The organism is Streptomyces sp. NBC_00083 (genome assembly GCF_026343295.1).
In the GTDB taxonomy this organism is placed as follows: domain Bacteria; phylum Actinomycetota; class Actinomycetes; order Streptomycetales; family Streptomycetaceae; genus Streptomyces.
This window is the reverse complement of the sequence record NZ_JAPELY010000002.1, coordinates 960,844-1,076,186: the sequence shown is the minus strand read 5'-3', so window position 1 is coordinate 1,076,186 and position 115,343 is coordinate 960,844. Positions and strand designations below refer to the sequence as shown.

Below are 115,343 nucleotides of genomic sequence, written 5' to 3'. Positions count from 1 at the left end.
AGTACGCCGAGGGCTACCCGGGCCGCCGCTACTACGGCGGCTGCGAGCACGTCGACGTGGTCGAGCAGATCGCGATCGACCGCATCAAGGCGCTGTTCGGCGCCGAGGCCGCCAACGTGCAGCCCCACTCGGGCGCGCAGGCCAACGCGGCCGCGATGTTCGCGCTGCTCAAGCCGGGCGACACGATCATGGGTCTCAACCTGGCCCACGGCGGTCACCTGACCCACGGCATGAAGATCAACTTCTCCGGCAAGCTCTACAACGTGGTCCCGTACCACGTCGACGAGACCGGCGAGGTCGACATGGCCGAGGTCGAGCGCCTGGCCAAGGAGTCGAAGCCGCAGCTGATCGTGGCCGGCTGGTCCGCCTACCCCCGCCAGCTGGACTTCGCCGCGTTCCGCCGGATCGCGGACGAGGTCGGCGCGTACCTGATGGTCGACATGGCCCACTTCGCGGGTCTCGTCGCCGCCGGTCTGCACCCGAACCCGGTGCCGCACGCCCACGTCGTGACCACCACCACGCACAAGACCCTCGGCGGTCCGCGCGGCGGTGTCATCCTGTCGACGCAGGAGCTCGCCAAGAAGATCAACTCGGCGGTCTTCCCGGGTCAGCAGGGCGGCCCCCTGGAGCACGTCATCGCGGCGAAGGCGGTGTCCTTCAAGGTCGCGGCGTCCCCCGAGTTCAAGGAGCGCCAGCAGCGCACCCTGGACGGCGCCCGGATCCTGGCCGAGCGCCTGGTCCAGGACGACGTCAAGGCCGTGGGCGTCGACGTGCTCACCGGCGGCACCGACGTGCACCTGGTCTTGGTGGACCTGCGCAACTCGGAGCTCGACGGACAGCAGGCCGAGGACCGTCTCCACGAGGTCGGCATCACGGTCAACCGGAACGCCATCCCGAACGACCCGCGCCCGCCGATGGTCACCTCGGGTCTGCGCATCGGCACCCCGGCGCTCGCCACCCGCGGCTTCGGTGACGACGACTTCCGTGAGGTCGCCGACATCATCGCCGAGGCGCTGAAGCCGGAGTTCGACAAGGACGCGCTGTCGGCCCGGGTGTCCGCTCTGGCCGCCAAGCACCCGCTGTACCCCGGCCTGAAGTAGTTTCGTACGCTTTCGTTCTCGGTTCATTCCGTACGAAGCCCCGGGGCACCGCGCACACTGGGTAGTGAGCGCGGTGCCCCGTCCCATGTTGTGCCAGCTTTGCTCTGCGATACCCCGGCAGACAACGGCGTCTACCAACCCCCACAAGGAGTCTCCCGTGGCCATCTCGGTCTTCGACCTCTTCTCGATCGGCATCGGCCCGTCCAGCTCCCACACCGTCGGCCCGATGCGGGCGGCCCGGATGTTCGCCGCGCGCCTGAAGAACGAGGGCCTGATCGCGCACACCACGCGGATACGAGCCGAGCTGTACGGCTCGCTCGGCGCGACCGGACACGGCCACGGCACCCCCAAGGCGGTGCTGCTCGGCCTGGAGGGCGACTCGCCGCGCACCGTCGACGTGGAGACCGCCGACGCCCGGGTGGAGCAGATCAAGGAGTCGGGCCGGCTGAACGTGCTCGGCATGCACGAGATCGCCTTCGCCTACGACGACGACCTGGTCCTGCACCGCCGCAAGGCGCTGCCTTACCACGCCAACGGCATGACGGTCTTCGCGTACGACATCGACGGCGCGCTGATCCTGGAGAAGACGTACTACTCGGTCGGCGGCGGCTTCGTGGTCGACGAAGATGCCGTGGCCGGCGACAACCCGATCGTGCCGGACGACACCGTCCTCAGGCACCCCTTCCGCACCGGTGACGAGCTGCTGCGGCTCGCCAAGGAGACCGGCCTGTCGATCTCCGCGCTGATGCTGGAGAACGAGAAGGCCTGGCGCACCGAGGACGAGATCCGTTCGGGGCTCCTGGACATCTGGCGGGTCATGCAGGCCTGTGTCTCGCGCGGCATGTCCCGCGAGGGCATCCTGCCCGGCGGCCTCAAGGTCCGCCGCCGCGCCGCGACCACCGCGCGGCAGCTGCGCGTCGAGGGCAACCCCGAGGCGCACGCCATGGAGTGGGCGACGCTGTACGCGATGGCGGTCAACGAGGAGAACGCGGCGGGCGGCCGGGTCGTGACCGCGCCCACCAACGGCGCGGCCGGCATCATCCCGGCGGTCCTGCACTACTACATGAACTTCGTGCCCGGCGGCACTCCCCAGGAGAAGGAGGACGGCATCGTCCGCTTCCTCCTCGCGGCCGGCGCGATCGGCATGCTGTTCAAGGAGAACGCCTCGATCTCCGGCGCCGAGGTCGGCTGCCAGGGCGAGGTCGGCTCCGCCTGCTCGATGGCGGCGGGCGCGCTCGCCGAGGTGCTGGGCGGCACCCCGGAACAGGTCGAGAACGCGGCCGAGATCGGCATGGAGCACAACCTGGGCCTGACCTGTGACCCGGTCGGCGGCCTCGTGCAGATCCCGTGCATCGAGCGCAACGGCATGGCCGCGGTGAAGGCCGTCACCGCCGCGAAGATGGCGATGCGCGGCGACGGCAGCCACAAGGTGTCCCTGGACAAGGTCATCAAGACGATGAAGGAGACGGGGGCCGACATGAGCGTCAAGTACAAGGAGACGGCTCGCGGCGGCCTCGCCGTCAACATCATCGAGTGCTGATCCGCTCCACCGCTCAGAAGCTGTGTGCGGCCGGCCTCTCCCTGGGGGCCGCCGCCAGGGCCGCGGTGACCTCCTCGACTCCGCCGCGCAGGCCGTAGACCGGGGTCGCGGGCTGCTGGCGCCAGGAGTCGTCGATGCCGCCCGCGTCGACGGTGTCGAAGCCCAGCTCGTCGACGAGTTCGCGGACCAGCCGCTTGGCCGCCTCGTCGTCGCCCGCCACCGGTACGGCGATCCGCTCGGGGTCGCCCTGCGGGCGCGGCCGCTCCAACAGGTCCTGCGCGTACGTGCCGTTGAAGACCTTGATGACCGGGTGGCCGATGTGCTGCTCGGTCCAGCGGCTCTCGGTGAGGCCGTCGCCGTCCTCGATCGCGTCGATCCGGCCGTCGCGCTCCTTCGGGTAGTAGTTCCCGGTGTCGATGACGGCGACGCCGTCGGCCGCCTTGTCGAAGAGGCCCTTCGGCAGGTCGGGCACGTGCTTGAGGGGGATGGTGACGACGACGACCTGGGCGCCGTCGGCCGCCTCCGCGACGGTGACCGGGGTCGCGCCGGTCTCCTCGGCGAGGGCGGAGAGGGTGTGCGGGCCGCGGGAGTTGGCGACGGACACCTGGTGGCCGAGCGCGGTGAGGCGGCGGGTCAGGTTGCCGCCGATGTTGCCCGCGCCGATGATGCCGATCTTCATGAGCTGGCCTTCCGGGAGTGGGTGCGTTGGCACGCTCCGGGAACCTGCGGCCACGGCGGGTTATTCCGGCCCGGCCCGGTGGCGCGCCGCGTGCGCGGACGTACGCCACCGGAACCGATCGGGGTCACTTGTTCAGCGACGCCCAGAACTCCTCGAAGGAGAGCTTGCCGTCGCCGTTGGCGTCCTTGGCCTTGATGATGGCCTGAGCCACGGTCTCGGTGACGTGGAAGTCGCCCAGCTGCGCCATGACCGCCTTGTACTCGCTCGCGGTGACGCGTCCGTCGCCGTCGATGTCGAGCTTCGCGAACGCCTTGCGCGCCTCTTCGATGTCCGCCACTGGGTCCACCCCTTTGTTGGTGCCACTGCTTGGTGCTTTTCTGACGCCGGTCAGATTAGCCGCCCATGTGCGCACGCACTGCGGCGGCCAGCCCTTTGCGGGCGGGCGCCGACTCAGACGTGGACCGGCCCTCTCTGACTGTTCGAAATACAGAAAGGACGGTTTCGCGCCCGACGAAGAGGACTTCGCGCCAAGTTCACGCCACGGCTTCCTCACGCTCCGCCATCGGGCGATAACTTCTTGCTGTCGTCGCCACACCGGGAGCACAGGGCCCCCAGGGACTAGCGGCGCTGGGGCGTACCAGCTGTGACCATCACAACTGAAGCATTCACCGTGCAGCCCTTCACTCGAAGTTGCCACCAGATATGGGACGAGGGCGATCACGTCCTCATCGGGGTGAGTCCGGGAAACAGCTACTTCAGCGCCGGGCGCATCACCGATCTCGTCCGCTGGGCTTCGGCACGGTTCACCCGCATCGACATCGTCTACGCCGACCTCCATGTCACCGAGCTGTTCACCGCGCTCGGCTACGACCCGGAGCACGCGGCCCGGCGGGCCTCCAAGGAGGTGAAGGCCGTACGCCGCCGGGTGGTGCGGGGCGTCGAGGAGGCGGAGGCGCACGGCACGCCGGTCGGGGTGCACGGACTCTCGGAGTTCGCCGGCAATCCCGTGTACGAGCTGCTGCACCGCCGGGTGCGGCACTTCCTCACGACCGACCCGGGCTTCCGCGCCGCCTGTGAGCGGATGGCGGCGCACTTCCTGTCCACGAAGGTCGGCGATCCGGCCGCGAGCGCCGAGCAGCTCTCCGCCTGCCTCGACTACATCACCGCCGAACTCCCCTTCTTCCTCGACACCCCCGGCATCCTCGGCGTCCCGTCCTCGGTGTCGTCGTACCACGTGCCGATCCCCCTCACCGATCTCCTGTACGCGAAGGGCGGCGGGCTGCGCGCCTCCCGCAACCAGGCCTATGCCGTGGTGCGCCCGGAAGGAATTCCCGCATGATCCCCGAGCCCGTCCTCGACTTTCCGCTCTCCCGGCGCGGCGACGTGCTGCCCGCCGAGTGCGCCTCGCTGCGCGCGAAGCGTCCGGTGGCCCGGGTGCGCACGCTCACCGGCGACCAGGCCTGGCTGGTGAGCAGCCACGCCCTGGCCAAACAGGTCCTGGAGGACGAGCGGTTCAGCCTCAAGGACACGGCGAACGCCGGAGTGCCGCGCCAGTACGCGCTGACGATCCCGCCCGAGGTCGTCAACAACATGGGCAACATCAACAGCGCCGGGCTGCGCAACGCCGTGATGAAGTCGCTCAGCCCGCGCGCGGACGGCCTGTCCGAGCGGCTGCGCGAGCGGGCCGGGGAGTTCGTCGACGCGCTGCTCGCCGAGGGCCCGCCGGCCGATCTGCGGGCCGGGTTCGCCGACCCGTTCTCGGCGGCGCTGCACTGCGACGTCATCGGGGTGCCGTTCGACGACTGGCGCCGGCTCATGTCCGGACTCGACGTGGCCTTCATGACCAGCGCGCACACCTTCGAGGGTGCCGGGCTCAACTGGTACAAGGACCTCGGGTACATGGTGGAGCGGCTCAACGCGCCGGACGTGCCGCCGGAGAGCCTGCTCGGCCGGCTCGGCGCGCTGCGCGAGGACCAGGAGTCGGCGCACCTCACCGACGAGATGCTGGCCACGGTCGCGGTCTCGTTGTTCGGTGCGGGCGCGGTCTCCACCTCGGCGTTCCTGGTGCTCGCGATCCTCGCCCTGCTCCAGCATCCGGAGCTGATCGGTTACCTGCGCGAGCATCCCGAGCGCATGGGCCGGGCCGTGGAGGAGCTGCTGCGCTGGAACCTGTCGATCGGCGACGGGCTGCCCCGGCTCGCCCTCGAAGACGTACAGCTGGGTGAAGTCCTGGTCCAGAAGGGCGAGTTGGTCCTCGTCCTGGTCGAGGGAGCCAACTTCGACCCGGAGGTGTTCACCGATCCCGACCGCCTCGACCTGGACCGCGAGCACAACCCGCACCTCTCGTTCGGCGCGGGCCGGCACTTCTGCCCGGCGACCGGGCTCGGCCGGCTGCACGCCGAGACGGCGCTCGCGGTCCTGGTGGACCGGCTGCCGGGGCTGCGCCTCGCGGTGCCGGCCGAACAACTGGTGTGGCGTACGGGATTCATCAAGCGGCTGCCCGAACGGCTGCCGGCGCTGTGGTGACCCGCGGGTGCCCCGGGTCCGTGGACTCCGGGGCACCTTCGCCGCGGCGCGCGCCGGCCGGTGCTCAGCGGAAGATGCCGGTGTGGCCGAGCGAGTACCGGCCGGGCTGCGGGTAGACGGCGAGTCCGTGCGGGCCCGAGCCGACGGGGATGCGGGCCAGCTCCTTGCCGGTGGCGGTGTCGATCGCGTACACCTCGGCGTTGTAGCGCCCGGACAGCCACAGGACCTTGCCGTCGGCGGAGACGCCGCCCATGTCGGGGCTGCCGCCGTCGGGCAGCTCCCACTTCTTGGTCAGCTTGTTCTTGGTGAAGTCGAAGATGGAGATGGTGCCCTCGCCGCGGTTGGAGATGTACATCTCCTTGGAGTCGCGGCTGATGTACAGGCCGTGGCAGCCCTTGCCGGTGGGCAGCAGGGTCGGCTTGTCGAACGTGTCGCCGTTCAGGACCCACATGCCGTGCGCCATCATGTCGGCGACGTAGAAGGTCTTGCCGTCCGGGGACATCTTCACGTCCTGCGGCATCGCCCCGTCGAAGGGGAGCTTCTGCTGTCCGACGACCTTCATCTGCTCGGTGTCGACCTTGAGGAGTTCGCCGGAGAACTCGCAGGAGACGATGAAGTACCGGCCGTCCATGGAGAAGTCCGCGTGGTTGACGCCCGCGCACGTCACCGGGACGGTCTTGACGCGGTTCATGGTGACGGGGTCGCGGAAGACGAGCTCGCGGTCCATCGAGGCCATGACGATGGCGTACTTGCCGTTCGGCGTGAAGTAGAGGTTGTACGGGTCGGAGACCTGCACGGTGCGTCCGGTCTTGCCGGTCGCCGGGTCGATGGCGGTGAGCGAGTCGCCGAGGTCGTTGTTGACCCACAGCGTCTTCATGTCCCAGGACGGCACGACGTGCTGCGGCTGGTGGCCGACCGGGATCGTCTCGATCACCTTGTACGTGGCCGGGTCGATCACGGAGACCGTGTTGGAGTTGGTGTTGGGCACGTACACGCGCGGCAGGAAGTTCTTCACGGCCGGCTGAAGGGCGTTCGGCCGGTCCGCGGCGTAGGCGTCCTTGGGGTCGAGCACCGGCGGCATCCCCGGCAGGCCCTGCGGCACGGTCTTCTTGACGACGGCGGGCGGGACCGCCGCCTTGGAGCCGAGCGCCTCGTCCTTGTGGTCGGATCCCGATCCGCAGCCGGCGAGGGCCGCGAGCAGGGCGGCCGCCGAGAGCAGCGCGGTGGTCGTCTTCGTTACGGTCGGCATCAGATCAGCAGCTCCGTGGTCGTGACCGCGCGCAGTCGGCGGCGTTCCAGTTCGGCGAGTAGGACGGGCAGCGCGGCGACCGTGTCCGCATAGCCGAAGTGCAGGCTCACCACCGATCCGTTGCGGATCTGCCCGGTGACGTTGCGGGTCACGGCCGAGGCGCCGGGCGAGGTGAAGTCGAGGGAGTCGACGTCGTACGACAGGACGTGCGGGTATCCCGCGCGGCGGGCCAATTTCTGAACGAGCGGCGTCGCGTACTGGGTACGGGAGGGCCGGAACCACGTTCCGATGGAGCCGGTGAGGCGGCGCAGGCGGTCCGCGCAGCCGGTGATCTCGGCGTAGGCCTCCGCCTCGTCCATGGTGGAGATGTCGGTGTGGTGGAGGGTGTGGTTGCCCAGCTCGTGGCCGCCGTCCAGGATGCGGCGGGCCATCGCGGGCTGCTCGTCGAGCCAGGTGCCGACGGCGAGGACGGTGACGCGGGCGCCCGCCTTCTCGGCCTCGCCGAGCAGGGTGGTGGCGATCTTCGGATCGCCCTGGCCGTGGAAGGTGAGGGCGACCTGGGGGCGGCCCGGGGGTCCGCTGCTGATCTGGACCGGGAGGCCGGGGAAGGAACGGGGGGCCGGCGCGGGGCGGGGCGCCTGGGGACGGGCGGCGGCCGCCGCGGAGGCGGACGGCGGCGTCGGGGAGCCGGCCGGCCGGTGGCCGCTCCGGTCGTCCGAACAGCCTGCCGTCAGCGCCCCCGCGATGGCCGCGCCCGCCCCGGCGCGCAGGGCGCTGCGGCGGTCGACCGCACGGGGTGATGGATTCAGCACATGGACATTTAAGTGCGCCGAAGGGTGATTTGTAATGATTGACCCATTTCAGGACCTTTGCGGGTCGCGCTCGGCGCGCTCCGGGAGGTGGCGTCCAGATCGACGATTCACTCATCGGTCTCGATACTTATTCATGCTTTAGAAGGTGCGTGCTCTAGCTCACCTACGATTCACAGCTAAACTGTGATGGTTTCAGCCATTATGTCCGACTAAGGACTTTTGATGATGGGCCGCCCATCTGTCATAGTCGGAGCCACGACCCCCATTGACCCGGGCCAGGTCGTCTTCAGTCGCCGTGGATCACACCCCCCCAGATTCACGGCGCTCCTCAGAAGCCCCCGCGGCGCCGCACCCGGCAGCCAGGGGGCTTCTGCGATGTCAGCGGTCGGCGACCCGCATCTCGAACCAGGTGGTCTTGCCGCGCGGCAGCAGATCCACGCCCCAGCGGTCGGACAGCTTGTCGACGAGGAAGAGCCCCCGGCCGCTGACGTCGAGCTCGTGCACCGGCATCAGACAGGGCAGCCCGCGCGAGGGATCGCGGACCTCGATCCGGATCCAGCCCCGGCGGCGCAGCATCCGCAGACCGAAGACGCGGGCCCCGGTGTGGCGGACCGCGTTGCCGACGAGTTCGGAGACCAGGAGCACCGCGTGCTCCGCCAGGGTCGGCGAGAGCGCCCACTGACGCAGGACGACGGACTGGGTGATGCGGCGGGCCGTCGCCGCGGACTCCGGGCGCGACGCAAGGCGCACCTCGCCCTCCGTCGGATTACCGAACAACTCCAGCGCCTTCAGCGCCAGTTCGTCGTCGGCGGACGGCATCCATCGCGCCGCGGTCGCACTCACGCGCTGCGCCGGTTGTTCCACACCCTCCAGCCCCGCCATGCCACCATCATGGCGGCCCGGCGCGGACAGCGGGGCCGTTCCGAAGGAATCGCGCCCCCGGAACCTGACGTTCCGGAGGCGCGGTTTGGCATATGACGGGGGCAGAAAGAGGGCCGGTGCACCCCTCCTGACCTGCGATGACCTGGTGCGATTACGTGATCACCAAGCGTTCCGGAAGGGTTTTCCTTAAGGTTCCCTTAAGGCTGTGCTAATCCCCCCACAGGGTGTACACACCGCCACCACATGTACAAGCGGCGTTGACCGGCCCCCTCAACTCCGGCTCCGTCAGAGGAACTTGGCCTTGCCCGGACCGTCCTCGACGAAGCTGCGCATGCCCCGCTCGCGGTCCTCGGTGGCGAACAGCCCCGCGAACCAGTTGCGTTCGATGGCGAGCCCGGTGTCGAGGTCCGCCTCCAGGCCGGCGTCGATCGACTCCTTGGCGGCGCGCAGCGCGATGGCCGGGCCCTTGGCGAGCCGCGCGGCATAGGCGAAGGCCCGCTCGTACACCTCGGCGGCCGGTACCACCTGGTCGACCAGGCCGATGGCGAGCGCCTCGTCCGCCTTCACCTGGCGTCCGGTGAAGATGAGGTCCTTGGCCCGGGACGGGCCCACCAGACGGGCCAGGCGCTGGGTGCCGCCGGCGCCCGGAATGAGACCGAGCAGGATCTCCGGCTGGCCGAGCTTGGCGTTGTCGCCGGCGATGCGGACGTCGGCGCAGAGCGCCAACTCGCAGCCGCCGCCGAGCGCGTAGCCCGTGACGGCCGCCACGACGGGCTTGGGGATCCGGGCGACGGCGGTGAAGGAGTCCTGCAGCGCACGGCCGCGCACGACCATGGCGGCGTGGTCCATGGCCTGCATCTCCTTGATGTCCGCGCCGGCCGCGAACAGCTTCTCCCCGCCGTACAGGACCACGGCCCGCACGTCCTCGCGGCGGGCCGCCTCCTCGGCCAGCTCGCGCAGCCTGTCCTGGGTCGCGACGTCGAGCGCGTTCATCGGAGGCCGGTCCAGCCGGATGGTGCCGACGCCTTCGGAAACTTCGAGGTTCACAGTCATGCAGGCAGGTTAACGCTCACTAACGACGAGGGACCCGGTGCTGTGAGCCACAGCACCGGGTCCCTCGGAGTTCGTCGGGGTCTACTTGGTCCACTGCGCCCAGGACAGGTTCCAGCCGTTGAGACCGTTGTCGGGCTGGATGACCTTGTCCTTGGAGTTCTTCACGACGACCACGTCGCCGATGAGGGAGTTGTTGTAGAACCAGGCCGCCGGGGTGGACGGGTCGCCTGCGCCGCGCGCGTCGCGCAGACCGACGCAGCCGTGGCTGGTGTTGGCCGAGCCGAACACCGAGGGGGCGCCCCAGTAGTTGCCGTGGATGAAGGTGCCCGAGCCGGACAGGCGCATCGCGTGCGGCACGTCCTTGATGTCGTACTCGCCGCCGAAGCCGACGGTGGCGCCGTTCATGCGCGTCACCTCGTACTTCTCACTGATGACCATCTGCCCGTTGTACGTGGTGTTCTGCGGCGAGCCCGCGCTGATCGGGATGGTCCTCAGGACCTTGCCGTCGCGCTCGACCTTCATGGTGTGGGCGCTCGCGTCGACCGTGGAGACCTGGGAGCGGCCGATGGTGAAGTGGATGGTGCGGGTCTGCTTGCCGTAGACGCCGGGCCGGCCCTCGACGCCGTCCAGGTTCATCTTGACGGTGACCTTGGTGCCGGGCGCCCAGTAGTTCTCGGGCCGGAAGTCGAGGCGGTCGTTGCCGAACCAGTGGCCCTCGACCGGGACGGACGGCTCGGCGGTGACGGTGATCGCCTTCTCGACCGCGTCCGGGTTGGTGATGCCCCGGCTGAAGTTGAGCGAGACCGGCATGCCGACGCCGACCGTGGAGCCGTCCTCGGGCACGTACTGCCCGATGAAGGTGTTCGTCGGGACGAGGGTGGTGAAGGTGGTGTCCTTGGCGGACTCGCGGCCCTTGGCGTCCTTGGCGACCGCGTGGACCTTGTACTGCGTCGCGGAGGCGAGGTGCTGGTCCGGAACCCAGCCGAGGCCGTCGGCGGATATCTTCCCGGCGACCGGATTGCCCTTGCTGTCGGCGACCGCGACCGCGGACAGCTTGCCCTTGTCGGCGGATATCTTCAACGCGCCGTTGGTGGCGACGTCCTTGGCGTTGTCCGCCGGGGCGATGGTGACCACGGCCTCCGACGCCTTGGTGTCCTCGGCGGCGGACCCCGGCTTCGACGCGGCGCTCCCCGAACCGTCGCCCCCGCCACACGCGGTGACCAGAAGCAGCAACGCGCCGAAGATGAGGGCCAGCAGTGCGCTGCCCCGGCGCCCGCGCCGTCCGGCCATGGCCGGAGCGCCCGAAATTGGCTGCCCGTTCAAGACTGTTTCTCCCCTCGCACGGCGTGGCCCCGCCACCGCCCGCACTCACTCACCCCCGCGCACGTCCACGCGCACGCACGGCGCTAGATAATCACACCGAACCGGGCCCCGACCTCCCTGTCCATGTCACCGTTCAGTCCCAAGTTTTCCTGGGACTCTCAGGCGAAACACAGAAACCGTTCCCGGTTGGTCGGGCCGGGAACGGTCGTGGGCCGTGCGTTGGTGGGGTGCCGGGAAACCGCCGGGGAACGGCGCGCGCGGCACCGGGCGGATCAGGAGACCGCGGAGCCCGCCTTCCACTTCGCCCAGTCCATGTTCCAGCCGCCGAGCCCGTTGTCCGGGGCGACCTGGCGGTCATGGGAGTTGACCACCTCGACGATGTCGCCGATGAGGGTGCGGTCGAAGAACCAGCCGGCCGGGGTGTCCGAGCTGCCGCCCTTCACATCGCGCAGCCCCACGCAGCCGTGGCTGGTGTTGGTGTTGCCGAACGTGCTGGAGGGCGCCCAGTAGTTGCCGTGCAGGAAGGTGCCGGTGTTGGTGAGCCGGATCGCGTGCGGCACGTCGGGGATGTCGTACTCGCCGCCGAAGCCGACGGTCTGGCTGTTCATCCGCGTCACGTCGTACATCTCCGTGACCACCATCTTGCCGTTGTACGTGGTGTTCTTCGGCGAGCCCGCGGAGACCGGCAGGGTGGAGACCAGTTCGCCGCCGCGCCGCACCTCCATGGTGTGGGCCTCGGCGTCCACCAGGGACTCCTGGGCCCGCCCGACGGTGAAGCCGATCGTCTTGTCCTGGATGCCGTAGACACCCGGCGCCGCGACGACGTCGCGCAGCCGCATGTCGACGGTGACCTTGGTGCCGGGGGCCCAGTACTTCTCGGGCCGGAAGTCGAGCCGGTCCTTGCCGAACCAGTGGCCCTTCACCGCCACCGGGGGCTGCGAAGTGATCCGGATGGCGCGCTCGACCGCCGCCCGGTCCTTGATCGCCTGGTTGAAGTTGAAGGAGACGATCATGCCGATGCCCACCGTGGAGCGGTTCTCGGGCTTGAAGTAGCCGATGAAACGGTGCTCGGGCACGAAGGTGGTGAACGTGGTGTGGCGGGCCTGGCGGCGGCCGTGGCCGTCGAGCGCCACGGAGTCCACCGTGTAGAGCGCGGCCAGCTGCAGCGCCCCCGCGTTGGGCGTCCACGTCAGGCCGTCCTCGGAGATCCTGCCCGGCACCTCCTCGGGCTGGGCGTCCTCCGTCTTCATCACCTTGACCCGCTCCAGGCGCCCGCCCGGCACCCGCACCTCCACCTTCTGGTCCGCCATGACCCCCTTGGCCCCGTCGTCCGGGGTCACCAGGATCGCCTCCTGCGGCGTCAACGGCTTGCCGCCGATGTCACCGATGTCCAGGGTGCCGCCCGAGCACCCGGTCAGCGCGGCCACCAGGACCGCCGTCAGTCCTGCCCATGCCAGGGCGGCGGCCGTGCCCGCCCCTGCCCGCTTCAGTACGTCTCTCACGACCGGCCCAACGACCACCCCCCGCCGGGGGAAACGTGAGTACGAGGGCTGTTGCGGGAAGAACAAGGGGAAGGACACGCACGGGGAGCCGCGGCCGGGACGCCGCGGCTGCCCTGTGCCGAGCCGCGGGAGGCCGTCAGGTGTCGAGCGCAGCCGAGCAGGAGGCAGTGCGGGGTGCCGCCGGGAGCGCGCCCGATATCAAGGGCGCGCCCGACCGGGAGGGGCGCCGGAAGGTGAACGGCCACCGGGGTGAACCGGGGGCCCTGCGCCCCCCTGTCTGGCCGGGCGCCCCCACCCCGCTCGGGGCCCGCTTCCGGGTCGGCCCGGACGGGGTGGCGGGCACCAACTTCGCGCTGTGGGCGGGCGGCGCCGAAGCGGTCGAGCTGTGCCTGTTCGACCCGGCGGGCACCGAGACCCGGCTCGCGCTGAGCGAGCTGACCCATGAGATCTGGCACGGCTTCGTGCCGGGCGTACGGCCGGGCCAGCGGTACGGGTTCCGCGTCCACGGACGCTGGGACCCGTGGACGGGGGCCCGCTGGAACCCGGCGAAACTGCTCCTCGACCCGTACGCACGGGCCGTCGACGGCGACTTCGTGCTGCCGCCCGAGGTGTACGGGCATGTGCGCGACTGGCCGCAGCAACAGGTCGCGGACACCGTGCGCGACGACCGCGACTCGGCACCGCACGTGCCCAAGGGCGTGGTCGTCCAGGACGACGACGACTGGGCGGACGACCACCGGCCCAAGACGCCCTGGTCCGACTCGGTCATCTACGAGCTGCACGTGCGCGGCTTCACCCGCCTCCACCCGGAGGTCCCCGAGCGGCTGCGCGGGACCTACGCGGGGCTCGCCCATCCGGCCGCGATCGAGCATCTGGTGCGGCTCGGCGTGACGGCGGTCGAGCTGCTCCCGGTGCACCAGTTCGCCCACGAGGACCATCTGCTGCGGCGCGGTCTTCGCAACTACTGGGGCTACAACTCGATCGGCTACTTCGCCCCGCACGCCGCGTACTCGGCGAGCGGCAGCACCGGGCAGCAGGTCGGCGAGTTCAAACGGATGGTGCGGGCGCTGCACGCCGCCGGCATCGAGGTCATCCTCGACGTGGTCTACAACCACACCGCCGAGGCCGGGGAGCTGGGGCCGATGCTGTCGCTGCGCGGCATCGACAACCGCGGCTACTACCGCCTCCAGGCCGACGCCCGGCGCTACGCCGACTACACCGGGTGCGGCAACACCCTCCATGTGGTCCAGCCCCACGTACTGCGGCTGATCACCGATTCGCTGCGCTACTGGGTGACCGAGATGGGCGTGGACGGCTTCCGCTTCGACCTGGCGGCGGCGCTCGCCCGCTCGATGCACGACGTCGACATGCTCTCCCCCTTCCTCGCCGTGATCGCCCAGGACCCGGTACTGCGCCGCGTGAAGCTGATCGCGGAGCCGTGGGACGTGGGCAACGGCGGCTACCAGGTCGGCTCGTTCCCCCCGCTGTGGACCGAGTGGAACGACCGCTACCGCGATGCCGTACGGGACTTCTGGCGCGGCGCGCTGCCCGATGTGCGCGACCTCGGCTACCGGCTCTCGGGCTCCAGCGACCTGTACGCCTGGGGCGGCCGGCGGCCGTACGCGTCGATCAACTTCATCACCGCGCACGACGGGTTCACCCTGCGCGACCTCGTCACGTACGAGCGCAAGCACAACGAGGGCAACGGGGAGGGCAACCGGGACGGCACCCACGACAACCGGGCCTGGAACTGCGGGACGGAGGGCGAGACCGACGACCCGGGGATCAACGCGCTGCGCCGCCGCCAACTGCGGAACCTGCTCACCACGCTGCTGGTGTCGACGGGCGTGCCGATGCTGGTCGCGGGTGACGAGATGGGCCGCACCCAGGGCGGCAACAACAACGCGTACTGCCAGGACGGCGAGGTGAGCTGGGTCGACTGGTCGCTCCTGGACCAGCCCGGCTCGCGCCGTTTGCTCCAACTGACCACGCGACTCATCGAGTTGAGGCACCGCCACCCGGTGCTGCGCCGCCGCGCGTTCTTCTCGGGCCGCGCGCAGGGCGCGGACGGGCTGCGGGATCTCGCCTGGTTCACCGCGCGGGGCCAGGAGATGACGGAGCGGGACTGGTACGCGCCGGCCGCCACCCTCGGCCTGTACCTGTCCGGCCGCGACATCCCCGGGCGCGACGCCCGGGGCGCGCCGGTCACCGACGACAGCTTCCTGATCCTGCTGCACTCCGCGGACCGCCCGGAGAGCTGTGTGCTGCCGGGCCCGCCGTGGGCCGCCTCGTACGAGGTGGTCGTGGACACCTCGGAGGAGGACCAGGAGACGGCGCCGGGGCGGGTGCATCCGGGCGGCGCGACGGTGACGCTGCCGGCCCGGTCGGTCCTCGTCCTGAAGGTGGCCGAGTAGGGGGCCGGGGGCCCGGCCGGGCTAGCCGAGGATCTTGCGGTCGTACGCCACCGCGACCGCGGCGGCCCGGTCCTTCACGCCCAACTTGCCGTAGATGTGGGTGAGATGGGTCTTCACCGTGGCCTCGCTGATGAACAGGGCGCGGGCGATCTCGCGGTTGGAGGTGCCCTTCGCGACCAGTTCGAGGACCTCGCGCTCACGGCCGGAGAGCGGCTCGCCCGCGGGCACCGCGGGGGTGCGCACCGCGGTGACCAGGCGGGAGGCGACCGCGGGCGACAGCACCGTGCGGCCCGCGGCGGCGGCCCGCACCGCGGTGAACAGCTCCTCGCGCGGGGCGTCCTTGAGCAGATAGCCGGTGGCGCCGGCCTCGATCGCGGGGAGCGTGTCGGAGTCGGTGTCGTAGGTGGTGAGGACGAGGACCTTGGAACGCAGTGCGCGCCGGGTCAGTTCGGCGATCGCGGCCACTCCCCCGCCGCCCGGCATCCGCAGGTCCATCAGGACGACGTCCGGGTCGAGCCGCTGGGCGAGGTCGACACCCTCGACGCCGTCGGAGGCTTCACCGAGGACTTCGAAGCCGTCGGCGGAGGCGAACATGCCGCGCAGACCGTCCCGGACTACGGGGTGGTCGTCGCAGATCAGGAGGGTGATGATGGCGTCAGTGGTCATGGGGGACCAACGGTACGCGGGCCGAGACGGCGGTGCCATGGCCGGGCTCCGATTCCACGACGACGCTGCCCGCGATGCGTTCGGCGCGGGCCCGCATCCCGTCGAGGCCGAAGCCGCCGGTGCCGGAGCGGGCCGGAAGGGCGAGCGGGTCGAAGCCCCGGCCGTCGTCGCGGACGTCGAGGGAGACCTCGTCGCCCATGAAGGAGAGGGTGACGCCGACGCGGGAGGCGTGCGCGTGGCGGCTCGCGTTGGCGAGGGCCTCCTGGGCGATGCGCAGCAGGGTGGCCTCGATCTCGTCGTGGAGCTGGACGGCGGTGCCGGTCACCGTGAAGTCGGCGCGCACCGCGTGCCGGGCGCCCCATTCGGCGACGGTCTTCTTCAACGCCTCGTGCAGCAGGTCGTGTTCGAGGTCGAGGGGGCTGAGGTTCTGCACCGAGCGCCGGGCCTCGCCGAGGCTGTGCCGGGCCAGTGACTGGGCGCTCGCGAGGTGGTCGCGTACGAGGTCGGGGTCGCTGCTGCTCGTGACGACCTGGAGCTGGGCGATGATGCCGGCCAGGCCCTGGGCGATGGTGTCGTGGATCTCGGCGGCGAGCCGGCGGCGTTCGTCGGCGACGCCCGCCTCGCGTGCCTGGAGCAGGAGTTGGGCGTGGAGGGCGGCGTTCTCGTCGAGGGCCTGCTGGAGGCGGGCGTTGGTGGTCTCCAGCTCGGCGATGGTCTCGGTCTGCACCCGGGCCCGTTCGTCCTCCTGCGCGGCGAGGTGTCCGAACACGGTGAGCAGGACGCAGTTGATGACGAGCACCGCGCCGAACACCACCCACCCCATCGTCCCCTTGGGCGGCAGCCCGCCGGACTGCGAGCCGGCCATGGTGACGGCGGTCGCGAACAGGCCGACCCGCACGATACGCCGGGGCAGCACCGCCTGAGCGCCGAAGTAGCCGCAGACCGCGAAGAACGCGAAGAACGGGTTGAGCCAGGTGAGCGCGAAGGCGAGGGCCCAGCGCAGGAAGTAGTAGACGGCTCCGGCGGCGCTCGGCCCCGGCCGGGCGCGGCGCAGCCGGTCCCAGCCGAGCTGGAGGAGCAGGGCGCCGCCGACCAGGGCGAGCGCGGCCCCGCGGGCGGCGGGGCTCATCAGCAGGTCGGCGGTGGCGGCCGCGGCGAGACAGCCGATGAACAGCAGGCCGAAGGGGCCCCAGCGGTGGAACACCTCCCAGCGTTCCTCCACCAGGTCGCGCTTCGCCTCGTTCGCCCCGTCGCTCATGGCACCAGTGTCATCCACCTGGACGCCGCCGCCGGTACCGCCCCAGCGGGCCACCGCTGTCATTCCCACCGGAACCAGCGGGTCGCGGCCGCGGACAGCAGCACCGTCCACAGGGCGAGGATGCCGAGGTGGTCCCAGCCGGGCCAGTGGCCGGCGGCGGCCTCGGTGAGGGCCTGGGCGGCGGCGCCGAAGGGCAGCAGCTCCACGATGCGGCCCAGCGTGTCGGGCATGGCCTGGACCGGCAGCCACACGCCCGCGCTGAACATCATCGGGAAGAACACCGCGGAGCCGATGGCGTTGGCCACCTTCGAGGTGCGGGAGAGCGCGGAGATGAGGGCGCCGAGGGCGAGCGCGCTCAACACGGCGAGCAGCAGCGCGAGGGCGTAGCCGACAAGCTGGTGCGGCAGCGCCACGTCGAAGGCGAGCCTGCCGACCGTCAGGGAGAGGACGGCGGAGACGAGGGCGGCCGCGCCGTGCAGCCCCACCTGCGCGCCGAGCACGGCGGAGGGCCGTACGGGGGTGGCCGACATCCGGCGCAGGATGCCGCGCTCGCGGTATCCGGTGATGACGGGCGGCATGGCCTGGAGCCCGGCCATGATCATGGAGAGGAGGACGGCGACGGGGACGTAGGCGTCGACGAAGCGGATGCCGCCGAGCGCCTTGTCGGGGTCGCGGAAGCCGGGGATCGAGCCGAGCACGACCAGCAGGACGGTCGGGAAGACCATGATCCAGAAGAGTCCGGCGGGTTCCCGGCGGAAGAGCGTGGCCTCGGTCTTCAGTACGGCGGCGGCGGCCGGACGGGCGGCGCGGCCGGGGGACGGCGGGGTGAGGGTGCTGGTCATGCCGAGGCCTCCGTCAGGTCGAGGAACGCGTCGTCGAGGGTGGCCTCGGAGACACGGAGCTGGTGGGCGGTGATGTGGTGCCGGGCGAGCAGGGTGATCACGGCGTTGACGGTCTCGTCGGTGCCGTGGATGGTGACCCGGCCGTGCTTCTCCTCCACGGCGGCGGCCTGCGGCAGTTCGGTGAGCGCGAGGTCGTCGAGGGGGGCGGAGGGGGTGAAGGAGATGACGGTGGAGCCCGCCGCGCGCCGGATCAGTCCGGAGGGCGTGTCCAGGGCGGCGACCCGTCCCTTGTCGATGACGGCGACCCGGTCGCAGAGGCGCTGGGCCTCCTCCATGAAGTGGGTGACGAGCAGGACGGTGACGCCGCCGGCCCGTACGTCCTCGATCAGCTTCCAGGTGTCGCGGCGGGCCCGCGGGTCGAGCCCGGTGGTGAGTTCGTCGAGGACGACCACCCGGGGGTTGCCGATGAGGGCGAGCGCGATGGACAGGCGCTGCTTCTGCCCGCCGGACAGCTTGGCGAAGCGGGTGGTCAGCTTCTCGGTGAGCCCCAGGCGTTCGGCGAGCGGGCGCCAGTCGGCCGGGGCGGGGTAGAAGGCGGCGTACAGCTCCAGGGCCTCGCGCACCGTGAGCTTGGGCTGGAGTTCGCTCTCCTGGAGCTGGGCGCCGAGGACCCGGGTCACCTCGTCGTGGTCGGCGACCGGGTCGTACCCGGCCACACGGATCGTCCCGGCGTCCGGGACGCGCAGCCCCTCCACGCACTCGACGGTGGTGGTCTTGCCGGCGCCGTTGGGGCCGAGGATCCCGAAGATCTCGCCCTCCTCGACGCTGAAGCTGACGCCGTCGACAGCGGGCCTGCGGCCGTAGGCCTTGCGCACTGCGTTGACTTCGATGATTGCCATGCCTCGAGAATCCCGGCCCGAGGGGGTCCGCCACATCGCCCATCGCGCTCGACCCCGCATCAACCGATCGGTTGATGGGCGGTACGACCTCGCGGCGCGAGCGGTCCTAGGACCAGCGGACCAGCGGGACCCGGTCGAAACTCAGTGGGCACTGTCGGTGCCCGTCCGTAGGCTCAGCTCTGATGTCCGAAAAACATGCAGCTACCAAGGACCAGTCGGCCACCCGCTCGCTCCTGAGACTCTGGCCGTACGTACGCCCCGTGCGAACGCGCCTGTTCAGCGCGGCGATCGTGGCCGTCGTCGCCTCCTGTCTCGGTCTGGTGATCCCGCTCGTCCTGAAGTGGATCGTCGACGGGCCGGTCGCCGAGCACGACCCCGGCGGGGTGTGGCTCGGCGCGCTCTACCTGCTGCTGCTCGGGCTCGCCGAGGCGGCCCTGTTCGGGCTGCGGCGGTGGCTGGTGGCGCGGCCACTGGCGCGGGTCGAGGCCGATATGCGGGCCGATCTGTACCGCCATGTGCAGCGCCTCCCGGTCTCCTTCCACGACCGGTGGGCCTCGGGCCAGCTGCTGTCGCGCGGCACCACGGACCTCATGCTCCTGCGCATGTTCCTGGCGTTCCCGCTGATCTTCCTCCTCGTCAACGGGGTGACGATCCTGGCCGGGTTCGCGATCCTGCTGTCGCAGCAGTGGAGCCTCGGGCTCGTGCTGCTGGTGCCGGTGATCCCGCTGGTGGTCAGCTGCTCGCTCTTCGAGACCCGTTACTCGCTGGTCGCGCGGCGGGCCCAGGACCAGGTGGGCGATCTGACGACGGTCGTCGAGGAGAGCGTGCTCGGCGTCCGCATCATCAAGGGGTTCGGTCAGCACCGCAGCCAGGCGGTGGCCTTCCGCGAACTCGCCGGGCGGCTGCGCGGCACCGAGTTGGCCAAGGCGCGGCTGCTCGCCGGGATCTGGGGCCTGATCACCACCATCCCCGAACTGGCCATCGGTGCGGCGCTGGTGCTCGGCACGGTGCAGGTGGCCGACGGGGAGCTGTCGGCCGGGACGCTGGTGGCGTTCCTGTCCACGGCGCTGGCCCTGCGGTGGCCGGTGGAGTCGATCGGGTTCCTGCTCGCGATGAGCCAGGAGTCCGCGACGGCGACGGCGCGGTTCTTCGAGGCGATGGACGAGGCACCGGAGGAGCAGAGCCCCTCAGGCGCGCAGGAGCAGAGCCCTGCCGCGCCCCCCTCGGACGAGCCGGCTCCGGATGCCCCCGACGCGCCCCCGGCCCCGGACGGGATTCGGTTCGACGGGGTGTGCTTCCGGTATCCCGATGCGGCCGAGGGGAGCGAACCCGTGCTCGCCGGGGTCGATCTGCACATCCGGCCCGGCGAGACGATGGCTCTGGTCGGCGGGACCGGGTCCGGGAAGACCACGCTCACCGCGCTGGTCCCGCGGCTCTACGACGTCAGCGGCGGCCGGATCACGCTCGACGGGGAGGACATAGCCGCGATGTCCCGGGACCGGCTGCGCGGGCTGGTCTCCATGGCGTTCGAGGAGCCCACACTCTTCTCGGCGTCGGTCGGCGACAACGTCCTGATGGGTGGCGGGAGTGCGCAGGACCTGGAGCGCGCCCTCGACATCGCGCAGGCGCAGTTCGTGGCGCGGCTGCCGCAGGGCGTGGACACTCAGGTCGGTGAGCAGGGCCTGAGCCTGTCCGGCGGACAGCGCCAGCGGCTCGCGCTCGCTCGGGCGGTCGTGGGGCGGCCGAGGTTCCTGATCCTCGACGACCCGCTCTCCGCCCTCGACGTACACACGGAGGCGCTGGTGGAGGCGGCGCTGCGGCGGGTGCTCCAGGACACCACCGCGCTCGTGGTCGCGCACCGCCCGTCGACGGTGATGCTCGCCGACCGGGTGGCGCTCCTGTCGGAGGGCCGGATCACGGCCGTCGGCACCCACCAGGAGCTGCTGCGCACCAACGCCGCCTACGCCTGGCTGATGTCGGGCGCCGACGGCCACCACGACGACGAGCGGGAGGACGGACGATGACCACCACGGTGGGACAGGAAGCGGTCACCGGCGACGAGCCGGCGGCCGGACCGGACGCTCATGTGGACCCGTTCGACCGGGACGAGCTGCCCGCACCGCCCGGCGCGACCGGTGTGCTGCTGCGGTCCCTGCTGCGCCCGCTGCGCGCACGCGTGGTGCTCGCGACGCTGATGCTCGTGGTGCAGCAGGCCGCGGCGCAGGCGGGGCCCCTGCTCGTCGCGTACGCCATCGACCGGGGCGTGCCGGCGTTCCGCGCGCACGACTACGGGCCGCTCGTCGCCGTGGGCGCCGGCTATCTGGTGTGCTCGCTGGCCTCCGGGTTCTTCCAGTACGCCTTCATCCAGACGTCCGCGCGGGTCAACCAGGACGTCCTGCTCGATCTGCGCGGCCGGATCTTCCGGCACGCCCAGGCGCTGAGCGTGGACTTCCACGAGCGGTACACCTCGGGCCGGCTGATCTCGCGCTCCACCACGGACATCGAGTCGCTGCGCGAGCTGCTCAGCGAGGGCCTCCAGGAGCTGATCGGGGTGATCCTCTCCTCGGTCTACATCTGCGCGATGCTGCTCTGGCTCGACTGGGGCACCGGCGCGCTCGCCGTCGCCTCCTATGTGCCGCTGCACTTCCTGATCCGGTCCTACCAGCGCCGGGCCGGGACCATCTACGGGGCCCGGTCGACGGCGATCGCCGCGGTGATCGTCAAGTTCGCGGAGACCCTCAACGGCATACGGCCGGTGCAGGCGTTCCGTCGCGAGCGGGCCAACGACGCGGAGTTCCAGGAGCTGAACCGGCATCACGAGCGCAGGAACGGCGACGCGATCCTGGAGATGGCGCGCTATGTGGTGGGCTCCCGGCTCGTCGCCAACACCGCGGTCGCGGCGATGGTGCTGTGGGGCGCGACCCGGGTCGCGGACGGCACCCTGGCCCTCGGCGTGCTGGCCGCCGCGGTCCTGTATCTGCGTCGTCTGTACGACCCCATCGACCGGCTCGGCATGTTCCTCAACTCCTACCAGTCGGCCGCCGCCTCCCTGGAGAAGGTGGCCGGGCTGCTGGCCCAGGTGCCGTCCGTGCCGGAGCCGGCCGAGCCGACCCCGCTGCCCGAGCCCCCGGGTGAACTCCCGGGCCGACGCGTCGACTTCGAGCAGGTCAGCTTCGCGTACCGGACCGGCGGCGAGGTGCTCCCGCGCTTCGACCTGACCATCCCCGCGGGCCAGACCGTCGCGGTGGTCGGCTCGACGGGCGCGGGCAAGTCCACCCTCGCCAAGCTCCTGGCCCGCTTCTACGATCCCTCCCCCGGCGCCCCGGCCGGCGGCGGGCCCGGCGGGTCCCCGGCGGGACGGGTCCTGCTCGACGGTACGGATCTGCGCGAGCTGTCCGTACGGGATCTGCGGCGCGGGGTCGTCATGGTCACCCAGGAGGCGTTCCTGTTCTCCGGCACGGTCGCCGAGAACATCGCGATCGGCCGCCCGGACGCCACCCGCGAGGAGATCGAGCGTGCGGCGAAGCAGATCGGCGCGCACGACTTCATCGCGGGCCTGCCGGACGGCTACGACACGGACGTACGCAAGCGGGGCGGCCGGATCTCGGCGGGCCAGCGCCAACTCGTCGCGTTCGCACGGGCGTTGCTCGCCGACCCGGCGGTGCTGATCCTCGACGAGGCGACCAGCTCGCTCGACGTGCCGGGCGAGCGCGCGGTGCAGCGGGCGATGCTGACGGTCCTGAGCGGCCGTACCGCGGTGGTCATCGCGCACCGGCTGTCCACGGTCGAGATCGCGGACCGGGTCCTGGTGATGGAGCACGGCCGCATCGTCGAGGACGGCTCCCCCGCCGACCTGATCGCCGGCACGGGCCGCTTCGCCGCCCTCCACCGCGCCTGGCGGGACAGCCTGGCCTGAGCACCGGCCGACCCGAGGCGGCCCACCCCGCCCGGCCCCGAGTAGCCCCGCCGCGGCGGGCGCAGGCCGCGGGTGCGACTCCGGGTGCCCTACTGGGCGCGGCCGGTCGACTCGGGGTGCCCTACTGGGCGCGGCCGGTCGACTCGGGGTGCCCTACTGGGCGCGGCCGGTCGACTCGGGGTGCCCTACAGGGGCGCGGGGAACTGCGCGGGTGCCCCAGCACGGTCCGCAGACGAAGGCCGGGGTTGCTGGGGCTCCGCCCCAGACCCCGAACGCGCCTGAAGGGCGCTCGTCCTCAAACACCAGACGGGCTGAAGATGCCGAGAACTAGGCACCCTGCCAAGGGCAACCCACCCAGGGGCGCGGGGAACTGCGCGACCAGCCACGCACGGTCCGCAGGCGAGCGCGGGGCGCTCAAGCCCAACCCCCCGGCGGCGCCCCATCGTGCAGGATCCGCTGGAACAGCACATGGTCACGCCACTCCCCGTCGATGTGCAGATACCGCGGCGCCATCCCGAACCGCTCGAACCCGTTCTTCGCCAGGACACGCTGCGAGGCACGGTTGTGCAGCAACGTGCACGCATCCACCCGGTGCAGGCCGACGACGTCACGCGCGGCGGCGCACACCCGCCCCACCGCCGCCCCGGCCAGCCCCCGCCCCTGCTGGTCCGCGGCGACCCAGTAGCCGAGCGACGCGTTGCGGAACGGCCCGAGGACCACGCCCGACAGCGTGAAGGCGCCGACGATGCCCCCGTCCTTCTCCAGCACCCACGGCACCGCGCGCCCCTCCGCGAACTCCTTCAGCTGCACCGCGATCCGCTCGGCCTGCCCCTCGACCGTGAAGAAGCGCTCGGGGCGGCGCGGCTCCCACGGTCGCAGGTGGGCCCGGTTGGTCACCTGCGCGCGGCACAGCGCGTCCGCGTCGTCGGCGGTGAGGATCCGCAACAGGACGCCGTGGGGCAGCAATTCGGCGGGAACGATCATTGAGGGACAGTAGCGTTCCGGCCGCGGGACGCGCCGCCGGACCCGACCGCCGCCCCTCCCCCCAAGGTCCCTCCGCCTCCGCCCCCACCTGCCCCCGCCCCACCCGGAACCGGTTTCGTAGGATCGGGGTGTGGCAACGGCAACGGGGATCAGCTGGGCGGCGCCCACGGAGACGGAGTGGCTGCTGCACGGCGCGGGGCTGCGCGGCGACACCGAGGCGCAGATACGGGTGCTGGCCCGCGAGGTGCTCTACATCGCCGCGCCGAAGGCGGAGGTCGACGCGCGGCCCGACCGGGTCCGCTGGCCCGCCTACCGGGACCCGTCGGGGCGACCCTGCAAACCGGTGCTCACCCGCGGCATGCTGCCGCCCTGGCACCCGGACTGGGTCTTCCACGGCGTCTCGCTCGGGTGGATCGCCGACTCGGGTCTCCTCGGCGGGCGGACGCTGCTCGCGGTCAACGCGGGCACGCCGGCCCAGCTGTTCCTGCCGACCGGCGCCGAGCACCTGGCCCACTGGCGCCGCCTCCACGCGGAGGCCGAGCGTCCCGAGCGGCTGACCGGCCTGCGGCACGGCGCGCTGCACGGCCCGCTCGCGTACGGGCTCGCCTGCGGCGCGCATCTCGCGGTCACCCACGACGTGCCGTGGAACGAGGTGGGCTCCCTCTACCAGGAGTACACCGCGGAGCGGAACATGCTCCGCGACTCCTGGGGCATCACAGACCCCGCGGGCTGGCGGCAGCAGGCCGACGCCCTGCTCGACGCCCGCAACAGCCCCGCCGAACCCGACTTCGTGCTGCGCGTGCGCGAGGAACTGCGGGCCGGTCTCGACGAGGCGCCGCCGGCCGAGCTGTGGCGCGAGACGGCCGCCGGGCACGCCCAGGACATCGGGGTGGGGCACGCCGCCGTCAAGGAGATCGAGGAGCTGGTGCGGCGCATCATGCGGTACGAGGCCCGGTTCCGCGCGGACGGGCTGCTCCCGCCGGACGGCCGGGTCACCACGGCCGTCGCCTACGACTACGGGCGCGCGGTGAACCTGGCGCGCTGGGGGCTCTCGGCCCGCTTCTGCACGCCGCACGAGGCGGAGCAGGTGATCGTGCACGCGGGGGCCCTGAGCAAGGCGGCCTACCGCTCGTGGGGAGAGTTCTCGGCGGGGTACGCGCTGGGGCGGGTGCTGCGCTTCGACGAGGAGTCGTACGGCAGTTACTACCAGCAGAACGTGACCGCGCACCGGATCCTCACCGAGCACCAGGGCAGCCCCTGGCGCAACATCCCCTGGCGCTGAGCGGGCCGGGCCTCGACGGGCCCGGATGCTCAGGCGCCCACGGTCCCGTCGATGCCCTCGCGGAGGAGATCGGCGTGGCCGTTGTGGCGGCCGTACTCCAGGATCATGTGCAGCATCACCATGCGCAGCGACACCTCCTCGCCCCAGCGCGGTTGAAGACCCGCGAGGTCGAGCGATTCGGCCTCCCGCTCGATCCGCCGGGAGTGCTCGACCTCGGCCTCCCACGCGGCGAACGCGTCGGCGCGGGTGGCGCCTTCGGTGGCGTAGGCGGCCTGGAAGTCGACCTCGTCGGACCACACCATGGGTACGTCGTGGTCCTCGAACACCCGCCGGAACCAGGCCCGTTCGACCTCCGCCATGTGGCGCACGAGGCCGAGCAGGGAGAGCGTGGAGGGCGGCATGGAGCGCCGCCGCATCTCCTCGTCGTCCAGTCCCGCGCACTTCATGACGAGCGTCGCGCGGTGGTAGTCGAGGAAGGCACGGAGCGTCTCGCGCTCGGAGCCGAGGTGGGGCGGGCCTATGCGGTCGTCTGTCACGGGGGCCTCCCTGAGAAATACGTCGAATCCAGCGCCGCACCGTACCCCGAGCCCACCCCGCGCCCCCAGCGAGTTGCGGCAGCCCCGCCCGACCGGGACCCGCCACCAACCGTCTCCATCTGCAGACCGCGGCGGGCTGGTCGCGCAGTTCCCCGCGCCCCTAGCACCGCCCCAGCGAACCAACCCAGCCAGTGACCCCCCACCCCAGGGGCGCCAGAAACCGCGCAACCGGCCACACACAGCCCGCACCCAGCGACCCACACCAGCCCCCCAGGGGCGCGGGGAACTGCGCGACCAGCCACACACCACCCGCGCCCAACAACCCACCCCACCCCCCCCCATCCGCCCGGGGCCAAGACGCCCGGCTCAGCTCACCCCGTCCGCCTCGCGCCGGACGGCCCCCGCAGGAGGAGGAGGGCCAACACCCCCGCCCCCACCATCAGCCCCGCCGCCCCCAGCGCCGCCCAGTCCAGCCCCCGCGTGAACGCGGTGTACGCCGACGCCGCCACCCCCGCGTCGCCGCGCGCAAGCGCGACCGCGCCGCCCAGCGTCTCGCGGGCCGGGGCCGGCGCGCCGGCCATGCCGTGGCGGTAGACCGCCGCACCCAGCGAACCGAGGACCGCCATGCCGAGCGCCCCGCCCAGCTCCTGGCCGGCCTCCAGGACCGCCGCCGCCGACCCCGCCCGCTCCGGCGGCGCCGCGCCGAGCGCGAGTTCGTTGGCGAGGGACATGGCCGCGACGAGGCCGCAGGTGTACACCGCGCACACGGTGAGCGTGAACCAGAGCGCCGAGTCCGTACGGACCTGGGTCAGCGCGAGGAAGCCGCACGCGGAGACGGCGAACCCGCCCGCCATGACGGTCCCCCGGTCGTGGCGCCGGGCGAGCGCCGCCCCGCTCGGCGCCCCCACGAACGCCCCCGCCGCGGGCACCAGGCTCCACAGCGCCGCGTGCAGGGGGCTCCGGCCGAGCACCGTCTGGAGGTACTGGGTGAGGAACACCGCCATGCCCACGGTCGCCGCGATGGCGAAGAGGTTGGCGAGCACCGCCCCGCCGAACGTGCGCCTGCGTATCAGTTCCAGATCGACCAGGGGGTGGGCGAGCAGCGACTGGCGGCGTACGAAGACGTACAGCAGGGCCAGTCCGCACACGAGGTACACGACCGGCGCCAACCCCGCGCCGTCGCGGGCCAGTTGCTTGATGCCCTGGATCAGGGGGAGCAGCCCGGCGAGCGACAGCGCCGCGCTCGGCCAGTCGAAGCGGCCGGCGGCGGGCTGTTTCACCTCGGGCAGCAGCAGTGGCGCCAGGACGAGCAGGAGCAGCATCGCGGGAAGGTTGACGAGGAACACCGAGCCCCACCAGAAGCGTTCGAGCAGAGCGCCGCTGACGACCGGGCCGAAGGAGATGCCGACGGTCATGACGCCGGTCCACGCGGTGACCGCCTGGGCGCGCTGCCGCTCGTCGTGGAAGAGGTTGCGGATCAGGGCGAGCGTCGACGGCATCAGGGCCGCTCCGCCGACGCCGAGCAACGCCCGCACGGCGATGAGGAGTTGGGGCGAGTCGGCGTAGGCCGCCGCCGCCGAGGCGAGGCCGAAGACGGCGGCCCCGGCCAGGACGAGGCGGCGCCGGCCGATCCGGTCGCCGAGCGCGCCCATGGTGATGAGGAGCCCCGCGAGCACGAAGCCGTACATGTCGAGGATCCACAGCTGCTGGGTGGAGCTGGGCCGGAGGTCCTCGCTGATGAACGGGATGGCGAAGTAGAGGACGGAGACGTCCATCGAGACGAGCAGCAGCGGCAGCATGAGGACCGCGAACGCGGTCCATTCCCTGCGTCCGGCGCGCGGCGCGGCCGGGTCGGTGCGGCCCCTGAGGGGTCCGGTGGTGGTGTCCATGGAGGGAGGGAAGCAGAGCAACGCGTACGGCGACACCGTCGAGCTAGTGCACCTCTTCAAGTCCCCTTTCGTGCAAGGAAGAACACCACGGAGCGCACTAGTACACTGCCCGCCGTGACCGAGACCGCGCCCTACCTCTCCATCGCCGACGGCATCCGGCGCCGCATCGCTTCGGGTGAGCTCGCGCCGGGCGACCGGGTGCCCTCGACGCGGGCCATCGTGCGCGACACCGGGGTGGCGATGGCGACCGCGACCAAGGCGCTCGCCGTGCTCGCGCGGGAGGGGCTGGTGCGGGCGGTGCCGGGGGTCGGCACGGTGGTCGCCGAGACGGCGCCGGCCCGCGGGCGCGCCCAGGAGACGCCTTTGAGCCGGGACGTCGTGGTGGCCGCGGCGGTCCGGATCGCGGACACGGAGGGCCTCGCGGGTCTTTCGATGCGGCGGGTCGCGGCGGACCTCGGGACCTCCACGATGGCGCTGTACCGGCATGTGCCGAGCAAGGGGGAGCTTGTACGGCTCATGACGGACGTGGGGTTCGCGGAGGCGGATCCGGGCCACCCGGCGGGCGACTGGCGCGCTCAACTCACCTATGTGACGCGGCGGTTGTGGGACGCGTACCGCGCGCATCCGTGGATGGCGCGGGCGATGGCCTCCTTCAACCGGCCGGAGCCGATGCCCGAGGCGATGACGTACACGGAGTCGGTGCTCAGGGCCCTGCGCGGCACCTCACTCACCGCGCACCAGATCATGCTGGCGCATCTGACGCTCATCGCGTTCGTCCAGGGGCTCGGCCTCGCGATGGAGCTGGAGGGGCACGCCGTCCAGGACACCGGGGTCTCCAACGACGCCTGGATGGAGCGGCACGGGGGTCGGTTTGCGGCCATCGTGTCGCGCGGCCACTACCCGGTTCTGACCACCCTTTTCGAACACGAGCCGTTCGCGATGGACTTGGACTCGCTCTTCGGTTTCGGCCTCGACCGACTCCTCGACGGCATCGCGGTGAGCATCCGTGAAACGTCCGCTTAACGAACGACGACCTTCGGACAACGGACGGTTTTCGGCCAACTTGTTGACGCGCTCCTGACACAGGTTCTCCTCGGCTGGCACTCTTCCCCCGTTCCTCGCACACAGTTTTCACGCACAACATCTCGTTGCCGCACATGCTCCGCTTTGCTCTGCCCGGCCGACCCCACCCAGTCGCCCGGATCCCCCTCGCAGAAGGAGTTCGCGTGAGATCCACGCATCGTCGTCGTGCCACCGCCACCGGCGCCCTGATCGCCGCAGCCGCCATGCTGAGTGTCGGCTTCCAGGCCGGGACCGCAAGCGCACACCCCGACGACTCCGCGGCCACCGCGGCCCTCAAGGCCCAGGCGGTACGCAATCCGGGCGCCCTGCCCGTCAGTCTCACCCCCTCCCAGCGCGCCGAGCTCATACGCCAGGCCAACGCGACCACGGCGGACACCGCCAAGGCGCTCGGCCTCAGCGCGCAGGAGAAGCTCGTCGTCCACGACGTGTCGAAGGACCAGGACGGCACAGTCCACACCCGCTACGAGCGGACCTACCAGGGCCTGCCCGTCCTCGGTGGCGACCTGATGGTCGACACCGCGTCCGGCAAGACCAAGGACGTCCTCAAGGCGAACAGCGCGCAGCTGCAGGGCATTTCGACCACCGCCCCCGCCGCCGCTCCGGCCACCGCGGCCACCACCGCCCTGAAGGCCGCCAAGGCCGCCGGCTCGAAGGCCGACAAGGCCGACAGCGCCCGCAAGGTCATCTGGATGGTCAAGGGCGCGCCGACCCTCGCGTACGAGACGGTCGTGGGCGGTCTCCAGGACGACGGCACCCCGAACCAGCTGCACGTCATCACGGACGCCAAGACGGGCGCCAAGCTGCACCAGTGGCAGGGCATCGAGACCGGCGTGGGCAACACCCGCTACAGCGGGCAGGTCACGCTGAGCACCACGCACACCGGGTCGAACTACACGCTGACCGACGCCACGCGCGGCGGCCACAAGACCTACAACCTGAACCACGGCTCGTCCGGCACCGGTTCTCTGTTCACCCAGACCACCGACACCTGGGGCGACGGCACCAACAACAACGCCGCGACCGCGGGCGCCGACGCCGCGTACGGCGCGGGCGCGACCTGGGACTTCTACAAGAACGTCTTCGGCCGCAGCGGCATCCGGGGCGACGGCGTCGGCGCCTACTCCCGCGTCCACTACGGCAACGCGTACGTCAACGCGTTCTGGGACGACAGCTGCTTCTGCATGACGTACGGCGACGGCGCGGGCAACAACGACCCGCTGACCGCGCTCGACGTGGCCGGCCACGAGATGTCGCACGGCGTCACCGCCGCGACCGCGGGCCTCAACTACGCGGACGAGTCGGGCGGCCTCAACGAGGCCACCTCGGACATCATGGGCACCTCGGTGGAGTTCTACGCGAACAACGCCTCGGACCCGGGTGACTACCTCATCGGCGAGAAGATCGACATCAACGGCGACGGCACCCCGCTGCGCTACATGGACAAGCCGAGCAAGGACGGCGGCTCCGCGGACAGCTGGTACTCCGGCGTCGGCAACCTGGACGTCCACTACTCCTCGGGCCCGGCGAACCACTGGTTCTACCTGGCCTCCGAGGGCAGCGGCGCCAAGGTCATCAACGGCGTGAGCTACAACTCGCCGACCTCCGACGGCCTGCCGGTCACCGGTGTCGGCCGCGACAAGGCCCAGCTCATCTGGTACAAGGCGCTGACCACCAAGTTCAACTCCAGCACGGACTACGCGGGGGCCCGCGCGGGCACCATCGCCGCGGCGACCGAGCTGTACGGCGCCAACAGCGCCGAGGTCAACAACATCACCGACGCGTGGGCGGCCATCAACGTCGGCGCCCGGCACGGCGGCGGCACCGACCCCGGTGGCAAGGTCTTCGAGAACACGGCCAGCGTGGCCATCCCGGACTACCCGGGTGCCGCGGTGACCTCGCCGGTCACCGTCTCGGGGATCACCGGCAACGCGCCGGCCGCCCTCCAGGTCGGCGTGAAGATCACGCACACCTACATCGGTGACCTCCAGATCGACCTGGTGGCCCCGAACGGCACCTCGTACCGTCTGCAGAGCTCTTCCTCGGACTCGACGAAGAACCTCAACAAGACGTACACCGTGAACGCCTCCGCCGTCGCGGCCAACGGCGTGTGGAAGCTGAAGGTCCAGGACAAGGCGCGGCAGGACGTCGGCACCATCACCGACTTCAAGCTCTCCTTCTGAACCTCGGCGCGACGCAGAACCGGACTGCCGTAGCGATACGGCGAGTTCACCTTCTTGGAACTCACCTTCTGACCAGGCGGCTGGCCGGAGAGTGAAGGTGCCCGGAGCCCCCAGGGGGTTCCGGGCACCGCCCATGTCACGGCCGTACGCGGCCGGGGCTCAGCGCATCAGGACGCCCGCGCCCTCGCCGGTCGCCTCGGTCGGACCGGCGACCAGGCCCAGCTCCGCGTGGGTCGCGAGGCCGCGGTGGGCCGGCAGGACCCGGACCGTGTAGCCGAAGGGGCCGGTACGGTCGAGGGCGAGCGGGCCCTCGTAGACCCAGCGGCCCTCCAGGTCGGCGCCGCCCGCCGGCTTCAGCGGGAAGACGGCCGCGTCCGCGATGGCGTCGGCCGCGTCGACCCGCCCGGCCACCGCCTGCACCTCGACGTCGTCGGGCCCCAGCTCGCCCAGGGCGACCCGCACCCGCAGCGCCAGCGTGGAGCCCAGTTCGGCGGTGCCGCCCTGGACCGCCGCGTCGGGGGCCACCGCCTCGACGTGCTCGACCGCCACCCGCGGCCACGCGCCCCGCACCCGCGCCTTCCACTGCGCCAACTCCCTTGCTGTGGACGGGTCGAGGGAGCGGTGGGCGGCAGCGGCGGGCGCGTACAGACGGGTCACGTACTCCCGCACCATGCGTCCCGCGAGCACCTTGGGGCCCAGGGTGGTGAGGGTCTGGCGGACCATTTCGATCCAGCGGTCGGGCAGCGCCGAGGGGCTCCGGTCGTAGAAGCGGGGGGCGACCCGGTCCTCGATGAGGTCGTAGAGGGCGTTGGCCTCCAGCTCGTCGCGCCGGTCCTCGTCGGTGGCAGCGCCGTCGGCGGTCGGGATGGCCCAGCCGAAGTCGGGCTCGAACCACTCGTCCCACCAGCCGTCCAGGACCGACAGGTTGAGGCAGCCGTTGAGGGCCGCCTTCATCCCGCTCGTCCCGCACGCCTCCAGGGGGCGCAGCGGATTGTTGAGCCACACATCGCATCCCGGGTACAGCTTCTGCGCCATCTTCATGCCGTAGTCCGGCAGGAAGACGATGCGGTGGCGCACCCGGGGGTCGTCGGCGAACTTCACCAGCTCCTGCACGAGCCGCTTGCCGCCGTCGTCGGCGGGGTGCGCCTTGCCCGCCACCACGATCTGCACCGGCCGCGTGGGATGGAGCAGCAGCTCCATGAGGCGCTCGCGGTCGCGCAGCATCAGCGTGAGCCGCTTGTACGAGGGGACGCGCCGGGCGAAGCCGATGGTGAGCACGTCGGGGCTCAACACCCCGTCGATCCAGCCGAGTTCGGCGGAGCCCGCGCCCCGCTGGCGCCACGAGGCGCGCAGCCGCTCCCGTACCTCGGTGACGAGCTGTTCGCGCAGCTCCCTGCGCAGCTCCCAGATCTCGCCGTCGGCGATGTGGGCGACCGCGTCCCAGCGGTCGGAGCCGCCGACCGCGAGCGCGTCCTCGGCGCGGCCCGCGCCGATCTGGCGGGCGCCGAGCCGGAAGACCTCGGGCGCCACCCAGGTGGGGGCGTGCACGCCGTTGGTGACGGAGGTGATCGGCACCTCCTGCGGGTCGAAGCCCGGCCAGAGCCCCGCGAACATCTGCCGGCTGACCGCGCCGTGCAGGGTGGAGACGCCGTTGGCGCGCTGGGCGAGCCGCAGCCCCATGACGGCCATGTTGAAGAGGTTCGGCTCGCCGCCGGGGTAGGTCTCCATGCCGAGCTGGAGGATCTTCTCGACGTCGACGCCGGGCAGCTCGCCGTCGTCGCCGAGGTGGCGGGCGACCAGCTCGCGGTCGAAGCGGTCGATGCCGGCGGGTACCGGGGTGTGGGTGGTGAAGACGGTTCCGGCCCGCACCGATTCGAGCGCGGCGTCGAATTCCAGCCCCTCTCCGGCCAGTTCACGGATGCGTTCGAGCCCCAGGAACCCCGCGTGCCCCTCGTTGGTGTGGAACACCTCGGGCGCGGGGTGCCCGCTCAGGCGGCAGTACGTTCGCACCGCTCGCACTCCGCCGATGCCGAGCAGCATCTCTTGGAGGAGGCGGTGCTCGCTGCCGCCGCCGTAGAGGCGGTCGGTCACGTCGCGTTCGCCGGGGCCGTTGTCCTCGACGTCGGAGTCGAGCATGAGCAGCGGCACCCGGCCGACCCTGGCCAGCCAGATCGCGGCGTGCAGGGCGCGGCCGCCGGGCAGGGCGAGCGACACCTTGGCGGGGGTGCCGTCGGCCTCCCGCAGCAGCGAGACGGGCAGCTCGTTGGGGTCGAGCAGGGGGTAGTGCTCCTGCTGCCAGCCGTCGCGCGAGAGCGACTGGCGGAAGTAGCCGTGCCGGTAGAGGAGACCGACCCCGATCAGCGGTACGCCGAGGTCGCTGGCGGATTTCAGATGGTCGCCGGCGAGGATGCCGAGGCCGCCGGAGTACTGCGGCAGGGCGGCGGTGACACCGAACTCGGGCGAGAAGTAGGCGATGGCGGACGGGAGTTCACCGCTCTGTTCCTGGTACCAGCGGTGGCCGTGCAGATAGTCGTCGAGGTCGTCGGCGGCCGCGGTGAGCCGGCGCAGGAAGCGGCGGTCCTGGGCGAGCGTGTCGAGCCGGGCGGCGCCGACGGCGCCGAGCAGGCGGACGGGGTCCTCGCCCGCCGCCCGCCAGCCGTCGGGGTCCAGGGACTGGAAGAGGTCTCGGGTCTCCGCGTGCCAGGACCAGCGCAGGTTGCGCGCGAGATCGCTGAGCGGACGAAGGGCGTCGGGCAGGACAGGGCGCACGGTGAATCGACGGATTGCCTTCACGCTTCCACCTTCGCAGGGGACGTACGTAGCGGGGCGGGCACACTGCGATGTGCGCCCCTCCTTCACTCCCGAAGGTAGTGCCGGTGCGCCCCGGGCCACGACTGTGCCCCGCGGTCCGGCGCGATTGATTCCGGCCGGGCCCGACATGCCGTGCCGTTCCCTGATTCGTCGTCACCTCACCTTGGCGCAGGCAAAGTTTGGGGCGTTCTCGGCCACGGTCCGGGCGGTTTCCTTGTCCGAAACCGTTACGCGCAGGTAGTTAGCTAACTGCCGGAATGCCCACCCGTACACCGTGGAAGGCTCACTCGGTACGCCTTCCCGCAGTCTTTCCCGCACGCCATTCGAGTGAACGCGGACAGGAGCGGCCATGCCCGCAGCCGGTCAGTCGCCAAGGGAGCAGCTAAAAAGGACAGACTCCCGCAAACGCGGCAAACCATACCAATCATCCGCAGGTGAACCCGTGAACCCGAACCCGTCCATCGGACGCATCCCCGTTCTCGACGTGCGCCCCGCCGTCGAGTGCGGCACCAGGCCCGCGAAGGCGGTGGCAGGGGAGAGTTTCCAGGTGACCGCCACCGTGTTCCGCGAGGGCCATGACGCCGTGGCCGCCAACGTCGTCCTGCGTGACCCCGGAGGGCGCCGGCGCCCCTTCACCCCGATGCGAGAACTCGCCCCCGGCACCGACCTGTGGGGCGCCGAGGTCACCCCGACCTCCGAAGGCCTGTGGACGTACACCGTCGAGGCGTGGGCCGATCCGCTCACCACCTGGCGCCACCACGCCGGCATCAAGATCCCGGCCGGCCTCGACACCGAGCTGGTCCTCGCGGAGGGCGCCGCGCTGTACGAGCGGGCCGCGGCCGGGGTGCCCAAGGCCAAGGGGCGGCGCGAGACGGTCCTCGCGGCGGCCGATGCCCTGCGCGACACCGGCCGCTCCCCCGCCGACCGGCTCGCCGCCGCTCTGGCGCCCGGCGTGGACGCGGCACTGACGGCGTATCCGCTGCGCGACCTGGTCACCGCCTCGGCGCCGATGCCGCTGCTCGTGGAGCGCCGGCGGGCGCTGTACGGCTCCTGGTACGAGCTGTTCCCGCGCTCCGAGGGCGCCGTCGTCACCGGCGAGGGGCCGCCGGTCTCCGGCACCTTCCGCACGGCCGCCGCGCGGCTGCCCGCGGTCGCCGCCATGGGCTTCGACGTCGTCTATCTGCCCCCGATCCACCCCATCGGCACCACCTACCGCAAGGGCCCGGACAACAGCCTGGAGGCGGGACTCCGGGACGTGGGCGTGCCCTGGGCGATCGGCTCCGCCGAGGGCGGCCACGACGCCGTCCACCCCGATCTGGGCACCCTGGACGACTTCGACGACTTCGTGAGCACCGCCCGCGACCTGCGCCTGGAGGTGGCCCTGGACTTCGCGCTCCAGTGCTCCCCCGACCACCCCTGGGTCGACAAGCACCCCGAGTGGTTCCACCACCGGGTGGACGGCACGATCGCGTACGCGGAGAACCCGCCGAAGAAGTACCAGGACATCTACCCGATCGCCTTCGACCAGGACATGCCGGGCCTGATCGAGGAGACGGTGCGGCTGCTGCGGTTCTGGATGGAGCACGGCGTACGGATCTTCCGCGTGGACAATCCGCACACCAAGCCGGTGGTCTTCTGGGAGAAGGTCATCGCCGAGATCAACGGCGCCGACCCGGACGTGATCTTCCTGGCCGAGGCGTTCACCCGGCCGGCGATGATGCGCACCCTCGCCAAGATCGGCTTCCAGCAGTCGTACACGTACTTCACCTGGCGCACCAGCAAGCGGGAGCTCACCGAGTACGTCACCGAACTGGCGACCGAGACCGCGCCCTACATGCGGCCCAACTTCTTCGTGAACACCCCGGACATCCTGCACGGATACCTCCAGGACGGCGGCCGTCCCGCCTTCGAGGTGCGGGCGGTGCTCGCCGCGACGCTCTCCCCCTCCTGGGGGGTCTACGCCGGATACGAACTCTGCGAGAACGTCCCCGTCACGGCAGGAAGCGAGGAGTACCTGCACTCCGAGAAGTACCAACTGCGCCCCCGCGACTGGGAGTCGGCCGAACGCGAGGGCCGCTCCATCGCACCGCTGATCACCGCGCTCAACCGCGTCAGGCGCCGCCAGCCGGCCCTGCGGCAGCTGCGCTCGGTCCACTTCCACGACACCGACAACGACGCGGTGATCGCGTACAGCAAACGCTCGGGTTCGAACACCGTTGTGGTGGTCGCCAACCTCGACCCCCACCACACCCAGGAGGCCACGGTCTCGTTGGACATGCCGGAACTCGGCCTCGCCTGGGGCGAGTCCTTCCCGGTGCGCGACGAGCTCACCGGAGAGACCTACCACTGGGGCAGGGCCAACTACGTGCGCCTGGAACCGGGCCGAGCGCCCGCGCACATCCTGGTCCTGCGACCGTCCCCGCCGATCGGAGGGTCACCCACACCATGATCGTCAATGAGCCCGTCCACGACACCTTCGAGGACACCCCCGCCAAGGATCGCGACCCCGAGTGGTTCAAGCGCGCGGTGTTCTACGAGGTGCTCGTGCGGTCCTTCCAGGACAGCAACGGCGACGGCGTCGGGGATCTCAAGGGCATCACCGCCAAGCTGGACTACCTGCAATGGCTGGGCGTCGACTGCCTCTGGCTGCCGCCGTTCTTCAAATCCCCCCTGCGCGACGGCGGTTACGACGTCTCGGACTACACCGCGGTGCTGCCCGAGTTCGGTGACCTCGCCGACTTCGTGGAGTTCGTGGACGCCGCGCACCAGCGCGGCATGCGCGTGATCATCGACTTCGTGATGAACCACACCAGTGATCAGCACGAGTGGTTCCAGGAGTCGCGCCGCGACCCGGACGGCCCCTACGGCGACTACTACGTCTGGGCCGACGACGACAAGCAGTACCAGGACGCCCGGATCATCTTCGTCGACACCGAGACGTCCAACTGGACCTTCGACCCGGTCCGCAAGCAGTACTACTGGCACCGCTTCTTCTCCCACCAGCCGGACCTCAACTACGAGAACCCGGCCGTGCAGGAGGAGATCGTCTCCGCGCTGCGCTTCTGGCTCGACCTGGGCATCGACGGCTTCCGCCTCGACGCGGTGCCCTACCTGTACCAGGAGGAGGGGACCAACTGCGAAAACCTTCCGGCAACGCACGAGTTCCTCAAGCGGGTACGGGCCGAGATCGACGCGAGCTACCCCGACACGGTGCTGCTCGCCGAGGCCAACCAGTGGCCGGAAGACGTCGTCGACTACTTCGGCGACTACGCCAAGGGCGGCGACGAGTGCCACATGGCGTTCCACTTCCCGGTGATGCCGCGCATCTTCATGGCGGTGCGCCGCGAGTCCCGTTACCCGGTCTCGGAAATCCTCGCCAAGACCCCGGCGATCCCGCGCAACGCCCAGTGGGGCATCTTCCTGCGCAACCACGACGAGCTCACCCTCGAAATGGTCACGGACGAAGAGCGCGACTACATGTACGCCGAGTACGCCAAGGATCCCCGGATGCGCGCCAACATCGGCATCCGGCGGCGTCTCGCCTCGCTCCTGGACAACGACCGCAACCAGATCGAGCTGTTCACCGCGCTGCTGCTGTCGCTGCCCGGCTCGCCGATCCTGTACTACGGCGACGAGATCGGGATGGGCGACAACATCTGGCTCGGCGACCGTGACGCGGTGCGCACGCCGATGCAGTGGACCCCCGACCGCAACGCGGGGTTCTCCTCCTGCGACCCGGGCCGGCTCTTCCTGCCCACGATCATGGACCCCGTCTACGGCTACCAGGTGACCAACGTCGAGGCGTCCATGGCCTCGCCGTCCTCGCTGCTGCACTGGACGCGGCGGATGATCGAGATCCGCAAGCAGAACCACGCCTTCGGACTCGGCTCGTACACCGAGCTGGCCTCCTCCAACCCGGCCGTCCTCGCGTTCCTGCGGGAACACGGCGACGACCTGGTGCTGTGCGTGCACAACTTCTCGCGCTTCCCCCAGCCCACCGAGCTGGACCTGCGGGCGTTCAACGGGATGCATCCGGTGGAGCTGATCGGCGGGGTGCGCTTCCCGGCCATCGGCGAGCTGCCGTACCTGCTCACTCTGGCGGGCCACGGCTTCTACTGGTTCCGGCTGCGCAAGGACCCCGCGCCGCCCGCCGTCGTGTGACGAGGACCCGGGCGGAGCGTTTCCAGCGCTCCGCCCGGGGCACTCTGAACCCCGAACCCCGCGCGCCGCCGGACAGCTTCTGTTGCAATCCGGGACACTCTGCGCAACTCGATTGTGTGCCCGGGGAAAGGATGCGCCGCCATGCCCAAGGCCGCACCGCCCCGTACCACCGGCCTTCCACTCACCCGGCTGCTGACCTCACTCGCCCCGCTGCTGCACGAATGGCTGCCACGGCAGCGCTGGTTCGCGGGGAAGGGCCGGCCCGTCACGGACTTCGCGCTGCTCACCGCGACGGAGCTGCTGCCGAACCTGCTGCACCTGCTCGTACGCACCGAACACGCCACGCCGTCGCTGCCCGGCACCACCGCACAGCCCCCGCCCGCCGACTGCTACCAGCTCCTCGTCGGCGTGCGCGACCAGCTGCCGCCACGGCTCGCGCCCGCCCTGATCGGCCGGGCCAGCCAGGGCCCGCTCGCCGGGCGCACGGTGTACGACGCCCTCCAGGACCCCCAGTCCGCGGCCCTGCTCCTGGAGCGGCTGCGCACCCCGGGGAGCGTGGGCCCGCTGTCCTTCGACCGCGATCCCGGGGTCACGGTCGCGCCGGGGCTCGCGCCGCGGCTGCTCGGCGTGGAGCAGTCCAACTCCTCGCTGGTATACGGAGATACGTTCATTCTCAAGGTGTTCCGGCGGGTCCAGCCCGGGGTCAACCCCGACCTCGAACTGCCGTGGGCGCTGGCCCGTCAGGGCTGCGAGCGGGTGCCCGCGCCCGCCGCCTGGTTCGGCACCTCCCACCCCCAGGAGACGACGCTCGGCGTGCTCCAGCCGTTCCTGCGCGGCGCCGACGACGGCTGGGCGCTGGCGCTCGCCTCCCTCGCCGACGGGCGCTCCTTCACCCAGGAGGCGTACGAGCTGGGGCGGGCCACCGCCGATGTGCACCTCGCGCTCGCCGACGCCTTCCCGCCCGTCTCGCTCGGCCGGCCGCAGACCGCGCTGATCGCGGCCGCGATGACCGAGCGTCTGGACGCCACGGCGCAGGCGGTGCCCGCGCTCGCCCCGTACGTCCCGGGGTTGCGGGCCGCCTTCGACGCGGTCGCCTCGCTGGAGTCGGCCGGCAGCGCCCAGCGCATCCACGGCGACCTCCATCTGGGCCAAGCCCTGCGGGCCGCCGAAGGCCCCTGGTCGGTGATCGACTTCGAGGGCGAGCCGAGCCGTCCGCTCGCCGAGCGGCGCCGCCCCCAGCCCCCGGTGCGCGATGTCGCGGGCATGCTGCGCTCCTTCGACTACGCGTCCTGCTCCGCCCGGCCGAACAACCCCCGCTGGGCCGAGGAGTGCCGGGCCGCGTACTGCGCGGGCTACGCGGCGCGCTCCGGCCGCGACCCCCGTGAATCACCCGAGCTGCTGCGCGCGTACGAGACCGACAAGGCCGTGTACGAGGTGCTCTACGAAGCCCGGCACCGCCCCGACTGGCTGCCCGTGCCGATGGCGGCGATCCACCGCCTGGCAGGGGCCTGAACCCACCCGCGTACGACGCCCTTCGAGGAGGCAGTCCCCGTGACCCCCCGCCCCGCCCGCAACTCCTCCGAACCCGCCACCGGCGCCGCGGCACCCGCGGCGACGGCGGCGAAGCCCGCCAAGACGCCTCCCGCGCCACGCCGGGCCGCGAGTCGCGGCGTGCGGCCCGCGCCCGCCCTGTCCGCCGCGGACCGGGGGCGCCTGCTCGCCGGCGGTCACCACGATCCGCACGCCCTGCTCGGCGCGCACCCGGTGCGCGGCGGTGTCGCGATCCGCACCCTGCGCCCCTACGCGCGCGCCGTGACCGTGCTCGGCAAGGGGCTGCGGGCCGAGCTGCACGACGACGGGGACGGCCTGTTCTCGGGGGTGCTGCCGCTGCGCGAGGTGCCGGACTACACCCTGCTCGTCACCTACGAGGACAACGAGATCGAGGTGCACGACCCGTACCGGTTCCTGCCCTCGCTCGGCGACCTCGATCTGCATCTGATCGGCGAGGGCCGCCACGAGGAGCTGTGGACGGCGCTGGGAGCCCGCCCGATGGTGCACCAGGGCGTGACGGGGACGCGCTTCACGGTGTGGGCGCCGAACGCCCAGGGGGTCAGGGTCAGCGGCGACTTCACGTACTGGGACGGCACCGCCCACCCGATGCGCTCCCTCGGCTCGACCGGGGTGTGGGAGCTGTTCCTGCCCGGGGTCGGCGACGGCGCGCTGTACAAGTTCGACATCATGCGCCCCGACGGCAGCCACACCCTGCGGGCCGACCCGATGGCCCGGCGCACGGAGGTGCCGCCCGCCAACGCCTCGATCGTCACCGAGTCCCACCATGTGTGGCGCGACGACGACTGGATGGCGCGCCGCGCCTCGCGCCCGGTGCACGAGGCGCCGTTCTCGGTGTACGAGGTCCATCTGGCGTCCTGGCGACCGCGCCTCACCTACCGCCAGCTCGCCGATCAACTCCCGGCGTACGTCAAGGACTTGGGCTTCACCCACGTGGAGTTCCTGCCGGTCTCGGAGCACCCGTTCGGCGGCTCCTGGGGGTACCAGGTCACCGGCTTCTACGCCCCGACGTCCCGGATGGGCACCCCCGACGACTTCCGCTTCCTGGTCGACGCGCTGCACGAGGCGGGCATCGGGGTGATCGTGGACTGGGTGCCGGCGCACTTCCCGAAGGACGACTGGGCGCTCGCCGAGTTCGACGGGCGCACCCTGTACGAGCACGAGGACCCCACCCGCGCCGAACACCCCGACTGGGGAACCCTCGAATTCGACTACGGCCGCAAGGAGGTCCGCAACTTCCTGGTCGCCAACGCCACGTACTGGTGCGAGGAGTTCCACGTCGACGGGCTGCGGGTCGACGCGGTGGCCTCGATGCTGTACCTGGACTACTCGCGCGAGGACGGCGAGTGGAGCCCCAACGAGCACGGGGGGCGCGAGAACTTCGACGCGGTGGCCTTCCTCCAGGAGATGAACGCGACGGTCTACCGGCGCTGCCCCGGCGTCGTGACCATCGCCGAGGAGTCGACCGCGTGGGACGGCGTGACCCGCCCCACCGACCACGGCGGGCTCGGCTTCGGCCTGAAGTGGAACATGGGCTGGATGCACGATTCGCTGGGCTACGTCCAGCACGAGCCGGTGCACCGCAAGTACCACCACAGCGAGATGACGTTCTCGATGGTGTACGCCTACAGCGAGAACTACGTCCTGCCGATCTCGCACGACGAGGTGGTGCACGGCAAGCGCGCCCTGGTGTCGAAGATGCCCGGCGACTGGTGGCAGCAGCGCGCGACCCACCGCGCCTATCTGGGCTTCATGTGGGCCCACCCCGGCAAGCAACTCCTCTTCATGGGACAGGAGTTCGCGCAGGGAGCCGAGTGGTCGGAGGAGCACGGGCCCGACTGGTGGCTGCTCGACCCGTCCTACAGCGCCGAGCCGGACCACCGCGGCGTCCGGGACCTGGTGCGCGACCTGAACCGGGCCTACGGCGAACAGCCCGCCCTGTGGGAGCGCGACACGGACCCGGCGGGCTTCTCCTGGCTGGCGGGCGACGCGGCGGAGGACAACGTCTTCGCCTTCCTGCGCCACGACGCGTCCGGCGCGCCGCTCCTCTCGGTCTCCAACTTCTCGCCCGTGGTCCGGGCCGAGTACCGCCTGGGCGTGCCCGAGTCGGTCTCCGCCTGGCAGGAAACGCTCAACACGGACGAAGCCCGCTACGGCGGCGGGGGCGTAGGCAACCCCGACCCCCTGAAGCCCGACCCGACGCCGTCCCACGGCCGCCCGGTCTCCATCAACCTGACCCTGCCCCCACTCGCCACGGTGTGGTTCCGACCGGCCTGAGCCCGTCCGCGCCCCGGTCCGCCCACGGTGGGCGGGCCGGGGCGCGCCCCGGCGATCAGGGCGTGGCCACGGGAATCAGTCCGCCCGGGGGTCCAGAGGCGCCGGCATCACCGCGGCGAAGGCGCATTGGAACGCTCCTTGGACCAGCACGACGAGGGCGCCCCCGGCGAACAGCAGAAACCACAGCGGGAGCAGGAGCATGAAGCCCGTCATGACTCTGATCTGCTCGGACGGCATTCTCTGGCAGCGGAGCCCCACCACGATGAGGATGATCAGCGACGGAATCCCGATCATCAGGAACATGCCGGGACCCGCGGACAGGTAGTCCTTGAACGACGCCCACCTCGACATCGCGACCCACGCCTCCGGATGGTGCGGGTCGGAGCCGGGTGGGCCGACGGCCGCCGTCACGATCCACCCGATCCCGAACGTCACGCAGTACCGAACGCCGCAGGTCGCGATCCAGGTGTGCTTCTCTTCCTGACTCGGCCCGCCACCGTCCACTTCTTCCTGACTCGGACCTTCTCCGTCCACGACGCTTGTCATCTTGTCCCCGCCCCCCTGTACGACATCCGCCACAGAGCATAGGAGTGCCCCCACCTCGCGATGGCAGCGGCCGTCGGGGAGCCGGGCCACCGCAAGGTGGCCCGGCCCGGGATGCCGCTACGCCCGCGTGAAGCGCAGCGTGCGCAGCTCGAAGGGACGCAGAGTCACCTCGACCGCGCCGTCGGTCGGTTCGGTCTCGGACAGGGGGCGTTCGAGGAGGTCCGTGACCGTGGCGGCTGCCGCGGCGAAGCCGGGGGTCAGGGTCGCGCGGGCCCGGCCGCCGTGTGCCTCGTGGAAGCGGACCACCACGTCGCCGCTGCCGTCGTCGGCCAGCTTCACCGCCGTCACCACGACCGCGTCGTTGTCGACGGTGACCAGGGGGGCGACCGGGCCGGCGCCGGGCACGGTCCGCTCGGGCAGGTTCACCCGGTACCCCTCGCGCACCGCGTCGCCGACCGTCGCGCCCGGCACGAGCGAGTGCCGGAAGCGGTGCGGGCCCTGGTCGGTCTCCGGGTCGGGGAAGCGGGGGGCCCGCAGCAGCGAGACCCGCAGGGTCGTCGTGGTCCCGGCGTCCTCGGGGCGGACGGTGCGCGTCACGTCGTGGCCGTACGTCGAGTCGGTGACCAGGGCCACGCCCCAGCCGGGCTCCTCCAGGTGCACGAAGCGGTGGTTGCACGCCTCGAACTTGGCCGACTCCCAGCTCGTGTTGGTGTGCGTGGCCCGGTAGAAGTGCCCGAACTGGGTCTCCGACGCGTACCGCTCCGCGTGCACATCCAGCGGGAAGGCCAGCTTCAGGAACTTCTCCGTCTCGTGCCAGTCCACCTCGGTCAGGATGTCGAGGCGCGGGGAGTCCGGGGCGAGGCTCAGGGTCTGCGTCACCTTCGAGGCACCGAACGACCGCACCACCCGCACCGACGCGCCCTCGCCCGCCGTCACCTCGTCCGCCTCGACCAGGTCGGTCACGGTGTTGCGGTAGAACGCGTCGACGTCCCAGGCGTCCCACATGTTGGGGAAGTCGGGGTGGATCTGGAGCAGGTTCGCGGGGCGGTCCGGTGCGATCGCCTCGCGTCCGGCGCCCAGGTCGTACGCCGAGACGACCAGGCCCCGCCCGTCGATCTCCACCCGTACCCGGGCGTTGGACAGGACGAACCCGCCGTCGGGGCGCGCGGACAGCTCGGGCCTGCTCTGCGCCGCGCGGACCGCCGCGCCGCCCGCGGCCACACCGTGGCGCCCGTGCGGGGTCGCGTTGAAGACCAGGGCCTGGGTGCCCCGGCCCGCGAGGGCGCGCTGGGCGTTCTCGATGAGGGCGGTCAGTTCGGCGGCGACCGCCGCGTACGTCTTCTCGGCCTCGCGGTGCACCCAGGCGATGGAGGAGCCGGGCAGGATGTCGTGGAACTGGTGCAGCAGGACCGTCTTCCAGACGCGGTCCAACTCCTCGTAGGAGTACGCGAATCCGGGCTCGCGCACGGCGGCCGTCGCCGACCACAGCTCCGCCTCGCGCAGCAGGTGCTCGCTCCTGCGGTTGCCCTGCTTGGTCTTGGCCTGGCTGGTGAGCGTGGCCCGGTGCAGTTCCAGGTACAGCTCGCCCACCCACACCGGCGGGTTCACGTACTCCGCCTCCGCCTTCGCGAAGAAGTCGGCCGGCGTCTCCCAGACCACCTGGGCGCTGCCCTCCAGGTTCTTCAGGCGGGCCGCCTTGGCGATCATCTCGCGGGTGGTGCCGCCGCCCCCGTCGCCCCAGCCGGTCGGTGCGAGCGAGTGCCGGGCGACGCCCTTGTCCTTGAAGTTCCTGGCGGCGTGGGCGATCTCGCTGCCCTTCATCGCGCAGTTGTAGGTGTCGACGGGCGGGAAGTGCGTGAAGATCCGGGTGCCGTCGATGCCCTCCCATTGGAAGGTGTGGTGGGGGAACTTGTTCGTCTGCGACCAGGAGATCTTCTGGGTGAGCAGCCACTTGGAGCCGGCCGCCTTGATGATCTGGGGCAGGCCCGCGGCGAAGCCGAAGGTGTCGGGCAGCCACGCCTCGTCGTTCTCCACGCCGAACTCGTCGATGAAGAAGCGTTTGCCGTGCACGAACTGGCGGGCCATCGCCTCCGAGCCCGGCATGTTGGTGTCGGCCTCCACCCACATGCCGCCGGCCGGCACGAACCGGCCGTCCGCGACGGCCTTGACGACCTTCGCCCACACCTCGGGCCGGTGCTCCTTGATCCACGCCCACTGCTGGGCCTGCGACATCGAGAAGATGAACTCGGGCTCGTCGTCCAGGAGCGCCGTCATGTTGGAGGTGGTGCGCGCCACCTTGCGTACGGTCTCGCGCAGCGGCCACAGCCACGCCGAGTCGATGTGGGCGTGGCCGACCGCGCTGATCCGGTGGGCCGACGGCTCGGCGGGCGACGCCAGGACCCCGGTCAGCTCCGCGCGGGCCGCTTGCGCCGTGCCGTTGACGTCCTGGAGGTCGAGGGCGTCGAGGGCGCGGTCGACGGCGCGCAGGATGTCCCAGCGCCGCGCCGACTCGACGGGCAGCTCGTGCATGAGCTCGCCGAGCACCTCCAGGTCGATGACGAGGCGCCACACCGTCTCGTCGAAGACCGCGAGGTCCATGCGGGTCAGCTTGTACAGCGGGTCGCGGTGCGAGGTCTCGATGTCGCCGAGCGGGGTCGGCACGAAGGGGTGGTAGTCGAGCAGGACCGGGTTGGAGGCGGCCTCGATGTGCAGGCGCACCTCCTCGCCGCCCTCGACCGGCGCGCCGATCCGCACCCACTGGTTGCGCGGGTTGAGGCCCTTCACCGGGGTGCCGTCGGGCCGGTAGACGAGTCCTTCGCACTGGAAGCCCGGCATGTTCTCGTCGAAGCCGAGGTCGAGGACGGCCTCGACGCAGCGGCCCGCCCACTCCGCCGGCACCCGTCCGGTCACCCGGAACCAGCTGGTGCCCCAGGGCGCGCCCCACGCGTCGCCGACCGCGACCGGCACCACCTGTGCCGCGAGCCCCTCCGCCACCGGCACTGTTCCCCAAGCTCTCGACTCCGCTCGAGCAGGGGAGGCCCCAATCCCGGGCGCCACCCACACGGCGACGTCCAGCGGCACCGACTCCGGGTACACGGCGGGACGGATGCGTTCGTCCAGAACGCGCTTGAGGCGGGCTTCGACCAAGCCGCGGTCGTCATGCATGGGGGGTGCTCCGTTTCGGGAAGGGGTGGGACTGCCGGGGTGTGGGCTACCAGGTGTGGGCGGCCCGCGCGGGGCCGGACGCGGTGTAGAGCTCGCCCACCGCCCGCACTTCGAAGCATGCCGACTTCTCGCCCGGTTCGGGTAGCGCGCCCGGCACGAAGTAGGCGCTCTGGCAGGTGCCGCCGAGGAAGCGCCGGGTGCCGTCCGGCAGCAGCCGGTGCAGCTCGTAGTGGCGTACGGGACCGGGCGCCGGGCGCCAGGTGAGGCGCAGGCCGTCCGATCCGGCGGCGATTGTCAACTTGTCCGGTGCGGACGGCACTTGAGGGCCGTCATGGATGGCCAGTGCGCCCAGACGGTAATGCAGCGCGCCCTGCGCGGTGAGCCGCACGCCGACCGCGCGCGCGGTGCCGGACAGGCCCGGCAGGGCGAGCCGCGTGGTGGTCCAGGCGCCCGCCTTCAGGGTTGTGGCGGGCAGCAGGCGGTAGGGGTACGGGTCACCCGGCCGGGCGGGTTCGGCGGTGGCGACGGCCGGCTCGACGGTGACGTCCGCGTCGGCGCGGTGGGTGAGTTCGATGACCGTACGGGGCGACAGCGGCAGCCGGGTGGCGTACAGGTCGAGCGTGACCGGCGCGCCCGGCTCCCCGGTGACCAGGACACTGCTGCCGCCGCGCCAGGCGTCCTCGAAGTCGAAGGCGACGGCGGGATGACGGCCGTCGGTGCGGGTGACCCAGCGGCGGGACGGCAGCCGGTCCTGGAGCCCGAGGTGGTTCCACGGGGCGCTCGACGTGACCGCGCCGCCGTCGTACCAGCGCACTCCGTGGCCGGTGTTGAACGTGGTGGCGAAGGGCAGCGCGGTGATGGTGGAGCGGTCGGCGACGGCGGTGGCGGGGGCGCGCCAGGGGTCGGCAGCGGCCGGGCGCGAGGGGTCGAGCGAGGAGCCGGTCCAGAAGCGGTCGTCGGCGGCGTGGAAGTCGCCGGGGGTGCGGCTCTCGGGAAGGTGGTTGCGGGTCCACTCGGGCCGGTAGAAGCCGTACGAGGCGATGCCCGGCTTCGCGGCGGGCACGATCGCGTCCCAGTCGACCGGGGTGTCCCAGCCGTGGGACTCCACGTCCACACCGGCCCACAACTGGTAGCGGTCGCGCCCCAGTTGGCCGGCCTTGGCGCCGGACGACGCGAGCGTCGCGGCCGTCCAGCGGAAGTCGAGGAACATGGTGTCGGCGGCCCGGAAGAAGGCCTCGTTCTGGCTGTTGAGGGCGCCCTGCCAGCTGACCGAGCCGTTGGCGGTCATCGCGTCGTACCAGGTGACCCGCTGCCCCCTGGCCGCGCCGAGCTGCTTCAGCTCGGTCAGGAAGCCGCGCATGTCGAGGGCGAGCGCGGTGTTCCCTCCGCCGGTCTCGGCGTTGACGAACCAGCCGTCGAAGCCGTACGCGGCGGCCACCGCGACGAGCCGCTCGGCGAGCGGGTAGTGGCCCGCGGCGTCCTTCCGCACGAGGTCGCGGGTCCACTGGAGCTGCCCGCCGTAGGCCGCGGGCGGCAGGAAGACGTTGCCGAGGACGGGCACGCCGTGCCGGTGGGCGGCGTCCACGACGGGCGCGTTGGGCGCGAGGATCAGCCCCTCGCCGGACGAGCCGCCCCAGAAGACCAGCTCGTCCAGGTAGGCCCAGTGGGTGAGGGCGTAGTAGTCGGCGGTGGGGGCGCCCTGCGAGGGGTTGGACGCGGTGGGCCCGAACGAGACGAGGGACTGGACGCGGGCCTGTCCCGCGCGGGCCGTGGTGTTGGCGGCGGTGGGAGTGAACCGCGCCGCGAGCGGTACGGACGCCGCGTTGAACGCCAGGTCGGGGTCGCTCTCGGCGCGCCAGGACGCCAGACTGCGCCAGGTGATGCCGGGGCCGGGGCTGCCGGCGGGCAGCGAGTCCGGGTACCAGTAGGACGCGTACGGCTGAACGGGCTTGAGCGCGGCCCCGGTTGGCGGGTGCGGCGCGGTGCGGGCCGCGGGGGCGGCGTACGCGGGGAGCGCGGGGGCGAGGGCGGCGGCCGCGCCTGCGACGACCACGGCGCGTCTGGTGGGGAGCTGGTTCACGGGGTGCCTCCTGGGCGGGAGCGTTACCGGACCTGGTCTGGGGTGATGACGTCGGTGATGCCGCGCGCGGCGAGATGGGCCCGGTCGGCGGCGCGGCTCGCGAGGACGGTGGTGGGGCGGGCGCCGTCGGCGGTGAGCCGGAAGAACGCCTCGAAGACCGCGCCGCCGGGGGCGCAGTGCGAGCGGGACTCGGGGGCGTCCGGCACCACGAGGGCGGTGGCCCGGGGCGCGGGGGCGTAGCCGCGGGCGCCGTCGCGGAAGGCCGCGGCGGTACGGGCGATCACCTCGGCGGTGTCCTTGCGGCGCCCGTCGTTGGTCAACAGGCCGAGACCGTATTCGAGTTCGGGGTAGTCGGCGAGGTCGCGCGACACGTCGTGCGAGCACCACCAGGTGATGCCCCACAGGTCCGGGCAGTCCAGGGCGTTCTCGACGGTCGCCTCGGTGAAGGCCGCGGCGTGCACCGGCGGCACCAGCGGGGCGGGGGCACCGACCTCCTGGAGCCAGACCGGGCGGTGCGGGTCGGCGGCCCAGGCCTTGGCCAGCTCGATCAGATAGGCGGCGTGGTGCTCGGTCGCCGTCGAGACCCGCCCGTGGAGCTGGGCGGTGCCGTTGAAGACCCAGGAGTGCACGGCGGTGACGGCGCCGCGCCGTGCCGCCTGGGCCGGGGTGAACGGCATGTCGTCCTGGTACCAGCACGCGTCGTACTCAGCGTGCAGGTGGAGCCGGCCCGGCGCGCCCTCCTCGCACGCGGCCAGCATCCGCTCCAGCCAGGCGTCGGCCTCGTCGGGGGTGGCCCGGTCGGGGTCGGGGTGGGGGCCCGCGGAGAACTGGTTGATCTCGTTGCCGAGGGTGAGGCCGATGAAGTTGGGCCGGTCGGCGAGGGCGGCGGCCAGGGTGCGCAGATAGGCGGCCTGTCCGTCGACGACGTCCGGGTCGGTGAACAGGTTGCGGCGGTGCCAGGTGCGGGTCCAGGCGGGCAGGAAGTCGAAGCTCGACAGGTGCCCCTGGAGCCCGTCGACGTTGACGTCGAGGCCCCGCTCGGCGGCGGCGTCCGCGAGGTCGAGGAGGTGCTCGACAGCGCGGGGCCTGATCAGGGTGCGGTTGGGCTGGAAGTAGGGCCAGAGCGGGAAGACGCGTATGTGGTCGAGGCCGAGCGCGGCTATCGCGTCGAGGTCGGCCCGCACCGCGTCCGGGTCGTAGTCGAGCCAGTGGTGGAACCAGCCTTGGCTGGGCGTGTAGTTGACGCCGAAGCGCGGGGCTGCCATGGGGTGAGCTCCAAGGTAGTTCTGGCGGGCGGAGGTGCTCCTGGGTGCGGAGGGTGCGGCTATCCCTTGACCGCGCCCTCGCCGACACCGCGGAAGAAGAACCGCTGGAGGCAGGCGAAGAGCACGATCAGCGGGGCGACGGCGATGATGGTGCCCGCCGCCACGACGCGCTGGTTGTCGGAGAACGTGCCGTGGAGGAAGTTCAGGCCGACGGTGAGCGTGAAGTGTTCGGAGTCGGAGAGCACGATCAGGGGCCACAGGAAGTCGTCCCAGGCGCCCATGAACGAGAAGATCGCGACGACGGCGAGGGTGCCCTTCACGGCGGGCAGCGCGATCCGCGTGAAGCGCTGCCACACGTTGGCGCCGTCGATGACGGCCGCCTCCTCGATCTCGTACGGGATGGTGTCGAAGGCGTTGCGCATCAGCAGGACGTTCATCGCGCCGATGCAGCCGGGCAGCACCACGGCGACCAGGGTGTTGTTCAGCTCCAAGGAGCGCATCGTGGCGAACTGGGCGAGCATGGTGGCTTCCGTCGGCACCAGGAGCGCGAGGACGAACACGACGGCGGCGGCGCCGCGGCCCCGGAAGCGGAGCCGGGAGAGCGCGTAGCCGGCCATCGCGGCGCCGATCACGTTGGTCGCGACGTTGCTGACGGCCACCTTCAGGGAGTTCAGGATGAAGTCCCAGACGGGGATGATGTCCGCGACGTCGCGGTAGTTCGCGACGGTGGGGTGCGCGGGCAGCAGCCGGGGCGGCGAGGTGTAGATGTCCTCGGTGGTGCCCTTGAGCGAGGTGGACAGCTGCCACAGGAACGGGCCGATCATGATGAGCAGCACCAGCACCAGGGCCGTGTACCGCAGCGCCTTGCGCCACCGGGGGGCGCGGGTGCGCCGGGGCGCGGCGGAGCGCGGCGAGTCGGCGGTGTGCTGGGCGACGGCGGCCATCAGTCCTTGTCCTTCCGGTCGGCCCGCAGCACGAGCAGCATCAGGACCAGGGTCAGCAGGAACAGCACGATCGACATGGCGGAGGCGTAGCCGGTGCGGCCCTGGAGCCCGGTGCCGGCCCGCTGGATGAGCATGACGAGGGTGGTGTCCGCGCCGGCGGGGCCGCCGGTGGGGCCCGCGATCATGTAGACCTCGCTGAAGACCTTGAAGGCGGAGACCGCGGAGAGCGCGGCGACCAGGACCATCGTGGAGCGCACGGAGGGCATGGTCACGGAGACGAAGCGGCGGACCGGTCCCGCGCCGTCGACCTCGGCGGCCTCGTGGAGCTCCCTGGGTACGTTGGCGAGCGCGGCCAGGTAAATGATCATGTAGTAGCCGAGGCCCTTCCACACCGTCAGGGCCATCGAACTGAGCAGCAGGAGCCACTGGTTGGACAGAAACGGCACCGGGTCGACGCCCACCATGCGCAGCACGCCGTTGACGAAGCCGCGGTCGTCCAGCATCCACACCCACATCAGGGCGACGACGACCACCGACGCCACGACCGGCGTGTAGTACGCGGACCGGAAGAAGGCGATGCCGGGGATGTGCCGCTGGACCAGGAGGGCGAGGAGCAGCGGCAGCAGGACCAGGCACGGCACGACGAGGACCACGTACAGCGCGCTGTTGCGCAGCGCGACCCAGAACTGGTCGTCGTGGACGAGCGCCGTGAAGTTGTCGAGGCCCACGAAGCTGCCGGTCGTCAGGGTGCGGGCGTCGGTGAACGACTTCCACACGGTGGCGAGGAACGGATACAGGTTGAAGGCGAGGGTGATCAGGAGGCCCGGCGCGAGGAAGAGCCAGGGGGTGAGGGCGCGGTGGGTGCGGCCCGCGGGGCGGCCGGCGAGGCGGCCCGCGCGCCGGCCGGGGGCGGCGGTGCGCGGGCGGCCCGCGGCCCCCTTGGTGACGGTCGGGGTCGAAACACTCATCGGCGGGCCCGCCGGGCGGCCGGTGCGGGGATGCTCATCGCTCGGTCACCCGGTCACTTCTGCTGGATCAGCTTGGTCATCTGGTTGGCCGCGCTGTCCAGAGCGTCCTTCGGGGACGCCTTGCCCTGGAGGCACTTGGCTGTCTCGTTGCGCAGGATCGTCTTCATCTCGTCGCTGAACAGCACCGGCGTGTAGTTGACGGCGGTCGGCAGCATCTTGGCCGAGGCGACCCGGATCCTGCCCTCCTCGGTGCCGTCCGCCTTCGTCCAGTACTCCTTGTCGAGGGAGCCCTTGGTGCTGGGGAAGACGGCGACCTTGTGGCCGAAGTCCTCCTGGTTCTTCTGGTCCGTGACGAAGTGCGCGAAGGCGAGCGCGGTCGCGGCGTTCTTGCTCTGCGAGTTGACCGAGAGGCCCTGCAAGTACATGTTCTGCTTGCCGGTGTTGGTCGGTACGTCCGTGATGCCGAGGTTGCCGTAGAGCGACGGGGCGTTCTTCTTGAAGGTGTCCAGGTCGTGGGCGCTGCCCGGGTTCATGGCCACCTCCTGCTGGAGGAACTTCTGCCCGGCGGTCTCCGCGGTGAGCGTCAGGGCCTGCTTGTGCAGTCCGCCCTCCTTGAACATCTGCTGATACTTCGTCAGGAACTCGACGCCCTTGGCGTCGTTGAAGGTGAACTTCGTGCCGTCCTTGCTCATGATGGAGACGCCGTACCGGCCGAAGTCCTCGACGGTCGGCGGCTGCGCGAGCGTCGCCTTCCCCTTCTGCGCCAACTGGGCCGCGTCCGCGAAGAGTTCGTCGAACGTTTTGGGCGCCTTCTCGGGGTCGAGGCCGGCGTCCTTGAACATCGTCTTGTTGTAGAAGAGGGGGCCGGTGTTCAGATACCAGGGAAAGGCGTACGAGCCGTCGAGCCCCGGCATGTCGAAGCCCTGCCAGGCGCCGTCGAGGTACTCGAGCTTGAACTTGGCGGCGGTCTTGTCCTGGTCCAGGTTGAGCAGCGTGCCGGCCTTGGCGAGCGGATAGGCGAGGTCCGGGGAGAGGTTCACGACATCGGGGAGGGTGCCGGCGGTGGCGTCGGCGCTCAACTTGTCGGCGTAGTTGTCGGCGGGCTGGTCCACCCACTTCACCGTGGTGCCCGGGTTGGCCTTCTCGAAGTCCTTGATGACGCCTTCGAAGTAGTCCTTGAAGTTGGCGCGGAGGTTCCAGGTCTGGAACTTGATCTCGCCCTCGATCTTCCCGTCGGTGGCCGAGCCCTTGCCGCCACCGCCGCCACCGCACGCGGTGAGCAGGGTGAGCGAGAGGGCGGCGCCGAGACCGACGGCCGTCCGGATCGCGACACTGCGATGAATGGACATGAGTGGCTGACTCCTTCGCCTCGTCCCGATGACGTTGCCGCACACCATGCAGCGCGCATTAATTGGCCGTCAATACCGAATAAGCGACCTGATTGACTAAACACGCAGGTCAGCGACGCTAAAAAGGACTAAAGTCCTGAATATGAGGACGCAACTAAGGCGGTTTAGTGACCTTGAACTAAACCGCGTTACCATCAGCGCATGAGCGAGCTCGAAAGCGATGCGTCACCGCCCCGCCGCCCGACGATGAAGGACGTGGCCAGAGAGGCGGGCGTCTCCACGAGCGCGGTCTCCTTCGCCCTCAACAACCGCCCCGGGGTCTCCGATTCGACCCGGCGCCGGGTCATACGGGTCGCGGACCGGCTCGGCTGGCGGCCGAGTTCCGCGGCGCGGGCACTGTCCGGCGAGAACGCGGGGGCGATCGGGCTCGTCCTCGCCCGGCCCGCGGACAGCCTGGGCGGCGAGTCGTTCTTCCTCCAGCTCGTCTCGGGCATCCAGGCGAGCCTCGCGCCGCGCGACCAGGCACTGGTGTTCCAGATGGTCGACGACGTCCAGGCGGAGTGCGAGCTGTACCGGCGGTGGTGGGCGGAGGGCCGGGTGGACGGGGTCATCGTGGTCGACCCCCGGGTGTCCGATCCGCGCCCCGAAACCCTCGCGGTACTCGGCCTGCCGGCCGTGATCATCGGCGGGATGGAGGCACCGGGAAACCCCGGGGCGCCCCAACTCCCGCGCCAGGCAAGGCTCTCCAACATCTGGGCCGACGACTCCGGCGCGATGGACCTGATCGTGCGTCATTTGTACGGGCTCGGGCACCGCCGCATCGGTCACATCGCGGGTACGCTCGGCTTCGCCCACACCGCGCGCAGGATCGCCTCGCTGCGGGCGGCGGCGCGGCGGCTCGGCCTGGAACACGCGGTGTCCGTGACGACGGACTTCACGGACCGCCAGGGCGCGAAGGCCGCGCGGCGCCTGTTCGCGGGCGCCACCGCGCCGACCGCCCTCATCTGCGACAACGAGGTCATGGCGGTGGCGGCGGTCAGTGTCGCGGCGGAGCGGGGGCTGTTGATCCCGCGCGACGTGTCGGTGGTGTCCTGGGAGGACTCCGTCATCTGCCACACGCTGCATCCGCAGTTGACGGCGCTGGTTCGCAAAGCGGACGAGTTCGGGCATCGCGCGGCGGGGCAGCTCCTGGAGCTGCTGGACGGCGGGGAGCCCCGGCAGCTCCAGGATCCGCTGCCGCGGCTGCAGCCCCGCGAAAGCACGGCGCCCCCAAGGTGACCCTCCGGGGGGCTGCCCCACCGTGCGGCAACGTGAGGGTGCGGCTCCCGGGGCTCCGCGGGGGCTTCGCCGCCTGCGCCCCCCGGAGGGTCACCGCATGCGGGTGAACGTGCGGTACTGGTCCGGCGTGTACCAGGCCGAGCCGTCGTCGCCGGTGACGATGCGTTGGGGGCCCCGCGCACGACCCGGCTGCTTGGCCTCGACGTCCCAGGTCCGGTAGTGGACCTGGGTTCCATTGGCGCCGGTCACGGGCAACTGGCCCTCCTGGTTCGGCCAGTTCGCACCGCCCTGGGTGCCCGGCGCGTCGGAGGGCGGCCAATGGCCCGCGTCGATCTTCGCCAGGGTGTCGACCGCCGCGGCGGGAACGGGAGCCGCCGCGCGAGTCATGGCCGCAGCGGGCAGGGCGCGTTCGGCAGGGCGCGCCTGCGCGGAGGCGAAGGCTGCGGCGGGGGCCCAGGAGAGAGCTGCGGTGGCGACGGCGACCCCGGCCAGCACCCGGAACGTGGTCCTCTGCACTGTTCATGCTCCTTAGTCGTGAGTAGGGGGAGTTTGACACCCCCTACTCACGAATGCGGGACGACGCTCGCACAACAACCCACCCAGGAGCGCGCGCGGGACCCGACCCGGTGCGGGGTCAGGGGGTCAGGGGGTTCAGCGCCTCCGGTACGGGCCCCGCGTGCAGGATTCCGAGCCGCTGCGTCGCCCGCGTCAGCGCGACGTACAGGTCGCTCACCCCGTACTCCCCCGGCTCCACCACCAGCACCGTGTCGAATTCCAGCCCCTTCGCCTGACGCGGGTCGAGCAGCACGGCCTCCCTCGTCAGGTCGGGGGTGGGGCCGGTCGCCGTGTCGTCGGGCAGGGCGCGGCGCAGCGCCTCGTGGAGGCGGGGCGGGGCGATCACCGCGAGCCGCCCCGTGCCGCGCTCGGCGGCGACGGCGCCCGCCACCGCCCCGGCGAGCCCGTCGGGCGCGACGCGCCGGGCCCAGGGGTGCACCCCCGTGGACCGCACCGAGCGCGGCGGCTCGAAGGACGGGTCCACCGCACGGCACACCCGCGCCGCGAACTCCATGATCTCGGCGGGCGTACGGTAGTTGACCCCGAGCCGTACGTGCTCCCAGTGGTCCTCGGCGACGTACGGCGCGAGGATCCGCTCCCAGGAGCCCACCCCCGCCGCCTCCGCGGTCTGCGCCGGGTCGCCGACGAGCGTCATCGAACGGGTCGGGCAGCGCCGCATGAGCAGCCGCCAGGCCATCGCCGAGAGCTCCTGCGCCTCGTCGACGATGATGTGCCCGAACGCCCAGGTCCGGTCGGCCGCGGCCCGTTCGGCCGCGCTGCGGTGGTCGGCCTCCTCGTGCCGCTCGGCCATCCGCTCGGCGTCGATGATGTTGTGCGCCGCGAGCACCTCGGACTCCTCGTCCTCGAACTCGTACGACTCCGATCCCGCGGACAGGTCGAGCACGCCCTGCGCGTAGGCGATCCGCTCCTGGCGCTCGGCCTCGGCGGCGGCCCGTGCCGCGCTGTCGTCCTCGCCGAGGAGTTCCGCCGCCTCGTCGAGCAGCGGTACGTCGCCGGGGGTCCAGGCGCCGCCCTCGCGGCGGACGGACTTGGCTTCGGCGTCCGGGAGTCGGGCCGGTTCGGCGAGGAAGTCCCGCACGAACTCCTCGGGCGTCAGCTGCGGCCAGAGCTCCGCGATCGCCGCGTGCACCTCGTGGCTCGTCGCGATCTCCTTGCCCATCTGCGCGGCGTCGTCGGGACCGAGCAGGTTCGGGCCTCCGAAGGGGTCGGCGCCGATGCGCTCCACGAGCTGCGCGGTGAGCGCGTCGATGATGTGGAAGGCGAAGTGCGGCCGGGCCAGGTTGTGCGGGAGCCCGCTCTCGCGTGCCTTCCACCGGGCGTCCTCCGCCATCGCCCGGTCGAGCTGGAGCGTGCCGTACCCCTCGTGCGGGATGTCGATCGCCCGCTCGGGCACGGTCTGGCGGTCGCGTACGGCGGCCGCGAGCACATCCGCCATCGTGGCGCGGCCCTTGATCTCGGCCGCCTCGGGGGTGTCGGTGCCGGTCGCGTGGACGCCGGGGAAGAGTTCGGACAGGGTCGACAGGAGCACCCCGGTCTCGCCGAGCGAGGGCAGGACGTCGCCGATGTAGCCGAGGAACGCGGGGTTGGGTCCGACCACGAGCACGGCCCTGCGGGCCAGCAACTCCCGGTACGCGTAGAGGAGATAGGCCGCCCGGTGCAGGGCGACGACGGTCTTCCCGGTGCCGGGGCCGCCCTCGACGACGAGCACCCCGTGGTGCGGGGCCCGGATGATGCGGTCCTGCTCGGCCTGGATGGTCTGGACGATGTCGTGCATCCGGCCGGTGCGGGCGGCGTCGAGCGCGGCGAGCAGCACCTCGTCGGCGTTGGCGCCCTCGTGTCCGGTGCGCTCGGAGTCGGTCAGGTCGAGCAGCTCGTCGTGGAGCGCGGTGACGGTGCGGCCCTCGGTGGTGATGTGCCGCCTGCGCCGCAGCCCCATCGGGGAATAGCCGGTGGCGAGATAGAAGGGGCGGGCGACTTCGGCACGCCAGTCGATGACGAGCGGGGTGCGTTCGCGGTCGTCCCTGCGGATTCCGATGCGTCCGACGTGATGCGCCGTGCCGTCCCGGAAATCGAGCTTTCCGAAGCACAGCCCGTTCTCACCCGCGTTGAGGGCGTCGAGCAGCCCGGACTGTTCGGCGACCATCACATCGCGTTCGAGTCGCGCTTGGAGACCCGTCCCGGCCTGCGCCAACGCCGTCCGCGTCGCCGACTCGGCCTGGTCGCGCAGCTCATCGAGGCGGGCATAGAGACCGGTGATGAATTGCTGTTCCTTCCGAAATTCCTCGGTTGACAATTCCACTCCTGACGCGGTACAGTGCTTTCATAAGGCTTCTTCGTGGCTTTGTTTTCACCAGACACGAAACACCCAATATACGCAAGGAAATGCCCCGGATGTCAATTCATCCGGGGCATTTTCTTTGCGCTCCGCGCGACCTGCGACCCTGCGGCGCCTCGTCAGATCACATCGGCTAGCTCCTGCAGCAGGCGCCGCTTGGGCCGCGCGCCCACCATCGTCTTCACCGGCTCGCCGTCGACGAAGACCATCAGTGTGGGCATCGACAGGACGCCGTACTTGGCCGTCGTCTCCGGGTTCCTGTCCACGTCGAGCTGGACGATCCTGAGCCGGTCCGCCTCCTCGGCCGCCAGCGCACTGAGCACGGGCGCGATCTGCCGGCACGGACCGCACCAGTCGGCCGTGAACTCCACCAGGACGGGAAGGGCCGCCCCCGTCACCTCGTCCGCGAACGTCCGGTCGTCGACCTCGTCCACGCCTGCTGCCTTGATCATCGCGTCATCCCCTCGTTCGTCCTTCGGCTCCCGGTGGCTCCGGGCCCAGCTCGCAGCGCGGCTCCGGACCACCCGGAAGCTCCGCCGCCGCCAGCACCTCGGCGCGCGCCAGCTCCGCCCCCACCTGGGCGCGTACGGCACCGAGTTCGTCGATCAGCGCGTCGAGCTCGGACAGCTTGCGGCGGTACACCGCGAGCGACGCCGGACAGGTGTCCCCGGCCGGATGGCCGGCCCGCAGACAGTCCACGAACGGCCGGGTCTCCTCCAGCTCGAACCCGAAGTCCTGCAGGGTCTTGATCTGCTGGAGCAGCCGCAGGTCGTTCTCGTCGTAGGTCCGGTAGCCGTTGCCCGTGCGTCGCGCGGCCAGCAGGCCGCGCGACTCGTAGTACCGAAGCGTGCGGGTCGTCGTGCCGGCCCGCGCCGCGAGTTCTCCGATGCGCATGACAAGGACGGTAATCCTTGACGCCGACGGCAGGGCAAGGAGGGACGCGGGCGGGCCGGGCGGCGCCGGACGGTCAGACCGGAAGGGTCCGGCGCTCCTCGGCGGTCTCGCTCGGCTGCGCCTCGCCCTTGTCGCGGCGGGGCAGGAGCACGGCGACCAGGACGGTTCCGACACCCAGGATGACCGCGCCGACGAGGCTGGTGCGGGCGACCGCGTCCGAGAAGGCGGAACCCACCGCGTGGCTCATCTGCTGTGCTCCGGCGGCCAGTTGCTCGGCCTGCGCCTTCAGCTGGGCGGCCTGCTGCGGGGTGCCCGCGTGCAGGGCCTGCGCGCCGAGCTGCCTGGCCTGGTCGCCGATGCCCTGGGCCACCGCGTATCCGGCGCCGACCGAGTCCTGGGCGGTGGCGAGCGCGGACGCGGGGAGCTTCGTACCGGCGGTGGCGTCGGCGAGGTGCGAGGAGTACGACTTGGCGAGCACCGAGCCGAGGATCGCGATGCCGAGCGAGCCGCCGAGTTCGAGCGAGGTGTCGTTGACGGCTCCGCCGACGCCGAGTTCGGCCTCCGGGAAGGCGCCCATGATCGCGTCGGTGCAGGGCGAGAGGGCGAGCCCGATCGCGACGCCGAGGATGATCAGCGGCGCGAGGAAGTCGCCGTAGCCGGAGCCCGAGTCGACCCGGGTGAGCAGCGCGAGCGCGACGGTCCCGGCGACCATGCCGGCGCTGACCGTGACCTTCATGCCGAGCCGCGGGGTGAGCAGGCCGGTCAGCGCGGAGCCGACGAACACCGCGCCGGCCAGCGGCAGCATCCGGATGCCGGTCTCCAGCGGGGTGTAGCCGAGCACGAACTGGAGGTGCTGGGTGAGGTAGTAGAACGCGCCGAACACGGCGAGGAAGAAGAGCGCGACGGCGAGCAGCGAGCCCGAGAACATGCGGTGCGCGAAGCGGCGCACGTTCAGGACGGGCCGCGGGTGGCGCAGCTCCCACAGGACGAAGAACACGAAGCCGAGCCCGGCGACGACCGCCGCGGTGATCGCCTTGGCGTCCCAGCCGAAGTGCGGACCCTGGATGATCATGTACACGAGCGCGCCGACGGAGACCACCGAGAGCAGCCCGCCGACGTAGTCGATGCGGTCGTGGTGGGCGGCCCGGGACGGCGGCACGAGGACGAACGCGCCGACGACCGCGAGCAGTGCGATCGGCACGTTGATGAGGAACGTCGAGGCCCAGCCGTGGTTCTCCAGGAGCGCGCCGGCGACCAACGGCCCGGCGGCGATGGCGATTCCGGCGGTCGCGGTCCACAGCAGGATCGCCTTGGCGCGCTCGGCTCGCGGGAAGGTGGAGGCGAGCAGCGACAGGGTGGCGGGCATGATCAGCGCGGCGCCGACGCCCATGACGGCGCGGGAGGCGATGACACCCGTCGAGCTCTCCACGAGCGAGCCGGCCACGGAGGCGCCCGCGAAGACGAGAAGGCCGAGCACGAGCGCGCCCCGGCGGCTGTACTTGTCGCCGATCGCACCGAGCAGCAGCATCAGCGCGGCGTACGGGACGGTGTAGCCGTCGATGACCCACTGGAGGTCGGAGCTGCTGAGCCCGAGGTCCTTGGTCATGTCGGGCGCTGCCACGGTGAGGGCGGTGTTCGCCATCACGATGATCAACAGGCTGAGGCAGAGCACGAGCAGCGCCCACCAGCGCCGCCGGTAGGGCGCCCCCATCGTCTCGACGGGCTCCTTGATGACGAGACCCACGGTGTCCCACCCTTCCTCGGTCTTGCTGTTCCCGCTCGGGGAAGATCCACTTGCACATCGCTGTGCAATTACACACTGGTGTGCAATTTACGCCTCTGCGCGGCGCTGTGCAAAATGGGGCTGTGACTGCTACCCCTGCCGCCCCCTCGGGGGGCCGCGCCGACGCGAATCGCCGCCGCATCATGGAGGTGGCCTTCGCCGAGCTGGTGCGCGATCCGGACGCGTCGATGGACCACGTCGCCCGAGCGGCGGGTGTCGTACGGCGCACGGTGTACGGGCACTTCCCGAGCCGGGACGCGTTGATCGCGGCGCTGGTGGACGAGGCGGCGGAGACCGTCGCGGACGCGCACCGCGAGGGGCGCGAGGGCATCGCGGACCCGGCGGAGGCGCTCGCCCGAGCCACCCTCGCGGTCTGGGAGATCGCCGACCGCTACCGGCTCCTGGTGGCCCTGGCCCAGCGCAGCGTCACCATGGCGGGCATCAAGCAGCGCCTCGCGCCGGTCCGCAAGGAGTGCGTGGACCTGCTCCGACTCGGCCTGCGCCAGGGCGTGTTCGCCTCACCGCTGGCCCCGGCGGCCCTCGCCTACGTACACGAGCAGTCCTTGTTCGGCCTCATGGAGGCGGTGAACGAGGGGGCGCTGCCCGCCGCGGAGGCCGGCCGCGCCGCGGCGACCACGCTGCTGCTCTCGGCGGGGGTGCCGGCGGCGCGCGCGGCCGAGGTCGTGGCGGCGGCGCTCTCGCGGTAACCGGGCGGCCGGCGGCCGGAGTTGAGCGCCGCTACGGTCGGGTGGCCTCCGCGAGGACACGGGCGAGTGCGCCCGGCCGGGTGACCATCGGCCAGTGCCCCGTGTCGAGGTCCACGAAGGTCACATCGGCGGCGCGGGCCAGCTCGGGGCTCTCGCCGCCGGCGATCCACTCCTTAGCCTGGGCGGGCGTGAACTCGGGGCACACCACGACGACGGGGGCGTCGAAGCGGCGCTCGTCGGTGAGCCGCACGATCCCCCGGGCGACCGCCTCGGGTACGGGGATCGCGGTGGACGCGAAGCGGTCGCGGGCCGCTTCGTCCAGGTCGGCGGCGTCCGGCCCTTCGAAGGGAGCCCAGCCCGGGAAGGGCATGAGGCCGCCCTCGATCGCGAAGAAGTCGGCGTAGGCGCGGCCGTCGGGGGCCGGGAAGCCGCCGACGAGGGCGACCGCGCCGACCTTGCCGGGGCGCGCGTCGGCGGCGAGCCAGGCCAGGCTCGCGGCGGCGGAATGCCCGACGACCAGGGGCTTTCCGGCAGCGGCGTCGACGGCCGCGAGCACGGCGGCGAGCTGGTCGTCGAGGGTCGCGGAGGCGTCGCCGTCCCCCTGACCGGGCAGCGCGACCGGCACCGGACGGTGGCCGAGCACGGCGAGCTCCCGCGCGACCTCGTCCCACGCGGATGTGTCGAGCCAGAGGCCGGCGATGAGCAGGATGTCCACGGTGATCCCCCGGAAGGCAGAAGCGAGCGCGTCCCCCCGGGACGTTACCGGCCCCCTCCGACACCGCCCCGCCGCCCGGCCGTGACGTCCCCGCCGGAACCCCCTCGGTCCGGCCCGGGACCAGCGCGGCCCGCCGCGTCAACCGGCCGCGCACGCAAGGGCGTTCACGACATCCCCGCCGAGGGGCAGCGCGGCACGGCGGACGGTGGGGTCAGGACGGCGCGACGGTCCGGCCCCGCGGCCCGACCACACCGCACAGCCGAGTGGAGCGGAGCCGCAGCCCCGCCCCTCCATCGTCTTTCAGCCTCCAGTGAATCTGTAGCGCGCACGGAGCCGGGGCCGCGAGAGTGACGGCCGGGTCAACCGCCCTTCCCCTCACGGAGGTTCAGGATGCGCCGTCGTACCACGCTGACCATGACCGCAGCCGCCGCACTCACCCTCGCCGGTCTGGCCACCGCCCCGGCCCAGGCCGCCCCGGCCGACAAGGCCCAGGTCCTCGCCTCCTTCACGCAGACGAGCGCGGCCAGCTCGAACGCGTTCCAGGCAGCCCGCGCCAATCAGGCCCACTGGTCGGCGTACGGCTTCGACTGGTCGACGGACTACTGTTCCGACTCCCCCGACAATCCCTTCGGCTTCCCCTTCAAGTCCTCCTGCGCTCGCCACGACTTCGGCTACCGCAACTACAAGGCGGCCGGCCAGTTCCCGGCCAACAAGGCCCGCATCGACAGCGCCCTGTACGAGGACCTCAAGCGCGTCTGCACCGCGTACAGCGGCGCGACGAAGGCGTCGTGCGACGCGACGGCGTGGACGTACTACCAGGCGGTCAAGGCCCTCGGCAGCTGACCCGGCCCCCGGATGCCGCCCCCGCCCGCCCGGGGCGGCACCATGGCCCCGTGACGCACCCTCCGCACGACGAATCATCCCGCTCCGCGCCCGAGTCCCGGCCGGCGCCCGGCCCCGACGCCGACCGGCCGGATCCGCTGCCCGCCTGGCAGCGCGTCACCCGGGGCGAGTCGCGGTGGGCCTCCTCCGTGGCCGTGCTCGTTGCCGTCGCCCTGCAGTGGACGCTGCCGGAGCGGCTGACCATGCACCCCGGGTGGCTGCTGCCCGTGCTTGAGATCGGGCTCATGGTCGCCCTGATCGCGGCCAACCCCGTACGCATCGAGCGCCCCTCGCGGTTCTACCGGCCGGCCGGGCTCGTGCTCATCGCCTGCATCAGCGCCGCCAACGGCTGGTCGGCGGTGCGGCTCGTCGTCGGGCTGGTGCGGGGGCAGGAGGGCCACGATGCCGCCGCCCTGCTGGTGACGGGCGGCGGCATCTGGCTGACCAATGTGATCGTGTTCGCGCTCTGGTACTGGGAGTGGGACCGGGGCGGCCCGCTCGCCCGGATGCGGGCGGACCGGGCCTACCCCGACTTCCTCTTCCCGCAGATGCAGAGCCCCGAACTGGCCCCGCCGCACTGGGAGCCGGCCTTCCCGGACTACCTGTACCTGTCGTTCACCAACGCCACCGCGTTCAGCCCGACGGACGTGATGCCGTTGAACCGGTGGGCGAAGATGCTGATGATGCTCCAGTCGGGCGTCTCGCTCCTGACGGTGGTGCTCGTCGTCGCGCGGGCCGTCAACATCCTCGACTAGGCGCGGCTCAACCGGCCACGGCCGACGGCGCCTTCTCCTCCTCGCGCGGCTCCGGCACCTCCGGCTCCGCCTCCCCCGCCGTCAGCATCCGCTCGTCGAACGGGAGCCGGCCCGCCAGGACCTCGTCGACCCGGGCCTTGTCGATCTCCTTCGTCCAGGTGCCGACGAGCACACAGGCGACCGCGTTGCCCGCGAAGTTGGTCAGGGCGCGCGCCTCGCTCATGAAGCGGTCGATGCCGACGATCAGGCCGACGCCGTCGACCAGTTCGGGTCGGTGCGACTGGAGGCCGCCGGCCAGGGTGGCCAGACCCGCGCCGGTGACGCCCGCCGCGCCCTTCGACGCGATGATCATGAAGAGGAGGAGCGAGATCTGCTCGCTCGCGCCCAGCGGCTTGCCCATCGCGTTGGCGATGAACAGCGAGGACATCGTCAGATAGATCGCGGTGCCGTCGAGGTTGAAGGAGTAGCCCGTGGGCACCGTGATGCCGGCCACCGAGCGGCTCACGCCCAGGTGCTCCATCTTCGCGATCAGCCGGGGCAGCGCCGACTCCGACGAGGACGTGGACAGGATCAGCAGGAACTCCCTGGCCAGGTACTTCAGGAGGCTGAAGATGTTGACGCCGGTCAGGAGCTTGAGGATCGCGCCGAGGACCACGAAGACGAACAGGGCGCAGGTGACGTAGAAGCCGATCATGATCACGGCGAGCGCCTTCAGGGCGTCCACGCCGGTCTCGCCGACCACCCCCGCGATCGCGCCGAACGCGCCGATGGGCGCGACCCACATCACCATCGCCAGGATGCGGAAGACGAGCCGTTGGATGTGCTCGACGCCGCGCAGCACCGGCTGCCCGGCCGCGCCGAGCGCCTGGAGGGCGAAGCCGGCGAGGAGGGCGATCAGGAGGGTCTGGAGGACCTGGCCCTCGGTGAAGGCGGACACCATCGTCTTCGGGATGATCGAGAGCAGGAAGTCCGCCGTCGACTCGCTGGCGCCCGCGGCCTGCTTGGCGCCGGCGTGCCGCGCGGCCTCCGTCAGATGCAGGCCGCTTCCGGGCTCCAGGATGTTGCCGACGACGAGGCCGACGGCGAGCGCGACCGTCGACATGACGAGGAAGTAGCCGAGCGCGAGGCCGCCCACGGCGCCGACCTTCGCGGCCTTGCGCACCGAGCCGACGCCCAGGACGATCGTGCAGAAGATGATGGGCGAGATCATCATCTTGATCAGGTTCACGAACCCGGTGCCGATCGGCTTCAGCTGCACGGCGACCCCCGGCGCCGCGAATCCCACGACGATGCCGAGCAGCACCGCGCCGATCACGGCGAGGTAGAGGTAGTGGGTGCGCTCTCTGCGCGCGGGGCGTTCGCGGCGTGCGGTGGCGGCTGGCTCGGCCACGGGGGTCCTCCTAGATAGCGGCTGCCGCTGCGGCCATGTCCCGATGGCCGATTCAGCGATCCCCGCGACTATCCAGCACGCTGTGACGCCGGTCACCCTTACGTGCATTTCGTTCATGCAGATCCAGCCAGCACACTTACCGGATGCGTCTCCCAGGACCCCGCTCCCTCGCCGGCCAGCTCTTCGCCATGCAGGTGGTCCTGGTCGCCGCGATCGTGGCGGGGTGCGCGCTCTTCTCGTACGTCACCGACCGCAGCCAGGCCGAGGAGACCGCGCGGCGCCAGGCGATCGCGACCGCGACCTCGGTGGCCGCGTCGCCCGCGGTGATCGCGGCGGCCCGCACCAAGGACCCCACGAGCGCCCTCCAGCCGTACGCCGAGACGCTGCGCACCACGACCGGGGTCGACTTCGTCGTGGTGATGGCGCCGGACGGCACCCGCTGGACCCATCCGGTGCCGGGCGAGATCGGCCGGACGTATCTCGGCGACACCGCCCCCGCGCTGCGCGGCGAAACGTTCGCGGAGACGCACATGGGGGTGCTAGGCCCTTCCGTGCGGGTCGTGGCGCCGGTGCGCGACCCCGATGATCATGGCCGGATCACGGCGCTCGTCAGCGCGGGCATCACCATCGACCGGATCAGCGAACAGGTGCACAAGCAGTTGGCCGCGCTCGCCGCGATGGCGGGCGGCGCGCTCGCGCTCGGCGGGCTCGGCACGTACGTGATCAACGCGCGGCTCCGTCGGCACACCCACGGCATGGACGCCGCCGGGCTGAGCCGCATGCACGACTACCACCAGGCCACCCTGCACGCCGTGCGCGAGGGGTTGCTCATGCTCGACGGGGAACGGCGGATCGCGCTGATCAACGACGGCGGGCGCGAGCTGCTCGGGCTCGGCGAGGACGCGGTGGGCCGCCCGGTGGCCGGTCTCGGCCTGCCCCCCGCGCTGGCCGGTGCGCTGCTCGCCGCCGAGCCGAGGGTGGACGAGGTGCACATGACCGCCGACCGGATCGTCGTCCTCAACAGCCGCCCGGTCTCCTCCGGCGGCCGGCGCGGCACCGTGGTCACCCTGCGCGACCACACCGAACTCCAGGCGCTTTCGGGCGAGTTGGACTCCGAGCGGGGGTTCACCCAGGCGCTGCGCGCCCAGGCCCACGAGGCGGCCAACCGGCTGCACACGGTCGTCTCGCTCATCGAGCTGGGCCGTGTCGAGGAGGCCGTCGAGTTCGCGACGGCCGAGTTGGAGCTGGCCCAGGCGCTCACCGACCAGGTGGTCACGGCGGTCGGCGAGCCCGTGCTCGCCGCACTGCTGCTCGGCAAGGCGGCGCAGGCCAACGAGCAGGGCGTGGAGCTGGTCCTCACCGAGGGCAGCGCGATCGGTGACGGCCTGCTGCCGAGGACCCTGCCCGCCCGCGATCTGGTCACCGTGCTCGGCAACCTCCTCGACAACGCGGTGGACGCGGCGCAGGGCAGCGCGGCCGCCGAGGTCGCCGTCACCCTCGTCGCCGAGGACGGGGACCTCGTGGTGCGGGTCGCGGACAGCGGGCCCGGCATCGATCCGGCGACCGCCGAGGCCGTGTTCGAGCGCGGCTGGTCGACGAAGAGCCCGGGGCGCGGCCTGGGCCTCGCGCTCGTCCGGCTCACCGCGGCACGGCACGGCGGCACCATCGTGCTCGACCAAAGCCCTTACGGTGGCGCCGAGTTCACCGTACGGCTGCCGATAGAGCAGGGAGTGCGCGCATGATCAGGGTGCTGGTCGTCGAGGACGACCCCGTCGCCGCGGAGGCGCACCGGCTCTATGTCGGCCGGGTGCCCGGCTTCACCGCCGTGGCCGTCGCGCACTCGCGGGCCGAGGCGCTGCGCGCACTGGAGCGCACGGAGGTGGACCTGCTCCTGCTCGATCTGTATCTGCCGGACGGGCACGGCCTCCAGCTCGTCCGGTCGCTGCGGGCGGCGGGGCACGGCGCGGACGTGGTGGCCGTGACGTCGGCCCGGGATCTGACGATGGTGCGCGAGGGCGTCTCGCTCGGGGTGGTGCAGTACGTGCTGAAGCCGTTCACCTTCCCCACGCTGCGCGACCGGCTCGTGCGGTACGCCGAGTTCCGGGCGGCGGCCGGGGAGGCGAGCGGGCAGGAGGAGGTCGACCGGGCGCTCGCGGCGCTGCGTGCCCCGCAGCCCTCCGCGCTCCCCAAGGGGCTGAGCGCGCCCACCCTCCAGGCGGTCACGCGCATCCTGCGGGAGGCGCCGCAGGGGGTGACGGCGGCGGAGGCGGGCCTCGCGGTCGGCATCTCGCGGATCACCGCGCGCCGCTATCTGGAGCATCTGGTCACCTCCGGCCGCGCCGGGCGCACCCCGCAGTACGGTCAGATCGGGCGCCCGGAGCTGCAGTACCGCTGGCTCAACTCGGGGCGCGGGCACAGCAGTTGAGGCCGGGGGGAGCGGATCGCGGCGGGGTTGACCTTGGCTCCGGGCGCCCTTACGTTCACCGGGCAGCCGCGTGCGGCCGTGGCCATGGCCGCACGCCCGGCCCGAGGAGGTCGTGCCCGTGCGCCCCACCGCCCCCGCCACAGCCCTCGCATCCCCAAGCCTTCGGCCCCGTACGAGAGGACGCCACCCCTTCCCGCTGATCGTCGCCGCCGCCCTCGCGGCCGGAGCGCTCGCCGGGTGCGGTGGGCCGGGACACGACGCCGACACCGTGCGGATCGCCTACAACCGCTCGACCGACAACAAGATCCGCTTCAAGGACGCGTTCCTGGCGGACGTCAAGAAGCAGTTCGAGCGGGCACACCCCGGCAAGAAGGCCGAACTGGTGCCGATCCAGGCCCCCGACAACGACTACGCGGCCAAGGTCCAGCAGATGATGCGCTCGCCGAAGACCGCGCCGGACCTGGTGTACGAGGACACGTTCCGCATCAACGCCGACATCGGCGCCGGCTATCTGCGCCCGCTGGACGACTACCTGTCCCGGTGGGACCAGTGGGGCCTGTTCGCCGGCACCGCGAAGGCGGCGGCGAAGGCCGGGGACGGCCGGACGTACGGGGTGCCGGACGGCACGGACACCCGGGGCCTGTGGTTCAACAAGCAGATCTTCGCGAAGGCCGGGCTGCCCGCGAACTGGCAGCCGGGGAACTGGGCCGAGGTACTCGACGCCGCCCGCACCGTCCGGCGGAAGGTCCCCGGCGTCATCCCGCTCAACATCTACACCGGCAAGGCGGGCGGCGAGGCGTCCGCCATGCAGGGCCTGGAGATGCTGCTCTACGGGACCGGCGCGAACCCGCTGTACGACCCCGCCGCCAAGAAATGGACCACGGGCACCCAGGGCTTCAAGGACGCCCTCGCCTTCGTACGCACGGTGTACACGGAGAAGCTCGGGCCCGATCCCTCCGACGCCCTCGACCCCAATGTGGGCACCCGCCTGGCGACGGACTGGATGCCGAACGGCAGGCTGGCGATCGCCCTCGACGGCTCCTGGCTCGGCCAGAACTGGATCAACGAGGGGCCCAGGGAGTGGCCGGCGTGGTCGGCCACGCTCGGCCGGGCCGCGATGCCGACGCAGTACGGCCAGCCGCCGGGCAGGGTCTCCATGTCGGGCGGCTGGACCTGGGCGATCCCCGCGAAGGCCGCCAACCCCGCCCTCGCCTTCGACTTCGTCAAGACGCTCCAGACCAAGGAGAACGCCGTGAAGTGGGATGTGGCGGACGCCCAGATCGCGGTCCGCGAGGACGTCGCGGCCGACCCGGCGTACCTGCGCTCCATGCCGGGCATCACCTTCTTCACCGGCCTGGTCCCCTTCACCCACTACCGGCCCGCGCTGTCGGCGTACCCGCAGGTGTCGACGGCGATCGGCGAGGCGATGGAGTCGGTGACGACCGGCGGGGCGGCGGACTCGGCCGCCAAGGCCTACGACGCTCAGGTCGACTCCATCGCGCGGGACGCGAGGTGAGCACCCTCACGGCGGCGCGGGCCGGCCGGCGGGCCCGCGCGGTGCGCTGGCTCCCGATCGCTCCCGCGACGCTGCTCCTGCTGCTCTTCCTCGCCGGGCCGATCGGCTACTGCGTCTCCATCGCCTTCACCGACATGCGGCTCACCGGCTCGTCGACGGTCGACTTCGTCGGCCTGGCCAACTTCCGGCGCGCCTTCGCCGACCCCGCGTTCCGCAACGCGGTGTGGCTCACCCTCGTCTTCACCGTGCTGTCCGCGCTGCTCGGCCAGAACACCCTGGGCCTGGCTCTCGCCGTCCTCATGCGACGCGCCTCGCGTCCGGTGCGGACCGTGACGGGGGCGCTGGTGATCACGGCGTGGGTGCTGCCGGAGATCGTGGCGGCCTTCCTCCTGTACGCCTTCTTCCGCCGCGACGGCACCCTGAACGCAATCCTCGGCTGGCTCCATCTGCCCACCCAGAACTGGCTGTTCACGCTGCCGGTGCTCGCCGTGTCGTTCGCGAACGTGTGGCGCGGCACCGCGTTCTCGATGCTGATCTACTCGGCCGCGCTCGCGGAGATCCCGCGCGACGTCGAGGAGGCCGCGGAGGTCGACGGGGCGAGCGGGGCGCGCCGGTTCTGGCACATCACGCTGCCGATGATCCGCCGCTCCATCGGCACCAACCTGATGCTCAACACGCTCCAGACGCTGTCCGTCTTCGGGCTGATCTGGGCGATGACGCGGGGCGGCCCCGGCAACCGGAGCCAGACGCTGCCGGTGTTCATGTACGACCAGGCGTTCCTGAAGAGCCTGATCGGCTACGGCACGGCGGTCGCGCTGCTGCTGCTCCTGGTCGGCTCGCTGTTCTCGGTGGTCTATCTGCGGCTGATGAAGGTGGAGGTGTGAGGGCCCGCGCCGCCCGGGTGCGAAGGCGGGCCCGGCGGCGGTTCGCGGCCGACGCGGCCCTGCTCGCGGTGGCGGGGGCCTTCGCGGTGCCGCTCCTGTGGCTGCTGCTGGCCTCCGTGGACACCGGGGCCGATCTGCGGGCGCGGATCCCGGGCTCGGTGAGCGCCGACAACTTCGCGGCCGTCCTGACGCCCGACGTCACCTTCACGCCGATGCTCAACAGCCTGGTGCTGTGCGGGAGTTCGACGCTCCTGACGGTGGTGTGCGCGACGCTGGCGGCGTACCCGCTCTCGCGCCACCGCTCGCGCGTGACCCGCCCCTACCTGCTGACGATCCTGTTCACGACGTGTCTGCCGATCACAGCGGTGATGGTCCCGGTGTACGCGCTCTTCGTGCGGGTGAACCTGGTCGACACGGTGTACGGCACGGCGCTGTTCCTGTCCACGTCGCAGCTCCCGTTCGCCATCTGGCTGACGAAGAACTTCATGGACGGGGTGCCGGTCACCCTGGAGGAGGCCGCCCGGACGGACGGTGCGTCGATGCCGCAGACGCTGGTGCGGGTGGTGCTGCCGCTGATGGGGCCCGGCGTGGGTGTCGTGACGATCTACACCTTCATCATGCTGTGGGGGAACTTCTTCGTCCCGTTCATGCTGCTGCTCTCCCCCGACCGGCTGCCGGCCTCGGTCTCGATCTTCACATTCTTCGGGAACCACGGCTCGGTGGTGTACGGGCAGCTCGCCGCGTTCTCGGTCCTGTACTCGACGCCGGTGCTCCTCCTGAACGTCCTCATCGCGCGGCGGCTCGGCGGAGGTTTCGCGCTGGCGGGGGCGGTGAAGGGTTAGGCGCAGCACCGGCCGGGCGGCGGCTCGGCGAGCACACGCTTACCCAACCCTTAAGTAACCCGGACGCCACCAAAACCGTACTTTCCTCCAATTCACGTTCTTTGGTGGAACACACCGTAGTCAGATGTCACTTACCGTCCTACGGTGTGCGCGTGCACCCCACCCCTCCCTTCAACGCCCTCGCGGCCCGCCGACTGCGAGAAGCCCTCGGCATGGCCCCCGGCCATGTCGCGTACGGCATGCGCGCCCAGTACGGCCTCCAGGTCTCCCCGGACACCGTGATGGCGTGGGAGCGGGGGCTCGCGGCGCCCGAGGCACGGGAGCTGACCGCGCTGGCGGGGGTTCTGTGGTGCTCACCCGGCGATCTCATGGCGGCCGCCTCCACCTTGCGCGAGCACCGGCTCGCCCGCGGCATGACCATCGACGACATGGCCCGCAGGGTCGGGCTCGACGCGGGGGCGTACCGGCGCATGGAGGACGCGGGGCGCTGGCGCGGCAACGAGCGCCAGTCGATGGCCCTCGCCGATCTGCTCCAGCTGTCGCTGCGCGACTACGTGACGGCCACCGGCCAGAACGCGGACCTCTCGGAGTTGCTGCGCAGCGCGGTCACCACGCGCTGGCAGGCGTACGTCAAGCCGACGGCGAAGCTCCTGCCGCTGTCCCGGCAGCATCTGGAGACCGTGCTCGACCAGTTGCACACCGAGTACCAGTCGCACATGGTCGCCACGCTCAACTGGAGCGCGGACGCCGACACGGGGGACGCGGGGCGGGACTTCCTCGACCGCATAGTGGACCGCTTCTGGGAGCTGGCCCACCGGTAGAAGGGGACCTCCGGCCCCCCGGATCGGAGGCCGAGGTCCCGTGTGCGGGCGGTCCGGGAGCCCGCGCGGAGCGCTCAGAAGACGGACTCCGCCTCGTACATCCGGTTGTCCGGCACCGTCTTCAACGTGGTCACCGCGTGCGCGAGCGGGGCCATCACGATGTCCGTGCCGCGCAGCGCGGTCATGTTGCCGAACTCGCCGCGGTGCACGGCCTCCACCGCGTGCCAGCCGAACCGCGTCGCGAGGACACGGTCGTACGCGGTCGGCACACCGCCGCGCTGGACGTGGCCGAGGATGACCGGGCGGGCCTCCTTGCCCAGGCGGCGCTCCAGCTCGACCGCGAGCCGGTTGCCGATGCCGGCGAAGCGCTCGTGGCCGTACTGGTCGATCGCGCCCTTCTCGTACGGCATCGAGCCCTCGGCGGGGTGCGCGCCCTCGGCGACGCAGACCACGGCGAACTTCTTGCCGCGCGAGAAGCGCTCCTCGACCATCTTGACCAGGTCGTCGACCTGGAAGGGCCGCTCGGGCAGGCAGATGCCGTGGGCACCGCCGGCCATACCCGACTCCAGGGCGATCCAGCCGGCGTGCCGGCCCATGACCTCGACGACCATGACGCGCTGGTGCGACTCGGCGGTGGTCTTGAGCCGGTCGATGGCCTCGGTGGCCACCCCCACCGCGGTGTCGAAGCCGAAGGTGCGGTCGGTCGCGGAGATGTCGTTGTCGATGGTCTTGGGCACGCCCACGACGGGCATGCCCGCGTCGGCCAGCATGCGGGCCGCGGTGAGCGTGCCCTCGCCGCCGATCGGGATGAGCGCGTCGATGCCGTACCGCATCGCCAACTCGGCGCAGTTCTCGGCGGCTTCGCGCAGCCGGTCGCGCTCCAGGCGGGCGGAGCCGAGGATGGTGCCGCCGCGCGCGAGAATGCCGCTGACCGCGTTGAGGTCGAGCGGGCGGTAGTGGCCGTCGAGCAGGCCCTTGAACCCGTCCTCGAATCCGATGACTTCGTCGCCGTGGCCGACCACGGCCCGGTGCACGACCGACCGGATCACTGCGTTCAGGCCGGGACAGTCGCCGCCTGCGGTGAGTACTCCGATGCGCATCGTGCTGGATCTCCTGCTTCGCTGGTCTGGGGACGTCACGCCCGTATCCCTCGTAACGTGAGCAATTCAGATTGTCCCACGCACCCCGGGCCGACCGCCCATCCAGCTACTCCCACCATGATGGACCGGGGGTCTTTCGACCCTGCCGTCAGGACCTTCGTCCGGCGGGCGTCCTATCCATCCGCAGAGGTATTGTCAAGAGGGCAATGCCGTCCCTATAGGACCTATGGGGACAATTTCCTGCGACGTAGAACAGGAGAGCACGCGTGACGCGCAGCGTGTACGTGACCGGGATCGACCGGGGAGACGGCCGCCAGGTCATCGAGCTGGGAGTCATGGAGCTCCTGACCCGTCAGGTGGACCGGGTGGGTGTCTTCCGCCCCCTCGTGCACGACGGGCCGGACCGCCTGTTCGACCTCCTCAGAGCCCGCTACCGGCTGAGCCAGGACCCGGCCACGGTGTACGGGATGGACTATCAGGAGGCGTCCGCGCTCCAGGCGGAGCAGGGTACCGACGAACTCGTCTCCCGGCTCGTCGAGCGGTTCCACCGGGTGGCCCGCGCCTACGAGGTCGTCCTGGTCCTCGGCACCGACTTCGCCGACACCCAGCTCCCCGACGAGCTGGCGCTCAACGCGCGGCTCGCCAACGAGTTCGGCGCGTCGGTGATACCGGTGGTCGGCGGCAGGGGCCAGACCACCGAGTCCGTACGGGCGGAGGCGGTCAACGCGCACCGCGCCTACGACGGACTCGGCTGCGACGTGCTGGCGATGGTGGTCAACCGGGTCGCCCGGGGCGACCGGCACGAGATCGAGGAGCGGCTCTCCGCCCGGCTGCCGGTGCCCTGCTACGTCCTGCCCGACGAGCCGGCGCTCTCGGCACCCACCGTCGCCCAGATCACCGCGGCCCTGGACGGCACGGTGCTGCTCGGCGACGACGCGGGGCTCGCGCGCGACGCCCTCGACTTCGTGTTCGGCGGCGCCATGCTGCCGAACTTCCTGAACGCGCTGACGCCGGGCTGTCTGGTCGTGACCCCGGGAGACCGCGCCGACCTCGTGGTGGGCTCGCTCGCCGCGCACAGCGCCGGCACCCCGCCGATCGCGGGGGTGCTCCTGACCCTCGACGAGCGTCCTGGCCAGGAGATCCTGACCCTCGCCGACCGGCTCGCGCCGGGCACCCCGGTGGTCGCGGTGGCCGGGCGCTCCTTCCCCACGGCGGCCGAACTCTTCGCCCTGGAAGGCAAGTTGAACGCGTCGACGCCCCGCAAGGCGGAGACCGCGATCGGTCTCTTCGAGCGCCACGTCGACACCGCCGACCTGCTGGCCCGGGTCTCGGTGGCGCGCAGCGGCCGGGTCACGCCGATGATGTTCGAGCACGACCTGCTGGAGCAGGCCCGCTCCCACCGGCGCCGGGTCGTGCTGCCCGAGGGCACCGAGGAGCGGGTGCTGCGCGCCGCCGACGTCCTGCTGCGCCGTGACGTGTGCGAGCTGACGCTGCTCGGCGACGTGGAGGCGATCCGCAAGAAGGCCGCCGACCTGGGCATCGACGTCACCAAGTGCCAGATCATCGATCCGCACACCTCGGAGCTGCGCACCCGGTTCGCCGAGAGCTACGCCCAGTTGCGCGCGCACAAGGGCGTCACCGTGGAGCTGGCGCACGACGTCGTCGCCGACGTGAACTACTTCGGCACGCTGATGGTCCAGGAGGGCCTGGCCGACGGCATGGTGTCGGGTTCGGTGCACTCCACCGCGGCGACCATCCGCCCCGCGTTCGAGATCATCAAGACGAAGCCGGACGCCTCGATCGTCTCGTCGGTGTTCTTCATGTGCCTCGCCGACAAGGTGCTCGTGTACGGGGACTGCGCGGTCAACCCGGACCCGAACGCGGAGCAGCTCGCGGACATCGCGGTCCAGGCGGCCGCCACCGCCCAGCAGTTCGGCGTGGACCCGCGGATCGCGATGCTGTCGTACTCGACCGGCACGTCGGGTTCCGGCGCGGACGTCGACAAGGTGCGCGAGGCCACCAAGCTGGTGCGCGAGGCGCGTCCCGATCTGCGGATCGAGGGGCCGATCCAGTACGACGCGGCCGTGGAGCCCACGGTCGCCGCGACCAAGCTGCCGGAGTCGACGGTGGCGGGGCAGGCGAGCGTGCTGATCTTCCCCGACCTCAACACCGGCAACAACACCTACAAGGCCGTGCAGCGCTCGGCCGGCGCCGTGGCCGTGGGCCCGGTGCTGCAGGGTCTGCGCAAGCCGGTCAACGACCTGTCGCGCGGCGCCCTCGTCCAGGACATCGTCAACACCGTCGCCATCACGGCCATCCAGGCCCAGGCGCAGGGGCAGGAGGCCTCCGCATGACCACCGCCAACCAGGGCACCCGCGTCCTCGTGCTCAACTCCGGGTCCTCGTCGGTGAAGTACCAGCTCCTCGACATGCGTGACGCCTCACGCCTCGCCGTGGGGCTGGTCGAGCGGATCGGCGAGGAGACCTCGCGGCTCAAGCACACGCCGCTGGCGACCGGCGCCGGCGCCCGTGAGCAGAACGGCCCGATCGCCGACCACGAGGCGGCGCTGAAGGCCGTGGCCGCGGAGCTCGCGGCCGACGGACTCGGCCTGGATTCACCGGAGTTGACGGCGATCGGCCATCGGGTGGTGCACGGCGGGCTCAAGTTCAGCGCGCCGACCGTGATCACCGACGAGGTGATGGCGGAGATCGAGCGGCTGGTGCCCGTCGCCCCGCTGCACAACCCGGCCAACATCACGGGCATCCGCACCGCGCAGGCGCTCCGCCCGGACCTGCCGCAGGTCGCCGTGTTCGACACGGCGTTCCACACGACGATGCCGGAGGCCGCGGCCCGGTACGCGATCGACGTGGCGACGGCCGACGAGCACCGCATCCGGCGCTACGGCTTCCACGGCACCTCGCACGCGTATGTGTCGCGCGAGACGGCGAGGCTGCTCGGCAGGGCGCCCGAGGACGTCAATGTGATCGTGCTGCACCTGGGCAACGGCGCCTCGGCCTCCGCGGTGCGCGGCGGCCGGTGCGTCGACACCTCGATGGGGCTCACCCCCCTCGAAGGCCTGGTCATGGGGACCCGGTCGGGTGACATCGACCCGGCGGTCACCTTCCACCTCAAGCGCGTCGCGGGCATGTCGGCGGACGAGATCGACGCGCTGCTCAACAAGAGGAGCGGCCTGGTGGGGCTGTGCGGCGACAACGACATGCGGGAGATCCGCCGCCGCTGCGACGAGGGCGACGAGCGGGCGCTGCTCGCCTTCGACATCTACATCCACCGTCTGAAGAAGTACATAGGGGCCTACTACGCCGTGCTCGGCAAGGTCGACGCGATCGCGTTCACGGCGGGGGTCGGCGAGAACGCGGCGCCCGTCCGCGCGGCAGCGGTGGCCGGCCTCGAGGAGCTGGGCCTGGCGGTCGACGGCGAGCTCAACGACGTACGGTCCGACCGTCCGCGGCTGATCTCTCCGGAGTACGCCAGGGTCGCGGTGGCCGTGGTGCCGACGGACGAGGAGCTGGAAATCGCCCAGCAGACGTATGCGCTGGTGAATAGCTGACCGAATTTCCGGTTTGCCTGGACGACACCTGAGCGTCATCCCGCCCATTTGTACATTCCACCAGACGGAATATTCCGTAGCGAAACAAACCGATAGGATCCGCCTTATGCGCCGTTCCAAAATCGTTTGCACCCTGGGCCCCGCCGTCGACTCTCACGAGCAGCTCGTCGCTCTGATCGAGGCCGGCATGAGCGTGGCCCGCTTCAACTTCAGCCACGGCTCCCAGGCCGAGCACCAGGCCCGATACGACCGGGTCCGCAAGGCCGCCGAGGAGACGGGGCGCGCGGTGGGCGTGCTCGCCGACCTCCAGGGCCCGAAGATCCGTCTCGCCAAATTCGCCGAAGGACCGGTGGAATTGGCCCGGGGCGACGAGTTCACGATCACCGCCGAGGACGTCCCCGGCGACAAGTCGATCTGCGGCACCACCTACAAGGGACTGCCGGGCGACGTCGTCAAGGGCGACCCGATTCTGATCAACGACGGCAACGTCGAACTCAAGGTCATCTCGGTCGAGGGCCCCCGCGTGAAGACCATCGTCATCGAGGGCGGTGTCATCTCCGACCACAAGGGCATCAACCTGCCCGGTGCGGCGGTCAACGTCCCGGCGCTCTCCGAGAAGGACATCGAGGACCTGCGGTTCGCGCTGCGGATGGGCTGCGACCTGGTCGCGCTCTCCTTCGTCCGCGACGCCGACGACGTCAAGGACGTCCACAAGGTCATGGACGAGGTCGGCCGTCGCGTGCCGGTCATCGCCAAGGTCGAGAAGCCGCAGGCCGTCGCCAACATGGAGGGCGTCGTCGCCGCCTTCGACGGTGTGATGGTGGCCCGTGGCGACCTCGCCGTGGAGTACCCCCTGGAGAAGGTCCCGATGGTGCAGAAGCGCCTCGTGGAGCTGTGCCGCCGCAACGCCAAGCCGGTGATCGTCGCGACCCAGATGATGGAGTCGATGATCACCAACTCGCGGCCGACCCGCGCGGAGGCGTCCGACGTCGCCAACGCGATCCTGGACGGCGCGGACGCGGTCATGCTCTCCGCCGAGTCCTCGGTGGGCGCGTACCCGATCGAGACGGTCAAGACGATGTCGAAGATCGTCGAGGCGGCCGAGGAGGAGCTCCTCTCCAAGGGCCTCCAGCCGCTGGTCCCGGGCAAGAAGCCGCGCACCCAGGGTGGCTCGGTGGCCCGTGCCGCCTGCGAGATCGCGGACTTCCTCGACGGCAAGGCGCTGGTCGCCTTCACGAAGTCGGGCGACACCGCCCGGCGCCTGTCGCGCTACCGCACCTGCCAGCCGATCCTCGCGTTCACCACGGACCCGGCCACCCGCAACCAGCTCGCGCTGAGCTGGGGCGTCGAGACGTACGTCGTCCCGCATGTGGACTCCACCGACGCGATGGTCGACCTGGTCGACGCCGAGCTGCTCAAGCTCAAGCGGTACAGCGAGGGCGACACCATGGTCATCACGGCCGGCTCGCCCCCCGGCATCCCCGGCACCACCAACATGGTCCGGGTGCACCACCTCGGCGGCGCCGAGCGGGAGTAGTCGCTGCGGCCCGCGTTTTTCGGGGGGCGGCATCCCGGGTCTTTCCGGGGGCCGCCCCCCAGCGCTTCCCGGATGCCTTCCGCCGCGCGCGGCCCGCGCCCCTGGCGGGGCCGGCATGCCCAGCATTGGCATCCTCACCATGTCCGGCTGCTCGGTTGCGGGCCCAGTGCAGGACACCCCGCTTCCATCTGCGGACCGTGCCCGCGTCCCGCGCAGTTCCCCGCGCCCCCAGGTGGGCCGGCCTGGGCAGCACGGCCATCCCGAGCACCCCCATCCCGTCCGGCTGCCCGGTTGCGGCCCATGCAGGCCACCCCAGGACGAGCGCCGTCCAGGCGCGAACCGGGGTCTGGGGCGAAGCCCCAGGCAACCCCGCCTACGTCTGCGGACCGTGCCCGCGTCCCGCGCAGTTCCCCGCGCCCCCAGGTGGGCCGGCCTGGGCAGCACGGCCATCCCGAGCACCCCCATCCCGTCCGGCTGCCCGGTTGCGGCCCATGCAGGCCACCCCAGGACGAGCGCCGTCCAGGCGCGAACCGGGGTCTGGGGCGAAGCCCCAGGCAACCCCGCCTACGTCTGCGGACCGTGCCCGCGTCCCGCGCAGTTCCCCGCGCCCCCAGCGGGGCCGTCCTTAGCAGGGTGCCCCGTCTCCGCATCCCCAGCCCGTCCGGCGATTGAGGACCAGCGCCGTTCAGGCGCGAACGGGGTCTGGGGCAGAGCCCCAGCAACCCCGCCTACGCCTGCGGACCGTGCCCGCGTCCCGCGCAGTTCCCCGCGCCCCCAGGTGGGCTGAACTCGGCGGCATGCCCAGCATCGGCCACCCCGGCCCGTCCGGTGATTGAGGGCTAGGGCCCTCTCGGCGCGAGGTGGCGTGCGGACGGGATGTGGTGCCTGATCGTTCCATGACTCGGGCGTGGCGAATTCCACGGTCGAGCGGGTCAACTCCGGCCCAACTCCTGGGGTACGTTCGCGTGCATGCGTCTTCCCATATCGCCGCAGGCCCGACGCGCACTCGTGGCGCTCACCGCCACCGCGGTCGCCGCGGTCGCCACGGGCGCCACGGCCGGCCCCGCCGCGGCGAGCGGCCACCCCGCGAAGCCGCCCAAGTCGGCGACGCCGGGCGCGCCGGGCGGCGAGGCCAAGAAGGAGCCGCCGCCGAGCATGTCACAGGTGGGCGGCGCCCAGTTGGGAAAGCCCGGCGATCAACTCGGCGCGGGCGCACCCGCGTTGCCCCCGGACCTCTCCGCGCTCTCCTGGGTGGTGGCGGACGGCGACACCGGCCAGGTGCTCGGCGCGCGCAACGCGCACTGGCCGCTCCCCCCGGCCAGCACCCTGAAGATGCTCTTCGCGGACACGGTCCTGCCCGTGGTCCCGCACGACGCCGGCCGCAAGGTGAGCGACGAGGACCTCAAGGGCATGGGCGACGGCAGCAGCGCGGTCGGCATCGTGCCGGGCCAGACGTACCAGGCGCCCGACCTGTGGCGCGGAGTGTTCCTGCGCTCGGGCAACGACGCCGTGCACGTCCTGGCGGCGATGAACGGCGGCGTCGACAAGACGGTCGCCGACATGCAGAAGAAGGCCGAGGGCCTCGGCGCCAAGGACACCCACGTCCTGAGCCCGGACGGCTACGACGCACCCGGCCAGGTGTCCTCCGCGTACGACCTGACGCTGTTCCTGCGCTCGGGCCTGCGGAACAAGGACTTCACGGAGTACTGCGGCACGGCATCGGCGGAGTTCCCCGGCGGGCCCAACACCAAGGGCAAGCCATTCGGCATCTCCAACACCAACCGCCTCCTGTCGGGGATCGACGGGGTCTCGAAGTACCCCGGTCTGATCGGCGGCAAGAACGGCTACACCACGAACGCGGGCAACACCCTCGCCGAGGCGGCCAGGCGGGACGGCCACACCATCCTGGTGACCGTGATGAACCCGCAGGAGAACAAGCGGGACAAGGTGTACACCGAGATGCGCCAGCTTCTGGACTGGGGCTTCTCGGCGGCCGGCAAGACGAAGCCGGTCGGCACCCTCGACCCGCAGACACCGCATCCGGCCACCGGCTACCAGGCCCCTTCGGCGGGCTCCGCGGACTCGGGGATCGGCGCGCTCGGCTGGACCGGGATCGGCGCTGCCGTGGTCGTGGCCGGCGGCGCGGGCGTCCTGCTCACGACCCGCCGCAAGAGGCGGGGCTCTCACGCCGACACGGCGCTCTGAGCCGGGGCCCCTGCCGAAGTCCCCGGCGGGGTCCCCGCACCGGTCATCCAGTCGATGACCTCGCCGGCCGTGTAGGGGCGGCCGTCCGGGCTGATGTCGTCGAGGAAGCCGAGATCCTGCCCGATGGTCACGACAGCCGGCTCGACCGCGCCGCCCGGCCTGCGCTGGCCGAGCCCCACGGTCGCGAGCAGCCCGTTGCACAGGCAGACACGTCCGTCGGCGTCCACGGCGTCCCCGCCCTTGCGGACGTACGCGGCGACCGGCTCGGCGGCGCACCGGTAGACGAGGGCTCCGTTCGCGGCGCGCGCCGGTGTGCGCAGGTAGCCGAGGTCGCACACGGGCCGTCTGGCCGCACGTATCGATGGCTCGGACAGGGTGCCGGGCAGCTCGGCGACCTTGAACGGGAACGCGGTCGGCGATGCCCGGGGGTCGTTGCGCACCCGCAGTGTCCCGGCGCGAGCGCGCGCCCTCAGCTCCGTCCGCAGATCGTCGCGCAGCCCCGACTCCTGGCACAGCGCGAACACGCTGCCGAGCTGTACGCCCTCGGCGCCGAGCGCCCGCGCCTCAGCCAGGCGCGCGGGGTGCGCGGCGCCGCCCGCGAGCCAGAACGGGATGCCGAGCGCGGCGACCTTGGCGAGGTCGGGGTGGTCGCGCGGCCCGTAGACCGGCTCCCCGGCCGCGTCGACGACGAGCTTCCCCCGCGGTGGCGCACTGTGCCCGCCGGCCCGGTGCGTCTCGATGACGAACCCGTCGGGGCGGGTCGCGGGGTCACGCACGAGGTAGGAGGCGAGGACGGGCAGCGAGACGATGGCCAGCACATCGGGCCGGGTCAAGTCGCTTGACGCGTGCGCCAGTTGACGCAACAGGCCACCCCTCGGATCAAAGGTGTACGGGAGCGGCTCCTCGTCCCCCTCCACGGCGACCTGGGTGGTGACGGCCTCGGCGCGGGCGAGCGCGGTGGCGAGGGCGGGGATCTGCCCGGGGATCCCGGCGCCGACCAGGACGTGGTCGACCCCGGCGAGGATCGCGCCGAACAGGGCGGGCGCGGTGGCGAGCTGGATCTTGGCGAGGTAGTTGACCCCGACGAGCCCGTCGTGCCCCTCCTTGGCGAGCCACACCTCGACGAAGTTGCCGAGCACGGTGAGGAGTTCGGCATGCTCACCCCGGTCGACCCGGAGCCGGGCCATGGCCCGCATCCGCTCGCCGGGTGCGACGCCGCCCTCGACGAAGTACCGGTCCAGTACGTACGCGGCGGCCTCCGGCACGGGGAAGGCGGCGAGCGCGCGCCGCATGTGCCCGCCGGGGTCGCCCCGTTGGAGCCGCCGCGCGAGCACGGCATCGAGCGCGGTCCCGGACACCACCCCGAGCTGCCCCCGCCCCGCCACCGCCCGAGCCAGCTCCCACCCGGACACGGCCACGCCCATGCCGCCCTGAATGATCCGCGGCTGCGCTCGGCGGCCTGTCACCATCGGCGTGATCCCTTCATCGGGGCACGCGGGGGCGCCCGGGGCTACACAACCTACGGAACCGTAGGTTGCCACTCCCGAGTGTCGACCACCCCGCCCCGCCAAAAGCCCGCCGAAGGTCCCCAGTGGGGGGACTTTCGGCGGGCGCGACTCTCCTCCATCGCGGGAACTCATCAGCCGGCCACAGAGGACATCCACTGACCTGGGCGGTGCCGAGAGGCCCGGAACCGCCGCGGCCCCCGCCCGTGCAGGGGCGAGGGCCGTGGTGCAACTCGGCTGGAATGGGGGCCACTTGGGCCTACGTCGTCGGGTTGCCGTCCGTGACGTAGTTGTGCAGACCCGGGACGGTCAGGGTGCCGCCGAACTGGCCGGCCTGGCGGACCGTCGCGTTGGTGAAGAAGGCGAACGGGACGTTCAGCGGGGGCGGGGTCTCCGGGCTGAAGGTGATCGGGATGAGGCCGAAGAGGTTGCCCTTCAGCTCTTCCGTGTACATCGTCACCGTGCCGTTGCGGATCGTCGAGGTGGAGCCGGAGCGCGCCACGACATGGGCCGTGGTGGGCTTGCCGTTCACCTCGGGCCCGTACACCTGCTGGTCCAGGTCCTTGATGTCCACGGTGGACGCCGTGAACTTGAGGACCTTCTTCGTCGTGTCGCCCGCCTTGACCTCGACGATGCCCTCGTAGTTCAGGCCGCCCAGGGTGAGCAGCGAGCTCTTGAGGATCCACGGCTGCGTGGGCAGCGTCGGTACGCCGCTGTCCTGCTTGGCCGCGGCCAGCGCCTTCGGGTCGGCCGTCGGGCACGGGAAGGCCGGCTTGGCGCCGTCCGGGATGGCGGAGTCCTTCTTGGGGTCCAACCCCTTGGCCGCGTCCGGGAGTTCGGAGACCTTCTGGCCCGCCTCGTCGGCCGCCTTCTTGATCGCCTCCGTCGCCTTGTCGAGCGTCGGGTCCGTGCCCTCGGCGCTCGGCTTGGCCGCCTTCTCCGCGGGCTTCGTCGACGGCTTGGTCGACGGCTTCGCCGTGGACTTGGGCGTCGTGCTCGCCGAAGGCTTCGACGCGGGCGGCGTCGCCGCGCTCGGGGTCGGCGTCGGCGTGTCGTGTATGCCGAACAGACCCTTCAGCGCGTCCCCCAGGCCCAGCGGGTCGAGCGGGTTGGTCTTCTTCGCGGGCGGCGGCGTGGCGGTCTGGCCCGCGGTCGACGGCGCCGTGTCCGGCTGGTCCGTACTGTGCTGGTCCGCCGGCTTCAGAAGCTTGTCGACGCCGTCACCGGCGGAACCGGACGCGGTGGGCGTGGGCGTCTTCGTGTCCGGCGTCGCCTTGTCGTCCGACTTCTTGTCGGCCGACTTCGACGCCGACGGGCTCGGCGATGCCTTGCCCGAAGCACTGCTCGACGGGCTCGGCGACGCCGAGGGGCTGTCCGAGCGGGTCACACAGGGGCCGGGGGCGAACGGGATGTCCGTCCGCTCGTCGGCCATCGCGAGCTTGGGCGTGAGGCTCATCCCGACCAGCACGGCCGTGGGCATGGCGGCGAGTGCCATCGCCTTGCCCGCGGGCATGTGCCACTTGGTCAGCAGCGACTTCCTCGGGGCCGCGTGACGCGGCCCGCTTCTTCCCCGCGGGTCGCCGCCTCCGGTCGAGTCCAGCTGCGTCTCGTCACCCCGCACTGTTCCTCCCGCCGTTGGCGTCGACTGTCGTTTCGGTGGCAGCGGCTGTCGGCTCCGGCATGCCCTCGGGCGCAGGACCGGCGGGCGTCACGTCCGTCGACTCCGCCTGCTTGTCCTTCCGCCGCGGCTTGGCCGGCACCCAGGCGCAGGCCAGCGCACCGCCGAGCATGGAGAACAGGAAGCCGACGACGAACCCGCCGATGTTGGCGATCGGGATCGAGATGAGCGCCAGGAGGATCGCCGCGATGCCCGCGAACGTGCGCACCACGCTGTGGAACCACATGGTGAGGCCGAGCGTGATCAGCAGGACTCCGATGATGAGCGAGCCCGCGCCGGCCGTGGTCGACATGGCGAGCGTGACGTTGCCCAGGTGCATGTTGGCGTACGGGAAGTACATGATGGGCACGCCGCCGATGATGGTGAAGAGCCCGGCCCAGAACGGCCGACGGCCCCTCCACGCCCGGAATCGGAGCCACCAGTGCTGGTCGTCGCGGGAACCCGTGGTCTCGGCGCTCATGGAAAACAGCTCCCTGGTACCGCAATTGCTATGAGAAAGATGGAGAGTTCCAGCGGCCGCCGGACGCCGGAGCGGTCAGCGGCCACTGGACGGAGTGCCTACTGCTGCCACTCCTGCTGCCAGGTCCCGCACTCGTTCTTTTTCGGGTCCTTGTCGACGGCAAGGCTGAGCTTGAGACCGGGAAGCTTGAACGAGCCGGCCGTGGTGGCCCACGCCCGCTGCTCCACGTTGCTCAGCTCTGCCCGGTCGGCCCGCTGCGCGAAGCCGTACGGGCTGCTGCCGGGCGTCTTGCCGTCCGCACCCGGCTGGATCTTCGTGACGAGGTTGCCGTCCTTGTCCCGCTTGCCCTCGCCCGCCGCGACACCGATGTCGATGTTCGTGAACTGAGCGTCGGTCGCCAGGTCGGACACATCCAGGTAGATGTTGTCCGCCTGGATCTGCTGCTGGCCACCGGCCTTCAGCTTCATCGTCACGTAGCCGAGACCGAACGGCATCGGCTGCACGACCGACTGGCACATCTTGTCGATGTTCGCCTTGCTGAAGCCCGAGACGACGACCGCGTTGGTCTGGTCCTTGCCGTCAAGGGACTTGCCGGTTGCGACGCTGCCGTACTGCAAGAGGTTCTGGCCGTCGAGCTTCTGAGCCGTCACCTTGAAGTCGACGCCCGACACACTGAACGACGCTGCCAGCGCGCCCTGTGCCAGGCCGACGCCTATCGCGGCCGTCGCGGCCACGCTCGGCACCATGACCAGAGCGAACCGCTTCCATCTGGTCCCGCCACGTACTTGGGACTCCATGACTTTCCTCCTTCTCGGACGTACATCTCCGGGACGGACCCCTCAAGGGCTGTCACGGGATGGGAGAAGTGCTACGTCCTCGGGAAGGGGAACGCGCGGGAGGTCGACCGCGTACGACTCGCGCACTTCGTCCGACACCGGCGATCACCCCCGAGCGACAACCACTGGCCACGCATTCGCGCAACCTCTGGACAGGCCCTGCCGGAGAGCAGAGACCCCCCTGTCCACAGCCGGTGCCACTGTCACCGGCCGGCCCGGTGGGGACCCAAGTCAGCGGCCGCGCCGAGTGGCTGTCGGGCTGGTGCGTTATTGGACCGAGCGTGGCCGATCGTGGTCCATTCCGAGCCGGGGCACAAGGGGGGTCATTACTAGCCAGTAACGGCCTGATAACCGAGGCACGACCGGTGGCCATCGCCTGGGCACACAGGGTGCTGCCGAGTGACCGGACAGAAGGGGAAATCGCCGCAGATAAGCGGACGTAAGAAGCGGCTCAACTTACTGGAAGTAACAGCGGCCGCGTTTACCAAGTTTTGGTAAAACGCGGCCGCCTCTTGTCTCTCTGTCGCCAAATCACCCGCCGTGCACCGTCTTCGGACACTCATTCGGTGACAGGTCGGTGAACGCCCGACGGCGTTCACGGGTGGGTCAGAAGAGCACCCTCGCCAGCGCGGTTCGGGCCGCGGTGACACGCGGGTCGTCGCCGCCGATCACCTCGAAGAGCTCCAGGAGCCGGACCCGCGCGGCGTCGCGGTCGTCACCGAACGTGCGCCGCACGGTTTCGATGAGACGGCCGAAGGCGTCCTCCACGTGACCGCCGACCAGATCGAGGTCGGCCGCGGCGATCTGCGCGGCCGCGTCGGCCGGGTTCTCCGCCGCGTCCTTGCGGACCTGCGCGGGGTCGAGCGCCTGGACGCGCTGGAGCAGTTCGGCCTGCGCGAGGCCCAGCTTGGCCTCGGGGTTGCCCGGGTCGTCGCTCAGTACGTTCTTGTACGCCTGGACCGCGCCGGCCAGATCGCCCGAGTCGAGGGCGACCACGGCGGCTTCGAGCAGGGCGTCGTACGGGCCGACGGGGGCCGGCGCCTCGGCGCCGGGGGCGGCGGCCGCGCCCGGGTCGACCGCGATGCCGGTCAGGCCGAAGCGCTCCTCGGCGACCTGCACCAGTTGGTCGAGCGTCTCGCGGATCTGCGCCTCCGGGGCCGCGCCCTGGAAGAGCGGGAGCGCCTGGCCGGCGACGACCGCGAAGACGGCCGGGATCCCCTGGATCCCGAACTGCTGCATCAGCATCTGGTTGGCGTCGACGTCGATCTTGGCAAGGAGGAAACGGCCGTTGTACTCGACGGCGAGCCGTTCGAGCAGGGGGCCGAGCTGCTTGCAGGGCTCGCACCACTCGGCCCAGAAGTCGATGACGACGGGCACCTCGGCGGAGCGGGTCAGGACGTCGCTCTCGAAAGTGGCCTCGTCGACATCGATGACGAGCGCGGACGGCGCCACGGCCGGGACCCCGCCCTGCCGGGCGGCCTCGGCCCGCGCCTGCTCCGCCTTGCTCTTGGCCTCGCCGGCCGCCTTCACCGCGGCGAGGTCGACGACGCCGCTCATGGACATGTTCCTAGGCTGCATGCGTACATCCTCCCCCTTCCGCGCAGGTGCGTGGTGCGCCGGTGGCAGGATCCGGGCCCGCTCGACGCCTCCCGCCGGATTGCGAGACGTCGGGCACCCCGGACGTGACCCCGGTCGTGCGTTCTTGCGTGCGGCTCCTGGGTCCCCACCCGGGCGCCTGTGACATGTGGTTGTCGCGGAAGGCCGCTCAAGGCTTTCGCTACGAGCCGTAGCGTAACTGGTGCGCGCCCCGCGTGCGGGGTGATCTCGCGCACACCACAGGACCCCTGGCGCGATTGCTACCGGCCGGTATGGTCGCCGTCATGCCTTCTTCATCCCGCGCCACGAGACCGTCCTGTACGAGTCGTACGGGTCGGCCCCGCAGCGCGGAGGCCGACGCCGCGATCCTGCTGGCGACCCGGGAGGCGCTGGTGGACCTGGGGTGGTCGAAGCTGACGATGGGCGACGTGGCGACCCGGGCCGGGGTGGCCAAGACGACGCTCTACCGCCGCTGGGCGGGCAAGAACGAACTCGTCGTGGACGCGGTCGCGGTCCTCTTCGACGAGCTCGAACTCCCGGACCTGGGCAGCCTGATGGCCGACGTGGAGGGCGTCGTCCTTCAGTTCGCCGCGCTTCTCGAGCGCCCCGAGGCGAAGACGGCGCTGATGGCGGTGGTGGCCGAATCCACCCGGGACGACGCGTTGCGCGGGCGGATCCGCTCCGCCATCGTGGACCGCCAGAAGCGGCTGGTTCTGGTCGGCCGCGAGCGGGCCCAGGCCCGCGGCGAACTCCCCTACGAGGCCGACCCGGCGGTCTCCGCCCGCCACACCGACCTCATCTTCGACGTGGTGGCGGGCGCGGTGGTGCACCGCGCCCTGGTGAGCGCGGAGCCCGTGGACGCGGAGTGGGCGCGCGACTTCACCCTCCTCATCTGCACGGGCCTCGCCGCGACGGCGTGAGCCGCGGCCCAGGGCGGCCCCGCGCGCGGCGGCCCGTCGGCGGGCTCAGACCTGGTAGCGGTCCGGGGCGAAGAGGGACAGGTTCTCCCGCACCCACTCCGAGGTCTGCTTCAGGCCGTCCTCCAGGTCGACTTCGGGCTTCCAGCCGGCCCACTCCCGGGCCCGCGAGTTGTCCGAAAGCAGCCGCTCGACCTCGCTGCCCGAGGGGCGCAGGCGCGCCGGGTCCACCACCACGGAGGCCTCGCGGCCCGACGCGGCGATGAGCGCCTCGGCCAGGTCACCGATGGCTATCTCGCGCCCCGTGCCCAGGTTCACGACCTCGCCGAGCGCCCGGTCGCACTCCGCGACCGCGAGGAAGCCCCGCGCGGTGTCGGTGACGTACGTGAAGTCGCGGGTCGGGGTGAGCGAGCCGAGCTTGATCTCCCGTACTCCCGCGTGGAGTTGGGACAGGATCGTGGGGATCACGGCGCGGGCCGACTGGCGCGGGCCGTAGGTGTTGAAGGGGCGCACCACGGTGACCGGGAGCTCGAAGGCGTGCCAGTGCGAGAGCGCCATCATGTCGGCGCCGATCTTGGAGGCGGAGTACGGCGACTGCGGCTGGAGCGGGTGCTCCTCGCTGATCGGGGCGGTCAGGGCGGTCCCGTACACCTCGCTGGTGGAGGTGTGGACGAGGCGGCGCACGCGGTGGCGGCGGCAGGCCTCGGCGATGTTCTCGGTGCCGACCACGTTGGTCTGCACATAGGCGCCCGGGGAGTCGTAGCTGTACGGGATGCCGATGAGCGCGGCGAGGTGGAAGACGGTGTCGCAGCCGGCCACCGCGTCCGAGACCCGCCCGGCGTCGCGGACGTCGCCGGTCACCATCTCCACCTGGGGGTGGTTCATCAGATGGGCGAGGAAGCCCTTCTCGGCGTACGGCTTGTAGTGCACGAAGGCCCGCACGTCGGCGCCGAGTCCGACAAGGAGGTCGACCAGGGTCGAGCCGATGAAGCCTTCGGCGCCGGTGACCAGGACGGTGCGGTTCTGCCAGGTGGTGGGGGCGGTGGCGGTGCTCATGCTGCGTACTCCTTGAGGGACGAGGTGGGGTGCGAGGCGAGGTCGAGGACCCGGGCGGCCAGCAGGTCGGCGGCGCGGGCGTGGTTGCCGGGGTCGGCGGCGCCGCTCATCGCGGCGAGCCGGGCCGGGTCCGCGAGGAGGGGCTCGATGAGCCCGGCGAGGCGGAACGCGGTGGTCTCGGCGTCCGGCACGAGCAGGCCCGCGCCCGCGTCGGAGAGGACCCGCGCGTTGTGGGTCTGGTGGTCGCCCGGCGCGTGCGGGTAGGGCACGAGGACGGCGGGCACGCCGGTCGCGGCGAGTTCGGCGACGGTCGCGGAGCCCGCACGGCACACGACGAGGTCGGCGGCGGCGTACGCGAGGTCCATCCGGTCGAGGTAGGGCACCGCCCGCGCTCCGGCCAGACCCGACAACTGCCGTCCGGTGTCGGCCAGTTGGGCCGGGCCGGTCTTGATGAGGAGGTGGACGTCGGCCCGGTCGCGCCACCGGTGGGCGAGGCCGACGGCGGCCGCGGTGAGCCGGGCGGCGCCCAGGCTGCCGCCGTTGACGAGGACGAGGCGCGCCCCGGGCGGCACGCCGAGGGCCCGGCGGGCCTCGGTGCGCAGCGCCGTCCGGTCGAGCGTGGCGAGCGAGGCGGCGATGGGCATGCCGGTGGTGACGGCGTTCTGGCCGCCGGAGAGGTGGGCGCGGCTGCGGTCGAAGGCGACCGCGATGTGGGAGGTGAGCCGGGCCGCGAACTGGTTGGCCCGGCCCGGCACCGCGTTGGACTCGTGGATGAGGCTGGGCAGCCCGGCCATCCTGGCGCCGACGATGACGGGCGCGCTCGGATAGCCGCCCATGCCGACGGCGACGTGGGCGCCCTGCGCCTTGAGGAGGGACCGGCACTGCGCGCCCGACTTCAGGAGCGCGGCCGGCAGCAGGTACCGCTTGGCGCCGAGCGAGGGGTCGAAGGGGATCATGTCGACGGTGTGCAGCCGGTACCCGGCGCGGGGTATGAGCTCGCCCTCCAGGCCCCGGGTCGTGCCGACGAAGGAGATCACCGCGTCGGGAACGGCCCGCCGCAGTGCCTCGGCGAGCGCGAGCCCGGGGTAGATGTGCCCGCCGGTGCCGCCCGCCCCGATCACTACTGACAATGGTGTGCGCATGGCACCGAGGTTCACGGGGCGGCTTAAGAGGGTTCTAAGAGCCGCGTTTGGCAGGCTTTGCCCATGAGCACCACGCGCGCGGTCAGAATCCTCGTCGTCGACGACGAGCCGGAGGTACGGGCGGCCGTCGAGGACGGCCTCGCGGTGGAGGGGTACGAGGTGAAGGGCGCCCCGGACGGGCTCGCGGCGCTCTCCGAGGTGGCCGCCTGGCGGCCGGACGCGATCGTCCTGGACGTGATGATGCCGGTCCTCGACGGCCTCGGGGTCTGCCGGCAGCTGCGCGCGATGGGCGACCGCACCCCGGTCCTCGTGCTCACCGCGCTCGATTCGGTGAGCGAGCGGGTGGACGGCCTGGAGGCGGGCGCGGACGACTACCTGGTCAAGCCCTTCGCCCTGGACGAACTCATCGCCCGCGTCAGGGCGTTGCTGCGCCGGGCGGCGCCCGATCCCGCCGAGCCGCGGGAGCTGCGGTACGCGGACCTCGTGCTCGACCCGGTCGCGCACACCGCACGGCGCGGCGAGCGGCCGATCGACTTCACGCGCACCGAGTTCGCGCTGCTCGAACTGCTCCTGCGCAACCCGGGGCAGGTGCTGCCGAGGGAGCTGATCCACGAGCTGGTGTGGGGCCGCGACTTCGGCCCCGACTCCAACTCCCTCGCCGTGTACGTGGGTTACCTGCGGCGCAAGCTGGAGGCGGCGGGAGAGTCGCGGCTGGTCCACACGGTGCACGGGGTCGGCTACCGGCTGGACGCCTCATGAGCTCCCGGCGGCGTCTGGGGGCCCGCTGGCGCCGGCACCGCCCGCTGCGCACCCGGCTCGCGGTGGCCGCGTCCGCCGCGGTGGCGCTGGTGGCGGTCGGGGTGTGCACGGGCGCGTTCTTCGTGATCCGCTACGAGCTGTTCCACCAGCTCGACCTGAACCTGACGCAGTCCGCGACCCTGTCCACCCAGCAGAACCGGGGTGCGGCGCCCGGCGTGCTGGCAGGCGAGTGCCGCTATCTGTCGGCGCCGGCCTGCGCGCAGGTCGTCCCCGCCGACCCGGCGAAGGATCCGGCCGAGCCGTATCTGCTGCCGGTCGGCCGGCCCGTGCGGGAGGTCGCCACGGGGGCGCGCAACGCGTACTACACCAACATCACGCTGCCCGACGGGCGGCCCGCGCGGATGCTCACCCAGGCCTTCGGCGGGAACAAGTCCCTTCAGGTGGCGCTGCGTTCGGACGGCGTGCGCAAGGGCGTGGGCCAGGCGGCGTGGCTGCTGAGCGGCGTCGGGGCGGCGGGGGTGCTGCTCGCCGGGGCGCTCGGGTACTGGGTGTCGCGTACGGGTCTGGCGCCCGTGGCCCGGCTCACCGCGACGGCCGAGCACATCGCGGCGACCCGCGACCCGAGCCACCGCATCGAGCTGCCGCCGGGTCCGCCCGACAAGGAGGACGAGGTGACACGGCTCGCGACGTCCTTCAACACGATGCTGGGCGAGCTGGAACAGTCGGTGACGGCGCAGCGGCGGCTCGTCGCGGACGCGTCCCACGAGCTGCGGACGCCGCTGACCGCGTTGCGCACCAACGCGGAGCTGCTGGCGCGGGGCGAGCGGTTGACCGCCGCTCAGCGGGAGCGGGCCTCCGCGGCGCTCGGGCGCCAGATCCGGGAGGTGTCCGTGCTGGTCAACGACCTCATCGACCTCGCTCGTGACGAGGAGCCCACGCCGCTCCTGGAGGAGGTCCGGTTTGCTCCGCTGCTCGCGCACACCGTGGACACGGCTCGGGCGCACTGGCCCGCGACGCCGTTCCAGCTGGAGTTGGCGGACGCGTCGGTGACGGTGCCGGGGGTCCCTGCCCGGCTTGCCCGGCTGATCTCCAACCTGCTGGACAACGCGGCGAAGTTCAGCCCTTCGGGGGTACCGGTGGAAGTGGTGCTCTCCTCCGGGGAGTTGACGGTACGGGATCACGGGCCCGGGATCGCCGAGGCCGATCTCCCCCATGTCTTCGACCGGTTCTACCGGGCCGAGCAGGCGCGGGCCCTGCCGGGGTCGGGGCTGGGGCTCGCGATGGCCCGGCAGATCGCCCGCGCTCACGGGGCGGAGCTGACGGCCCAGCGGGCGCCGGGCGGCGGAGCCCAGTTCCGCCTGACCCTGCCGCCTCGCTGAGCTGTGTGTGCCGTGCGGGGGCGCGGGTGGCGGCTCCGGCGGGGCGCCCGCCGCCGCGTGTGCGGGCGGCCCGCCGGAGGGACGGGGGCGCTCAGAAGCCGGGGGGCTCGGTGTACGTGCCCCACTCCTCGCGCAGCACCCCGCAGATCTCGCCCAGGGTCGCCTCGGCGCGTACCGCGTCCAGCATGGGGGCGATCATGTTCGAGCCGTCGCGCGCCGCGGCCAGCATGGCCTCCAGCGCCGACGACACCGCGGCGTCGTCCCGGCGCGACTTGCGGTCGGCGAGTTCGCGCACCTGCTCGCGCTCCACCTCGTGGCTGACCCGCAGGATCTCCAGGTCACCGGTGACCGACCCGTGGTGGCAGTTGACGCCCACCACGCGCTTGTCGCCCTTCTCCAGGGACTGCTGGTAGCGGAAGGCGGACTCCGCGATCTCGCCGGTGAACCAGCCGTCCTCGATGCCGCGCAGGATGCCGGAGGTGATCGGGCCGATGGGGTGCTGCCCGTCGGGGTGGGCCCGGGTGCCGCGCTCCTTGATCTGGTCGAAGATCTTCTCCGCGTCCGCCTCGATGCGGTCGGTGAGCTGCTCGATGTACCAGGAACCGCCCAGCGGGTCGGCGACGTTGGCGACGCCGGTCTCCTCCATCAGGACCTGCTGGGTGCGCAGCGCGATCTCCGCGGCCTGTTCGGAGGGGAGCGCGAGGGTCTCGTCGAGCGCGTTGGTGTGCAGCGAGTTGGTGCCGCCGAGCACCGCGGCGAGCGCCTCGACGGCGGTGCGCACGACGTTGTTGTACGGCTGCTGTGCGGTCAGGGACACCCCGGCGGTCTGGGTGTGGAAGCGCAGCCACTGCGCCTTGTCCGACTGGGCGCCGTACACCTCCTTCATCCAGCGGGCCCAGATGCGGCGCGCCGCGCGGAACTTGGCGATCTCCTCGAAGAAGTCGACGTGCGCGTCGAAGAAGAAGGAGAGGCCGGGGGCGAAGACGTCGACGTCCAGGCCGCGGCTGAGGCCGAGCTCCACGTAGCCGAAGCCGTCGGCGAGGGTGTACGCCAGCTCCTGCGCGGCCGTCGCCCCTGCCTCGCGGATGTGGTAGCCGGAGACGGAGAGCGGCTTGTACGCGGGGATGCCCTGCGCGCAGTGCTCCATCAGGTCGCCGATGAGGCGCAGGTGCGGCTCGGGCTGGAAGAGCCACTCCTTCTGCGCGATGTACTCCTTGAAGATGTCGGTCTGGAGCGTGCCGTTGAGGACGCCCGGGTCGACGCCCTGCCGCTCCGCGGCGACGAGGTACATGCAGAAGACCGGGACGGCGGGTCCGCTGATGGTCATGGACGTGGTGACGTCGCCGAGCGGGATGTCCTGGAACAGGACCTCCATGTCGGCGGCCGAGTCGATGGCGACGCCGCAGTGGCCGACCTCGCCGAGCGAGCGGGGGTCGTCGGAGTCGCGGCCCATGAGGGTGGGCATGTCGAAGGCGACGCTCAGGCCGCCGCCGCCCGCGGCCAGGATCATCTTGTAGCGCTCGTTGGTCTGCTCGGCGTTGCCGAACCCGGCGAACTGCCGGATCGTCCACGTGCGGCCCCGGTAGCCCGTCGGGTACAGGCCTCGGGTGAAGGGGTACTCGCCGGGCCAGCCGATCCTGTCGAACCCGTCGTAGGTGTCGCCGGGCCGGGGCCCGTACGCGGGGTCGACGGGGTCCCCGGAGAGTGTGGTGAAGTCCGCGTCGCGCTTGCGGGCCTTGTCGTAACGGGCCTGCCAGCGGCGGCGGCCTTCCTCGATCGCGTCAGCGTCCATGGCTCAAATTTACTTGGACGTCCTAGTAAATGTCGATGGCCGACCGCCACGCGTTGGCCGCGCGGCGGTGGGCCGGGCTGTGACCTGGGGCTTTACGGTCAGGCGCGGGCGCCGGCCGGGACGCCGTCCGCGACTTTGGACTCCAGCTCCTTGGAGACCTTGCGCTCGACGAAGAAGGCGGCGGTGGGGATGGTGCCGGCGATCAGCACCCACAGCTGCTTGCCGACCGGCCATTTCGCCTTGGAGCCGAGGTCGAAGGCGAAGACGAGGTAGATCACGTACAGCCAGCCGTGGGCGATGCCGATGACCTTCGTGAAGTCGGCGGCGCCGTTCATGTCGAGGATGTACTTGGCGATCACGCCGAGGGTCAGCAGGACCAGCAGCACGCCTGTGACGTACGCCATTACCCGGTAGCGGGTCAGTACGCTCTTTTTCATGCGGTCGAGCGTATCCGGACATGCGGGGCGATCTTCCCCGGGGTCACACCTCCGGCGAGCCCCGGCCCATGCGCTCAGCCCGGCCGCCCGATTCCGCCCCATGCGGGCCACCCCAGCCCGTCCGGCCCCAGCAACCCCGCCCTCGCCTGCGGACCGTGCCCGCCTCCCGCGCAGTTCCCCGCGCCCCCAGGTGGGCTGACCTTGGCGGCATGCCCAGCATCGGGCCACCCCAGCCCGTCCGGCTGCCCGACTCCGGCCCGTCCTGGCCACCCCAGCCTGTCCGGCCCCAGCAACCCCGCCTTCGCCTGCGGACCGTGCCCGCGTCCCGCGCAGTTCCCCGCGCCCCTGGGTGGGCCGGCCTGGGCGGCATGCCCAGCATCGGCCACCCCAGCCTGTCCGGCGATTGAGGACGAGGGCCGTTCAGGCCCGAAACGGGGTCTGGGGCGGAGCCCCGGCAACCCCGCCTGGCTCTGCGGACCGTGCCCGCGTCCCGCGCAGTTCCCCGCGCCCCTGGCGGGATCGGTGCCGGGCGGCACGCACATCCCCCCGGGTCAGTCTTCGAAGTCGTTGGCTGCGACTCGCAAGGGGCGGAGCATCGCGAAGATCTCCGCGCATTCTTCGGCGTCATACGCGCCGAGCCCGAACTCCATCGACATCAGGTCCCGCGTCGCGGACTCCACCACCTCGCGCCCCTTGTCCGTGATGGACGCCAGCGTGCCCCGCCCGTCGTTCGGGTTGGGGCGCTTGTCGACGAGGCCCGACTTCACCAGGCGGTCCACCGTGTTGGTGACCGAGGTCGGGTGGACCATCAGACGTTCGCCGATCTTCGACATCGGCAACTCCCCCGCCTTGGAGAAGGTCAGCAGCACCAGCGCTTCGTACCGCGCGAACGTCAGCCCGTACGGCTTCACCACCGCGTCGACCTCGGCGAGCAGGATCTGGTGTGCCCGCATGATCGAGGTGATGGCCCCCATCGAGGGCACGGGCCCCCAGCGCTGCTGCCAGAGTTCGTCGGCTCGGGCGATGGGATCGAAGGGAAGGCTGAGCGGCTTGGGCACGCGTCGACCTTACCCACTGGTCACATGCCGGTCAGCCCCGTCTCGGAGTTCGGTACCGGCACCTCGCCCCACGCGGCGCGGACGCGCGGCGCTGCGCCGCCCTGACTGACCGTCATGTCACGATTGTCCGGCCCTGTGCACGCCGTCCCGTGTGCACCCTCGCGACCCCCAGGGGGGCCGGATGTCCCGGTACCGAATCCTGTGCGCCGCCCTGTCGGCCGTGCTGCTCACCGGCGTCGCCGGCTGCTCGTCCGGCGACGGCACGGGTGCGGAGCCCGGTGCCGGGCCCGGCGTGCGGACCGGCTCGCGGGCCGAGGCCGCCCCCGCGCCCGCCTCCGGCTCACCGTTCTGGGTGGACCCGGAGAGCGACGCCGCACGGCAGGTCCGGCTCTGGCAGGGGCAGGGGCGTACCGCCGACGCCGCGGCGCTGCGGCGGATCGCCGACCGGCCGGTCGCCGCCTGGCCGTCCGGCAGCGATCCGCGCCCCGGCATCCGCAAGGCCGTCGCCGGGGCCGCGAAGCAGCAGCGGACCGCGCTGTTCGTGGCGTACGACATTCCGCACCGCGACTGCGGCAAGTACTCCGCGGGCGGCGCCGACGGGATCGAGGGCTACCGCGCCTGGACCCGGATGTTCGCCGAGGCGGTCGGCGAGGCACCGGCGGTGATCGTCCTGGAGCCCGACGCGATCGCCCACATGGTCGACGGGTGCACCACGCCCGACCACCACGCCGAGCGCTACCAGCTCCTCGGCGAGGCGATCGAGACGTTCAAGCAGCTGCCCCGCACCAAGGTCTATCTCGACGCGGGCAACCCCTCCTGGATCCCCGACCCCACCAGCCTGGTCGAGCCGTTGCGGCGGGCCGGCATCGACAGGGCCGACGGCTTCGCCCTGAACGTCTCCAACTTCCAGACCGACGGCGCCGTACGGGCGTACGGGGTGAAGGTCTCCCAGGGGCTCGGCGGCAAGCACTTCGTCATGGACACCAGCCGCAACGGCGAGGGCCCGCTGCTCGACGGACGCGACCAGGCCTGGTGCAACCCGCCGGGGCGTTCGCTGGGCACCCCGCCCTCGGTCAGCACCGGCGACCCGCTCGTCGACGCGTTCCTGTGGATCAAACGGCCGGGCGACTCGGACGGGCCCTGTCGCGGGGGCCCGTCCGCCGGCACCTGGTGGCCGGAGTACGCCCTCGGGCTCGCCAAGCGCGCCCGTCACTGACGCGCCCGCCGGCCCCGCGCCCGCTCAGTCCACGCGGAGCCACTTCGCCTCGGACGGCGTGCCGTCCTGGTCGGTCACGAACACCATGTACCAGCCGGGCGGGACGAGCGCGCGGTCGGCGGGGACGGTGACCGAGACGGAGTCCTTGTCCTTGGCCAGGTCCAGCGCGATCGAGCGCTGCTCCACGTCGGTCGTGTGGGTCACCGCGCTCGGCCGCATCAGCCGGGCCTTGACCAGGCGCTCGGGGTGGGCCGTCTTGAAGGTGGCCCTGCCGCCCGCGGCCACCGCCTCCGGGCCGTCGCCGAGTGCGGGGCGCGTGCCCTTGTCGCCGTAGAGGTAGGGCGGGGTGAAGACCTCCATGCGCTGCTCGAACTTGCCGAGCTTGGTGTTGTTCTTGTCGCTGAACAGCGAGTCGGAGCCGAACGTGGCGACCCGGCCGTCCGGCAGGAGCAGCGCCTCGGAGTGGTAGTTGCGGCCGATGGTGGGGTCGGCCGCCTCGCGGAACGCGTTGGTCTTCGGGTCGTAGAACTGGGCGCTGAAGATGTTGGAGCCGCCCCGGCCCCGGTAGTCGGACGAGCCGCCGGTGGTGAAGACGGAGTCGTCCGGCATGATCACGCTGTTCAGGTACCGGGTGCCCTGCGGGAGTTCGGGGCCCGACTTGAAGGCGGGGTTGTTCTGGTTCAGGTCCACCACGGCGGTGCGCGGGGTGGCCTTCTTGGACTCGCCGACACCGCCGCCGCCGAGCAGCATGAACCGCTGGTCCTGCGCGGGCGGCAGCAGCAGCGAGCTGGCCGTCTCCAGCTGGTCCGCGGCGTTCAGGCCGCCGATCTTGGTGAAGGTGTTCTTCTCGACGTCCCACAGGCCCGGTTCGCGGCCCTTGTCGGCGGGCCCGTACCCGGAGTTGGCGCCCGAGTAGAAGAGCTTGCCGCCCTTGGTCAGGAAGAGCGAGGGGTAGGTCGGGAAGTAGCGGAAGGGGCCCGGGGACCACTTCTTGGACTTGGGGTCGTAGATCTCGTTGTTGCCGGCCAGGATGACGCCCACGTCGTCGAGCCCGGAGACGGCGAGCACCCGGCCGTCCTTGAGCGTGGTGAGCGTCGGGTACCAGCGGGCCTCCTTCATCGGGGCGACGGGGACGTACTTCTCGGCCTTCGGGTCGAACTCGTAGGCCGCCCTGATCCCCTGGTAGTCCTGCTTGTCCAGGGTGATCTTCTCGGCGAGCCCGTACACGTTGTCGGCGTCCTTGCCGGCCAGCCCCACGACCTCGTACTGCGCCTGGTCGGTGGCGACGGACTGGGGGCCCTCGACGGCCGCCTCGACGAAGACCCGCGCCTCGGCGGCGGTGGTCTTGGTCTTCCAGGGCTTCATCCGCCCGCTGGCGTAGTACGAGATCTCGAACTCGCGCTTGGCCTTCGGGACGGTGACGTCGAACTTCGACACGTACTCGACGCCCGACGGGGAGCGGAACGTGGTGCCCTTCTTGAGGGTGACGGCCTTGTTGGGGTCCTCGTTCTTGACCCGCATGCCGCCGCCGGCCCGTTTCACCTCGCCGTCGAGCACCTCGTAGCGTGCGGTGCCGCCGGCCACCAGGAGCTTGCCGTCGGGGAGTTGGGCGTGGCCGCCGCAGAAGAAGTCCTCGGGGGTGTGGATCTTCTTGAAGGTGTTGTCCTTCGGGTTCCACAGCACGGTGTCGAAGGTGCCGGCGTCGAAGTGGTCCTGCTTGTTGCCCGAGCCCGCGATGATCAGCACCTTGCCGGTGTGCAGCAGCGCCGCGTGGATGGCGTTGGTCCGGTACTCCTTGGGTATCTCGACGTCGTGCCAGGCGCCGTACTTCCGCATGTACTCGGGCTGGGCGATCTCGTAGGCGTGGTACTGCTCGGTGGCGAAGGAGAGCGCGGCGGGCGCGTTGAGTCCCGCGAGGACCACGACGGCGCCGCCGCCGAACAGGGTCTTCTTCATCCGTTTCGAGGGCCGGTAGGCCATGACTCAGTTCCCTCCGGTCGTCGTGGCGACGGCGGGTTCGGCCTCGCCGCCGGGCTTGTGCTGCGGAACCGGCTGGGCCGCGCGGGCCGCGGCGCGCTCGCGCAGCGTGCTCCAGGCCCAGATCGCGACGGGCGCGAGCGCGATGCACAGCGCGAGCACGGCCCAGGTGCGCATGGCGGCGTGGGTGTGGCCGTAGCGCACGGAGGCGATCAGGGAGGACGCGAGGACGGCCGCCCAGAACAGGTGGATGCGGAACGTCCACAGCCGGTCGGGGCTGGCCCGGCCGCCCTTGGGGGTGACGACGAACCGGCCGCGGGTGCGCAGCACGGCCGAGCCGAGCGACTTGAGGTAGATCGGCGCGGAGAGCGCGGACATCCCCATCCCGGCGAGGCCGCCCGAGCCCTCGGGCTCGTGGGGCGAGACGTTGTGCCGCCGGTTCCACAGGTAGAGGCCGATCTGGAGGGCGGCGGCGTCGCTGTAGAGCATCAGCCAGACGGAGGCGGTGACCTCGGTGCCGGACGCGCCGAACCACAGGAACAGCACACAGCTCACGATGCCGAGCAGCCAGTTGACGGCCGTCATGGGGTAGTAGACGAGCATCAGGGTGTACGAGAGGAGCCGGCCGGGCGGCATGGTGAAGGGCGCCTTCCAGTACTGCTTGACCAGGGTCTCGTAGGTGCCGCGCGACCAGCGCATCTGCTGGGTGAAGAAGTCGGTCCAGGAGGCGGGGCCCTCGCCGACGGCGAGCACGTCCGGGGTGTACACGGAGCACCAGTGCCGGCCGGTCCTCGGGTTCTTGTGCCGGTGCAGTTCGAAGCCGGTGGCCATGTCCTCGGTGATCGAGTCGTACAGGCCGCCGATCTGTCGCAGCGCCGCGATCCGCACCACGTTGTTGGTGCCGACGAACATGGGCGCCCGGTAGCGGTTGCCGGCCCGCTGGATCAGCGCGTGGAAGAGGAACTGCTGGGACTCGGCGGCCTTGGTGACGGGCGAGTCGTAGTTCCCGTAGACCTGCGGTCCGACGACGAAGGCGACGTCCGGGTCGCGGAAGTAGCCCATCATCCGCTCCAGGAAGTTGGGGAGCGGGGCGTGGTCGGTGTCGACGGAGGCGAAGAAGTCGTAGCCGCCGCCGTGCATCGCGATCCAGGCGTTGTAGTTGCCGTGCTTGGTGCGGGCCTTGTGGGCGCCCTTCTTGCGGTTCCACTCGGGGACGCCCTTGCGGGTGAAGTGGCGTACGCCGAGTTCTTCGCAGAGCGCCTTGGCCTGCTCGTCGTCGCCCTCGTCCAGGAGCCAGATGTCCAGGGGCCCGGTGTGGGTGAGGCGGACGGCCGCTTCCAGGGTGGTGCGCACCATGGATATGGGTTCCTTGCCCGGCACGTACGTGGTGAGGAAGGCGACCCGGGTGCCCTTCGCGGGCGTGACGGGAATGGGGTCGCGGGCGACCAGCGTGGCGTGGGCGACCGAGGCGACGTTGGCGACCATGAACAGTTCGATCAGGCCGATCGAGACGAGCATCGTGACGTCGAGGTCGACGAGCCAGCGGTCGCCGCCCTCGCGTTCGACCCAGTGGGTGGGCCAGATGAGGTAGACCAGCAGCAAGCCGGTGAGTATGGGCGCGAGGGTCATCAGGAGGATGGCACGTATGCGGTGCGGCTCTTGCGAGAGCAGACTGCGGTACTGCACCCGGTAGGGCTTGGCGCCCGGCTCCGTGAGCGGTCCGGCCAGTCGGCTGTGGGTGTCGTATGCGTAGCCCTCCGGGCGCACGTGCCCTCCAGCTGATCGTCGAGCAGGGGTTTTGCATCGGGTTGATAACCCCACAAAAGTGGAGAAAGCCCGGCGTGTCGACTGGAGTACTCCGAGTGAGCGGTTCTACGGTGGCCGGCCGTTTCGGGGGCGGGAAGCGTCGCCCGGTCGCGTGCGGACGCGCGAGAGCCCCCGGCCGGGGCGGGCCGGGGGCTCTCGACGGTGCCGGATGAGGGCCGCCGCTCGGCGGCCCGGACGGCGGGCGGTTACTCGGCGGCGAGGTGACGCTCGACCGTCTCGACCTTGGAGGTGAGGCCGTCGGTGACGCCGGGGCGGATGTCCGCCTTGAGGACGAGCGAGACACGGTTGGAGCGGGCCTCGACGGCGGCGACGGCGCGCTTGACGACGTCCATGACCTCGTCCCACTCGCCTTCGATGCTGGTGAACATCGCGTCCGTGTGGTTGGGCAGGCCGGACTCGCGCACCACGCGGACCGCGTCCGCCACGTACTCCCCCACGTCCTCGCCGACGCCGAGCGGGCTGACCGAGAAGGCGACGATCATGCGTTCACCACGCCTTCCTTGCGGGCCCGGGTCGCGATGACCGCGTCGTCCAGCTCGCGGCGGAGCTTGCGCTCGGCGAAGAAGCCGCCGAAGGGCAGGACGGCGAGCACGAAGTAGAGGATGCCGGTCTTCGCGGACCACTTGGTGCGGTTCCACGCGTCGAGCCAGAACAGCACGTACAGCGTGAAGAGGACGCCGTGGACCATGCCCATCACCATCACCCCGTCGAACGAGGTGGTGCGCTTGAGCACCGAGCACACCAGCAGGATCGGGAACGAGATGGCCTCGGGGAGCGAGATCAGTCGGAGTCGATGCAGGGCGGAGGCTGTCTTGAGGTCCACGGGAGGGCACCTTCGCTGGGAGAGAGCGGGCGGCAGTGATCAATTGAGGGCGATCACCGGGCTGTGATCGTTTGTGAACGCGTGCACAAACGATCCTCATTCTGACATCGTCCCCTTGCCCCTGTCGGGGCGGGTCCCCGGCCGCTACCGTCGGGCCGTGGCAATGTTCCGACTTCAGGGCAGCAAGGTGCTCGCCGTCGACATGACCGGCGACGCCGTCAAGGCGAAGAACGGCTCGATGGTCGCCTACGACGGCCAGATGGCGTTCAAGAAGATGTCCGGCGGTGGTGAGGGTCTGCGCGGCATGGTGACCCGCCGTCTCACCGGCGAGCAGATGACCGTGATGGAGGTGAAGGGGCACGGCACGTGCTATTTCGCCGACCGGGCCAGTGAGATCAACCTGGTGAGCCTCACCGGCGACAAGCTCTTCGTCGAGGCGAGCAATCTGCTCGCCACCGACGCGGGGCTGCGCACCGGCACGACCTTCACCGGGCTGCGCGGCGCGAGCCAGGGCAACGGCCTGTTCACCACGACGATCGAGGGCCAGGGGCAGGCCGCGATCATGTCGGACGGCCCCGCGGTGATCCTGCGGGTCAGCGCCCAGTACCCGCTCCTGGTCGACCCCGGCGCCTACATCGCCCACCAGGGCAGCCTCCGCCAGCACTTCCAGTCCGGGGTGACCTTCCGCACCTTCATCGGCGAGGGCTCCGGCGAGGCGTTCCAGATCCGGTTCGAGGGCGAGGGCCTGGTGTACGTGCAGCCGAGCGAGCGCAACACGATCGGCGGGGACGTCTGATGCCGTTCCGCGAGATCAACTCGAAGATGGTCGAGGCGACGGTGCTCCCCGGCCAGCGGATGTTCAGCCAGCGCGGCGCGATGCTCGCGTACAAGGGCGAGGTGTCCTTCACACCCAACATCCAGGGCGGCCAGGGCGGCCTGATGTCGATGATCGGGCGGCGGGTCGCCAACGAGGCGACGCCGCTGATGACGGTCGAAGGCAGTGGCACGGTGATGTTCGGCCACGGCGGCCACCACATCCAGGTCATCAACCTCCAGGGCGACACCCTGTACGTGGAGGCCGACCGGCTGCTCGCCTTCGACGGCTCCCTCCAGCAGGGCACGATGTTCATGGGCTCGCAGGGCGGGGTCATGGGCATGGTGCGCGGCCAGGTGACCGGGCAGGGCCTGTTCACCACGACGCTCAAGGGCCATGGCGCGGTCGCGGTGATGGCACACGGCGGGGTGATCGAGCTGCCGATCACTCCGCAGCGGCCGGTCCACGTCGACCCGCAGGCCTATGTCGCCCACCACGGCGACGTCCGCAACAAGCTCTCGGCCGCGCTCGGCTGGCGCGAGATGGTGGGCCGGGGCTCCGGCGAGGCCTTCCAGCTCGAACTGTCCGGTCAGGGCGCGGTGTACGTGCAGGCCTCGGAGGAGAAGCTGTGAGCGCCCCGGTGATCTTCGACCCGTACTCGCTGCCGAGCGACGACAACGTCAACAAGTACACGTTCTGCGTGGAGCTCAAGTCGAGCCAGTGGTTCCTGCAGAAGGGCAAGATGATCGCCTATTACGGGCAGATCGAGTTCAACGGCATCGGCCACGGCCGGCTCGACCGGCTGCTGCGCACGAGCTTCCACTCGCCGCTGCACGCGGCCGACTGGGTGGTGGCGGACGGCAGCGGCAAGATGCTGCTCGCGGACCGCGCCTTCGACGTGAACAGCTACGACCTGGACGAGGGCAACCTGACCATCCGGTCCGGCAACCTCCTGGCGTACCAGCCCACGCTCGCGCTGAAGCAGTCGATCGTGCCGGGGTTCCTGACGCTGATCGGCACGGGCAAGTTCGTGGCGGCCTCCAACGGGCCGGTCGTCTTCATGGAGCCGCCGATCCGGGTGGATCCGCAGGCGCTGGTCGGCTGGGCGGACTGCCCGTCGCCGTGTCACCACTACGACCACGGGTACATGACCGGCGTCCTGGGCGGAATCCGGTCACTCACCGGGCTCGGCGGGACCTCGGGCGAGGAGCACCAGTTCGAGTTCGTGGGGGCGGGTACGGTACTGCTCCAGTCGACCGAAGTGCTCATGGCGGAGCAGGCGACCGGGCAGGTGGCCGCCGAGCCCGGGGTGCCCGGCGGCGGGCAGGGCGGGCAGGGTGCCGCGGCCGGGGCACCGCGTCTTCCCGGCCAGCTGGGGGACCTGCAGCGTCGCTTCGGCCTGTGAGCGGTAGTCTGCGGAGTGTGACGTCGAACGCCTGAACCCCTCCGGGCGGCGGTCACGCCCGAGGGGTGCACCCGTGTCGGGTGCCGGGCGTCACATCCCCCCGATTGGTTCAGAATTCAACTTCTTAGGTAGAATCCACATATGGAGACCGAGACGGCCACGAACTGGCTGAGCGACGACGAGCAGTGCGCCTGGCGCACCTACCTGGACGTCAACAGGATGCTGACGTACCAGATGGAGAAGGACCTCCAGCCGTTCGGCCTGACCAACAACGACTACGAGATCCTGGTGAACCTCTCGGAGTCGGCGGACAACCGGATGCGGATGAGCGACCTCGCGGCCGCCACCCTCCAGTCCAAGAGCCGTCTCTCGCACCAGATCACCCGCATGGAGAACGCGGGCCTGGTCCGGCGCGAGAACTGCGAGTCGGACCGGCGCGGGCTCTTCGCCGTCCTCACCGAGAGCGGCGCCGCGACCATGGAGAAGGTCGCCCCGCACCACGTCGCCTCCGTGCGGCGCCACTTCATCGATCTGCTGTCGGGCGAGGCTCTGGCCGATCTGCGGGAGTCTCTGACGCCGGTCGCCGAGCATCTGCGCGGGCACCGCGGGAAGATCTGACGGCGAGCGCGCAGCACAGCGCGGGCAGCCCCGCGAGCACGAAGCACCAGGGCAGCGGAAGCCGTCCGACGAGCAGCCCGACGCCCGCGGAGGCGGCCGAACTCCCGGCGTTCACCGCCGTGTTGACCCATGCGCCGGCCCGGGTACGGGTGCCGGGCGAAGCCAGCTCATCGGCGTACAGATAGGCCGTGGTGAGCGCGGGGGCGACGAAGAGGCCGGCGAGCACCATGGCCCCGGCGAGCGCGGCGAGTCCCGGCGCCGCCCCGGCGAGCGCGAGCGCTCCCGCGAGGCCCACCGCGAACAGGGCCAGCCTGCTCCTGGCCGGGCGCCGCCACCGCACGGCTCCGTTGACCAGGCCCCCCACCGCGCTGCCGACCGAGAGCGCGGCGAGCAGCCAGGGCGCGGCCGACGCCCGGCCCCGGTCGTCCGCGAACGCGAGCACCAGCAGGTCGACGGCGCCGAGCGCGAGCCCGACACCGGCCGCCACCAGGGCGGGCCGCCAGGGCGCCCGGCCCCGCACGGGGGCCGCGTCGCCGCTGTCCTGCCCGGTCCCGGGCCCGGTCGTGCGGAGCGCGGGCGAGGCGACCAGGGCGAGCGTCCCCACGACCACCAGCCCCGCGCCGAGCAGCACACCGACGGCGGGATCGGCGTACTGGACGAGCACACCGATCACCAACGGGCCGCTCACATAGAGGAGTTCCTCACAGACTCCGTCCAGGCTGTACGCGCGCTCCAGCATCCGGCGGTCCGGCACGAGCTCGCTCCACACGGTGCGCATGGTGGGCCCGAGCGGCGGGGTGCAGGCGCCCGCGGCGGTCCCGAGGACGGCGAGCAGCGCGGCGCCCGCCCCGCCGAGCAGACAGACGCAGGCGAGCGCGACGAGCAGCGCCCCGTACAGGACGGCCATGGGGGGCAGGGCACGGCGTGGGCCGTGCCGGTCGACGAGGGCGGCGCGGACCGGCGAGAGCAGCACACTGCTGATGCCGAAGAGCGCCATGACGGTGCCGGCCACGGCGTAGGAGCCGGAGCCCCGTTGGACGGCGAGGACGAGGGCGAGCGGGGCCGTTCCGTAGGAGAGCCGACCCAGCAGGGCGGCGCCGAAGGCGCGGGCGGCGCCCGGGGTCCGCAGGACGGCGGCGTACGAGGACATGGGTGTTCCTTCGGGGCTGTGCGCGGAAAGGGTCGCCGAAGCGCACCGCGGCCTCGGCGCCCTCTGCGGGCGGGGCGCGGTGCCGGGGCGGCACCTATGCGCAGAGCAGGAACATGCGCCCCACGCTAACAGCCCCGGTACGGCCCAACCAGGGGCCGTACCGGGGCTGTTGACGAGCCGGCGCCGGGCCCTTCGCAGGGCGGACCCGGTCGTGCGCGGAGCGCGCTAGGCCGTTTCGGTCAGGCCGGCGACCAGTTCGTCGGCGGCCGCGTAGGGGTCGAGCTCGCCGTCGACGATGCGCTGGGCGAGCGCGTCGAGGCGCCGGTCGCCGTGGAGGGAGCCGATGCGCTCGCGCAGGGCGGTCACCGCGATGGTCTCGACCTCGCGGGCCGCTCGGGACCTGCGGCGCTCCGCGAGGACGCCGTGCTCGGCCATCCACGCGTGGTGCTTCTCCAGCGCCTCCACGACCTCGTCGATGCCCTCGCCGCGGGCCGCCACCGTCTTGACGATGGGCGGCCGCCAGTCGCCGGGGCCGCGCGATTCGCCGAGGCCCAGCATGTGGTTGAGCTCGCGGGCCGTGGCGTCCGCGCCGTCCCGGTCCGCCTTGTTGACGACGTAGAGGTCGCCGATTTCGAGGATGCCGGCCTTGGCCGCCTGGATGCCGTCGCCCATGCCGGGCGCGAGCAGCACGACCGAGGTGTCGGCCTGCGAGGCGATCTCGACCTCGGACTGCCCGACGCCGACCGTCTCGACGAGGATCACCTCGCACCCCGCCGCGTCCAGGACGCGGATCGCCTGGGGCGCGGACCAGGCGAGGCCGCCGAGGTGGCCGCGGGTCGCCATCGAGCGGATGTAGACGCCGGGGTCGGAGGCGTGGTCGGACATCCGGACCCGGTCGCCGAGCAGGGCGCCGCCCGAGAACGGCGAGGACGGGTCGACGGCGAGGACGCCGACCCGCTTGCCCGCCCTGCGGTAGGCGGTGACCAGCGCGGAGGTGGAGGTCGACTTGCCGACGCCGGGCGAGCCGGTGAGCCCCACGACGTAGGCGTTGCCCGCGAGCGGGGCCAGCGCCGCCATCACCTCGCGCAGCTGCGGGGAGGCCCCCTCGACCAGCGAGATCAGCCGGGCGACGGCCCTGGGCCGGCCTTCCCGTGCCTGGGCCACCAGTTCGGGGACGTCCACCATTGCCGCTCCGTTCAGTCGCGTACGCACCGCAGGGTCAGGAATCGCTTCCGGGGTTACTTGCCCGGCACGCGCACGATCAGAGCGTCGCCCTGGCCGCCGCCGCCGCACAGGGCCGCGGCGCCCACACCGCCGCCGCGGCGCTTCAGCTCCAGGGCGAGGTGCAGGACCACGCGGGCGCCGGACATGCCGATGGGGTGGCCGAGGGCGATGGCGCCGCCGTTCACGTTCACCTTTTCCGGGGAGACCCCGAGGTCCTTCATTGACTGCGCGGCGACCGCGCCGAAGGCTTCGTTGATCTCGATCAGGTCGAGGTCCTCGACCGTGATGCCCTCCTTGCCGACCGCGTGCTTGATCGCGTTCGACGGCTGCGACTGGAGCGAGCTGTCGGGGCCCGCCACGTTGCCGTGGGCGCCGATCTCGGCGATCCACTCCAGGCCCAGCTCCTCGGCCTTGGCCTTCGACATCACGACGACCGCGGCGGCGCCGTCGGAGATCTGCGAGGCGGTGCCGGCCGTGATCGTGCCGTCCTTGGTGAAGGCGGGGCGCAGCTTGGCGAGCGTCTCCACGGTCGTGTCGGCGCGGATGCCCTCGTCCTTCGCGAACAGGACCGGGTCGCCCTTGCGCTGCGGGATCTCCACCGGGGTGATCTCGGCCTCGAAGATGCCGTTCTTCTGGGCGGCCGCGGCGCGCTGGTGGGAGGCGGCGGCGATCTCGTCCTGCTCGGCGCGGGTGATGCCGAGGCGGGTGTTGTGCCGCTCGGTCGCCTCTCCCATGGGGATGTTCTCGAAGGAGTCGGTCAGACCGTCGTACGCCATCGAGTCGAGCATCTCGATCGCGCCGTACTTGAAGCCCTCGCGGGACTTCGGCAGCACGTGCGGGGCGTTGGTCATGGACTCCTGGCCGCCGGCGACCACGATGTCGAACTCGCCGGCGCGGATCAGCTGGTCGGCGAGGGCGATCGCGTCGAGACCCGAGAGGCACACCTTGTTGACGGTGAGCGCGGGCACGTTCATCGGGATGCCGGCCTTCACGGCGGCCTGACGGGCCGGGATCTGGCCGGCGCCGGCCGTGAGCACCTGGCCCATGATCACGTACTGCACCTGGTCCCCGCCGATGCCGGCCCGGTCCAGGGCCGCCTTGATGGCGAAGCCGCCGAGATCGGCGCCGGAGAAGGACGTGAGGGAGCCGAGCAGACGGCCCATGGGCGTACGGGCGCCCGCGACGATCACTGAGGTGGTACCGGTCGTTCCAGACATGAGGCACGGCCCTTAGGGAGATGTGAACGAGGGTTTACTCGGAGCGTACTGAGCGGTACCTCCCCACGTCATCGGGCAGCCGGTGTGATGGCGCGCACGTTGCGTAACCACCCTCGGGGGCGCTGCACTGGTTCCATGCTGACGCGAATCGACCACATCGGGATCGCCTGTTTCGACCTCGACAAGACCGTCGAGTTCTACCGTGCCACCTATGGCTTCGAGGTGTTCCACACCGAGGTCAACGAGGAACAGGGCGTGCGGGAGGCCATGCTCAAGATCAACGAGACCTCGGACGGCGGCGCCTCCTACCTCCAGCTCCTGGAGCCCACCCGCGAGGACTCCGCCGTCGGCAAGTGGCTCGCCAAGAACGGCGAGGGCGTGCACCACATCGCCTTCGGCACGGGCGACGTCACCGCCGACTCCGAGGCCATCCGCGACAAGGGCGTACGAGTCCTGTACGACCAGCCGCGCACCGGTTCGATGGGCTCGCAGATCACCTTCCTGCACCCCAAGGACTGCCACGGCGTGCTCACCGAACTCGTCACTTCCGCCCCCCAGGACCACACAGACACCGCCGCCCACTGAGCCCGCACAGATGGAGGCCGGGCCTCCGCATACTCGGCCCGGTACAGTGGGCGGTTCCGGGCCGGGGTCGGGTCGGGGCCTGAGACCCACGCCCCTGTTTTGATCTGACACCATTCACCGGGGGCCCCGTCCGTCGTGTGCGGTCGGACGGTGCTCGTACGGGCAGTGTTCGCGACCAGGGGACGGATGGGACCGCGCAGTGCGGGGCTACGAACGCCAGGAGAGCCAGAGCCACCGGCCTGACGACCACCTCTCGCGGTTCGAGGCCGAGATGGAGCGGCTGAAGACCGAGCGGGAGAAGGCCGTTCAGCACGCCGAGGATCTCGGCTACCAGGTCGAAGTGCTGCGCGCCAAGCTCCACGAGGCGCGCCGCAATCTCGCGACCCGTCCCGCCTACGACACGGCGAACGTCGGCTACCAGGCCGAACAGCTGCTCCGCAACGCCCAGATGCAGGCCGAGCAGCTGCGCACGGACGCCGAGCGCGAGCTGCGGGACGCCCGCGCCCAGACCCAGCGCATCCTCCAGGAGCACGCCGAACACCAGGCGCGGCTCCAGGCCGAGTTGCACGCCGAGGCCGTCAACCGGCGCCAGCGCCTCGACCAGGAGCTGTCCGAGCGCCGGGCCACCGTCGAGTCGCACGTCAACGAGAACGTGGCGTGGGCCGAGCAACTGCGGGCCCGTACCGAGGCGCAGGCCCGCCGGCTCATGGAGGAGTCCCGCGCCGAGGCCGAGCAGTCGCTCGCCGCGGCCCGCGCGGAGGCCACCCGGATCGCCGAGGAGGCCCGCCAACGGCTCGGCTCCGAGGCCGAGTCGGCGCGCGCCGAGGCCGAGGCGACGCTGCTGCGCGCCCGCAAGGACGCCGAGCGGCTCCTGAACGCGGCGTCCGCACAGGCCCAGGAGGCCACCTCCCACGCCGAGCAGCTGCGCACGACGACCGGCGCCGAGACCGCCCAGGCCCGCCAGCAGGCGGCCGAGCTGAGCCGCGCCGCCGAACAGCGGATGCAGGAGGCGGAGGCCGCGCTGCGCGAGGCGCGTGCCGAGGCCGAGCGGGCGGTCACCGAGGCGAAGGAGGCCGCGGCCAAGCAGGTCGCGAGCGCCGAGTCCGCCAACGAGCAGCGCACCAGGACCGCGAAGACCGAGATCGCGCGGCTCGTCGCGGAGGCCACCAAGGAGTCCGAGACCCTCAAGGCCGAGGCCGAGCAGGCGCTCGCGGACGCGAAGGCGGAGGCGGAGCGGCTGCGCACCGAGGCCGCCGAGTCGGCCCGCACCAGCGCCGCCGAGGACACCGCGGCCCAGCTCGCCAAGGCCGCGCGTACCGCCGAAGAGGTCCTGACCAAGGCGTCCGAGGACGCCCGGGAGACCACCCGCAAGGCGTCCGAGGAGGCCGAGCGGATCCGCCGCGAGGCGGACGCCGAGGCCGAGCGGCTGCGCGGGGAGGCCGCCGAGCAGGCCGACGAGCTCAAGGGCGCCGCCAAGGACGACACCAAGGAGTACCGGGCCAAGACGGTCGAGCTCCAGGAGGAGGCCCGCCGGCTGCGCGGCGAGGCCGAGCAGCTGCGCGCCGAGGCGGTCGCCGAGGGCGAGCGGATCCGGGGCGAGGCGCGCCGCGAGGCGGTCCAGCAGATCGAGGAGGCGGCCAGGACCGCCGAGGAGCTGCTGGCCAAGGCCAAGGCCGACGCCGAGGAGCTGCGCACCACCGCGGGCAACGAGTCCGAGCGGGTGCGCAACGAAGCGGTCGAGCGGGCCAACACGCTGCGCAAGCAGGCCGAGGAGACACTGGAGCGCACGCGCGCCGAGGCCGAGCGGATGCGCGCGGAGTCCGAGGAGCAGGCGGAGCAGACCACGACGGAGGCCGAGGCGGCCGCCGTCCGGCTGCGCGAGGAGACCGAGCGGGCGATAGCGGCCCGCCAGGCCGAGGCCGCCGAGGAGCTGGCCCGGCTGCACACCGAGGCCGAGCAGCGCCACACCGCGGCCGAGCAGGCCCTGACCGACGCCCGTGCCGAGGGCGAGCGGATCCGGCGCGAGGCCGCCGAGGAGAGCGAGCGGATCCGCACCGAGGCCGCCGAGCGCATCCGTACGCTCCAGGCGCAGGCCGAGCAGGAGGCCGAGCGGCTGCGCACCGAGGCCGCGTCCGACGCCTCCAGCGCCCGCGCGGAGGCGGAGAGCGCGGCGGTCCGGCTGCGCACGGAGGCGGCCGCGGAGGCCGAGCGGCTCAAGTCCGAGGCACAGGAGAGCGCCGACCGGATGCGCGCGGAGGCCGCGGCCGCCGCCGAGCGGGTCGCCGCCGAGGCCGCCGAGGCGCTCGCCGCCGCCCAGGAGGAGGCCGTGCGGCGCCGCCGCGAGGCCGAGGAGACGCTGGGCTCGGCGCGCGCCGAGGCCGAATCCGAGCGCGCCCAGGCCCGTGAGCAGAGCGAGGAACTGCTCGCCTCCGCCCGCAAGCGGGTCGAGGAGGCGCAGACCGAGGCGCAGCGGCTCGGCGAGGAGGCCGACCGGCGCGCCACCGAGCTGGTGTCGACGGCCGAGCAGACCGCCAAGGACGTACGGGACTCCGTGGCCGGGCTCCGCGAGGAGGCCGAGCAGGAGATCGCCGGGCTGCGCAGCGCCGCCGAGCACGCGGCGGAGCGCACCACGAGCGAGGCGCAGGAGGAGGCGGACCGGGTCCGCGCCGACGCGCACGCCGAGCGCGAGCGCGCGGGCGAGGACGCGGGCCGCGTCCGGGCCCGTGCCCAGGAGGAGTCCGAGGCCGCGAAGGCGCTGGCCGAGCGGACCGTCACGGACGCCATGGCCGAGGCGGAGAAGGCCCGTTCGGACGCCGCCGAGTACGCGCAGCGCATGCGCACCGAGGCCTCCGACGCGCTCGCCTCGTCCGAGCAGGACGCGGCGCGCACCCGGGCCGAGGCCCGCGAGGACGCCAACCGGATCCGCTCCGACGCCGCGAGCCAGGCGGACCGCCTGGTCACCGAGGCGACGGCGGAGGCCGAGCGGCTCGCCGCCGAGTCGAGCGCCGAGGCGGAGCGCCTGGTCACCGAGGCCCAGCAGGTACGGGTCGAGGGCCAGGCCGAGGCGGACGCGCTGCGCGCCGCGGCGCGCGAGGAGGCCGAGCGGGTCACCGGCGCGGCCCTCGCCGAGGCCGAGCAGGCCACGACGGCCGCCCGCGAGGAGGCCGAGCGGGTCACGAGCAAGGCGCTGGCGGACGCCGAGCGCACCACCAACGAGGCGAACGCGTATGCCGAGTTGGTCACCACCGAGGCGCGCTCCGACGCGGGCTCCACGCTGGGCGCGGCCAACGCCGAGGCGGAGCAGACCATAAGCGAGGCCCGTGCCGAGGCCGAGCGGCTGCTCGACGAGGCACGCCGGGCCGCGGACAAGCGGCGCTCCGACGCGGCGGCCCAGGCCGACCAGCTCATCGGGGAGGCGAGCAGCGAGGCCGAGCGGCTGCGCGCGGAGGCCGCCGACACGGTGGGCTCGGCCCAGCAGGCCGCCGAGCGGATCAGGGCCGAGGCCGAGAAGAACCGTGCCCGCGCCGACGAGGCCGCGGAGAAGACGCGTACCGAGGCCCGCGAGGAGGCGGACCGGCTGCTCGACGAGGCCCGCACCGCCGCGGCCAAGCGGCGCTCGGACGCCGCGGAGCAGGCCGACCAGCTCATCAACAAGGCCCAGGAGGAGGCGCTGCGCGCCGCCACCGAGGCCGAGGAGCAGGCCGACACGATGGTCGGCGCGGCCCGCAAGGAGGCCGAGCGGATCGTCGCGGAGTCGACGGTGGAGGGCAACTCCCTGGTGGAGAAGGCCCGTACGGACGCGGACGAGCTGCTCGCCGGTGCCCGCGCGGACGCCACCGCCATAAGGGAGCGCACCGAGGAGGTGCGTTCGCGCACCGAGGCGGAGATCGAGGAGCTGCACGAGCGGGCCCGCCGCGAGAGCGCCGAGCAGATGAAGACGGCGGGCGAGCGCGTCGACAAGCTGGTGAAGGCCGCGACCGAGCAGACCACCGAGGCGCAGGCGAAGGCCAAGTCGTTGGTGGCGGACGCCGATTCCGAGGCGCACAAGGTCCGCATCGCCGCGGTGAAGAAGGCGGAGGCGCTGCTCAAGGAGGCCGAGACCAAGAAGGCCGAGCTGGTCCGCGAGGCCACCGCGCTGCGTGACGAGGCGGCGGCGGAGGCGCGCCGCACGGTCGAGGAGGGCAAGCGTGAACTCGACGTCCTGGTGCGGCGCCGGCAGGACATCAATGCCGAGATCTCCCGTGTCCAGGACGTACTTGAGGCGTTGGAATCATTCGAGGCGCCGGGCGCGGGCGGCAAATCCGGCTCTGGCGGCGGTTCTTCCGCAGGTGTCAAGGCAGGTGCGGCGGCCGGGGCAACACGTTCGAGTGGCAAGTCTTCGGAGGGCTAGCCACTCAAAAGGCTGGACATTCTCCAGATCAAACGGGCATCCGCTCGATGACACGCCGCTTGGGCCCCTAGGATTCCCCCTATCACCTCACCGGTCTCATTCGACAGGAACCCCATGAGCGACACTTCCTCCCCCTTCGGCTTCGAGCTCGTGCGGCGTGGTTACGACCGCGGTCAGGTGGATGACCGCATTACCAAGCTCGTCGCCGACCGTGACAGTGCTCTGGCACGGATCACTTCTCTGGAAAAGCGCATCGAGGAGCTCCACCTCGAAACGCAGAACGCCCAGGCCCAGGTGAACGACGCGGAGCCGTCGTACGCGGGTCTGGGTGCGCGGGTCGAAAAGATCCTGCGGCTCGCCGAGGAAGAGGCGAAGGACCTGCGCGAGGAGGCCCGTCGGGCCGCCGAGCAGCACCGCGAACTCGCCGAGTCCGCCGCGCAGCAGGTGCGCAACGACGCCGAGTCGTTCGCCTCCGAGCGCAAGGCGAAGTCCGAGGACGAGGGCGTACGGATCGTCGAGAAGGCGAAGGGTGACGCCTCTCAGCTCCGTTCCGAGGCGCAGAAGGACGCGCAGTCCAAGCGCGAGGAGGCGGACGCCCTCTTCGAGGAGACCCGCGCCAAGGCCGCCCAGGCCGCCGCGGACTTCGAGACCAACCTCGCCAAGCGCCGCGAGCAGTCCGAGCGTGACCTGGCGTCGCGTCAGGCGAAGGCGGAGAAGCGCCTCGCGGAGATCGAGCACCGCGCGGAGCAGCTCCGCCTGGAGGCCGAGAAGCTGCGCACGGACGCGGAGCGCCGTGCGCGCCAGACGGTGGAGACGGCGCAGCGCCAGGCCGAGGACATCGTGGCCGACGCCAACGCCAAGGCGGACCGCATCCGTTCGGAATCCGAGCGCGAGCTGGCGGCCCTCACCAACCGCCGCGACTCGATCAACGCGCAGCTCACCAACGTCCGCGAGATGCTCGCGACGCTGACCGGTGCGGCCGTGGCCGCCGCCGGGTCCCCGGTCGACGACGAGCCCGTCTCGCGCGGCGTTCCGGCGCAGCAGTCCCGCTAGTCACCGCAGCCCTTCCCCCGTGGGCTGCGGCAGAAAAACGCGAAGCCCCCTGCCATTCCGGTGGCGGGGGGCTTTGTCGACGTCTAGCGTAGCCGCATGATCGAGCTAGAGGGTCTCACCAAGCGCTACGGCAACAAGGTCGCCGTCGACCAGCTGTCCTTCCAGGTCAGACCGGGCGTGGTGACCGGCTTTCTGGGACCCAACGGAGCCGGCAAGTCGACGACCATGCGCATGCTGCTCGATCTGGACAACCCGACCAGCGGAACCGTACGCATCGACGGCAAGCACTACCGCGACCTTCCTGAGCCGCTGAAGTACATCGGGGCGCTGCTCGACGCCAAGGCGATGCACGGCGGCCGTACCGCGTACAACAACCTGCTGTGCCTGGCCCAGTCCAACCGGATCCCGGCGTCCCGGGTCTCCGAGGTCCTCGACACGGTGGGCCTGACGGCGGTGGCGAAGAAGAAGGCGAAGGGGTTCTCGCTCGGCATGGGGCAGCGGCTCGGAATCGCCTCCGCGCTCCTCGGAGACCCCGAGATCCTGATGTTCGACGAACCCGTCAATGGTCTGGACCCCGAGGGAATTCACTGGATCCGCAATCTGATGAAGCAGCTCGCGAGCGAAGGCCGGACGATCTTCGTTTCGTCTCACCTGATGAGCGAAATGGCCCTCACGGCCGATCACTTGATCGTCATTGGGCAGGGCCGACTGCTCGCCGATACATCGATGGCGGATTTCATCCGGCAGAACTCCCGGAGTTTCGTGCGGCTGCGTTCCCCCCAGTGGGAACGGCTCATCGAGGTGCTGCAGCAGTCGGGCATCGCGTACACGCAGACCGGCGACGGCGCCGTCGAAATCGACAACGGCAGGATCGAGGCGCTCGGTGAACTGGCCGCGCAGCACCAGCTCGTGCTGCACGAGCTCTCGGGCCAGCAGGCCTCGCTCGAAGAGGCGTTCATGCAGATGACGGCGGGTTCGGTGGAGTACCACGCACACGGCGCGACCACCCCGGGCGGGCCGCAGGCCGCGCCACCGGGATGGGGCGGCGGGCCGCCGGCGCCGAACTGGGGCGCGGGCGACCAGGGCAAGGGGGTCTGAACCATGGCGTCGGTACCCGCGGTCCTCAAATCCGAGTGGACCAAGATCCGTACGGTCTCCTCCACCACCTGGACTCTGGCCTGTGCCCTGATCGTCACGGTCGCGATCGGCGCGGCGCTCTGCGCCCTGATGAAGTCGCAGTTCGACGACCTCAAGCCGGAGGAGAGGCTGACGTTCGACCCGACGTTCATCAGCTTCTCCGGGATGATCCTCGGCCAGCTGGCGATGGTCGTCTTCGGCGTCCTCGTCGTCGGCACCGAGTACAGCTCCGGCATGATCCGCTCCTCGCTCGCCGCCGTGCCGCGGCGCGCCACGTTCCTCTTCTCCAAGGTCGCGGTGGCGACGGTGCTCGCGCTCATCGTGGGCATGATCACCAGCTTCCTGGCCTTCTTCCTCGGCCAGGCGCTGCTCGGCCCGCACCGGACCACGATCGGCGAGCCCAACGTGCTGCGCGCGGTCGTCGGCGCCGGGCTCTACATGGCGCTGATCGCCCTGTTCTCGATGGGCGTGGCGACGATGCTGCGCAGCTCGATGCTGTCGCTCGGCATCCTGATGCCGTTCTTCTTCCTGATCTCGCAGATCCTCTCCGCGGTGCCGGGCGCCAAGAACGTGGCCCGTTACTTCCCGGACCGGGCCGGCTCGCAGATCATGCAGGTGGTGCCGGACGCCATGAACAGCGACCCCGCGCCGTACGGCCCCTGGGTCGGCCTCGGCATCATGGTCCTGTGGGTGATCGCGGCGCTCGCGGGCGGCTACCTCGTGCTGAGGAAGCGGGACGCCTGAGCCGCGCGGGGGGCGGGGGCCCAGAGATCACGACTTAGCCGGAACCGTCAAGGCCTGGATAAGCTCCTCACTCATACGGGGGCATGCCGGCCGCGCGCCGGACACCGCCCCGACGACCCAAACCGTCGATGGGGCTGGAGAATGATCGAGGCAGTCGGCCTGACGAAGCGCTACGGCGCCAAGACAGCCGTACACAACCTTTCCTTTCAGGTGCGGCCGGGCGCGGTCACCGGCTTCCTGGGGCCCAACGGCTCCGGGAAGTCCACCACCATGCGCATGATCCTCGGCCTCGACCGGCCGACCGCCGGCCGCGTCACGATCGACGGCCACCCCTTCGGCGACCTGCCCAACGCCCCCCGCCAGGTCGGCGCCCTGCTCGACGCCAAGGCGGTGCACGGCGGCCGCAGCGCCCGCAGCCACCTGCTCTCGCTCGCCCAGCTCTCCGGCATCCCGGCCCGCAGGGTCGACGAGGTGCTCGGTGTCGTCGGCCTCCAGGACGTCGCCAAGCGCCGCTCCAAGGGGTTCTCGCTCGGCATGGGCCAGCGGCTCGGCATCGCCGCAGCGCTCCTCGGCGACCCGAAGGTGCTGCTCTTCGACGAGCCGGTCAACGGCCTCGACCCCGAGGGCATCCTGTGGGTGCGCAACCTGATGAAGCGGCTCGCCGCCGAGGGCCGCACCGTGTTCGTCTCCTCGCACCTGATGAGCGAGATGGCGCTGACCGCCGACCACCTCATCGTGATCGGCCGCGGTCAGCTCCTCGCGGACATGAGCGTCACCGACTTCATCTCCCACAACTCGGCGGACTTCGCGCGCGTCCGCACACCGGCGACGGAGCCCGCGCAGCGCGAGAAGCTCACCTCCGCGCTGACCGAGGCGGGCGGCCAGGTCCTGCCCGAGCCGGACGGCGCGCTGCGTGTGACCGGGCTCGCGCTCCCCCGGATCAGCGATGTGGCGCACGAGGCGGACGTACGCCTGTGGGAGCTCTCCCCGCACCAGGCCTCCCTCGAAGAGGCGTACATGCGGATGACGCAGGGCGCGGTCGACTACCGCTCGACGACCGACCAGAAGGCCGGCCTGCAGCCCGTGATGCCGCCCGGGTACGTGCCGCCGCAGGAGCTCCCCCAGGTGCCCCAGCAGGGCTGGTACGCCCCGCCGCCGCCCGGCCAGAACCCGTACGCGGGCCCGCCGCAGCCGCCGATGCCCCAGCCGCCGGTCCAGCAGGCCCCGCCCGCGCAGCCGCCGGTCCAGCAGCCGCCCGCCGCTCCCCCGGTTCCGCAGGCCCCGGCCGCGCCTGCCGCCCCGACGACGTCCGAGGACAGCCGATGACCACCCCCTACCAGCAGCAGCCCGTCCAGCAGGCGCCGGCCGGCTCGCTCGGCTCGTACACCTCGCCCATCGCGGTGCGGCGGGCCACCTTCGGTGACGCGCTCGCCTCCGAGTGGACCAAGATCCGCTCGGTGCGCTCGACCCTGTGGACGCTGGGCGTCCTGATCGTGCTCATGGTCGGCCTCGGCCTGCTCGTCGCCACCATCGTGCGGGCGGCCGACAACCGCGAGGAGACCGGCACGTCGGCCCTGGCGTTCGGCTCCTTCGGGGTGATCCTCGGCTCGCTCTGCGTGATCACCCTCGGGGTGCTGACCATCACCTCCGAGTACGGCACCGGCATGATCCGTACGACGCTGACGGCCTGCCCCAGCCGGGGCCGGATCCTCGCCGCGAAGTCGGTCGTGTTCTTCCTGATCACGTTCGTCATCGTGACGGCGTGCGCCGCGCTCGTCGGGATCCTCCAGACCGCGATGGTGCCGTGGGCACCGGCGCCGACCGGCGGCGAGTGGCTGCGGGCCACACTCGGCGTCGGGCTCTACATCGCGATGCTGGGCCTGCTGTCGCTCGCGGTCGGCGCGCTGATCCGGCACTCCGCGGGGGCGATCACGATCATGGTGGGCGTGGTGCTGCTGCCGCTGGTGCTCGCCCTGTTCATGGCCTCCGAGTCGCTGACCGACCTGCGGACCTTCCTCATGGACTACTCGATCCCCAGCCAGCTGATCAGCTTCTACGGCGGCTCGATCTCGGGCTCCGGGCCGTCCGGCTGGGACTCGCTGTGGATCATCACGGGGATCACCGCCGTTGCCCTGGGCGGCGCGCTCTTCACCCTCAAGCAGCGCGACGTGTAAGGGCGTTGGGGAGCCGGCCGCCCGTGTCGCGGACCGCGCTCAGTACTTGGGCGCGTTCCTGGACCGCTGCACCCGCGTGGTGCGGCGGTCCTTCGCGTTCCAGCAGGCCTTGTGCCAGTGCCGGCGCTCGTCCACGCCGCCGTACTCGGGCCAGGCCACCAAGTGCGGGGCGCCGGAGGGGATCTCCTGGTCGCAGCCGGGGCAGCGGTACCGCTTGCCGGCGGCGCTGGCGCCCGCCACATGGCGGACGGACCACTCCTCGCCCTGCCACGACTCGGTGCCCTGGAGGCCGAAGCGGTCACCGCCGCCCGGCCGGCTCTCGGACTCGGTCGGCTTCTCGCCGCCCTTGGGGCGGTTGCGGCGCGGGGACACGTAGACACCTCACGGGGCGGGCGGACGTTTCTCTCCAGC

Annotated in this window: 91 protein-coding genes and 1 pseudogene (1 of these 92 running past the window's edge); 43 read left to right on the top strand and 49 right to left on the bottom strand. The window is 71.6% G+C overall.

Annotated elements, in window-relative coordinates; genetic code table 11:
* Positions 1–1,100, top strand: partial view of a serine hydroxymethyltransferase gene (glyA, locus tag OOJ98_RS21250; RefSeq protein ID WP_267056516.1) — the 3' portion only. Its footprint begins 160 nt before the window's first position; 1,100 of the gene's 1,260 nt are visible here — the last part of the coding sequence; its start codon lies off the left edge, out of view; the stop codon is at positions 1,098–1,100.
* A 157-nt stretch (positions 1,101–1,257) separates the two neighbouring features.
* Positions 1,258–2,640, top strand: coding sequence for an L-serine ammonia-lyase (locus OOJ98_RS21245; RefSeq protein ID WP_267056515.1), 1,383 nt, complete (start codon positions 1,258–1,260; stop codon positions 2,638–2,640).
* A gap of 13 nt (positions 2,641–2,653) precedes the next feature.
* On the opposite strand, the gene OOJ98_RS21240 is transcribed toward OOJ98_RS21245, so the two are convergent.
* Positions 2,654–3,319 carry an NADPH-dependent F420 reductase gene (locus OOJ98_RS21240; protein WP_267056514.1) on the bottom strand — a complete coding sequence of 222 codons (666 nt, stop codon included), beginning with the start codon at positions 3,317–3,319 and terminating at the stop codon, positions 2,654–2,656.
* 124 nt (positions 3,320–3,443) lie between these two features.
* Positions 3,444–3,656: an EF-hand domain-containing protein gene (locus tag OOJ98_RS21235; RefSeq protein WP_053726211.1), complete on the bottom strand. Its 213-nt coding sequence runs from the start codon at positions 3,654–3,656 to the stop codon at positions 3,444–3,446.
* A gap of 306 nt (positions 3,657–3,962) precedes the next feature.
* Between OOJ98_RS21235 and OOJ98_RS21230 the strand changes: the two genes are divergently transcribed.
* Entirely contained in the window at positions 3,963–4,658 is a 696-nt protein-coding gene (locus tag OOJ98_RS21230; protein WP_267056513.1) for a tRNA-dependent cyclodipeptide synthase, read from the top strand.
* A complete protein-coding gene (locus tag OOJ98_RS21225; RefSeq protein WP_267056512.1) occupies positions 4,655–5,845 on the top strand; it encodes a cytochrome P450 in 1,191 nt (396 codons plus the stop codon). The genes OOJ98_RS21230 and OOJ98_RS21225 overlap by 4 nt, the downstream gene beginning before the upstream one ends.
* A gap of 64 nt (positions 5,846–5,909) precedes the next feature.
* Here the strand turns inward: OOJ98_RS21225 and OOJ98_RS21220 are convergent, their stop codons facing one another.
* From OOJ98_RS21220 to OOJ98_RS21195, 6 genes are all read right to left on the bottom strand, one after another.
* Positions 5,910–7,094 (bottom strand): YncE family protein, encoded by a 1,185-nt coding sequence (locus OOJ98_RS21220; protein WP_267056511.1) that lies wholly within the window; start codon positions 7,092–7,094, stop codon positions 5,910–5,912.
* Positions 7,094–7,903, bottom strand: coding sequence for a polysaccharide deacetylase family protein (locus OOJ98_RS21215; protein ID WP_267057050.1), 810 nt, complete (start codon positions 7,901–7,903; stop codon positions 7,094–7,096). The genes OOJ98_RS21220 and OOJ98_RS21215 overlap by 1 nt, the downstream gene beginning before the upstream one ends.
* A 381-nt stretch (positions 7,904–8,284) precedes the next feature.
* Entirely contained in the window at positions 8,285–8,788 is a 504-nt protein-coding gene (locus OOJ98_RS21210; protein ID WP_267056510.1) for an ATP-binding protein, read from the bottom strand.
* Positions 8,789–9,073: 285 nt separating this feature from the next.
* The gene (locus tag OOJ98_RS21205; protein WP_267056509.1) at positions 9,074–9,841 is read right to left on the bottom strand and encodes an enoyl-CoA hydratase/isomerase family protein; all 768 of its coding nucleotides are present in this window, start codon (positions 9,839–9,841) and stop codon (positions 9,074–9,076) included.
* A gap of 81 nt (positions 9,842–9,922) precedes the next feature.
* Positions 9,923–11,164 (bottom strand): Ig-like domain-containing protein, encoded by a 1,242-nt coding sequence (locus OOJ98_RS21200; RefSeq protein WP_267056508.1) that lies wholly within the window; start codon positions 11,162–11,164, stop codon positions 9,923–9,925.
* A gap of 272 nt (positions 11,165–11,436) precedes the next feature.
* Positions 11,437–12,666, bottom strand: coding sequence for an Ig-like domain-containing protein (locus tag OOJ98_RS21195; RefSeq protein ID WP_267056507.1), 1,230 nt, complete (start codon positions 12,664–12,666; stop codon positions 11,437–11,439).
* A 140-nt stretch (positions 12,667–12,806) separates the two neighbouring features.
* Here OOJ98_RS21195 and glgX point away from each other — a divergent pair, with 140 nt between their 5' ends.
* Positions 12,807–15,080: a glycogen debranching protein GlgX gene (gene glgX / locus OOJ98_RS21190; RefSeq protein WP_267056506.1), complete on the top strand. Its 2,274-nt coding sequence runs from the start codon at positions 12,807–12,809 to the stop codon at positions 15,078–15,080.
* Between the two features lie 21 nt (positions 15,081–15,101).
* Here the strand turns inward: glgX and OOJ98_RS21185 are convergent, their stop codons facing one another.
* The 4 genes from OOJ98_RS21185 to OOJ98_RS21170 are packed head-to-tail and all read right to left on the bottom strand — an operon-like array spanning position 15,102 to position 18,745.
* On the bottom strand, positions 15,102–15,746 hold the full coding sequence (locus tag OOJ98_RS21185; protein WP_323177918.1) for a response regulator transcription factor: 645 nt from the start codon (positions 15,744–15,746) through the stop codon (positions 15,102–15,104).
* Positions 15,736–17,004, bottom strand: a complete 1,269-nt coding sequence (locus OOJ98_RS21180; protein WP_267056505.1) for a sensor histidine kinase — start codon at positions 17,002–17,004, stop codon at positions 15,736–15,738. Before OOJ98_RS21180 ends, OOJ98_RS21185 begins: the two co-directional genes overlap by 11 nt.
* Before the next feature lie 59 nt (positions 17,005–17,063).
* Positions 17,064–17,846 carry an ABC transporter permease gene (locus OOJ98_RS21175; RefSeq protein ID WP_267056504.1) on the bottom strand — a complete coding sequence of 261 codons (783 nt, stop codon included), beginning with the start codon at positions 17,844–17,846 and terminating at the stop codon, positions 17,064–17,066.
* The gene (locus OOJ98_RS21170; RefSeq protein ID WP_267056503.1) at positions 17,843–18,745 is read right to left on the bottom strand and encodes an ABC transporter ATP-binding protein; all 903 of its coding nucleotides are present in this window, start codon (positions 18,743–18,745) and stop codon (positions 17,843–17,845) included. Before OOJ98_RS21170 ends, OOJ98_RS21175 begins: the two co-directional genes overlap by 4 nt.
* A 182-nt stretch (positions 18,746–18,927) precedes the next feature.
* On the opposite strand from OOJ98_RS21170, the gene OOJ98_RS21165 reads away from it, so the two are divergent.
* Both OOJ98_RS21165 and OOJ98_RS21160 read left to right on the top strand, forming a co-directional pair.
* Positions 18,928–20,769: an ABC transporter ATP-binding protein gene (locus OOJ98_RS21165; protein WP_267056502.1), complete on the top strand. Its 1,842-nt coding sequence runs from the start codon at positions 18,928–18,930 to the stop codon at positions 20,767–20,769.
* The gene (locus OOJ98_RS21160; protein WP_267056501.1) at positions 20,766–22,661 is read left to right on the top strand and encodes an ABC transporter ATP-binding protein; all 1,896 of its coding nucleotides are present in this window, start codon (positions 20,766–20,768) and stop codon (positions 22,659–22,661) included. Before OOJ98_RS21165 ends, OOJ98_RS21160 begins: the two co-directional genes overlap by 4 nt.
* A gap of 414 nt (positions 22,662–23,075) precedes the next feature.
* Here the strand turns inward: OOJ98_RS21160 and OOJ98_RS21155 are convergent, their stop codons facing one another.
* Complete coding sequence (locus OOJ98_RS21155; protein WP_267056500.1) at positions 23,076–23,645, bottom strand: GNAT family N-acetyltransferase; 570 nt, start codon at positions 23,643–23,645, stop codon at positions 23,076–23,078.
* Positions 23,646–23,775: 130 nt separating this feature from the next.
* On the opposite strand from OOJ98_RS21155, the gene OOJ98_RS21150 reads away from it, so the two are divergent.
* Positions 23,776–24,927 carry a DUF1266 domain-containing protein gene (locus OOJ98_RS21150; RefSeq protein WP_267056499.1) on the top strand — a complete coding sequence of 384 codons (1,152 nt, stop codon included), beginning with the start codon at positions 23,776–23,778 and terminating at the stop codon, positions 24,925–24,927.
* A 29-nt stretch (positions 24,928–24,956) separates the two neighbouring features.
* Here the strand turns inward: OOJ98_RS21150 and OOJ98_RS21145 are convergent, their stop codons facing one another.
* The gene (locus OOJ98_RS21145; RefSeq protein ID WP_267056498.1) at positions 24,957–25,463 is read right to left on the bottom strand and encodes a DinB family protein; all 507 of its coding nucleotides are present in this window, start codon (positions 25,461–25,463) and stop codon (positions 24,957–24,959) included.
* Between the two features lie 371 nt (positions 25,464–25,834).
* Positions 25,835–27,352 carry an MFS transporter gene (locus tag OOJ98_RS21140; protein ID WP_267056497.1) on the bottom strand — a complete coding sequence of 506 codons (1,518 nt, stop codon included), beginning with the start codon at positions 27,350–27,352 and terminating at the stop codon, positions 25,835–25,837.
* Between the two features lie 114 nt (positions 27,353–27,466).
* Here OOJ98_RS21140 and OOJ98_RS21135 point away from each other — a divergent pair, with 114 nt between their 5' ends.
* Positions 27,467–28,375 (top strand): TetR/AcrR family transcriptional regulator C-terminal domain-containing protein, encoded by a 909-nt coding sequence (locus OOJ98_RS21135; protein WP_267056496.1) that lies wholly within the window; start codon positions 27,467–27,469, stop codon positions 28,373–28,375.
* 203 nt (positions 28,376–28,578) lie between these two features.
* On the top strand, positions 28,579–30,615 hold the full coding sequence (locus OOJ98_RS21130) for a M4 family metallopeptidase (protein ID WP_267056495.1): 2,037 nt from the start codon (positions 28,579–28,581) through the stop codon (positions 30,613–30,615).
* A gap of 159 nt (positions 30,616–30,774) precedes the next feature.
* Here the strand turns inward: OOJ98_RS21130 and glgP are convergent, their stop codons facing one another.
* Positions 30,775–33,408 carry an alpha-glucan family phosphorylase gene (glgP, locus tag OOJ98_RS21125; RefSeq protein WP_267056494.1) on the bottom strand — a complete coding sequence of 878 codons (2,634 nt, stop codon included), beginning with the start codon at positions 33,406–33,408 and terminating at the stop codon, positions 30,775–30,777.
* 460 nt (positions 33,409–33,868) lie between these two features.
* Between glgP and OOJ98_RS21120 the strand changes: the two genes are divergently transcribed.
* The 4 genes from OOJ98_RS21120 to glgB all read left to right on the top strand — a co-directional run bounded on the left by OOJ98_RS21120 (position 33,869) and on the right by glgB (position 41,433).
* On the top strand, positions 33,869–35,875 hold the full coding sequence (locus OOJ98_RS21120) for an alpha-1,4-glucan--maltose-1-phosphate maltosyltransferase (protein WP_267056493.1): 2,007 nt from the start codon (positions 33,869–33,871) through the stop codon (positions 35,873–35,875).
* Positions 35,872–37,587, top strand: coding sequence for a maltose alpha-D-glucosyltransferase (gene treS, locus OOJ98_RS21115; protein WP_267056492.1), 1,716 nt, complete (start codon positions 35,872–35,874; stop codon positions 37,585–37,587). Before OOJ98_RS21120 ends, treS begins: the two co-directional genes overlap by 4 nt.
* A gap of 141 nt (positions 37,588–37,728) precedes the next feature.
* Positions 37,729–39,099, top strand: coding sequence for a phosphotransferase (locus tag OOJ98_RS21110; protein WP_267056491.1), 1,371 nt, complete (start codon positions 37,729–37,731; stop codon positions 39,097–39,099).
* A gap of 39 nt (positions 39,100–39,138) precedes the next feature.
* On the top strand, positions 39,139–41,433 hold the full coding sequence (glgB, locus tag OOJ98_RS21105; RefSeq protein WP_267056490.1) for a 1,4-alpha-glucan branching enzyme: 2,295 nt from the start codon (positions 39,139–39,141) through the stop codon (positions 41,431–41,433).
* A 75-nt stretch (positions 41,434–41,508) separates the two neighbouring features.
* Here the strand turns inward: glgB and OOJ98_RS21100 are convergent, their stop codons facing one another.
* The 7 genes from OOJ98_RS21100 to OOJ98_RS21070 form a co-directional block, all read right to left on the bottom strand.
* The gene (locus OOJ98_RS21100) at positions 41,509–41,967 is read right to left on the bottom strand and encodes a hypothetical protein (protein ID WP_267056489.1); all 459 of its coding nucleotides are present in this window, start codon (positions 41,965–41,967) and stop codon (positions 41,509–41,511) included.
* 129 nt (positions 41,968–42,096) lie between these two features.
* A complete protein-coding gene (locus OOJ98_RS21095) occupies positions 42,097–45,144 on the bottom strand; it encodes a glycoside hydrolase family 38 C-terminal domain-containing protein (RefSeq protein ID WP_267056488.1) in 3,048 nt (1,015 codons plus the stop codon).
* A gap of 46 nt (positions 45,145–45,190) precedes the next feature.
* A complete protein-coding gene (locus OOJ98_RS21090) occupies positions 45,191–47,224 on the bottom strand; it encodes an endo-beta-N-acetylglucosaminidase (RefSeq protein WP_267056487.1) in 2,034 nt (677 codons plus the stop codon).
* A 23-nt stretch (positions 47,225–47,247) separates the two neighbouring features.
* Positions 47,248–48,489 (bottom strand): glycosyl hydrolase, encoded by a 1,242-nt coding sequence (locus OOJ98_RS21085; RefSeq protein WP_267056486.1) that lies wholly within the window; start codon positions 48,487–48,489, stop codon positions 47,248–47,250.
* A gap of 59 nt (positions 48,490–48,548) precedes the next feature.
* The gene (locus OOJ98_RS21080; protein ID WP_267056485.1) at positions 48,549–49,433 is read right to left on the bottom strand and encodes a carbohydrate ABC transporter permease; all 885 of its coding nucleotides are present in this window, start codon (positions 49,431–49,433) and stop codon (positions 48,549–48,551) included.
* Entirely contained in the window at positions 49,433–50,401 is a 969-nt protein-coding gene (locus OOJ98_RS21075) for a carbohydrate ABC transporter permease (RefSeq protein WP_267056484.1), read from the bottom strand. The genes OOJ98_RS21080 and OOJ98_RS21075 overlap by 1 nt, the downstream gene beginning before the upstream one ends.
* Before the next feature lie 53 nt (positions 50,402–50,454).
* Positions 50,455–51,750: a sugar ABC transporter substrate-binding protein gene (locus tag OOJ98_RS21070; protein ID WP_267056483.1), complete on the bottom strand. Its 1,296-nt coding sequence runs from the start codon at positions 51,748–51,750 to the stop codon at positions 50,455–50,457.
* A 201-nt stretch (positions 51,751–51,951) separates the two neighbouring features.
* Between OOJ98_RS21070 and OOJ98_RS21065 the strand changes: the two genes are divergently transcribed.
* Positions 51,952–53,028 carry a LacI family DNA-binding transcriptional regulator gene (locus tag OOJ98_RS21065; protein WP_267056482.1) on the top strand — a complete coding sequence of 359 codons (1,077 nt, stop codon included), beginning with the start codon at positions 51,952–51,954 and terminating at the stop codon, positions 53,026–53,028.
* A 90-nt stretch (positions 53,029–53,118) separates the two neighbouring features.
* Here the strand turns inward: OOJ98_RS21065 and OOJ98_RS21060 are convergent, their stop codons facing one another.
* The 5 genes from OOJ98_RS21060 to OOJ98_RS21040 all read right to left on the bottom strand — a co-directional run bounded on the left by OOJ98_RS21060 (position 53,119) and on the right by OOJ98_RS21040 (position 58,577).
* Entirely contained in the window at positions 53,119–53,544 is a 426-nt protein-coding gene (locus OOJ98_RS21060) for a ribonuclease domain-containing protein (RefSeq protein ID WP_267056481.1), read from the bottom strand.
* Between the two features lie 118 nt (positions 53,545–53,662).
* Positions 53,663–55,897, bottom strand: coding sequence for an AAA family ATPase (locus OOJ98_RS21055; RefSeq protein WP_267056480.1), 2,235 nt, complete (start codon positions 55,895–55,897; stop codon positions 53,663–53,665).
* A gap of 161 nt (positions 55,898–56,058) precedes the next feature.
* The gene (gene trxA, locus OOJ98_RS21050) at positions 56,059–56,391 is read right to left on the bottom strand and encodes a thioredoxin (RefSeq protein WP_323177917.1); all 333 of its coding nucleotides are present in this window, start codon (positions 56,389–56,391) and stop codon (positions 56,059–56,061) included.
* Positions 56,392–56,395: 4 nt separating this feature from the next.
* Positions 56,396–56,833: a MerR family transcriptional regulator gene (locus tag OOJ98_RS21045; protein WP_267056479.1), complete on the bottom strand. Its 438-nt coding sequence runs from the start codon at positions 56,831–56,833 to the stop codon at positions 56,396–56,398.
* Between the two features lie 73 nt (positions 56,834–56,906).
* On the bottom strand, positions 56,907–58,577 hold the full coding sequence (locus OOJ98_RS21040; RefSeq protein ID WP_267056478.1) for an MFS transporter: 1,671 nt from the start codon (positions 58,575–58,577) through the stop codon (positions 56,907–56,909).
* A gap of 182 nt (positions 58,578–58,759) precedes the next feature.
* On the opposite strand from OOJ98_RS21040, the gene OOJ98_RS21035 reads away from it, so the two are divergent.
* Positions 58,760–59,323 carry a TetR/AcrR family transcriptional regulator gene (locus tag OOJ98_RS21035; RefSeq protein ID WP_267057047.1) on the top strand — a complete coding sequence of 188 codons (564 nt, stop codon included), beginning with the start codon at positions 58,760–58,762 and terminating at the stop codon, positions 59,321–59,323.
* Positions 59,324–59,354: 31 nt separating this feature from the next.
* Here OOJ98_RS21035 and OOJ98_RS21030 read toward each other — a convergent pair whose 3' ends face one another.
* Entirely contained in the window at positions 59,355–60,038 is a 684-nt protein-coding gene (locus OOJ98_RS21030) for an alpha/beta fold hydrolase (protein WP_267056477.1), read from the bottom strand.
* Positions 60,039–60,428: 390 nt separating this feature from the next.
* Here OOJ98_RS21030 and OOJ98_RS21025 point away from each other — a divergent pair, with 390 nt between their 5' ends.
* Together OOJ98_RS21025 and OOJ98_RS21020 are read left to right on the top strand one after the other, a co-directional pair.
* The gene (locus OOJ98_RS21025; RefSeq protein ID WP_267056476.1) at positions 60,429–60,881 is read left to right on the top strand and encodes a phospholipase; all 453 of its coding nucleotides are present in this window, start codon (positions 60,429–60,431) and stop codon (positions 60,879–60,881) included.
* A 50-nt stretch (positions 60,882–60,931) separates the two neighbouring features.
* Positions 60,932–61,675: a hypothetical protein gene (locus OOJ98_RS21020; protein ID WP_267056475.1), complete on the top strand. Its 744-nt coding sequence runs from the start codon at positions 60,932–60,934 to the stop codon at positions 61,673–61,675.
* Positions 61,676–61,682: 7 nt separating this feature from the next.
* On the opposite strand, the gene OOJ98_RS21015 is transcribed toward OOJ98_RS21020, so the two are convergent.
* Positions 61,683–63,065 carry a cation:dicarboxylase symporter family transporter gene (locus tag OOJ98_RS21015; protein WP_267056474.1) on the bottom strand — a complete coding sequence of 461 codons (1,383 nt, stop codon included), beginning with the start codon at positions 63,063–63,065 and terminating at the stop codon, positions 61,683–61,685.
* Between the two features lie 143 nt (positions 63,066–63,208).
* Here OOJ98_RS21015 and OOJ98_RS21010 point away from each other — a divergent pair, with 143 nt between their 5' ends.
* From OOJ98_RS21010 to OOJ98_RS20985, 6 genes are all read left to right on the top strand, one after another.
* A complete protein-coding gene (locus tag OOJ98_RS21010; protein ID WP_267056473.1) occupies positions 63,209–64,807 on the top strand; it encodes an ATP-binding protein in 1,599 nt (532 codons plus the stop codon).
* Positions 64,804–65,490, top strand: coding sequence for a response regulator (locus tag OOJ98_RS21005; RefSeq protein ID WP_267056472.1), 687 nt, complete (start codon positions 64,804–64,806; stop codon positions 65,488–65,490). Before OOJ98_RS21010 ends, OOJ98_RS21005 begins: the two co-directional genes overlap by 4 nt.
* A 196-nt stretch (positions 65,491–65,686) precedes the next feature.
* Positions 65,687–67,006 carry an extracellular solute-binding protein gene (locus tag OOJ98_RS21000; RefSeq protein ID WP_267057046.1) on the top strand — a complete coding sequence of 440 codons (1,320 nt, stop codon included), beginning with the start codon at positions 65,687–65,689 and terminating at the stop codon, positions 67,004–67,006.
* Complete coding sequence (locus OOJ98_RS20995; protein ID WP_267056471.1) at positions 67,003–67,890, top strand: carbohydrate ABC transporter permease; 888 nt, start codon at positions 67,003–67,005, stop codon at positions 67,888–67,890. Before OOJ98_RS21000 ends, OOJ98_RS20995 begins: the two co-directional genes overlap by 4 nt.
* Positions 67,887–68,732 carry a carbohydrate ABC transporter permease gene (locus OOJ98_RS20990; RefSeq protein WP_267056470.1) on the top strand — a complete coding sequence of 282 codons (846 nt, stop codon included), beginning with the start codon at positions 67,887–67,889 and terminating at the stop codon, positions 68,730–68,732. Before OOJ98_RS20995 ends, OOJ98_RS20990 begins: the two co-directional genes overlap by 4 nt.
* Positions 68,733–68,878: 146 nt before the next feature.
* Positions 68,879–69,553, top strand: coding sequence for a helix-turn-helix transcriptional regulator (locus tag OOJ98_RS20985; RefSeq protein ID WP_267056469.1), 675 nt, complete (start codon positions 68,879–68,881; stop codon positions 69,551–69,553).
* A 74-nt stretch (positions 69,554–69,627) separates the two neighbouring features.
* On the opposite strand, the gene OOJ98_RS20980 is transcribed toward OOJ98_RS20985, so the two are convergent.
* A complete protein-coding gene (locus OOJ98_RS20980) occupies positions 69,628–70,653 on the bottom strand; it encodes an ATP-dependent 6-phosphofructokinase (protein ID WP_267056468.1) in 1,026 nt (341 codons plus the stop codon).
* 266 nt (positions 70,654–70,919) lie between these two features.
* Here OOJ98_RS20980 and pta point away from each other — a divergent pair, with 266 nt between their 5' ends.
* From pta to OOJ98_RS20960, 4 genes are all read left to right on the top strand, one after another.
* Positions 70,920–73,007, top strand: coding sequence for a phosphate acetyltransferase (gene pta / locus OOJ98_RS20975; protein WP_267056467.1), 2,088 nt, complete (start codon positions 70,920–70,922; stop codon positions 73,005–73,007).
* Entirely contained in the window at positions 73,004–74,221 is a 1,218-nt protein-coding gene (locus OOJ98_RS20970; protein ID WP_267056466.1) for an acetate kinase, read from the top strand. The genes pta and OOJ98_RS20970 overlap by 4 nt, the downstream gene beginning before the upstream one ends.
* A 106-nt stretch (positions 74,222–74,327) precedes the next feature.
* A complete protein-coding gene (pyk, locus tag OOJ98_RS20965) occupies positions 74,328–75,758 on the top strand; it encodes a pyruvate kinase (protein WP_267056465.1) in 1,431 nt (476 codons plus the stop codon).
* 969 nt (positions 75,759–76,727) lie between these two features.
* On the top strand, positions 76,728–77,963 hold the full coding sequence (locus tag OOJ98_RS20960) for a D-alanyl-D-alanine carboxypeptidase family protein (RefSeq protein WP_267056464.1): 1,236 nt from the start codon (positions 76,728–76,730) through the stop codon (positions 77,961–77,963).
* Here OOJ98_RS20960 and OOJ98_RS20955 read toward each other — a convergent pair.
* The 5 genes from OOJ98_RS20955 to OOJ98_RS20935 form a co-directional block, all read right to left on the bottom strand.
* Positions 77,942–79,432 (bottom strand): hypothetical protein, encoded by a 1,491-nt coding sequence (locus tag OOJ98_RS20955; protein ID WP_267056463.1) that lies wholly within the window; start codon positions 79,430–79,432, stop codon positions 77,942–77,944. The genes OOJ98_RS20960 and OOJ98_RS20955 overlap by 22 nt on opposite strands.
* A 295-nt stretch (positions 79,433–79,727) precedes the next feature.
* Positions 79,728–81,089, bottom strand: a complete 1,362-nt coding sequence (locus tag OOJ98_RS20950) for a hypothetical protein (protein ID WP_267056462.1) — start codon at positions 81,087–81,089, stop codon at positions 79,728–79,730.
* Positions 81,079–81,606: a DUF6114 domain-containing protein gene (locus OOJ98_RS20945; RefSeq protein WP_267056461.1), complete on the bottom strand. Its 528-nt coding sequence runs from the start codon at positions 81,604–81,606 to the stop codon at positions 81,079–81,081. Before OOJ98_RS20945 ends, OOJ98_RS20950 begins: the two co-directional genes overlap by 11 nt.
* Before the next feature lie 98 nt (positions 81,607–81,704).
* Complete coding sequence (locus OOJ98_RS20940) at positions 81,705–82,403, bottom strand: DUF6230 family protein (RefSeq protein ID WP_267056460.1); 699 nt, start codon at positions 82,401–82,403, stop codon at positions 81,705–81,707.
* A gap of 645 nt (positions 82,404–83,048) precedes the next feature.
* Complete coding sequence (locus OOJ98_RS20935) at positions 83,049–84,020, bottom strand: tetratricopeptide repeat protein (protein ID WP_267056459.1); 972 nt, start codon at positions 84,018–84,020, stop codon at positions 83,049–83,051.
* Between the two features lie 302 nt (positions 84,021–84,322).
* Between OOJ98_RS20935 and OOJ98_RS20930 the strand changes: the two genes are divergently transcribed.
* On the top strand, positions 84,323–84,958 hold the full coding sequence (locus tag OOJ98_RS20930; RefSeq protein ID WP_267056458.1) for a TetR/AcrR family transcriptional regulator: 636 nt from the start codon (positions 84,323–84,325) through the stop codon (positions 84,956–84,958).
* A 45-nt stretch (positions 84,959–85,003) separates the two neighbouring features.
* Here the strand turns inward: OOJ98_RS20930 and OOJ98_RS20925 are convergent, their stop codons facing one another.
* A complete protein-coding gene (locus OOJ98_RS20925) occupies positions 85,004–86,011 on the bottom strand; it encodes a GDP-mannose 4,6-dehydratase (protein ID WP_267056457.1) in 1,008 nt (335 codons plus the stop codon).
* Positions 86,008–87,153, bottom strand: coding sequence for a glycosyltransferase (locus OOJ98_RS20920; RefSeq protein WP_267056456.1), 1,146 nt, complete (start codon positions 87,151–87,153; stop codon positions 86,008–86,010). The genes OOJ98_RS20925 and OOJ98_RS20920 overlap by 4 nt, the downstream gene beginning before the upstream one ends.
* 63 nt (positions 87,154–87,216) lie before the next feature.
* Between OOJ98_RS20920 and OOJ98_RS20915 the strand changes: the two genes are divergently transcribed.
* Together OOJ98_RS20915 and OOJ98_RS20910 are read left to right on the top strand one after the other, a co-directional pair.
* Positions 87,217–87,912 (top strand): response regulator transcription factor, encoded by a 696-nt coding sequence (locus OOJ98_RS20915; RefSeq protein ID WP_267056455.1) that lies wholly within the window; start codon positions 87,217–87,219, stop codon positions 87,910–87,912.
* Positions 87,909–89,291, top strand: coding sequence for a cell wall metabolism sensor histidine kinase WalK (locus OOJ98_RS20910; protein ID WP_267056454.1), 1,383 nt, complete (start codon positions 87,909–87,911; stop codon positions 89,289–89,291). The genes OOJ98_RS20915 and OOJ98_RS20910 overlap by 4 nt, the downstream gene beginning before the upstream one ends.
* A gap of 91 nt (positions 89,292–89,382) precedes the next feature.
* Here OOJ98_RS20910 and OOJ98_RS20905 read toward each other — a convergent pair whose 3' ends face one another.
* The 3 genes from OOJ98_RS20905 to OOJ98_RS20895 form a co-directional block, all read right to left on the bottom strand.
* A complete protein-coding gene (locus tag OOJ98_RS20905; RefSeq protein WP_267056453.1) occupies positions 89,383–91,083 on the bottom strand; it encodes a methylmalonyl-CoA mutase in 1,701 nt (566 codons plus the stop codon).
* A 98-nt stretch (positions 91,084–91,181) separates the two neighbouring features.
* Complete coding sequence (locus tag OOJ98_RS20900) at positions 91,182–91,520, bottom strand: DUF3817 domain-containing protein (RefSeq protein ID WP_267056452.1); 339 nt, start codon at positions 91,518–91,520, stop codon at positions 91,182–91,184.
* A gap of 551 nt (positions 91,521–92,071) precedes the next feature.
* Entirely contained in the window at positions 92,072–92,578 is a 507-nt protein-coding gene (locus OOJ98_RS20895) for a MarR family winged helix-turn-helix transcriptional regulator (protein ID WP_267056451.1), read from the bottom strand.
* Positions 92,579–92,759: 181 nt separating this feature from the next.
* On the opposite strand from OOJ98_RS20895, the gene OOJ98_RS20890 reads away from it, so the two are divergent.
* A complete protein-coding gene (locus OOJ98_RS20890; RefSeq protein WP_267056450.1) occupies positions 92,760–93,794 on the top strand; it encodes a glycoside hydrolase family 6 protein in 1,035 nt (344 codons plus the stop codon).
* Between the two features lie 24 nt (positions 93,795–93,818).
* Here OOJ98_RS20890 and OOJ98_RS20885 read toward each other — a convergent pair whose 3' ends face one another.
* The 4 genes from OOJ98_RS20885 to OOJ98_RS20870 form a co-directional block, all read right to left on the bottom strand.
* The gene (locus OOJ98_RS20885; protein ID WP_267056449.1) at positions 93,819–95,774 is read right to left on the bottom strand and encodes a galactose oxidase early set domain-containing protein; all 1,956 of its coding nucleotides are present in this window, start codon (positions 95,772–95,774) and stop codon (positions 93,819–93,821) included.
* A gap of 3 nt (positions 95,775–95,777) precedes the next feature.
* Positions 95,778–97,538 (bottom strand): cellulose synthase catalytic subunit, encoded by a 1,761-nt coding sequence (locus OOJ98_RS20880; protein WP_267056448.1) that lies wholly within the window; start codon positions 97,536–97,538, stop codon positions 95,778–95,780.
* A 245-nt stretch (positions 97,539–97,783) separates the two neighbouring features.
* On the bottom strand, positions 97,784–98,080 hold the full coding sequence (locus tag OOJ98_RS20875) for an MTH1187 family thiamine-binding protein (protein ID WP_267056447.1): 297 nt from the start codon (positions 98,078–98,080) through the stop codon (positions 97,784–97,786).
* Positions 98,077–98,421 (bottom strand): DUF3817 domain-containing protein, encoded by a 345-nt coding sequence (locus tag OOJ98_RS20870; RefSeq protein ID WP_267056446.1) that lies wholly within the window; start codon positions 98,419–98,421, stop codon positions 98,077–98,079. The genes OOJ98_RS20875 and OOJ98_RS20870 overlap by 4 nt, the downstream gene beginning before the upstream one ends.
* A gap of 163 nt (positions 98,422–98,584) precedes the next feature.
* Between OOJ98_RS20870 and OOJ98_RS20865 the strand changes: the two genes are divergently transcribed.
* The 4 genes from OOJ98_RS20865 (at position 98,585) to OOJ98_RS20850 (ending at position 101,258) form a co-directional block, all read left to right on the top strand.
* The gene (locus tag OOJ98_RS20865) at positions 98,585–99,217 is read left to right on the top strand and encodes an AIM24 family protein (protein WP_267057045.1); all 633 of its coding nucleotides are present in this window, start codon (positions 98,585–98,587) and stop codon (positions 99,215–99,217) included.
* Positions 99,217–99,867 (top strand): AIM24 family protein, encoded by a 651-nt coding sequence (locus tag OOJ98_RS20860; RefSeq protein ID WP_267056445.1) that lies wholly within the window; start codon positions 99,217–99,219, stop codon positions 99,865–99,867. The genes OOJ98_RS20865 and OOJ98_RS20860 overlap by 1 nt, the downstream gene beginning before the upstream one ends.
* Complete coding sequence (locus OOJ98_RS20855) at positions 99,864–100,640, top strand: AIM24 family protein (protein WP_267056444.1); 777 nt, start codon at positions 99,864–99,866, stop codon at positions 100,638–100,640. Before OOJ98_RS20860 ends, OOJ98_RS20855 begins: the two co-directional genes overlap by 4 nt.
* A 141-nt stretch (positions 100,641–100,781) precedes the next feature.
* Positions 100,782–101,258 carry a MarR family winged helix-turn-helix transcriptional regulator gene (locus tag OOJ98_RS20850; protein ID WP_267056443.1) on the top strand — a complete coding sequence of 159 codons (477 nt, stop codon included), beginning with the start codon at positions 100,782–100,784 and terminating at the stop codon, positions 101,256–101,258.
* On the opposite strand, the gene OOJ98_RS20845 is transcribed toward OOJ98_RS20850, so the two are convergent.
* The 3 genes from OOJ98_RS20845 to OOJ98_RS20835 form a co-directional block, all read right to left on the bottom strand.
* Entirely contained in the window at positions 101,164–102,408 is a 1,245-nt protein-coding gene (locus OOJ98_RS20845) for an MFS transporter (RefSeq protein WP_267056442.1), read from the bottom strand. The two genes, OOJ98_RS20850 and OOJ98_RS20845, sit on opposite strands and share 95 nt — an antisense overlap.
* A gap of 225 nt (positions 102,409–102,633) precedes the next feature.
* Positions 102,634–103,593: a methylmalonyl Co-A mutase-associated GTPase MeaB gene (meaB, locus tag OOJ98_RS20840; protein ID WP_267056441.1), complete on the bottom strand. Its 960-nt coding sequence runs from the start codon at positions 103,591–103,593 to the stop codon at positions 102,634–102,636.
* Between the two features lie 53 nt (positions 103,594–103,646).
* Entirely contained in the window at positions 103,647–104,849 is a 1,203-nt protein-coding gene (locus OOJ98_RS20835) for an acetyl-CoA C-acetyltransferase (protein WP_267056440.1), read from the bottom strand.
* 135 nt (positions 104,850–104,984) lie between these two features.
* On the opposite strand from OOJ98_RS20835, the gene mce reads away from it, so the two are divergent.
* The 7 genes and pseudogenes from mce to OOJ98_RS20800 form a co-directional block, all read left to right on the top strand.
* Positions 104,985–105,434 (top strand): methylmalonyl-CoA epimerase, encoded by a 450-nt coding sequence (gene mce / locus OOJ98_RS20830; RefSeq protein WP_267056439.1) that lies wholly within the window; start codon positions 104,985–104,987, stop codon positions 105,432–105,434.
* 199 nt (positions 105,435–105,633) lie between these two features.
* Positions 105,634–109,824 carry a polarized growth protein Scy gene (gene scy, locus OOJ98_RS20825; protein WP_267056438.1) on the top strand — a complete coding sequence of 1,397 codons (4,191 nt, stop codon included), beginning with the start codon at positions 105,634–105,636 and terminating at the stop codon, positions 109,822–109,824.
* A gap of 114 nt (positions 109,825–109,938) precedes the next feature.
* Positions 109,939–110,877 (top strand): cellulose-binding protein, encoded by a 939-nt coding sequence (locus OOJ98_RS20820; protein ID WP_267056437.1) that lies wholly within the window; start codon positions 109,939–109,941, stop codon positions 110,875–110,877.
* A 96-nt stretch (positions 110,878–110,973) separates the two neighbouring features.
* Positions 110,974–111,975 carry an ABC transporter ATP-binding protein gene (locus OOJ98_RS20815; protein WP_267056436.1) on the top strand — a complete coding sequence of 334 codons (1,002 nt, stop codon included), beginning with the start codon at positions 110,974–110,976 and terminating at the stop codon, positions 111,973–111,975.
* Positions 111,976–111,978: 3 nt separating this feature from the next.
* Complete coding sequence (locus OOJ98_RS20810; protein ID WP_267056435.1) at positions 111,979–112,758, top strand: ABC transporter permease; 780 nt, start codon at positions 111,979–111,981, stop codon at positions 112,756–112,758.
* Positions 112,759–112,899: 141 nt separating this feature from the next.
* Complete coding sequence (locus OOJ98_RS20805) at positions 112,900–114,084, top strand: ATP-binding cassette domain-containing protein (RefSeq protein ID WP_267056434.1); 1,185 nt, start codon at positions 112,900–112,902, stop codon at positions 114,082–114,084.
* A 50-nt stretch (positions 114,085–114,134) separates the two neighbouring features.
* Positions 114,135–114,932, top strand: a pseudogene (locus OOJ98_RS20800) (ABC transporter permease); the annotation flags it as partial.
* Between the two features lie 39 nt (positions 114,933–114,971).
* Here OOJ98_RS20800 and OOJ98_RS20795 read toward each other — a convergent pair.
* Positions 114,972–115,304, bottom strand: a complete 333-nt coding sequence (locus OOJ98_RS20795; RefSeq protein WP_267056433.1) for an ATP/GTP-binding protein — start codon at positions 115,302–115,304, stop codon at positions 114,972–114,974.
* Positions 115,305–115,343: the final 39 nt, after the last annotated feature.

Excerpts from the sequence above, each read along its gene's own strand:
- OOJ98_RS21240 (WP_267056514.1), bottom strand. The coding sequence starts at position 3,319 with ATGAAGATCGGCATCATCGGCGCGGGCAACATCGGCGGCAACCTGACC.
- OOJ98_RS21225 (WP_267056512.1), top strand. The coding sequence starts at position 4,655 with ATGATCCCCGAGCCCGTCCTCGACTTTCCGCTCTCCCGGCGCGGCGAC.
- OOJ98_RS21220 (WP_267056511.1), bottom strand. The coding sequence starts at position 7,094 with ATGCCGACCGTAACGAAGACGACCACCGCGCTGCTCTCGGCGGCCGCC.
- OOJ98_RS21210 (WP_267056510.1), bottom strand. The coding sequence starts at position 8,788 with ATGGCGGGGCTGGAGGGTGTGGAACAACCGGCGCAGCGCGTGAGTGCG.
- OOJ98_RS21205 (WP_267056509.1), bottom strand. The coding sequence starts at position 9,841 with ATGACTGTGAACCTCGAAGTTTCCGAAGGCGTCGGCACCATCCGGCTG.
- OOJ98_RS21185 (WP_323177918.1), bottom strand. The coding sequence starts at position 15,746 with ATGACCACTGACGCCATCATCACCCTCCTGATCTGCGACGACCACCCC.
- OOJ98_RS21180 (WP_267056505.1), bottom strand. The coding sequence starts at position 17,004 with ATGAGCGACGGGGCGAACGAGGCGAAGCGCGACCTGGTGGAGGAACGC.
- OOJ98_RS21175 (WP_267056504.1), bottom strand. The coding sequence starts at position 17,846 with ATGACCAGCACCCTCACCCCGCCGTCCCCCGGCCGCGCCGCCCGTCCG.
- OOJ98_RS21170 (WP_267056503.1), bottom strand. The coding sequence starts at position 18,745 with ATGGCAATCATCGAAGTCAACGCAGTGCGCAAGGCCTACGGCCGCAGG.
- OOJ98_RS21165 (WP_267056502.1), top strand. The coding sequence starts at position 18,928 with ATGTCCGAAAAACATGCAGCTACCAAGGACCAGTCGGCCACCCGCTCG.
- OOJ98_RS21160 (WP_267056501.1), top strand. The coding sequence starts at position 20,766 with ATGACCACCACGGTGGGACAGGAAGCGGTCACCGGCGACGAGCCGGCG.
- OOJ98_RS21155 (WP_267056500.1), bottom strand. The coding sequence starts at position 23,645 with ATGATCGTTCCCGCCGAATTGCTGCCCCACGGCGTCCTGTTGCGGATC.
- OOJ98_RS21140 (WP_267056497.1), bottom strand. The coding sequence starts at position 27,352 with ATGGACACCACCACCGGACCCCTCAGGGGCCGCACCGACCCGGCCGCG.
- treS (WP_267056492.1), top strand. The coding sequence starts at position 35,872 with ATGATCGTCAATGAGCCCGTCCACGACACCTTCGAGGACACCCCCGCC.
- OOJ98_RS21110 (WP_267056491.1), top strand. The coding sequence starts at position 37,729 with ATGCCCAAGGCCGCACCGCCCCGTACCACCGGCCTTCCACTCACCCGG.
- OOJ98_RS21095 (WP_267056488.1), bottom strand. The coding sequence starts at position 45,144 with ATGCATGACGACCGCGGCTTGGTCGAAGCCCGCCTCAAGCGCGTTCTG.
- OOJ98_RS21085 (WP_267056486.1), bottom strand. The coding sequence starts at position 48,489 with ATGGCAGCCCCGCGCTTCGGCGTCAACTACACGCCCAGCCAAGGCTGG.
- OOJ98_RS21080 (WP_267056485.1), bottom strand. The coding sequence starts at position 49,433 with ATGGCCGCCGTCGCCCAGCACACCGCCGACTCGCCGCGCTCCGCCGCG.
- OOJ98_RS21075 (WP_267056484.1), bottom strand. The coding sequence starts at position 50,401 with ATGAGTGTTTCGACCCCGACCGTCACCAAGGGGGCCGCGGGCCGCCCG.
- OOJ98_RS21070 (WP_267056483.1), bottom strand. The coding sequence starts at position 51,750 with ATGTCCATTCATCGCAGTGTCGCGATCCGGACGGCCGTCGGTCTCGGC.
- OOJ98_RS21065 (WP_267056482.1), top strand. The coding sequence starts at position 51,952 with ATGAGCGAGCTCGAAAGCGATGCGTCACCGCCCCGCCGCCCGACGATG.
- trxA (WP_323177917.1), bottom strand. The coding sequence starts at position 56,391 with ATGATCAAGGCAGCAGGCGTGGACGAGGTCGACGACCGGACGTTCGCG.
- OOJ98_RS21045 (WP_267056479.1), bottom strand. The coding sequence starts at position 56,833 with ATGCGCATCGGAGAACTCGCGGCGCGGGCCGGCACGACGACCCGCACG.
- OOJ98_RS21035 (WP_267057047.1), top strand. The coding sequence starts at position 58,760 with ATGGAGGTGGCCTTCGCCGAGCTGGTGCGCGATCCGGACGCGTCGATG.
- OOJ98_RS21025 (WP_267056476.1), top strand. The coding sequence starts at position 60,429 with ATGCGCCGTCGTACCACGCTGACCATGACCGCAGCCGCCGCACTCACC.
- OOJ98_RS21010 (WP_267056473.1), top strand. The coding sequence starts at position 63,209 with ATGCGTCTCCCAGGACCCCGCTCCCTCGCCGGCCAGCTCTTCGCCATG.
- OOJ98_RS21005 (WP_267056472.1), top strand. The coding sequence starts at position 64,804 with ATGATCAGGGTGCTGGTCGTCGAGGACGACCCCGTCGCCGCGGAGGCG.
- OOJ98_RS20980 (WP_267056468.1), bottom strand. The coding sequence starts at position 70,653 with ATGCGCATCGGAGTACTCACCGCAGGCGGCGACTGTCCCGGCCTGAAC.
- OOJ98_RS20970 (WP_267056466.1), top strand. The coding sequence starts at position 73,004 with ATGACCACCGCCAACCAGGGCACCCGCGTCCTCGTGCTCAACTCCGGG.
- pyk (WP_267056465.1), top strand. The coding sequence starts at position 74,328 with ATGCGCCGTTCCAAAATCGTTTGCACCCTGGGCCCCGCCGTCGACTCT.
- OOJ98_RS20960 (WP_267056464.1), top strand. The coding sequence starts at position 76,728 with ATGCGTCTTCCCATATCGCCGCAGGCCCGACGCGCACTCGTGGCGCTC.
- OOJ98_RS20955 (WP_267056463.1), bottom strand. The coding sequence starts at position 79,432 with ATGGTGACAGGCCGCCGAGCGCAGCCGCGGATCATTCAGGGCGGCATG.
- OOJ98_RS20945 (WP_267056461.1), bottom strand. The coding sequence starts at position 81,606 with ATGAGCGCCGAGACCACGGGTTCCCGCGACGACCAGCACTGGTGGCTC.
- OOJ98_RS20940 (WP_267056460.1), bottom strand. The coding sequence starts at position 82,403 with ATGGAGTCCCAAGTACGTGGCGGGACCAGATGGAAGCGGTTCGCTCTG.
- OOJ98_RS20935 (WP_267056459.1), bottom strand. The coding sequence starts at position 84,020 with ATGCAGCCTAGGAACATGTCCATGAGCGGCGTCGTCGACCTCGCCGCG.
- OOJ98_RS20930 (WP_267056458.1), top strand. The coding sequence starts at position 84,323 with ATGCCTTCTTCATCCCGCGCCACGAGACCGTCCTGTACGAGTCGTACG.
- OOJ98_RS20925 (WP_267056457.1), bottom strand. The coding sequence starts at position 86,011 with ATGAGCACCGCCACCGCCCCCACCACCTGGCAGAACCGCACCGTCCTG.
- OOJ98_RS20920 (WP_267056456.1), bottom strand. The coding sequence starts at position 87,153 with ATGCGCACACCATTGTCAGTAGTGATCGGGGCGGGCGGCACCGGCGGG.
- OOJ98_RS20915 (WP_267056455.1), top strand. The coding sequence starts at position 87,217 with ATGAGCACCACGCGCGCGGTCAGAATCCTCGTCGTCGACGACGAGCCG.
- OOJ98_RS20910 (WP_267056454.1), top strand. The coding sequence starts at position 87,909 with ATGAGCTCCCGGCGGCGTCTGGGGGCCCGCTGGCGCCGGCACCGCCCG.
- OOJ98_RS20905 (WP_267056453.1), bottom strand. The coding sequence starts at position 91,083 with ATGGACGCTGACGCGATCGAGGAAGGCCGCCGCCGCTGGCAGGCCCGT.
- OOJ98_RS20900 (WP_267056452.1), bottom strand. The coding sequence starts at position 91,520 with ATGAAAAAGAGCGTACTGACCCGCTACCGGGTAATGGCGTACGTCACA.
- OOJ98_RS20890 (WP_267056450.1), top strand. The coding sequence starts at position 92,760 with ATGTCCCGGTACCGAATCCTGTGCGCCGCCCTGTCGGCCGTGCTGCTC.
- OOJ98_RS20885 (WP_267056449.1), bottom strand. The coding sequence starts at position 95,774 with ATGGCCTACCGGCCCTCGAAACGGATGAAGAAGACCCTGTTCGGCGGC.
- OOJ98_RS20875 (WP_267056447.1), bottom strand. The coding sequence starts at position 98,080 with ATGATCGTCGCCTTCTCGGTCAGCCCGCTCGGCGTCGGCGAGGACGTG.
- OOJ98_RS20865 (WP_267057045.1), top strand. The coding sequence starts at position 98,585 with ATGTTCCGACTTCAGGGCAGCAAGGTGCTCGCCGTCGACATGACCGGC.
- OOJ98_RS20860 (WP_267056445.1), top strand. The coding sequence starts at position 99,217 with ATGCCGTTCCGCGAGATCAACTCGAAGATGGTCGAGGCGACGGTGCTC.
- OOJ98_RS20850 (WP_267056443.1), top strand. The coding sequence starts at position 100,782 with ATGGAGACCGAGACGGCCACGAACTGGCTGAGCGACGACGAGCAGTGC.
- OOJ98_RS20845 (WP_267056442.1), bottom strand. The coding sequence starts at position 102,408 with ATGTCCTCGTACGCCGCCGTCCTGCGGACCCCGGGCGCCGCCCGCGCC.
- meaB (WP_267056441.1), bottom strand. The coding sequence starts at position 103,593 with ATGGTGGACGTCCCCGAACTGGTGGCCCAGGCACGGGAAGGCCGGCCC.
- OOJ98_RS20835 (WP_267056440.1), bottom strand. The coding sequence starts at position 104,849 with ATGTCTGGAACGACCGGTACCACCTCAGTGATCGTCGCGGGCGCCCGT.
- mce (WP_267056439.1), top strand. The coding sequence starts at position 104,985 with ATGCTGACGCGAATCGACCACATCGGGATCGCCTGTTTCGACCTCGAC.
- OOJ98_RS20820 (WP_267056437.1), top strand. The coding sequence starts at position 109,939 with ATGAGCGACACTTCCTCCCCCTTCGGCTTCGAGCTCGTGCGGCGTGGT.
- OOJ98_RS20815 (WP_267056436.1), top strand. The coding sequence starts at position 110,974 with ATGATCGAGCTAGAGGGTCTCACCAAGCGCTACGGCAACAAGGTCGCC.
- OOJ98_RS20810 (WP_267056435.1), top strand. The coding sequence starts at position 111,979 with ATGGCGTCGGTACCCGCGGTCCTCAAATCCGAGTGGACCAAGATCCGT.
- OOJ98_RS20805 (WP_267056434.1), top strand. The coding sequence starts at position 112,900 with ATGATCGAGGCAGTCGGCCTGACGAAGCGCTACGGCGCCAAGACAGCC.